The following is a 115,343-nucleotide window of genomic DNA, read 5'->3' as shown; positions in this document are numbered from 1 at the left end:
ACCGCCCTCTTCATTCGGCACGGATAGCACCACATTGCCCTCGGCCATTTCAAGGGCCAGGCGCACACTCTCGGCAATCCGCTGTTCGCTTTTTTCATTGATGACAAAACGGTCAACCACAACTTCAATATTATGTGTTTTATAGCGATCGACTTTCATATCCTCTTGCAGGTCCATCAGTTCTCCATCCACACGCACCTGGACGAATCCCTGTTTCATGGTCTGTTCAAAGAGCTCGCGGTAGTGGCCCTTTCGCCCGCGTACCACCGGAGCCAGGCAGTAGGCTTTGGTTCCGGTGGGCATGTCCATGATCGTAGAAATCACCTGATCGGAGGTCTGCTTGGCCATCCGGTTGCCCGTCTTCCAGGAATAGGGCACCCCGATACGGGCATAGAGCAACCGAAGGAAATCATAGATCTCTGTGACCGTGCCCACCGTGGAGCGCGGGTTTCGGTTTGTTGTCTTCTGGTCAATGGAAATTACCGGGGAGAGCCCGTCTATAAAATCAACCTCCGGGCGCTCCATCATACCCAGGAACTGGCGGGCATAGGCCGAAAGGGACTCCAAAAACCGTCGCTGCCCTTCCGCATAGATCGTATCAAAGGCAAGAGAAGATTTACCCGAGCCGGATATCCCAGTCACAACGACCAGCTTTTCCCGTGGTATATTGACATCAATGTTTTTTAAATTATGTTCGCGTGCACCGCGAATAACTATATTTTCTCGCAAAGGTAGTGCTGCTTTTGGGTTCGATTAAACTTTAAAAGATACAGATAATACGTATCTTTTGTAGCCCTAAATTCCTACAGAATCAGTCGTTGACTTCACTGTCACATAACCGAAATTTTCTTCTATTCATTCAGCTGCATGAAGCAATCTTCAATCGACCTGGTCCAGCTTTTCAAATTCAGCTTCAACCAGTACAAACAATACGCCTCTTTTGTCATCGGCATCACAATTACCTACTACGTACTGGCCATTATACCCCAGGTCTATTTCATGATCTATTCGCCGGAGAACCCTACCCTGAAAACCCAGGTCCTATCGGCTGTGCTGACGGTTCTTCAGCTTTTCCTGAGCCTCGGATTTATTAAAATAATGCTCTTGCTGATCGATGACGAGTTTGTGACGGTCAGTGATATGTTTAACAACTTCCCGCAGTTCCTTTCTTATTTTATAGCCTATTTCCTCTACTTGATCTCAGTGCTTGTGGGGCTGGCCCTCTTCGTACTGCCCGGAATTTTTATCGCAATTCGGTTTCAATTCTATCCCTACTTCATACTGGAGGGGACTTCCTCTTCCATCAGCGCTCTGCAGCAAAGCTACTATAAAACGGAGGGGCTTACCCTTGAGCTCCTGCTGTTTGGCATCACCGTGATTATACTGAATATCCTGGGCGCCCTGTTTTTTGGCATAGGTATTATTTTTACCTATCCACTCACAACCATGGCCACAGCCGTTATTTATAAAAGTCTGATTGCCGGTACAGCGGCCATTCCTTCCGGCTCCTACCGGGAACAAATAGGATAGGATCACAGTATCAGCAGGTGTTTGACTATCATATTCACCCAAGCACCTGTTCAAGTATTCATGAAAGCTACTGTTCGAAGCCTTTTCCTCATCACTGCCATAGGCCTGATATGGACTTCCTGCAAACTGATTGAATCATCCAGTACCGAACATACACGCACGGCGAAACAGCTGTATCCCTTCGTTGAAAACCAGAAAGTCGGGTTCATGGACCAGAATTTAATCCAGCGCATAGCACCACGGTTTCAGCTTCGCACCAGCGACAGGGAAGCCTGGCCCTACTCCTTCTCCGAGGGTCTGGCTGTGGTCTATCGATCGGGAGCGGCCGGCTATATCAACCCGGAAGGGGAACTCGTCATTTCCCCGCGATTTGAGGAGGCCTACGCTTTTGAAAATGGACGGGGCCTTGTAAAAAGCAACGGGCGGTACGGATATATCGACACCTCCGGGGAATTTGTAATCAGGCCTACCTTTCACCGCGCCCGAAGCTTTCAAGACGGGCGGGCTGCCGTTCAGCAGAACCGCGACAGCGGCTGGGGGTTCATCGATACCGACGGCAACTTCGTTATCGAACCCCGATTTATCGCTGCTGAAAACTTTTCAGACGGACTGGCCCTGGTCCAAACAGCGGACCACAGAGAATGGGGCTATATCGATCGTTCAGGTACCTTTGTGATTGACCCCCAGTACCGGGAAGCCAAGTCATTTTCCGAAGGGTTGGCCCCCGTGCAACTGGGCTTCAGACAGTGGGGATATATTGACACCAGCGGTGAGATTGCAATCCCCTCAAAATTTCTGGAAGCCGACCCATTTTCTGAAGAGCTTGCGGTTGTTGCCATGCCGGAAAGCAACAACAACCTGAATCAAAAAAAGTATGGCTATATCAACCGGGACGGACGGTTTATTATTCTGCCTTCGTATGACCAGGCTTATGCTTTTCACAACGGCAGGGGCAGAATCCGCGAACACGGGCACATGGGCTTTGTAAATCGGCGGGGACAGATGGTGGTTGATCCGGTCTATGATCGCACCTGGGATTACACCGACGGCTTCGCACTGGTCATGCTCGACAGCAAATATGGCTATATCAATAAAGAAGGCATTTTCGTACTGGAACCGATCAACTGACATTAACCGCACAACAGCTCCTGATAAAGACAGTTCGGAATTGCTCCCTCAATGAATTTTCTGTATTTTCATAAATTCATAAAATTATATTATTGATATAAACCAAGCATGTTTTCCAAAAAATCCGCAGCTCCTGAAGTGGCAAACCCAAAGAACTGGTCCCCAACCTCGTGGAAAGAATACCCCATCAAACAGCTTCCCACCTATCCGGATGAGGCTGAACTTGAACGGGTATACCAGGAGCTAAAAAATAATCCTCCCCTCATCACCTCCTGGGAGGTCAAAGCACTCAAAGAAAAACTGGCTGATGTATCAGCCGGAAAAGCCTTTTTGCTGCAGGGAGGCGATTGTGCCGAGAGTTTTGCCGGCTGTGAATCGCCCAAGATCGTCAATCTGCTGAAGGTGCTGCTCCAGATGAGTTTCATACTCATTCACGAGATGGAAACACCCATTATTCGTGTCGGACGCATTGCCGGCCAGTATGCCAAGCCGCGCTCGCGTGATTTTGAGATGGTTGACGGCGAGAAGATACACAATTACCGCGGGGACCTGATCAACAGTATCAATCCGACGCGTGAAGACCGCGTACCCGATCCGCAGCGGCTGCTCACAGGATACAACAAGGCGGCCATGACCCTTAATTTCCTGAGGGCCCTCGCCGACGAGGGATTTGCCGATTTACACCACCCCGAGTACTGGGAGTTGGATTTCATGCGTGAAAATGAATATTACAAGGAGTACGAAGAAATGGTCAACTCCATTCAGAAAGCGGTCAGCTTTATGGAGACCATCACCCCCAATTCCTTCAATACCGTTCAGAAGGTCAATGTTTACACCTCCCATGAGAGCCTGAACCTGCACTACGACTCGGCACAGACCCGAAAAGTGCCCCGCCGCGACGGCTGGTACAACCTGAGTGCCCACATGGTCTGGTTGGGTAACCGCACGCGCGATCTCGACGGGGCTCACGTAGAGTACCTGCGGGGAATCCGCAACCCCATCGGGATAAAGCTCGGTCCAAACTATGATCTTGATCACACCCTGAAGCTGATCAACCGGCTGAACCCCATTCACGAACAGGGCAAAATTGTACTTATCAGCCGATTCGGAAAAGACGAAGTTGAAGAGGGCCTGCCCGAACTGATCCGCAATATTAAACATGAGGGTATGCCGGTGGTCTGGAGCTGCGACCCCATGCACGGAAACACCTTTGCAACCGATGATAACATCAAGACCCGCAATTTTGATGATATCGTTTCCGAAATACGCAAGACTTTTGCGATCCACCGCGATCAGGGCAGTTATCTGGGTGGTGTTCATCTGGAGCTTACCGGCGATAACGTCACGGAATGCGTAGGCGGAGCAAAAGGGCTCCATGAAGGCGAACTCCATCACAATTATGAAACCTACTGTGATCCGCGCCTGAATTACCAGCAGAGTCTTGAGATGGCTTTCCTGGTAGCCAAAGAATGGAAAAAAAGCTATGCCTAGTTAATCGTTAATGGTTATTAGTTGTTTCAATTTACTCAAATCACCAATACACTAATAACCATTAACCAGCTTCCTGTCACAAAAACAGGCCTCACTGCCGCTTTGTCTAACCGGGCGTGACAACTTTACCTTCCTTCCCGAACCTTCTGAAAAAAACGCAGGCCGCCGCTGGCTGAATGTCAGTCTTCCCGAGCCTGCAGGCCCTTGGCACAGGTATTGCTCTTCTAATAGTGAGTTTGATGAAACCAACTAATGTAGAAAAAACCTCGTGGAGGTAATCACTATGACACTTATGCGATATAACCGACCGGAAAGCAACTTAATGTCGAAACGGTTCTCGGACATTATGGATGAGTTTTTTAACGATGCGGTAAATGCACGCCGTGACAAATTTATGCCCAGCATTGATATTTCAGAAACAGAAACCAAATTCCATATTTCTGTGGAACTGCCGGGCATGAAAAAAGACGATATCAACATCAACCTTGAAAACAGCCGTCTAACCATCAGTGGTGAACGGCGTTTCCAGGACAAGGAGGATGGCAAAACGTACCACCGTGTGGAAACGCGATACGGTTCTTTCAACCGTTCTTTCCAATTGCCCGACAATGTTGATGAAGAAAGCATAGAAGCATCCTATGAAGACGGCCTGCTGAACATCAGCATCGATAAAAGTGAAGACAAGGTTAAGAAACAGATTAAGATTAGCTAACGTAGTAATTGACTTATACTATCCCTAAGACGGAAGCTCCTGTGAAAGGGGGTTTCCGTTTTCATTTCAAATAAAAGTCGCAAAACTGTACAATAATCATCGACTGCAAACGGTTTTATGAACTATCAGAACTTAATTAAATGCTAGTAATCTTGACTTAAACGGATTTTGATATGAAAAATGTACGTTCTTACCTGTTTTTGGCTTTGGTAGCGGTACTGCTCTTGGGATTTTATACCATCGATTTTGAATCAGAACAGGCATCTGTATTTGCAATGCCTGATTTTAATCCAACTACGGATGTTCAGGATTCTGGACAGCAGACAGCTCCATCGCTGAAGGATTTTAATGATGCCATTGTTAATATTGCCGATCAAACCAATCCGACGGTCGTCACTGTTACCGTTACACAAACGGTTCAGGCCCGCCAAAATCCGCTGGCGCGCTTTTTTGGCGATCCGCAGGCTGAGCCGGAGGAATATCAGCGCCAGGGCCTTGGGTCGGGTGTAATCGTATCCAGGGACGGCTATATTCTTACCAATCATCATGTCGTTGAAGATGCCGATGAGGTGGAGGTAAAGCTATACAATGACAAGCGATATAATGCAAAAGTTGTCGGTACGGACCCGCAAACTGACATCGCCGTTCTTAAAGTGGATGCCCCCGATCTGAATGTCATCAAGCTGGGCAACAGTGAGAAGCTGCGCGTAGGGGAAATGGTCCTTGCGATTGGAAGTCCTCTCCAGCTTGAGCTGGGGCATTCGGTCTCCATGGGTATCGTCTCTGCCAAAGACCGTTCTATCGGAATCCTGCGTCAACAGGCCGGCTATGAAAAATTCATTCAGACGGACGCCGCCATTAACCCGGGAAACTCGGGGGGAGCCCTGGTAAATATGGATGGCGAACTGGTCGGTATCAACTCCGCCATTGCGTCCCGCTCGGGAGGTAATGACGGTATTGGCTTCGCCGTGCCCATTAATATTGCCAAAAGCGTCATGGAGTCCATTATCGAGCACGGACGCGTTGTCCGCGGCTACCTGGGTATTTCCATGGGGGGTGAAGTTGATGCTACCATGGCCCGCGCCCTGGATCTTGACAAGGACTATGGTGTTATTATTGGAAGTGTGGAAAAAGACGGTCCTGCCGGGGAGGCTGGTCTGCGCAAAGGAGATGTGATCCAGACGCTGAACGGCGAACCCGTCAAAAGCTGGGATTCTTTCCGAACGGCTATTGGTACGTCATCGCCGGGCACGGAGATTGACCTGACAATTAACCGTGATGGAGAAATGCAGGAGGTTACTGTCACGCTTGGCGAACAGCCCGAAGAGATGGCGGTAAATCAGGGACGCACGGAAGAATCCGAGTCGATGGATAAAGAGCTGGGCTTTATTGTACGCAACCTTACGCCCGAAATAGCCCGGCAGCTGCGGGTTGAGCCGGGTCTTGAAGGCGTCGTGGTGACAGAGATAACACGCGGAAGCTCTGCACAGCGGCAGGGACTCCGGCGCGGAGATGTAATCACGGGCATTAACCGGCAAGGCGTCGGTAATGTACGGGAATTCCGCGAAGCCATGCGGGCGGCCTCCGAAAGTGAAGAGAAGGTGGCTCTGCTGGATATCAACCGACAAGGCAACAGCCAGTATATCGCCATTGAGCTCTAATTTGCTCCTAAACCATTCTCAACCACTGTTAAAAGAAAAGCCTCTCCGAGCTAATCGGGGAGGCTTTTTTTATGACAAGCTGACGAAATAGATGCCTATATTTGACAAATCGTTAGTTTTGATACTATGGCACTTTATTTGCTGTATACCATATAGCGAATGATATGATTTAGGATGAGCATGTAATTCGAACAATGGAATACAAAAACTATTACGACATACTGGGTGTTTCCAGGAAAGCTTCTCAGGATGAGATCAAGAAAGCTTACCGTAAAAAGGCGGCAAAATATCACCCTGACAAGAACCCCGATGACTCCTCTGCTGAGGAAAAGTTTAAAGAGGTAGGGGAGGCTTATGAAGTCTTGAGTGATCCCGAGAAGCGCGAGCTTTACGACAAAGTGGGCAAAGACTGGAAAAAATATCAGCGGGCCGGCGGGAACGGCGGGGGGTTCGACTGGTCTCAGTATGCCCGGCAACAACAGGGACAGGGCTTCGGTGGTCAACAGTCTTATCGCGTTAACATGGATGATATTTTCGGTGGCCGAGCCTCCTCCGGGCAGGGAAGCGGCAGTCCATTTTCCAGTTTTTTTGAAACACTCTTCGGAGGCGGTGGCAGTCCCTTCGGACAGGCCCAGGGCCAGCAGAGCCGAACGTACCGCTCCCCCAACCGCCAACAACAGAAAACTCGACAGGATATAAAGGCTGAGGTTACCATTTCGCTGCAGGAAGCCTACAAGGGGACCTCCCGGACGCTGCGCGTGGGCAGCGAAAAGATGAGAGTCAAAATTCCCGCCGGCATCAGTGACGGGCAGCGCCTCAAACTCAAAGGCAAGGGAGCCTCGCAGGCACGGGGTGGGGCACGCGGCAATCTTTACCTGACGGTCCGCATATCAATGCCCGAAGGCTATGAGCGCAAAGGTGACAACCTCTACATCGATCACCCGATCGATTTGTTTACAGCGGTCCTGGGCGGCGAAACTGTTGTTCAGACATTGGACGGAAAAGCAAAGATTAAAATCCCCGCCGGTACCTCGGGAGGCAAGCAGTTCCGCCTGGGGGGACTGGGTATGCCTAAATTCAAATCTCCTTCTAAAAAGGGCGACCTGCTGGTGCGCATACAGGTACAAGTGCCCGAAAAGTTAACGGCCGAAGAGAAAAAACTCTTCAAGAAACTGGCTGGCAGAAACAGTTCAGGCTGACGTCCTCCAGTCCCTGAGGTTTACATAGATCGAAATGCACAGGGCCAGCACGAAGCAGCCGGCAGTGACCGCATCCACCAATCCAGCAGCAACCTCATAGCCGGTAAATTCCTGAATCAGGAACTGGATATACGAATGGGACATCCTGGTGTACCCCAGCTTCCGGCGCACCAGCCAGTGCCAGTGGGTGCACGGACAGTATCCGAAACCGTACCAGATGCCCAGTACTGTCCATGAAAAAGCCGTTGCCAGCAATGTGGCAAGATTCCAGCGCCGGGTCCTCTTCCAAATCCATCCCAGAAGATTGAAGACGATAAGGAGGGAGTGAAAGATCAGAAAAAAAATATTCAGCAATTCATAAAAAACCACCGGTCACATCACTTGTTAAATATTGAAAAGGACATATCTTTCTACTCGAAATGTAGAGATATTTCACCAGTCTGAAAATTTTGATAAAATCAATTTAGCACATGATCACTTCACTACTGCTCACCTTTTTGCTAACGCTTACGACTGTTTCACCGGTTTCAGATCAGCAGAAATGGGGGAAAAATGGCCACCGTATCGTTGGAGAAATTGCCGCTGACTATTTGAGCGAGGAAGCCAGGCAGAGAGTACATGAACTGCTGGGCCCCGAATCAATAGCTATCGCCAGCACCTGGATGGATAAAATCCGGTCCGATACCAGCTATGATTATACCAGCGACTGGCACTGGGTAACCATCCCGGATGGCATGACCTATGAAGAAACAGAGAAAAACCCCGACGGGGATCTTATACAGGCACTCCGATCCATCATTGAAGAACTTAAAACAGGAGAGCTGCCGGGCGCTGAAGAAAAAGAAAAGTTGAAAATGCTTATTCATCTTGTCGGAGATCTTCACCAGCCAATGCATGTGGGAACCGGCAACGACCGGGGCGGCAACGATACCCGGGTCGAATGGTTCTATGAACCTTCCAACCTTCACCGTGTATGGGATTCCGGGATGATTGATGAAACGAAGCTAAGCTATACCGAATTCACGGCTGCCATCAATCATCCTACGGCCCAACAGATTGACCGGTGGCAACAAGGAACCATAACAGACTGGGCCCATGAAGTCATGGAGCTCAGGAACAAGGCCTATGCCTTGCCGGACGACCGCCAGATCGGCTACCGGTACATGTATGTACATCGACAACCCCTTGACCGCCAGCTGCTCAAGGGAGGTATCCGGCTGGCTGCTGTGCTCAATGAGATTTACGGATAGACCCTACCGGCAAATCCACCGGTCCTATCAGCCCAGGACCTGTTTCATTGCCTCTTCATGTACTTGTATTGCGTCTTCGCCCCACAGCACAAAACGAATCAGCCGCACTGATTTAAGTCGCGGTATTTCTCTTTTAACGGTCTTAAAGGCCACTTTGGCAGCCTCCCGGGGCGGGTATCCAAAAGCTCCAGTGGATATGGCGGGGAAAGCAACGCGCTCTATCTTGTTTTCCTCGGCCAGCTGCAGCGCATTTTTATAACAAAAAGCCAGGAGCTTGTCTTCCGGCTTGTCTCGCCCGTAGACCGGCCCCAGGCAGTGAATAATGTAATTATTCGGCAGGTTGTGTCCGCCTGAGATAACCGCTTCTCCCGGTTTGATGGGTGCCATTGATCGCGTTTCCTCAGCCAATGACGGACCGGCCGCCCGATGTATGGCTCCAGCTACGCCCCCGCCCGTTCGCAACTGGGCATTGGCTGCATTTACTACCGCCTCAATATCATCCTGTTGAGCAATATCTCCTCTTTTGAGTTCAATGGTCACATCCTCGATCGTTATTTTTCTCATAATTATTTTGTCTAATGCCCGGTTAATTGTTTCAACAAGAAAATGTCCTTCGATCATTCAGCCTTCTCAAAACTGTCAAAGGTACGTCAATGGCAACAGAAATGGCAGATTCGCTACCAATGTTGCAGAAAAAAGGAATTTAGTCCAGCTTTATGACATGCCATCACTGAAAAATAGGCATAAATATAAAAGCGGTATGATATTAGCTTCTTTAATAACAGAAGAAAAAACGTATGAAACTCAATGAATCAACGAAAAGATTATGAATCTGGACAAGTTTACGCTCAAAGCCCAAAAGGCCGTACAGGCTGCCGTTGAGATTGCCTCAGGCAATAACCAGCAGGCAGTAACGCCGGCCCATATTCTGCTGGCACTGCTTTCTGATGCGGACAATATTATCAACACTATTCTCAATAAAGTTGGAGTCCGGCTTCCCCAGTTGAAATCTGAACTGGAGCAGCGCATTGACAAGCTTCCGGTTGTGAAGGGTGCTTCCGTGTCCGGCCAGTATCTCTCCAATGATGCCAAAGCGCTTTTTGACCAGGCCCAGTCCTCTGCCGATGAGCTGGGGGACGAATATATCAGTTCTGAACATCTGCTCATCGGGATGCTGGCTGCGGAGAGCGAGGCCGGCAGCCTTCTGAAGCAGCACGGGGTGCGCCAGGACGATGTCTTAACCGTGATGCAGGAGGTGCGCGGCTCACAAAAGGTGGATGATCCCAACGCAGAAAGCCGCTATAACGCCCTTAAAAAGTACGCCCGCGACTTGAATGAGCTGGCCGAGAAGAACAAGCTTGACCCGGTCATCGGGCGGGATCAAGAAATACGCCGTGTGATGCAGATCCTTTCCCGGCGTACCAAAAACAATCCTGTCCTTATCGGGGAGCCGGGAGTGGGCAAAACGGCTATTGCCGAAGGAATGGCCCTGCGGATCAACCGCGGTGATGTGCCCGAAGGACTTAAGTCGAAGCGCATCGTCGCCCTCGATATGGGGGCGCTGATGGCAGGCACGAAATTCCGGGGCGAGTTCGAAGAGCGCCTCAAAGCGGTCGTCAATGAAGTGCAGGACTCGGAAGGTGAAATTATCCTTTTCATCGATGAGATCCACACCCTGGTGGGGGCCGGTGCCTCAGAAGGCTCCATGGACGCCGCCAATATTCTGAAACCTTCGCTGGCCCGCGGCGAACTGCATGCCATCGGTGCAACTACTCTGGCGGAATACCGCAAATACATTGAGAAGGACAAGGCCCTCGAGCGACGCCTGCAGACAGTCAAGATTCAGGAACCGACCGTGGAGGATACCGTCTCCATTTTGCGGGGGCTCCAGGAGCGATACGAACTGCATCACGGGGTGCGCATTACCGACAGTGCCATCGTCGCAGCGGCTGAACTCTCTCACCGCTATATTTCCGATCGCTTCCTGCCCGACAAGGCTATTGACCTTATTGATGAAGCGGCCTCGCGATTGCGCCTGGAAATAGATTCCATGCCCGAAGAGCTTGACCGCATAGAACGACAGATTCGACAGCTGGAAATTGAACGGGAAGCCCTGAAACGGGACAAGGCTGAGGAAAAAATTGAAAACATAAACAAGGAACTTGCCGACCTCGAGGAACAGCGCAACTCCATGAAGGTGCAGTGGGATAATGAGCGTGAGCTGATCCAGAAGACCCGTGATCTTAAACAGGCGATTGAAACCACCCGCAACGAAGCCGAGAAGGCCGAGCGGCAGGGTGATTACGAGAAGGTGGCCGAACTGCGATACGGTACCATCAACCAGCTGGAGACCGACCTGGAGGAAACCAACAAGCAACTGGCAGAAATTCAGGAAGGACGCGCCATGCTGAAGGAGGAAGTGGAGGGCGAGGATGTGGCGGAAATAGTTTCGCGATGGACCGGCATACCGGTTACCAAGATGCTCCAGAGCGAGCGCCAGAAGCTGGTACACCTGGAAGAAGAGCTCCACAAGCGCGTTGTAGGCCAGGATCCTGCCATTGAAACCGTATCAGATGCCGTGCGCCGCTCTAGGGCGGGCCTTCAGGATGAAAACCGACCCATCGGTTCCTTCTTCTTCCTTGGTTCCACGGGGGTGGGCAAGACCGAACTGGCCCGCTCACTGGCCGACTTTCTCTTCAACGACGAGAATGCGATGGTCCGCATCGATATGAGTGAGTATATGGAGCGCCACAGTGTCAGCCGTCTTGTGGGGGCCCCTCCGGGCTATGTAGGCTATGACGAGGGTGGACAACTGACCGAGGCCGTTCGCCGGCATCCCTACTCGGTCATCCTCCTGGATGAAATTGAGAAAGCCCATCCGGATGTCTTCAACATCCTGCTGCAGGTCCTTGACGAAGGGCGTCTCACGGACAATAAGGGAGTCACCGTCGACTTTACCAATGCCATCATCATAATGACCAGCAATATCGGCTCTCACTTGATCTCTGAAAAGATCGAAGAGACAGGCGGAGAATTCTCGGACGAAGTGTACAATAAATTGCAGGAAAAACTTATCGACCAGCTTAAAAAGACGATCCGCCCGGAATTCTTAAACCGGGTTGATGACATCATTGTCTTCCATCCGCTGAGCCAGGAACACCTGCGAGCCATTGTAGACATTCAGCTCCGGCGCGTCCACCAGATGCTGGCTAAACGCAATGTAACAGTCAACCTCACCGAGAAGGTTAAAGACTGGCTGGCTACCCGCGGTTACGATCCCGTTTACGGAGCCCGACCACTCAAGCGACTTATCCAGAAGGAGATCGTCAATAAGCTGGCCACTGAACTCATCAAACGCGAAGAAGAACGCCCGGTGGAATTTGAGGCCACCCTTGGCAAAAATGGTGAAGAGATCGAATTCGCCGAAGTGTTCAAGGACGCCGAAGCTTGGGCCGATTAATGGATCAGGGGAATTAGACCAGGGAGCAGCAAATTTTGAAGAATGCCATCTTCATCATTTGCATTCCCCGGTCTACAATTCCTATATATTTACAGCAGATTTTCAGGATTGAGCCCTTGCAAGTCATCGGTAATAAATGTGCGGCCTTCCCGAATCTTTTCCCCGTCCAGGTATACATCTGCTCCTATGCAAACGAGATCCCAGTGGATGTTGCTCTCATTCCCGTTGGGAGCTATTTCATAATCATTACCTAGTGTCAGGTGATTTGATCCATAGATTTTTTCATCAAAAAGGATATCGTACATCGGCTTTTCAATCACCGGATTGAGTCCAAAACTGAACTCCCCGAACTGGCGCGCCCCGGCATCTGTATCCAGGATCTCTTCAAGCGCCTCATTATCAGAAGAGTCAAAATCGATCACCACCCCATCACGCACTTCCAATGTCACAAATTCAAAGGGCTTTCCCTGGTAGACCGATGGTGCATAGCTAATACGACCGTTCACCGATGAGAGGATGGGGGATGAAAAAAGCTCTCCGTCGGGTATATTACGTTTGCCAAAACAGGGAATCCAGGTCTGGCCCTTGACCGAAAATTCAATATCGGTCCCCTCACCTTTCAGCTGAATAAGGTCGGTTTCTTCCAGCCGGCTCTGCAGCGGTTTCATGGCTTCCGCCAGATCGCTGTAATCCAACAGACATGCGCGGTAGTAAAAGTCGCGGAAGCGCTGGGTCGGCATCCGGGCATTCATCGCAAAAGCTTCGGAGGGGTAGCGCAGCACAACCCAGTTCGTATTGTTGACCCGTTCTTTAAAATGTACGGGATCGGCAAAATAATCAGCATACGCCTTGTTGGCCTTCTTGCTGACATCGGCCTGTTCGTAAATATTCAGCGAAGCCCGGATACCTACAAAGGCATCCATCTTCTTCATCAGTGGCAGCTGATCCAGCTTCGCCTGTTTTTTCCAGAACGCCTTGTCACCGGTTTCAGCGAGAACACGGCGGATTTCAGTATCTTCTATCTGGACAAAAGGATTTACATTCATGGCCCTTGCCTCTTCCACAAGCGCTCGCAGCAGACCAATGCCATTCAGGCCTACCAGCTGAAGCATTACATTCTGTCTCTCTTCAAGTTCGCAGCTATAGGTTAATATTTTTTTAGCCAGCTGTTTATCTCTTTCGTTATACATAGTCTTTCATTTCTTGATTGATAACTTGTTTTTAGCCGCTCATTGCAAATTTCTTCACTATCCGAACAACCAACTGAGGACGACACTCTAAGTTACGAGATGAACCGGCAAAGAACCACACCGACTTTGAATCTTCATCCAGGTCGGGCACCCCGCCCAAAGCGATCTAAATCAATAATCATACTCCCACTGCATGTCGATTCCCTGCCGGTTGTTATTGCCCTGGCTCAAGATCAGCCTCAGGTTCTCTTTCAGATAATATTCAAGGTAGAAACCCGTGGTGGGGGTAGAGCCTGCTATCACATTGTGTATCGCAAAAAACACTTTGGGGTTGATATACCATCCTGTACTGATGGAAGTACCTGTTTCACCGCCAACATGCGTATTTTCAATGCGTACGACATCGATTCCCAGGTGCTGCGTTGCCAGCGATTCCACCTTGTCCATCAGCACCTCTACAGCAAAGTCGGCCGCTGTGGTATTGCTGCTTGTACTTGCCACACTCTGTTCTGCAGGATCCAGCTTGTAGAACGGCTGCCCGAAGAGGGTATAACTGATGATACCGGCCAGGTCCATCGGGGGGCTGCTTTCATACTTGAACTGTGGATCTTCAACGGTACCCTCAATAATATACCATATTCTTATCTCCTGGTCGGTCTGTGGCGGCTCGTACAGCGTCCGGATATTAATCTGAGGATTATCGATGGGACCCGAAAAGGCCAGTGATCCCTCTTCCAGCTCAAAACGCTTGCCCAGGGGCTCCGCATAGCCCGTAGCCGTATTCAAGGTGCCGAACATCTGCAGTTCCCTGCCGGCCTCTTTCAACAGATCAATCTGCCCGTCCAGCTCCAGTTCCATTTCCAAATATCGCTGGTTTCGAACATAAAAGCGGCGATTAAAGCCGATATCCATGTCCAGCGACAGCGAATCGTACAGACTGATATCCGGTTCCATTGACACAGTCGTATCCAGACTAACTTCCTCAACCGATTTTTCTCCAAAATTATCCAGTTCTACAAAGCCGTTAACAACATCCAGTTTGCCGCTTAGCCGCGGTTGCGATACGCTCCCCTTGACATCGGCCTTGAGATTGATAATCCCGTTATATTCACTGGTATTAGCCACTTTAAAGTTTTGGGCCGTCACCGTAAAATCCAGATTCCCGGGCACCAGCTTTTCAAGTCCCATTGTGCCTCGTGCATTCAAATTCCCGCTTCCGCTCTTCATGCTTAAATTGGCAAGCTCAATTTGATCCGGCCGGAACCGAATAACAGATTCCATATTGTCCAGTCGAATGCCCGCTGGAACTATGCGCAAGGCGCCCCGCTGAAGCCTGATTTCCCCTGTCGTCTTCAAATTATCGCGTGCCCCTGCGATATCAACCTGCCCGTTAACCTGTCCCTGCAGGTTGGCAATCTCATCCCGGTTTAAAAAATCATTCAGCGCTTTCAGGTTAAACTGATTTGTCCAAACCGACATAGAAACGCTGTCCTGCGGACCGGGTAAACGGGCCTGCCAGCTTCGCAGGTCAATATCAAGCGGCATTCGGGCATCCATCTGCAAGGCTTTCTGCTTGAGCGAGGTAAGCATTGCATTCATCACAAGATTGGATTTCGCATGCTGGTAATGAACCGAAGCTATCAATGAGTCAATAGGCACTCCGGAAAGCTGGGCCTCCTGCAGGTTCAGCTCTGCATCCAGTTTCGGTTGTCCGGCCTTGCCTTCCAGCCTCCCGCTGAATCGCAGCGTTCCCTTTGTATTTTCATATCCGGCCTGCTCAAGCAGGGTCCCAAAACGACCCAGTTTGATGGCATGTAATACCAGAGCGCCATTCACAGGTTCTTCAAAAAAACTCTCCTCCAGCAACTCCGGATTCTCCGCCTTAAAGGGAATATCCAGCTCCCCTTCCGCAATAAGCTCCCCATCCTGGTGTAAGGCCATGGCCCCCTGCAGGCGTTCATCATCTATCTGCCCCTCCAGCCTCAGGGTATCCAGCAGCGTTTCCTGGTAAAGCAGGTCGAGCATCAGAAGGTTGCCCGAAGCCACCAGGCTTGTATCAGTTCGGTCCATCTCCAACTCTCCGGAAAGCATGCCGCTGAAATAGGCTTTTTCCAGGATGGCGTCCTGGATAACCCTCAGATTCAATCTTTCTGCATTTACATAAGCCCTTTGATGCATGGAATCGGCTGAAGGCACCGCCAGTTCCATAAAAGCCGATCCGTTCTCGTTACTGATATGCAGCGTATCTGTCTGTAGGCGCCCCCCCGACCAGCTTGCATGAAATGGTTTTTGCAGCGACAGGGTACGCAGCTGACTGGTGAGGTCGAACCGGGACCATTCCATGGACAGGGAATCCCCGCTAATGCGGTATTTACCGGACTGGTCGATACGCTCTTCCTTGGAGCCGGCGAGTTCTGCTTCAAAAGAGCCACTGATACTAGTCTCCGACCGCTGTCCCCGGGTGTATAAGCTAATATTCTGCAGATCTTCGGAGGCAACCGTTGGGCGCAGAATGTCAAAATCGGCCATATAATCGGCATTTTCCGACAGCCCTACCCGTATGCGGCCGGATATTTCCGGGGCCTGCAGCCGGTTATCATAGTTCACCTCCTCCAGGTTGATTTCCCCCTCAAAAACGGCCAGATCTGACGCTTCGGGGGCCAGCTCCCCATGCAGGGTGCCGGTGGCCTGCAATACCTCAACTTCAGCTATGGGAGCCAACGAAGAGAGGTCCTTGATCTCCATATTCAGATTTAATCGGTTGTGCTCATTATATAGGTCCTGCAGATAAAGACGGCCATTCAAAGTACCCGCTGCAATACTACTTTCCAGTCTGCCATTGTTGATACGTGCAATGGTATCGCTCAGCTGTACATCCAGCAGTAATTCCTTGACAGATTCTCCCATAAAGGTTGAGGAATCAGCCTTCAGCGTATTATGCACCTCCATATCCCCTAAGCCCTTCCCACGTCCCGTCCCCTCCAGGGTGATAAAAAGCGAAGATCGATAGTCCTCCATACCCCGTAAATCCGCCAGATTGAGATTGGTTCCACTGGCCGTATACGAAAAAGCAGGCACCGACTGGAGTGCACGCACCTCAGCCTGCAAATCTATTCTGCTCTCATTGACAGACAGCCGGGATTCCATGGTTAACCCCTGCCCGTTAAACCGACCACTAAACCTGGCCCGGTCCAACCGCTGCTCCATCATCCGGCTGTCGTCTATGGCCAGATGATATTGCCAATACTCTTTTTCAGGGTACCACCCGACTCCATCGATCTCACCTCTGAACGTGATATTGCCGGCATAGGTCTCATCCTGCAGCCAGCTGCCCGGGTTAATACGGTTCCCGTGCACAACTGCATGAATGCCGGGGGTCTCCTCCCAGATCCGTTCCAGTTCAGCCTCTGCCAGCAGCTGTTCCCCGTCGACAACAGACTCCAGGTGAATGTCTGCCGTTTCCCTGTTAAGATCAAAGGATCCCTCCAGCAGGTCCACCCGGTATATCCCCTGACGGATATTGCGGGCAGAAAAGGCGCCCTCCATGCGGCCTTCCTCCGGGCGGCCGATCGGCATATTACCGTCAGCCCGGAACTCCAGCTTTTGCAGCTGTGGCATCACCGTGTCGCCTGTGAATTCATCCAGATGAAGCTGCTCAGCCACAACTTCAATGGAGGTCATCGCCAGGGAAGCGTCACCCCGGAAATGACTGTTCAAAGTCAGCTGATTGATGCCGGGCGCATCCGCATCCAACCGGACCTTAAAATCAGCAATCGATCCTTCCAGTGCGAGGGAGGCATCAAGGTCTTGCTTCAGCGGAAGATCCTCCATATAAACCGCCAGGTCCTTCCATCCCAGGGGGGAAAGATCGGTCTGCAGCTGAACCGTTGAATCGGCCAAATCGGCATGTCCTGAGGCACTGATCATGCTATAGCCCGTTGCCAGGGCCAGTTTTTCAAGGGTCACCGATGTTTCACTGGCATTCAGGGAAGACTCAAAAGTAATGAGGCTATCGAGGCGTGTATTCCTGATGACAAAAGATAGATCATGAATTGACGCCTCATAGTTTTCGCCATAGTATCCTGCACTGCCGGCAAGCGTCAGCTGGTCAATAGTAAAAGAGGAATCCTGCCGCAGCCCGGGCATCAAAATCTCTGCCATACCCCTATGGATGGACAATTGAGAAAGAGAGAAGACCAGTCCTCCATCGGTAGTGTCAGCAGGTCCAGCCCCGGTATCCACCCAGTGCTGGAAATTCCAGGTGCTGTCCGGCTGTTGTTGCAAATGAATCACAGGCCGCGTGAGGCTCACCTCCCTAACCCGCAGCGTATCGCCAAAATAACTCAGCGGATCGTAGGTAAGCCGCAAAGTATCCACAGAGGCGATCACGGCTTCCCCCTCGGTGAGAGCAATATTCGTGAACGTCAGCCTCTTCCACAAATCGCCCGAGATAGTTTCAATAGACAGCTCCGGGATGAGCTGATCGTTGGCTGTATTCAGTAGAAGACCCTTGGCCCACTGCTGCACGATACCTGTCTTCAGCGAAAGGCGCGCCAATCCCGCAACTCCTATCAGTCCAAACAGGACAATCCACGGCCATCTTCGCCGGGAGTGATTATTTGTATGATTGGTCTTCTTTTCCATTAAAAGGCTTGTCCTACACTTATATGAATACCTATGCGATCCCAGGGGTCTCCATGATCCTGGCCCCGATACTTGTTCAAGTCGGCTCTGGAAGGGTTGATCTTATACCCCACATCCATGCGCACCGGTCCAATGGGCGAATTATAGCGGAACCCACCGCCCACGCTGAACTGAAGGGGGCGGCGGCTTATGTCGGGATCTTTACGCCACACCTGTCCCCCATCCCAGAAGACCGTAAAACCCAGTCCCTCGATCAGTGCATTAAGATCCTGCCTTATCTCCAGGTTAAATGCCAAAAAGGTGCGCCCCCCTTCCGGAATATATCGGCTGAATACCGTACTGTCGGCGATAATTTCTCCGCCATCAGTCTTCGGGCTTTTAACCACTGCACGCTTGGGGCCCAGCTGATAACGCCCCCAGCCACGAATGGAACTGGTGCCTCCCAGATAATAACGAATGTTACCCGGCAGCGAGTCTTCCTGCGTTGCAAATATCTTGCCCCCCTGCACGCGTGTTGCCAGGGTCGTGCTTTCCGTAAGAGAGGTATAGCGTCGCACATCCAGCGATATCTTCTGGAACTGAAACGTTGAGCTGCCCCAAAAACCGGAAAGCTCAGCATAGGGTTGCAAAACCCACCCCTTTTGATCACGTCTGCTTAGATCCTGATTGTAATAACCGCTTAACTGGATGGAAGACAAGTCATAACTTTTCGTCGTATCCGGCAGGTTTTCATCCAGCTGCTGCGACATCTCGCTGTTTTTGGTAAACTGATATGACAGCGATCCAGTCATGTTCTGACTATAACGATAAATAAAACTGTTGGTAATCCCTATTCTCGAGAGCTCATAGTTTTCCTCCAGCAGGTGCTGGGCAAAAGGGGAAATAACCACACTGCTTTTGGTATTGAAGGCATAAGGTACCAGGTAATCAAGGTTGAAGGTCTGTTCAATAAATGATGCTTTCGCAGTACTTGTAAACTGGTGACCATACCCAAAAGCATTGCGGTGGATCCAGCTCAGCTGTCCCCGCAGATACTCATCGGTACCAAAACCAAATGTGGTCTGTACCGTACGCAGGTCCTGCTCGCGCACCTGCATTTCCAAATTCAGCGTCGAATCCTGCGGCTGCTCCGGAATATTAATAGTCACAAAACGGAACAGGTGATGGTTGAAGATCTCACGCTGGGCTTCCTGCAGTTTCCGGTTGCTGAACCGCTCACCCCGCTTCAGTCCCGATTCCTGAATGACATAGTTATCGTTTACCGTGCTGTTCCCTTCAACCGTGAGCGTATCCAGATAGGCCATGGGCCCCAGCAAACAGCGAATCGTCAGGTCCGCCGACCGCTGAGAGGTATCCACAGCAGCTTCGATGGCTACTTTTGCATAGGCAAATCCCTTGTTTTTCAGCAGCTGTTCATAATTTCCAGTAACTTCGGGTTCTTTGATAATTTCATAGCGCTCCCCTTCCTGGTATTCACTCTTACGTCGGAGGCGGGTGAAATCGGGGCTCTCCAACAATTTTTCCCGGTAATGATCCTTATCGGACAAGTCAAAGGTAATACGATTGATTTGAATAGGGAATCCTTCCCTGATATCAAAGATCACCTTTTTTTTCCATGGCTTACTTCCGTTTTCAATGCGATAGTCAACCTCTACCCTTGGAAAACCGCGGCGGTTGTAGTAATTGCCTATGCGTATCACATCCTTCTGAATCTCCACCTCATCAAGGATATGCCCGCCCCGATCCCAGAATTTCATCTTTTCCCAGAACGAGAAAGCCTCAGTAGCAATCTGTTCCTTGATAATGATATCCGAAAAACTTTCGTTGCCCTCGATCTCAAGTTTCCATACCCGGGCGGGTTTCTCTCCGCGGTAGGATGAAGTATCACTCACATTTTGTGCCCCGACGGAATAGCACCAGCTGCACAGCATAAATACCGAAACCAAAGAAATCTTAAAATACAACACCTGTGCCGTTCCTGTTTAATGATGACGCGCGAAAGGCCCTTTCATTTGGCTCTGCCATACTCCATTGGTTAAGCTATTGGACAAGGAGAAGTAAAGCGACAACCCTGATAACCTGTTCGCAGGGCCTCTGTATAATCTTTTATAATAGTCGATTTAATAATAATGCATATCGGGGAACCATCAAAAGCAGATATGAGAACTCTTTGGTCAGCAGTTCAACTGCAACCGAAAAAATGGATCAATCATGTACGAATAAGTTATTGCCTATAACGGTACTGAAAGCCCCATCATAATGCGGATAACATTGGCAATCGATCGAAAATATCAGTAACCGGAGGTTTTTGCTGCCGGCAGCAAAAACGGCCCATGATTCTTTTCATTCTATTTCCAGTTCGCTTTTATATATTATACGTTTCCGCAACTATTCAATTTATGACTTTTTTGCTTATGTCCCGCTACCAATTATCGTGGATTATTCTACCGCTTTGCATGGTTCTTTACAGTTGCAAAAGCAGTGAAGAATTCACCGGCTATGCCTATGATCCGGAAGGCGTTACCAATACTTCCGACAAGGAAATCCAGCCACAGCACAAGCGTACCATAGGACGCTCGGAAGAAGGCATCTGGATAAGCAATGAATTCAAGGGAGCGCGGATGAATGATTTCTACAAGGTAGACAAATCCCTGTACCGCGTGGTCATAGAGCCGGAAAACCACCCCATCAACAACAGCCCGTGGTACGCTTTCAAAATACACAGCGAATCGCCCCGGACTGTCCAGCTCCAGCTATCCTACAGGCATGGAGAACACCGGTACCATCCCAATATCAGTCGTGACGGTAATCACTGGAGAACCATGGACCCCTCCGCCATCCAGGTTGACACGGCAGGCGTAGCTACCCTTACACTCGACCTGGATGGAGATCCGCTCTGGATCTCGGCCCAGGAGCTGCTGACCTACCGCGATATGACCCAGTGGATGGATTCCATTCGCACGGCATCTCCTACTGTTGTGGATACGGTTGGCTACTCTCATCGCCGTTATCCTATCTTAAAAATGACGACGGCTCCAAAACCACGAGACCAAAAGCAGGGCGTGCTTGTCATTACCGGCCGCCAACATCCACCCGAGGTTACCGGGGGACTGGCCAGCCGCATCTTCATTGAAACCCTGACAGCGGATACCAGGCTGGCCAGAGCCTTTCGGAAAGCGTTTGAAATCTGGTCATACCCGCTCGTCAATCCGGATGGTGTCAATGGCGGGCACTGGCGCCACAACGCTGCCGGTGTTGATCTGAATCGCGACTGGAAAAATTTCAACCAGCCCGAAACCCGGGCCATCCGCGATGACCTGCTCACACTCCGGAACGATCCCAACCGGAAGGTGTACTACGGTATTGATTTCCACTCGACCAATGAGAATATTTTCTATCCCATCAATCGCGATATCACCACTTTCCCGGACGACTTCACCTACAAGTGGATTGAAGAGCTCAAAAATTCCTTTCCCGAGATGCCTCTCAAGGTCGAGCCCTTCCCTCCCAATTCTCCCATCGCCAAGAACTGGATCTACCACACCTTTGGCGCCGATGCCCTCACCTACGAAGTGGATGACCGGGCCGACCGCAGCCAGCTCAGGGAAATTTCCCGGCAGGCCGCGCAGATCCTCATGCAGAATTTGCTGGAGGCAAAGAGCCAACAGTGACGCCCCCCACTGACACCAGCCGGGCTGTATTCTGGATGCCTTTCGGCCATGCGAACTTTTAACGTATTCCGGTGATTGCCCGTTAATAAGTACGGAACATTCTCTTTGCAATAGTATTTAAAGGAACAATGCGACACGTATTTACCGGTGTTGCATTCATCATAAATTAAAGAGGGGGGTTATTATGCTTGGTACCATTCTTATTATCATTGTTATCCTGATGCTCATTGGTTCTCTTCCCAGCTGGCGCTACAGCCGCAGTTGGGGGTATGGTCCCAGCGGACTTCTGGGCACTCTCCTGATCATACTCCTGATTTTCTGGTTGCTGGGTCACATTTAGAAATACCGCAGCTTTGGATATCAGCGCCCTGCTCAGTAACTCATCCAGCGGCAATGCATAATGCTGATTACTGCATGCCTTTACTGTACTACGGCAGACGCCTGTCATATTGCCGCTATAAGGCCGATAATTTACTTTAAAACCAGGCCACAGAGCGGTATATTAGGTCCTTATGAGATCAACCCTTTATATCCTCCTGGCTTTCGGTATGCTGGCTGTCTTTCTAGAGGCATGCAGCGGTCCTGATACAATTGCAGACCTGAGTAACGAGTCCTATCAGCTTCTTGACTCCGACAGCTCCAGTATTATCTTTCCCAGCCATTTCAGGGGCGAGACAACCGTCATCAGCTTTATTTATACCCATTGCCCCGACGTATGTCCCATCATCACGGCCAATATGAAAAATATTCAAAGTGGGCTGGCAGACACCAGTGATGTTCAGTTTGTTGAAATCACTTTTGACCCGGAGCGCGATACTCCTTCCGTACTTGCAGAATACAGAAAGGTTTACCGCCTGAATGACCAGTTCACCCTGCTTACCGGTCAGCCTGCAATCATTGATTCTTTGATGAGCAGGCTCCATATTGTGGCAAAGAAAGCCAAAATTGATTCTCTGCAACAGGACAGCAGTGACTATTTCATGCAGCATTCCAATACCATCTACATCATGGACCAGAATGGACGGGTTCGCACTGAATACCCCGCCAGCGTGGTCCCCCCGGAGAATGTCATTGAAGACCTAAAAAAAATACGCTGATCTATGTCATGGCACCGACTGATGGTTCTTATATGCTCCCTTTTATTTCTATATGCCTGCAGCTCTGGAAAAGAACAGGACACCAACCCAAAAGAGGATGTTATCCCTGGAAAGGTTGAACTTTCAGACGGCTGGGTACGGCCCGGCAGCAAGGGTATGATGAGCGCGGTGTATCTGACAATCAGCAATGGGACTGCTAAACGCGATACACTTGCAGAGGTGTCCAGTGACGTGGCCAAGCGCGCCGAAGTACACGAATCGTACAAGGGTGAAAACGGGATGTCCGGGATGCGCCCGGCCCCCAATCGCATCATAGAGGCCGGGGAGGAGTTGTACCTGCAACCGGGCGGACTTCATATCATGCTGATATCACTGAACAAAGATCTTGTGCCCGGCGACTCAGTGGAAATAGACTTCTCATTCAAACAAACAGGCACCAAGACGGTCCGGATGCCTGTTAAAGCTCAAAACCCATAGCGTGATACCTCATCCCCTTGCTTGCCAGACACCATTCCCGCTGTCTACCCGCTGCAGTGCAGCCAAAACCAATAAACCACGCCTTTTATGCTGCAATCTATACTTGTCGTAGGAATCGGGGGATTTGCCGGAAGCGTGCTCCGCTACCTGATCTCCCATACAATGAAATCAAGCTGGCCAACAATCTACCCCCTGGGTACTTTTATTGTGAATTTGGTGGGCTCGCTTCTCATCGGGGTAATCATCGCTGCGACACTGACGGAAAACCTCTCACAACAGTCGCGACTGCTGCTGGCTACCGGCTTCTGCGGCGGCTTTACCACCTTCTCCTCTTTCTCTTTTGAGTTCTTTTCCCTTCTACAGAACGGACATGCCGGCTATGCTTTCTTATATGCGATCGGGAGCCTTCTGCTGGGACTGCTGTTTGTATGGCTCGGCTTCGGTCTCGGCAAACTCTTTTAGCCTCTGAAGAACCACCAGCCCGGGAAACACGCTGCTGGCTGGGCTCACAAATAGAATATGCTAATCGAAACGAAGCACCTGTGCAGACGATCCGTTGGGAAATTCGATATCAAGCATGCCAGAAATCGTTGGCGCAATCTGCGGGATAAAGGTTTTTTCCGAGGTTTCTCCGTGCGGCACGCCCCACCCAAAAAATATCAGCGGCACATGCGTATCATAGGCGTAAGGCGACCCGTGCGAAGTCCCCTTGCGGCTGTTTGTGTCAAGCCATCCCGGTTTCAGCTGGATATACACATCACCCGAGCGATCATAGAGAAAACCGCGCTGGTACATGGCCTGATAGTCATTCACATAGTCATTGTACTGGAAGTTGGAGGCCGTATTGGTTGATGCAACCGCCTCAAACTGCAGCAGAAAGGCGGCAATGTCGTTTTGCATCTCCCGCAGCGAAAGTTCCCTGCGCCGGATCAAGTCGCGATCGAGATAAATCTGCTGGTTGGCATAGGCTTCAATCCATTCTGCCTTGCCGTACTGCTCGACCAGGTATTGATCCAACAGATCCAACACCGCATCACTGTTAAAATAACCGCCGGGCAGTTTCCGATCCATTAACTCGGCAGGGACATCAACCGCTCCATGATCGGAGGTCAACATCAGCAGGTACTTTCCCTCCCCCACTTTCCGATCAAGGTAATTCAGGAGATCCGCGATGTCACGGTCCAGACGCATATAGGTATCCTGCAACTCGATGGAATTGGGACCAAATTTATGCCCCACATAGTCGGTGGAAGAGAAACTGACACTCAGAAAATCCGTAATGCCGTCTGATCCAAGCTGCCCGGCATCCAGAGCCCGCTTGGCAAACTCCTTTACAAGCGTATTCCCGAAGGGTGTGCTACTTACCACAGAATACGACTCGCCCCTGTTCTCGTCAAGATCATGTGGAAAGACCGGGCGTTCTTCATTCCGAAACCTTCCCTCGTAAGGTGTATTGTCCTTATTGCTCTCCCTGTACTGATCGATGGGGATCAACGTTTCCCAGCTCTTTTTACTCAGTTCTCTTGCCAGCCCCTCCTCGTTAAACTGCTGGACCCAGTCCGGTAATTCATCCCGGTACCAGGAACTGGTGATGAAATTCCCGGAGTGCCCCTCATACCAGTAAGCCCCATCCCCGATGTGCCCCGCCGGCAAGACGGCCCCGCGATCCTTGATGGAGACAGCTACAACTTTGCTCTCTTCATTCATCTTTTTGAGTTCATCTGTCACCGTGCTGCTGATCAGATTGGCGGGCGACATCTTTCCACTTTCCCGATCTGTTCCCACAGGCTTAACCGTTGAGTCTGAAACAACATACATATCCTGGTCAGTGGAACGATCGTACCAGGAGTTGCCAACGATTCCATTGACCGAAGGCGTAGCGCCGGTATAGACGGCGGCATGGCCGGGTCCGGTATAAGTGGGAAAATAATTGTAATGATTATTCCGAAAATTATATCCCTGCCCGATTAATCGTTTGAAACCCTCATCTCCGAATTTGGACCAATACCGCGGCAAATAATCATACCGCATCTGGTCCACCACGATTCCTACAACCAGTTTGGGCTTCTGCCCCGGTTCAACGGCCGGCAATGCAGATGACCGTTCCTGGGCAAGACCCGTCTTGGCCATTCCCGTCATCAATACGCAGATCAGGCTCCATTTTAAAAACTTCATCATATATAGCAACTATTGGGGAGTTAATGTTGAAAAGCCACAAGGTAATATTCTGAATTCTTTTTGACGAATAAAAAACACGGCTATTCATTTTTCCCATTGCGGAATGGTATGGTAAACAACCCCCTCACCTTCCGATCTTCCTCACTGTCAAACTCATCGAGCCCTATGCGCAGGGTTTTAAGGGGATTGTGAAGCCGAAAAGTCCGTCCAATCCGATCCCAGAACGAAAACAATGAGCTGTAGTTGGAATCGGTCTCCGGCTGCCAGCGCGAATGATGCACCTTGTGCATGGCTGGTGTTACAATGACCATGCGCAACGCCCGGTCCACCCTGTCGGGCAGAGCGATATCGGCGTGATGGAACTGCACGACAGCAAACATGATCGTCTCGTAAAGCAACAGCTCCCAGAGATAGAGCCCCAAAAACAAAATAACGCCGATGCGCAGAGCAGAAGAAAAAATAATCTCCCCCGTATGAAATCGGCTGGCTGTAGTCACATCCATATTGGGATCGGCGTGATGCACCCGGTGAAACCGCCAGAAAAAGGGAACTTTATGGTTTAGCACATGCCACAGATACATCCACAAATCCATTAACAAGACGGCCCCGAGAGTATGCCCCCATGCCGGCATGCCCGCCTGGCCAAGCCAGTTGAGAATACCCACTTGATGTTCAAAGGCCCAGTTGGAAGCCCAAAGCCAACTGCCTACAAAGAAGAGCGAAATAATCAGGGCGTTCGTTAGTCCCAGGGTCATATTGGCCAGCAAGTGTTTCCCCTTTTCCCGGATCGAGCCTTTGAAGAAATCAAAGAACGGATGAGCCTGCTCAATCATCAGCAGTATCACAAGCCCAATTACAGCCGCCAGAACCTGTGTCTGCTCTAATAAATTTATAAGTGCCTGCATGTTAACAATCTGTTAGCTTCTATTCTCCCGGTGGAGTCCTCCATGGCAGAACAACATATCCCACATGTTAATTTTCCATCTATCAAACTCCTGGTTTTCATAGAATATTGTAAGAAAGAAAATCAATGTGACCTCCACCTCGACTAAAATAACCCAGGGCGACCTATTTCCCATCAATATGCATAGTCAGTGGGAATACGCCTGATCGTTTATTGAAGTACATCTCCAGCGACCCTGATCCCTGTTGATGGGGAGTGCACCAAGGGCGTTTACCCCGCGCACCGTTGCTCCAAATTAACGGTGCAGACCGCAGGCAAAAAGCTGTGTATCCCCCTGAATTTCTACAGTCCAGTTTGCATCCAATCATTTCTGATAATTGGCGAAAGCCTCCGGACCAATCTCGCTTCCGTCCGTGCTCCCCTAAATTAACATAGCCAGCATCTGATAAACGCAGGTCCGGCACAATGCAGATCCGATATAACAGATGCAGCATCTCCCGGATGAGAATATGCAGAACCCACGGCCGAATCTTTCCCCGGATTACCCATTGGCAATCCCGGCACTGCCGTCAAGCTATCCTAGGCCCGTGCCAAGGCAGTACTTTGTATACCGTCAATTATTCTTCACTTTCCAGGCCGGCCTGTACCAGATCTTCAAAACCGCCGATATTATATACCTTTTTGAATCCGTTCTGGGCCATCAAATCGGCCGCTTTTCCGCTTCGGTTGCCCGACCGGCAATACAAGTAGTAGGTTTTTTCCTTATCCAGTGATTTAAGGTGTGCTTCGAAATCACCGTTCAGCAGATCATGATGCTCATCAACCATTGCAAGGTGGCCCGCGTTATACTCATCCTTCGTGCGGACATCTATAATCACTCCCGGCTCTTCTTCAATCTTTTGCTGGAACTCTTCGGCGCTGATGCGCTTAACCGGCGAATCGCTTGAACATGCTCCCAATACGATCACCAGTCCCATGACTGCAAACACACCAGCCAGAAATCTTCGTCTAACCATAACAAAACTCATTTCTTAATTTACGGGTTAATTGCTCGCTCTATCAATATAGCGATTAATTGTCGAAATTATTGCTTCTCAAATCCCGCATTTACGAGCTGCTGCAATCCCCCTACATTATACACATTCTTAAAGCCATTTTTTTTCATAATACCCGCCGCCTGTCCGCTGCGGTTGCCCGACCGGCAGTACAGGTAATAGGAGCGTTTTTTATCGAGGCTTTTGATTTTCTGTTCAAATTCCCCCGACATCAGGTCGAAGTTGTAATCGGCCTTTTTCAGATGACCATTCCTGTATTCATCTTTTGTTCGAACATCGATGATGGTGCCCGACTGTTCCTTCAGCAGTTCTTTAAATTTCTGTGGTGGTATCATGTTTTTCGAGTTTTTAACCTTGTTAAGATAAAAAAGTACAAATGCTGTACCTAGTAAAATGATTACAATTAAGGATGTATCCATAAGAGCCTGTTATTCAAGTTTAAATTTCATTGACTATAGTACTATTTCTCATTCTCATATGTTCATATAAATGATATAGGTTCCCATAAAAACCAGGAAGGCTGCAAATCCTTTTTTGAGTCGTTGGTTGGAGATCCTGGAGCCTACTCTTTTGCCGACCAGGCTCCCGACTGCGCCGATGAGGCTAAAAACGAGCACCAGATGCCAGTTGACAGCAAGGTCCAGACCAGCAAGTACATCCATATACTTAAAAAATCCGCTGAAACTCTTAAGTGCGATAATAAGCAGGCTCGTACCCACGGCCAGGCTCATAGGCAGTCCGCCCAGCAGCACCAGGGCCGGAACAATCAGGAAGCCTCCCCCTACGCCCACCAGTCCTGTAAGCACGCCCACGGCCATCCCCTCCAGCACGATTTTCCACCATGCATGCGATATCTGCGACACTCCGTCTGTCCCTGTCTGTTTTTTTTCGTCCCGAAACATCATCACGGCCGCAAAAACCATGACCACCGCAAACAGCAACAGTTGAAAGGTACCCGAGACATAGGCAGCAATCATCGCACCTCCGTAGGTTCCGGCCATCCCCGGCAGACCAAAAAGAATGACACTGCGCCAGTGGACCTGTTTTTTCAGCGCATAAGGAATAAAGCCGGCAAAGCTGATAGCCCCCACAATTCCCAGCGACTCGGCTATCGCCACCTTCTCCTGCTCACCGGCCAGGTAGATGAGCACCGGAACAGTGAGAATCGATCCACCGGACCCCAACAGGCCCAGAGAAAGCCCTACAAGCAACGCCCCAATCCATGATAAAATCATAATGACTTACCTACTGTCTTCCCCCGGACCGAATTGTTATTCGGACCGGAGATAATCGATATTATTTTTCTACGGTTTACAACCGGCCTCAACCCTCAGCCGATTTCGCGTTTTCCTGTTCCCATTTCTCAAAATCATCATCAATCCACTGCACTTGGAATCCAGCCCTGGCCAGCAAGGCACTCGCATACGATGCCCGCCTTCCGCTGGCGCAGTGGACCAGCAGCTCCTTGTCTCTGGGAAGGTCATCCAGATGCACCGCCAGGCGGGTATGGGCGATATTGAGTGCTCCCGGGATATGCCCCTCCTCATACTCTGTGGCCTTTCGTACATCCAGCACCTGCTTGTGGTTGTCCATTCTCAGGTTTTCCGCCTCATCGAAATCTATCGCGTTGATATACTCCAGGGTTCCGCTCCAGCTTTCCAGGTCATCAGGGGTTGCAAAGCCCCTGATATTATCAAGGCCAACCCTGATTAAGTCACGTACGGCCTGTTCCACATTTACTTTTTCGACAATAAGGTAGATATCGGAATCCGCCTCTACGTAGGAGCCTGCAATTGTATTGAACTCATCTTCAAAGGTGGAGAGCAGACTGCCGGGAAGATGACCATCCTTCATAAAGGAATGCTTGTCCCTTGAATCAATGATCACCCCCTCCTGAGCCATTAACTCATCAACAGTCATATGCCCGGGCTGTGGCAGCTCGCCAAGGAGAGCCGGACCTTCCTTGTTCACTTGCTTCATGCGTCCAAAATACAGGGGAGGTTCTGGCTGACCGTCGAGAATAAAATCAACGAATTCCTGCTCGCTGCCTGAGGCTTTGAATGCGGGACTAAAACGAAGTTCATACCCAACCGTTGATTCAGGCACCGCCCCCAGCGCTTTACCACAAGCACTGCCGGATCCATGCGCCGGCCATACCTGCAAATATTCCGGCAGGCCTTTGAATTCCTCCACCGACTTGTAGAGCTCTCGGGCGGCCGGTTTCATAGCTCCTACCTGTCCCGCTGCGGTTTCCAACAGATCGGGACGGCCTACATCCCCCACGAAAACAAAATCGCCGGTAAGCATGCCCATCGGCTGGTCCGTGGCGTCGCCATCGGTAACCAAAAAGCTCAGTGATTCAGGCGTATGGCCCGGGGTATAGACCACATCAAATTTAATATTGCCCAGGCTGAATGTATCCCCATCCTTGAGAAGTTCGAAGTCATAATCACTGTCAATAAGCCATTCATACTTCCAGTCTTCCCCTCCTTCGTCGGAAGCATAAACCTTTATGCCACGCGCAGCAAATTCACGAAGTCCCGAAATATAATCGGCATGAATATGGGTATCTACAGCAGCCGTAATCGTAAAGTCCTGCTGCTCGGCCTCCCTGACATACTGATCGATGTCACGCATCGGATCAACAATGATGGCTTCACCGGTCTGCTGACACCCAATTAAGTAAGCGTATTGCGACAGCTTCTGCTCATATAGTTGTTTGAAATACATATCCGTTCATTTAGTGATTATTAAAAAAGGTGATGATCGTTAATGTATCCATAAATATACTTTTTATAACCCATAACTATTCAAGGATATTTCACACCTTCTCGTGACCTTTCTTTCAGGATCCATGGCTATCCATCAACCGATCTTAACCGTGGGGTCCTTTTTGGGGGGCTTCTCATCTACCCCGATCCCCAGTTTGGCAAAGATCTGCTCGGCCAGACACCACCGGGTGAAAGCGGATTGAAATAGATTAAGGCCTACAAACAGGGTCAGCAGAAACCAGTAGGGACTTACGAAATAGCCCAGAGCAACACTGACAGTGACAAATGTTCCGGCCAGGATGCGTATTGCTCGCTCCATGGGCCGCATGGGTGTACAACTTTGATTACTTTTTTTCATGATTCTGTTGTCATTTGTTGTAATTGATATTTTCTAAAAAGATTCGTTCTACCATCTTAGACAGACTCCTCCACATTCAACTGATAGGCATGCAGGGGATTCTGTTCACTGGCACCGGTATCCTCATTATATGCCTTCACCTCTGCGATGACACGTTTCACGCACTCCTCTCCCTGGATCGCAAAAAACAGGGTGGAATACACGCCGTGATCATCACCGGCAAACCAGTTGGATATATCCGGCTGGTATGCTTCTGTTCTGAATCCATGGATATTGGTTTCACTGTAAATCGGTACTTTCTGACGGGCCAATATTTTCCGGACGTCATCGGTATATTCTTCAATGCTGAGTATTATTAATAGCTTCATAATATGATGATTTTATTTAGTAGCATTCGCAGCCGGACAGCCCGTGGCCGACCGGATGCGAACCCATTCTATCTTACCCTTCTTTTTCTTTAAGCTCCTTTACCTTGTTTTCCACCATGAAATAGATCAACGGTATCATAACCAGTGTGAGTGCTGTAGATGCTACCGCACCGCCCATCAGTGAAATAGCCAGTCCTTGGAATATCGGATCAAACAGGATGACCACGGCTCCTATCACTACGGTACCTGCCGTCAGCAGAATGGGCATACTCCGTACCGCACCGGCTTCGATCACCGCCTGCTTGAGCGACTCCCCGTCATCAAGCCGTATGTTGATGAAGTCAATCAGCAGCACGGAGTTTCGGACCATAATGCCAGCCAGGGCGATCATACCAATCATGGAAGTAGCGGTAAAGAAAGCCCCCAGCAGCCAGTGCCCCACAATAATGCCAACCAGCGACAGCGGGATGGCTATCATCATAATAATGGGCACCTTGAAGTCCTGGAACCAGCCAATAATGAGCATGTAGATGATGACCAGCACCACCGCAAAAGCGATACCCAAATCACGGAATACCTCGTAGGTTATCTGCCATTCACCATCCCATTTAAGGGTATAATCATCGGTCATGAAGGGTTGACCCGCAAAAATCTGGGCCAGGTTATACCCTTCCGGCATCTCGATGGCGTCAATCTCCTCCCCGGTATCCAGCAGTGCATAGACGGGGCTTTCAATTTCTCCCGCCACCTCGGCCAGCACGTAAGTTACCCTGCGCTGGTTCTTGCGATGGATACTGGGTTCCAGGCTTTCCTCGGAAATCGTTACAAGATCGGAAACGGGAATCATCGCCCCCGAAGCCGACTTCATATAGAGCTGTTGAAGCTCGTCGATATCCGAGCGATCAGCCTTGGGCAGCTTCACCATGATCGGTACATCATTTAACTCTTTCTCGCTGTAGATGCGCGAGACCGGCTTTCCTCTCAGCGCCATGGTCACGGTCTGCACCACTTGCTGGGAAGAGATACCCGACATCATCGCCTTCTCAGTATTAACATCCAGTTTGTATTTTGTCTGTGGCGCTTCCTTCATCCAGTCCACATCCACAATGCCTTCGGTCTGTTCAAAGATTTCTTTCACTCGGCCTCCCACGCGCTGGCGCTCCCCGGTATCGGGACCATAAACCTCAGCCACGATGGTCGACTGCACCGGTGGGCCGGGCGGAACTTCAACCACTTTTACATTGGCATCATATTTTTCACCCACCCGCTGCACAATGGGACGAATACGCTTGGCAATGGCATGACTTTGATCGCTGCGTTCTCCCTTGTCAATCAGGTTAAGCTGGATATCTGCTATATTCGCACCCCGGCGCAAATCGTAATGACGCACCAGCCCATTGAAATTAATGGGGGCATTATCACCGGCATAAATCTGGTAATCCCTGATTTCAGGAATATCCTTAAGGCTCAGCCCCACCTCTCGGGCCACCGCATTGGTTCGCTCCAGCGTAGTACCCTCCGGCATATCGATGATCAACTGAACCTCATTCTTATTATCAAATGGCAACATCTTCACTTCTACCATCCGGAATACAAAAAGCAGGGTAGATGCCAGCAGCAGCACGGTTACACCACCAATAAACAGCCAGCGTTTGAAGGTGCTCTCCAGCAGCGGGTTCATGGCACGCTCATACCATTTGTAAATGAGTGTCTCTTTCAGGTCATATTCCTTCTGCTGCCCGTTTTTATCCTTCTTCTCGCCGTGCGGCAGCAAAATGTAGGCCAGCCAGGGTGTGATAACAAGAGCTACGATCAGAGAAAAAATCATCGCCAGCGAGGCTCCAATCGGCATGGGACTCATATAAGGTCCCATTAATCCCGATACAAAAGCCATCGGCAGCACGGCTGAAATGACGGTGAATGTAGCGAGGATGGTCGGATTACCCACCTCGCTGATCGAGGCAATAGCCGCCTGCTTGAGCGGGAGCTTCCTCATCTTAAAATGCCTGTGCATGTTTTCAGCTATAATAATGGAGTCATCCACCACAATACCCGTTACAAAGACCAGGGCAAAAAGCGTGATCCGGTTAAGTGTGTAACCGAACATGTAGTACAGAAAGAGCGTCAATGCAAAGGTCACGGGTACCGACAGGAACACCACCAGTCCGCCTCGCCAGCCCAGGGCAAGTGCAACTACAAAGGTCACTGCCAGGATAGCCACCAGCAGGTGCTCGAGCAGTGAAAACACCTTTGCCGAGGCCGTCTCGCCATAATTCCGCGTGGTCGTAACATTGACATCGGATGGGATAAGACTGCCGTCAAGATTATCTACTTTTCGCTGAATTTGTTCAGCGATGGCCATCGCATCGGCTCCCGAGCGTTTAGCCACAGAGATCGTGACGGCCGGGTACGAGGTGCCGGGATTCAATCCGGATTCATTCGCTTTTTGATGGCCGATGCCATAAGAAACATATTCAGAGGGCTCCTCCGGTCCGTCTTGCACCTCGGCGATGCTTTTCAGGTAGATGGGATCGCCATCCTGCACGTCCACCACTACATTACGCACCTCCTCGGCCGACTTGAAAAAGTCTCCGGTATCCACCAGGTACTCGGTATCATTTTTACTGAACGATCCTGAAGAAAGTTCCTGGTTGGCCGCCTGCAGCTGCCCGACTACCTGCATCGGATCGATACCGTAGGATGCCATCTTATTTTTGTCGAGCGCCACCGAAACCTGGCGGGTCCGCCCCCCGTGAATGTCAGTCTGGGCCACATCCCCAATCTGTTTGATATCAAGTGCCAGTTCATCGGCTACGCGCCGCAGATCAAAATCACTGTACCGGTCGCTCCAGAGCGTCAAAGTCATGATCGGCACGTCATCGATGGAGCGCGTTTTTACCATCGGCTGAGTGGCGCCCTCCGGGAAGCGGTCCATGTTTTTCATGAGTTCATTGTACAGACGAACCAAGCTTCGTTCCACATCTTCACCAACGTAAAAGCGGGCAGAAACCATTGCCTGGTCGGGCATGGAGGTAGAATAGACATACTCGACGCCTTCGATGTTCGAGAGTACTTTTTCCAGGGGAATGGCAATCCGTTTTTCCACCTCTTGAGGTGAAGCACCCGGATATCCGACAAAAATATCGGCCATGGGAACATCAATCTGGGGTTCCTCTTCCCGCGGTGTTAAATAGGTTCCGTAAAATCCCAGCGCAAGGAATACAATCATCAATAAGGGGGTCAGCTTCGAGTCGATGAACCCCTGCGCAATTTTACCTGCAATTCCAGTTTTCATAATGCTATCTCTAAATAGTTGCTATTACTGTGTGCTGACTTTCTGACCTTCGCGCAGTCGCTGGTCGACCGAAGCCACAAAAGACTCTCCTTCGGACAAGCCGGACAGTACCTCGACATTATCACCGCTGGCATCGCCCAGGCGGACCCACCGAAGCACTACTTCAGAATCATCATTGAGCGTATACAGGCCGGTCAGCTGCCCCCGCTCCACGATAGCCGATCGCGGCACCACAATAGCGCGATCTTCAGTCGTGATCAGTCCCACTTCAGCAAACATGCCGGATTTCATGCCGGAATCCTTTTCCAGCCCGGGCAGTCTGATCTCCACGGAGAACTGACGGCTGCCGCGATTACCCGACTGGTTGATATTGGATACAATGCCTGTTCCATCCTGATAGCCCGCGGCCTTCACATCTACTTTAACGGTATCATTGAGACTGAAAAGGGAGATCTCACTTTCCGGGACGGTTATTCTGAGCTTCATCATGTTTTCCTGCTCAAGAGTTATGATGGGCTGTCCCGGACCAGCCATATCACCCTCCGATGCCATCTTGGAAACCACATATCCATTAAACGGGGCACTCAGAACGGTATAGTCGAGCATATCCTCAATCTCCCGGAGCTTGCTCTCAAGTGTCTTCACCTTGGCTTTTGCCATTTCGTACTGGGTGGAAATATCATCCAGCTCTTTCTTGGTGGCACTTTCCTGCTCGTAGAGTGCCTGCAGGCGATGGTAATTTGTTTCAACATTCTTTAAAGCCGCCTTTGCCTCCAGCATACTCGACTCAACCTGGTTTTTCTGTGCCTGCAGATTGTCGTCCTTGATGCGGACCAGCACAGATCCCCTCTTGACGTAATCGCCCTCTTCAACATCAAGCTGGGTTATTGCTCCCATCACTTTCGTACTCAGGTTGACCGTACGATCACTGGTAACCGTGCCCGAAAAGCGATGAGATGCTGTTCCCTGTACCAAGTCTGCCGTTTGTATGGCCACGGAGATCGGCTGTTCCTGCTGAACTCCTGATTCCTCAGAAGAACTGCATGCAACCCCGACAAGCGCAAGCACTACAAGAGCAGATAAGAGTCTGCCTGAAATATTCATGATCCTGTTTTTCATTTTTCTGTCTGTTTTATGTTAAAAACGGTTTGGTGATAAATTTCATTAGTAGGCCATATCCTGCTCCAGCAACAACTCCAGCGTTGCCAGGCTCAGGTTGTACTGATAGATTGCATTAAGGCGCTGAAAACGTGCCTGCAGCAACTTGGTCTCAGACTGCAGCAGGTCTGTCGTTTTTTCCAGTCCCTGTTCATAGCGGTTATTGCGGATACGGAAATCCTCGGCCGCCTGCTCGACCGACGACTCAGCAAATCGAAGCTGTTTCTGTGCCTGATCCAGAGATCGCCGGGCCTGCTGGATTTCCAGCCTGTTCCTGAAGACTTTGCTATCGTAAGCCAGTTTTGCTTTCCTGAGCTCTGCTTTTGATTCCATTACCTTTCCAACATTGCTGAACCCGCTAAAGAGATTCCATCGCAGCGTGGCCCCGATCATGTAGCTGTCTCCCTGGCTTCCAAAGGGAACTTCATCATTGAGCTCATAACTGCCGAAGAGATTGATGCTCGGTACAAAATTAAACTTGGAGGCCTTGAGCATCTGCTCGGCAGCCGAGACGCGGTACCCCATTGCCCGTACCTCGGCATTGGCAGCGTCACCGGCTTCAATAGCCTCATCAGAGGGAGCCGGACGCATCCGCAGACTGTCGGCAGCAACAATGGTGACGGCCTCGTCCATATTCAGCAGATACCGCAGATTATCCCGGACCGTCGCCAGCTGATCTTTTATCTTCGACTGCTGACTTTCCAGCTCAAGAACCCGAACATTGGCCGCCAGGTAATCGGCCTTATTTATCATATCCTGCTCAAACAAATTTTTAGCCTGCCGCTCATTTTCCCGGGCGGTCTCAAGCGACCTTGCAATGACCGAGAGCCTGTTATCCATAAGCTGCAGCTGGTAGTATGTATCCTTAACCTGGTAACGGGTGTATTCAAGCGTCCCCTTCAGCTTCTCCTTAGTGGCTTCCAGCTGGTTTTTTACTGCGCTTCGTCTGAAGAGCGCATTGGTATTAAGCAACGGCTGGCGTACTTCAAATTTCGTCGTGAAATTGTCGTAGGCGTCTGGTGCGTTCAGGCGAGACGGGGCAAAATCAGCCTGTGTTACCGCTTCCTGCTTCAGCTTAAAGCCGAATACATTCAGCGGGTCATTCGTTGAAATGCCGGTCTCCTCAATCGAAAGCTGGGGGAGGAAGGCCGCATTGGTCTGTCGATACTGGGATCGTACCTTATCTATGTCAGCCTCTGCCATTCTAATCTCGAAGCTGGATTCCTCGGTGATCGCCAACGCTTCCTGCAGGCTCATTTTTCGAAGCTGCGAGCTTTCCCCGGAGTCGGACTGTGCCTGGACCGGTTGAGCAAGAAACAGCAACAGCCCTGCCATAACCAACCATACACTCTTTGCATTAATCATTGTCATAGCGCCTTGTCGTTATTTTAAACATTCTTATGAATAGTGCTTTACACTAAACTTCACTCATTCAATCAAATTCGGAAAGAGGGTATACCCCTACAGACGTTTGATTACTTTTTCCAACCGCGAACCCACTTCATCTGCAACTGGTTGCAGCCTTTCATTTTGAACAGCCAGCATGGAGGCTACCGGGTTTACAGCAGACACTTCCACAGTACCATCCTCATGCTCTTCAACTATAACATTGCAGGGAAGCATCACCCCGATCTTGTCTTCTGCCCTCAAAGCCTTATGGGCAAACTCTGGATTACAGGCACCCAGAATTCGATATTTTTTGAAATCAACATCCAGTTTTTTCTTCAGCGTCCCCTGAACATCAATTTCGGTAAGAACCCCGAACCCCTCTTCCTTCAAAAGGTCCGTGACTGTTTCGATAGCATCATCAAAATTCTTATCCGTCGTTTTCGAGTAATAATATTTCATAGTTCCTGAGTTGGTTGTCATTGATCTGACATGAATATAGGGAGTGTTTTCATAGTTGTCAATACAAGTAGATACATATATTTGATGCTGTCAATATATTTCCTCTATAACATCCCTAAACAGTACTTAATAGGGTTTTTACAAAACTATATGAGTACCTTACAAGAAATAAACTTGTAATTACAGGTATTTTTTTTGTCTTTTTTTTTATGTAGCTTATTAGACAACCGATAAAAGATGAGGAAGCAAATGGAGTTAAAAGAAGGCATACCCCTGCATAAACAGATCAGCGACTGGCTCAAGGACAGGATTGAGAGCGGCACCCTCAAACAGGACGAAAAGCTCCCATCCGAAAATGAACTCAGTCAGAAGTTTGATGTCAGCCGTGTTACGATTCGTCGGGCACTTCAGACCCTGGAAAATGAAGATCTCATCTATCGCTGCCAGGGACTGGGGTCGTTTGTAACTGATCAGCGCTCTCATCACTCCTTCTCTATTTTAAACGATTTTTCAGAGGAGCTCTCGGACACCAGTATGACAGCCAGCTCTAAATTGCTGTCGTTTACGCAGAAGGAGCTTACAGACCGAAATGATATCCTGTCGTACCTGGATATGCAGAACAAAACCCACGCAGTTGAAATCGAGCGTATCCGCCTCGGCGACAATCAGCCCATAGCTTATGATATTACCTGGATGCCTATCTTCTATGGACAGCTTATTGAGGGTTTCGACCTTGAGCAATACACCATTTTCCATATCCTCGAGAAAGAATTCGAAATTCCTATTGAGAGAGGATGTTACAGAGTTGAGGCGACATTAGCGGATGAAGTTATTGCCGGTCACCTGGAAGTTGAGCCCGATACTCCGCTCCTGTTAATCAATCGTATTTCATACACCATCGGGGATAAACCAGTTTATTTCCAGCAGCGATATTATCGAAATGACAAAATAGTATTTGAACTGATGGCAGATCGCAGGGCAAACCCGACCTCCGGGGAAGGAAATATTCCGCTGAAAGAATTTGCTCCTGTTTTTAAGAAAGAAATGGAATAACTTACTAATGTTAAAACCCCAACTTATCCTTCAAGAGGTTACTGCTATGAAAAAAAACATGGGAACTGCTGATCGACTGATTCGAACAATATTGGCCATTGTTGTAGGACTACTTTACTTCCTGGACGTCATCTCCGGTACAACCGCTCTGATTTTAGGAATCCTGGCCGTGGTATTCCTGCTGACAAGCCTGGTTAGCACCTGTCCGCTGTATATGCCATTTGGACTATCAACCCGGAAAAGATGAAACGCCCCCTGCCCTTTGCAGCATAAGGGGCAGGGTTCATAATTTCCAATCCCGATTGGGTACAGGCCTGTACAGGGCGATGGAAGTATGTCCTGCTCCCTTCCTCTGAACGGCCGGGATGGCATTTTTTCGTCCGGTTGCAACCATGGACTTCATTTTTATTTCCATCTCCAAACTGCCGGACTATATCCTTAATTGACTTCACGGCCACATCCCCTCTGGAAGTTGGTGCCCTTTATACTAACCGAACACCATGGTTTCGCATTCATCTTTTCATAGAACCTAATAGGCAATGGTGCGTTTCCTATTGTCGTAGGTAACAACAGTCAGACTGGTGACGTCTTCGGCTATCCTTATAAAACGTCCTGAAGCCGACTGAAACGAAGAACCGTAATAAAACTCCCGTTTTTCTCGGCTGCCATCCTTAAATTCGAGAATAGCATAGGCGTCATCAGGGCCAGCCCGAAATAATTTTCGCTCCGTTTTATGCTTGAACAGCAGAAGAGGCCCCTGATTTTGAGAAGCGGCCACCAGGTATTCATCGGCAGCGGTACGGAGTTTTACCAGTGATTTGCCGTCTGCCGGTATGAAGACACCGCTTTTTGACACAGGAACCGGTTCAAACCGCCCGTTGCCGCCGCCCTGCAGCAGCAACCCATTAAATGCATCGTAGCTCCCCACCTGGGCCTCCCCTCCGAAGTGATTTCCACTCATCAACAGATCCAGCTTGCCGTCACCCGTCAGATCCTCCGCAAGCATTCCGAACACCGGGGCAAACTGTGCCTCCACCGGCAGGGGCCTCCATTCAAATGTCCCCCCTCCTTTATTCTCAATATAGCCGGTTCGCAGTTCTGTAGCCTCATACCTCAGGGCCTCCTCCAGCTCCGATGGAGAAAAAAGGTCCTTGATGGTGGAGGTAGCGTAGTGCTCTATGGACGAAATCTGCTGCGTGCGGCGGGGCAGCTGCCAATGAAAATCCTCAAATTTATGAGCCGGATATTCTTTTCTGTTGCCCAGCGTATCTGCATTATACAGGGTCAGGATGGCATCATAGGCACCGTTGCCGTCGAAATCATTTCCGTAAATACGCACCGGCTCCTCAACGGAAGCTTTGTAGATGGTATTAAGCCCCATATTACCGGCAACATAGTCGGTATCGCCGTCCTGGTCGAAGTCGCCGCCAACCAGGCTGTTCCACCAGCCGACCTCGCCTGCTATACCTGTCCGTTCCGTTATGTTCTCAAAGGTTCCCTCGTTATTTACAAGAAAAGTCACTGGCATCCATTCCCCTGCAATCACCAGATCCTGCCAGCCATCCCCGTTGAAATCGCTCCAGAGGGCATCCGTCACCCGCCCCAGTTCATTCAGGGAGGGAGCCACCGCGCTGCTCACGTCGGTAAAAACGATCTTCCCATCCCTTGAGTCATTGCGTAAGATAACACTGGATACCGGCATTGGGTAAAAACGGGGGAGCGACCGGCCGCCTATAAACAGGTCAAGGTCGCCGTCCCGGTCGTAGTCGGCCGCCTTCACAGCAGAGCCACTCAAATTAAAGGAGGGAAGCGCTTCCTTGCGTAATAGAAACTGTCCATTGCCCCTATTCTCGTAGAACCGGTCCTGGTAGGCAGAGCTCTCCGGACGATTTTCCACACTGCCGCTTACCACATACAGATCCTTATCGCCGTCTCCGTCCGCATCAAAAAGAAGTACACCCGCATCCTCCTGAATGGCTCCGTTCTTTTCCATATTTTCCGGGTGAAATGCCTGTTCCTCAAAACGCCCATCCTCCTGCTGCATCAGAATCGCCCCCCGGTGGGTCAGTGCACCACCGATAAACAGATCATCCAGCCCATCCCCGTTGATGTCGCCGACCGCCAGAGCAGGCCCATATTGTGACAATTTATACGGCAGCATGCGCTGAACCTTGAAGTCCATATAGTTTTGCTCTTCATGCCGGTAGGTTATCCCGGTTTTGGCGGTAACCTCCTCGAACAAAGGTGAAGAAGGTCGCTTATTTCTTGGGGAGTGCATCTCCCGGGCGTCGGCATAGTCGGCACGCAGGGTCTGATTGGCCCGTACCTCTTTCCATGTCTGTTTTTTGTCTTCGACCGGCCAATAGACAACCACTGAATCGACTTTTGGAGCTGGTCCCAAGCCAATATGCACTCCATTTTCCACGGTAGACAAGTAGCTCCGAAATGGCTGGTTGACCTTGGTACGGAGGCCGGATTCATCAAAGACGGAAACGACGGCCCCGATACCGGTTCGATTCTGTTCCGGGCCACTGAATTCAACTTTTAGCCAGTGATGATTCTCATCGCGGCTGTCGAGTGTATTTTCATAGATAAATGGCCGGTCATTGATGTTGCTCATTACGATGTCGAGATCCCCGTCGTTGTCAAGATCAGCCCACACAAGGCCGGTGGAATAGCCCCGCTCCCCCAGTCCCCATGCCTCGCTGGTGTTCGCAAACGTCAGATCCCCATTATTCTGAAAACTAACATTACGGGATTTGTCATGCGGTATGGAATCCAGGAGCATGGATTTGGGCGCAATACTTGACATCTGATTTCGAAACCGCACAAAATCCTTGTCAATTTTATTTCGTGGAATACCGTTGGTAATCACAAGATCCTCAAAACGGTCATTGTTGAGATCGGCCATCACCACTCCCCAGCTCCAGTCGGTCTCCGCCATACCCGACAAAAGTGCAATCTCGCTGAATACTGGTCGCTGCTCTCCCCGTGCTTCCCCTTGATTGAGCTGCAGGGTGTTTCGGGTATACTGCGGGTCAAAATCCTTAAAGATGTTATTAAAATAATTTTGATAATTGTTGGGGGAAAACATAGTCTGTTTCTGCCTGTTGTTGCTGCCGGCCATATCCAGTGCAACCACATCCATCAACCCATCGTTGTTAATATCGCCTATGTCCGTCCCCATGGCGGAAAAGCTGGTATGTTTAAAATAGCTCCCCGCCCGGTCCGTAAAGGTTCCGTCCCCGTTGTTTATCCAAAGCAGGTCGTTGGATACAAAATCATTACCAACATAGATATCCTGCCAGCCGTCGCGGTTAATATCCACAATGTTAAGCCCCAGTCCATACCCCGACTTTCTAATCCCGGCTCCCTCGCTGACATCGGTGAAATAGGGATGCCCTCTTGCAGCCCCCCCATCATTTCGAAATAGCCTGTCCGTATTGGCCCGGCGGCGTTTGGAATCACTCATTTCCATATTTTGCCGACCTTTCCGACGTTTATCCGCTACCATCTCATACATATCCAGGTCTCCGTCGTTGTCATAGTCAAAAAAGGCGCTTTTAGTAGAAAAAGAGGTGCTGGCCAGTCCATAGGCCTCCGCCCTGTTTATAAAAGCCGGGATGCCCTGTTCGTTGAGGCCCTGGTGAATCAATAATATATTTTTTCGCTTTTCAGGATTTTCATTTTTAGCCACCGACAGGTACAAGTCCGTCCACCCGTCATTGTTGATATCCACGGCTGACACCCCGGTATGCCAGGCATTTGAGCTGCCAGCATTGGCCGGTTCAGTCACATCACGAAATTTCATATTCCCTTCATTCAAGTACAACCGGTTGGATACGGCATTACCAACAAAATAGAGATCCTGTAAACCGTCGTTATTGAAATCAGCAACAGCAATACCTCCCCCACTATAGGCATATTCATAGTCCAGCATATTCAAGCTGTCGCTCTCGATGATGGTATTCTCAAAGGCAATATCGGATTCGTCGGCGGGGACGGATCTAAACAGTGTATCGGGCTGCTGTGTGCAAGCTGAGACGAGCAACAGCATAAAAAGGCCACCTATTTTTTCAGCAAAGGACATGGATACAATGAAGTTCAAAGATTCTGAAATCTGTTAGCGGTACTAATGGTATCATTATTAAAAAAGGCAGCCCCCTGTACCAGGGACTGCCCTTCTAAGCTAAGTATTAATAATGAGAACCTTAATAACCTGAATAATGAGAACCTTAATAACCTGGATTCTGCTCCAGTGTAGGTTCGCCATTCACAGAGGTGATATCAATCTGTGTCTGTGGAATGGGGTAGTATTCGTTTTTACCTTCAGTAAACGAAGCCCCGGAAAAGTCATTAAACCCGAGTTCTCCGCCCTCATACTGGTAAAAATCTTCCAGCGTCTGCTTGGCTTCGCCCCATCGAACGAGGTCGAAAAACCGGTGACCTTCGAGAGAGAGTTCCAGCTTGCGCTCGAAGTGAACTGCTTCGCGGGCTCTCGCCTGGTCTAAAAAGTAGGGGTGTCCGGGAGGATAGATACTTACGGTGTAATTCGGGTTCTCATATTCCTGCCAGTTGTCTGCGTTACCGGGATCGCCCTTGAGAAGTATAAAAGTCGATTCGGTATCGGTGCGGATGACCCACTCCCCGGGGTTTGCATCCAGAGCTGTCATTTCCGATTCGCTGTCCACGGTTGCCAGGGCGAAAGGCTGATTGTCCGTATAGTCAACCCAGCCGTCACCATAGGTATCATCGGCCACACGACCGCGTACTCGGTTGACGAGCTCACGAGCCCTATTCAAGTCGTTGCCTAATTCAACTTTTGCTTCGGCCGCCCACAGCAGCACGTCGGCAAAACGAATCACATCATAATTCACCGCACTGCCGGGCGCCCATTCATTCCGGTTGCCGAATTCAGAGGCGTTTTCCTGGCGGTAGACATGCTTTTGGGCATGATAGGGGCCGCCGTAGCTCTGCTCACGGATCCACTCCTTGCCGCGGAAGGGACCCCAGTCCAGGTACGGCACGCCGCGTCGTCCGACGGCGTGGTCCAGACGCGGGTCAAGGGGACCTTCATGAATGGTAAAGGGCTCGCTTGATTCGATACCCATGTCGTTCTTGACCATCTCATCGTTGTACCCATCCAGAATGGGCAGCCCCGTAATAGCGTTGGTTCGGTAGGAATTCACCAGTTCCTGGGTGGGCTGGTAGAAACCGCAGCAGTTAAACGGGTTTCCGAACGGATAATTCAGCATATCTTCCTGACGAGAATTGTCAATGGTCCCCGTTCCGTCGGGACCTGTATACTGAATGGAGAAGACCGTTTCACTGCTGTTTTCACGGTCAGCACGGAAGTTGTCCGCGTAGTTGTCCTGCAGGGCGTAAGGTTCGCCCGAGGAATTGACACCCTGGTTAATGATTGTTTGAAGCAGTGCGTCCGCCTCACTCCATTTACCCTGAAAAACATAGGCTTTGGCGAGATAGGAAGCGGCAGCCCACTTGTTGGCCCGTCCAACCTGGGACTGTACCTCGGGAAGATTATCGTAGGCATACTGAAAGTCCGCCTCGATATCCGCCCAGCTCGCAGCGGTTTCACCGGTGTTGGGCACCTTGAACTCGGTAGTCTCTTCGTCAATCCACGGGACATTGTTAAACATCTTCTTCAGCTCGAAGTAGTAATGTCCGCGGAGGAAACGACCTTCCCCCTCGATGCGGGCTTTTGTTGCATCATCCACTCCCTCAAGCTGGGGAGCAAGGGCAATGACCGAATTCGCACGGGAAACCCCTTCGTACCGGGTTGTCCAGAAGTCATTGAAGAACCCATTAGCTGCATTGTGGGACATATCCATGATGCTATTGATCGGGGTCTGATCAGTAAAGATCGACCCTTTATGGGCGTCGCCGCCGGCGACGCTGCCATAGACCCAGTTGGTCCCGCCGGAGGACCATGTTCCGCTGATATTCTGGCCATCCAAGGCAGCATAGGCCCCGACGAGCAGGGCGTTCGCCCCCTGCTCGTTAGCCAGTACATCTTCGCTCAGTGATCCTTTCGCGGGTGTGCTCAGAAACTCTCCCGTATCGCAAGAGTACAGGAACAGCGCGAAAACCATCACTGCAAATGCTGTAATATGTAAGTTAAATTTCTTCATGTTCTTGATCCTTTTTCTTTTTAAAAATTGTGTCATCAATATGAGAGACTGATTCCAACTCTGAACTGACGTGCAGTTGGGTAGGCTCCCTCGTCAATACCAAATGCAGTAGGAGCACCACCTGCGTCTGCACCACCACCGGCATTGTATCCTACCTCGGGGTCAGGCCCGCTGTAGTTGGTGACGGTAATCAGGTTGGCGGCCTGTACGTATACTCTCAACGACGAGATGCCGGATGGCGCCAGTATATCCTTGGGAATGGTGTATCCCAGCTGAACATTTTTCAGCCGCAGGTACGATCCGTCTTCCACATAATAGGAATTCTGTACCTCGTTCGTGCTGAAAGTACTCGCTGCCTCCAGGATAGGAGCAGAAGCATTGGGATTGTCGGGCGTCCATGAATCATAGAGCATGGTTTTACTTTTGGCCCCGGCAAAGTTGGGATAGAAATCCGTCCACCACTTCACCTGGTTCCAGAGATCGTTGCCCTGAGATCCATACCAGAACATGCTGAAGTCAAACGCTTTGAAATTCAGGCCGAAGTTCACGCCGTAGGTGAAATCGGGATTCGGGTTGCCCAGGAATGTTCGATCTTCCGGAGTGATTTCGCCGTCTCCATCGGTATCCTGATAGCGGAAACGTCCAACAGCTGCGTCATCCTGAGTGGGACCATTGGCAATTTCCTCCTCGTCGTCCCAGAAGCCCACAACTTTGTAGCCGTAATAGGATGAAACCGGATGGCCAACCGCGTTGCGCACAATCCCTGAGGCACCGAAACGGTTGAATGCCTGCTCGAAATAAGTTACATCACGGGAAATCTTCTTGATCTCGTTATTGTAGGTTGTGAAAGTCACCGTGGTATTGTACTCCAGGTCGTCCGTAATATTTCCGAACAGGGACATGGAAGCATCCAGCCCGGTATTGGTCATGTTACCAACGTTGACATAAGGCTGTGCCGCACTGCCTGCGGTCGCCGGCAGCGGGGGATTATACAACAGATCCTCCACATCCTTTTTGTAGTAGTCGGCGTTAAGCTCGAGTCTTCCATCAAAAAGGGTCGCATCAAGACCAATATTCATATTGATGTTTTTCTCCCACTTGGCATCCGGATTACCAATACGCGACTGTGAAAATCCAAGCTGTGTACTGCTGTTGCTTCCTGTAATGTCATAGTAGGTTCCAACATTGCTTGGAGCAAACAGGGTATACGGGTTATTGGGATCCACGTTCAGCTGGTTACCCATGATCCCGTAACCTGCACGCAGTTTCAGATCGGTAAATATATCCGACTCGGGGAAGAACTCTTCTTCGGTCAGTCGCCACCCGATACTTCCGGCCGGGAAAAGTCCCCACTGGTTGTTCAGGAAACGAGAGGACCCATCGCGACGAAGAGTACCGCTCAGCATGTAGCGGTCATCGAAATTGTAATCGACTCTTCCGATCAAAGAGAAGAGAGCATCTTCATAGCGTGAGCTATAGTTGGTTTTCGTACCGGATCCCGTGCTGAGGTTGGTAAAATCGGGATCAAAAGAGAAAAAATCCTGGGTACTTCCTCCCAGACTCTGTCCCTTGTTCTTGTACGCTTCGGTTGCCAGCACCACCTTCACATTGTGCAGGTCGTTGAAATCCTGCTGGTAGGTCAGGGTGTTGGTCCATGTGTAATTAAAGCCATAATACGAACTGGCGTTATACTGGTTGGTCGTCGTATTCTCGGAATTCTCGTAGGTCGGGTAGTTGAAGCTGTGACCGGAGCCTGAAAAATATTCTCCGCCGAAACTGGTTCGCAGTGTCAGCTGGTCTTCCCAGAGATCCACTTCAGCATACATGTTACCGAACAGTCGATTGTTGGTATACTCGTTATTACGCGTACGATAGGCAATAGCCACAGGGTTGAACGGGTTACCCAGTCCCTCTGCGTGCGTACCGGCAAAATTCCCTCTCACATCATACACCGGGATAATGGGCTGCTGGCGATAGGACATTCCAATAGGGCCACCTTCGTCGAGTGTGCCAAACTGCGGGTTGTCCGTTACCGAGTAGGAGAGGTTTTCCCCGATGCGAATATTATCGCTTACGTTGAACTCGGTGTTTGCGCGCACCGTGTAGCGCTTGAGGTACTGCTCCATCAGCGTTCCCTGCTGGTCGAGATAGTTGAAAGAGAACAGATAGTTCCCCAGATCGCTGCCACCACTCACTGACAGGTCATGATTCATCTGTCCGGCGGGATCAAAGAGCTCATCAAACCAGTCTGTTCCCTCCTTGTTGGCCCGTGTATAGTACACAAAGTTTCCTAAGGCCGAAGGATCAGTGTAATGGGGATTGATAAAGTAATTGGAAATATCCACATCTTCTTCCATTGCGCCGGGTGGATCAATAAAATCAGGCAGTACCGGATCTTCACCGCTGCCATACTGCGGGTGCGATGGGTCCTGACCGGCATTACGCTGAGCAGTCCAAACCGACTGGGCCATTTCGCGAGGATTCAGGGTATTCCATACGTTGCCACTCTGGGGCACCTGGTAACCGTAATAGGCGTTATAGTTAATCTGTACATCTCCACTACCCTTTTTGGTCGTAATCACGATTACCCCGTTGGAGGCACGTGAACCATAGATGGATGCTGCAGCAGCATCTTTCAGCACCTGCATGGACTCAATGTCATTGGAGTTCAAATCATTGATATTCTGAGTAGGAACGCCATCAACTACATAAAGCGGTTCGTTATTGCCAAAGGTACTAAAACCGCGAATACGAACACTCGGCTCCTCACCCGGCTGTCCCGAGGAAAGCACGGTAACTCCGGAGGCCTGCCCCTGCAGCTGTTCTGCCACCTGTGTTTCCGGTACCTGGGTCATTTGACCTACATCAACAACTGAAACCGAACCTGTTAAATCTTTCGCTCGCTGCGTACCATATCCCACCACAACCAGTTCTTCACCGCTGATCGTAGTTGGCTGCATCTGAACATCAATCGTTGTGCGACCCTGAATAGGCACTGTTGTCACTTCGTAACCGATAAATGTGAATCGAAGCGTATCCTGCAGACTCGGAACCCTCAATTCATATGTTCCTTCTGCATCTGTTGTGGTACCAGTCGTTGTACCCTGGACTGAGATATTCACCCCGGGCAGTGGCTGGCCAGTCGCTTGGTCAGTAACTGTACCTGACACCGTTGATGCATCTTGTGCGGCTGCTGTTCCCGAAAGAAGCAGCGCTGCCACAAAGACCCCCAAAGATATCAGCCACTTCATATTTGGCTTAATTTGTAGTTTTGTCTTCATGTATGTCCCTTTTTGGTTAGAGTTAAAATCCTGCCCCAGACTTTGCAATCCAAAACAAGAAAATAGTGCAATAGTGCAAATGATTTGCTTATTAACTAAAAAATTTTTCTCATAATAGGCAAGCCTTTTTTACGTTACATAAGTTAAGGCTTTGCAGGAATTGTTATTTAGGCAAATAAGAGAAAGGCCGCATACCGTCGTGTCAATTTTAAGCTTTCAAAGCTCTTAATCCATCCTCTCAATGCATTATTTTATCTCTTATAATAAGTAATTTTGCCATCCTTGTCATCTACCAACGAATAGTTTTATGCATGTTTTTTATATTTCCGGAAATTTATTTCAATTCTAAACTAACCAATTTCAGTGATAGCATGTTAAAAAGGCCACTTAAAAGGTCCTAATCCTTAAACAATCGGATTCCAGCGGGTAAAAGGCATCCCCCCGCAGACCCATTATTTATTCTTCCAGGACGGATTTCCCATAGCCTGCCTCACCGAACAGCAAACATCCTATGCTTAATTTTCCGAAAGCCAAATCACCGGCATGCTCTAAAAATGTGTTATCGAGAGATCACACATGGGACATGCAGCAAGAACTGCCCGTTAGAAAATGAACAGTATTTCCTGTTATATCCTTCAGATCATGGGTGTGGCTCCAATATTTACATCAACTATGAAAAATATTTGCAAAAGTAATATTTTTTTTCGAGAGCGGTCGTACTTCTCTCTTTTTAGTCACGTCCATTCCTCAAAATCCGAACCATTCACGGCCACTGCCACTGTACTCATGGACATCAACACGGCTCCCACCGCGGGACTTTAATTAATTCCAGACCCAGCCAACCAGCGGAATTGCTATGATATTGTAGCCACTGGCCCACCAGAAATTCTTAATCATCTTACGATAGGTTGCACGTGCCCAAAAAACAGTTGTTTTACCTTCTGCGGCTGAATCATCCATCATCCGCGGTCAGGAATACCAATATTGCGTTCTTCCAAATATCCGGACTTTTTACGGCCAGCTGTCTACCCTTCACCGTGCCGGTAACCTTTTTTACCGAATTAAAGTCCGAAACCTCGAAGATTTCATCCATTACCTCCACGAATACCCCGGACAATGAAGTGCTCAGAAGGTGTTTCCTTCAATGCCCCTCTCCTCGGTAGGATTTTCTCGCCGGGCTTGATGATTAGCTGATCTCCGTTTCTGAGCTCTTTGAGCGGAACATCCCCAATACTGTCGTCGTCCCGCAGATGGGGGGCGTAAGCCTGGCCAACCCCTCGATCGCGTGCGAAGTGGTCATAATCGACCGTATTTAAATTCAGCATCCAAAAGCGTGATGAGGACCAGCGTGGCTAACTTCCAGAAAAACAACTTCCCTTCATTGCCAAAGCCCCCCGCAGCGCTATAGCCATAAGCCACCGCATCTCCCGTAACATCCAGCTGCCCCTCAATCCCCAGAAACTACTCAATCATGAGAGACCGTAATAAAATAAGGACTGTGAGAAGCTGCGGAGAATAGATGGAAGCTAACTTTTGTCCTTTTCCACCCACTTGCCTGTAATATCAACATAGAGCTGTTTCATACGTCCTGGGAAATGTAGCTGTAACACTCGGCACGCACCTCACTTTTTCATCATGCTGTTCAGACAAGACCTGAATACAAACCTCCTGGCAGGCACAGGATTCTTGAGCGGAAGACATCTGATCCGCATTTCCGGCAGCATGCCTATCCCTGCTGCCCGCATTCATTTTCATATCATACAGCAGTGTGATCGCAGACAGTGCCGTCGAAAGCATCACACTGCTTAAAAGCAGGACCAGCACAAGAGGTGAACGGTGGGCTAATATATCTTTTGGGGTAATTTCACCATAGAGACGCAAGCAAAACTAAAATAACGGATTTTCCAAAATAAGATTATTCTGTTTGGTAATCGGGTTGAATATTCTTTTTACTCAGGCGCCGTGAGTTGGCAATCACGTTTACAGAACTGAAGGCCATGGCAGCCTCGGCCAGCAAGGGGTGCAGCATACCCAATACGGCCAGTGGAACCATCACTATGTTGTAGAAAAAGGCCCAAAACAAGTTCTGCTTGATTTTTGTAAATGTGGCGCGGCTTAATTTTACCGATTTTACGACGGCACTCAGATCGCCCCTGACCAGTACAATATCCCCCGATTCTATGGCAACATCGGTTCCCGTGCCTATGGCAATGCCCACGTCCGCCTGGGTCAGTGCAGGGGCATCATTAATCCCGTCGCCGACCATGGCAATAATCTTTCCCTGCTGCTGCAGCTGTTTCACCTCGGCCGATTTCTGGTCGGGCAATACGCCGGCAATCACTTCCTCAATGCCGACTTCGGAGGCCACCGCCCGGGCCGTTCGCTCGTTATCTCCCGTAATCATAACCGGTGTCAGGCCAAACTGCCTGAACTTTGCGATTGCTTGCTTGCTGTCTTCTTTAATGGGATCGGCCACAGCAATGATACCGGCTACCTGCCCATCAACGGTTACCAACATGGCTGTTTTTGCCTGTTTTTCCAGCTCCTCAACCTGTTTTTCTATTTCTGCGCCAAGTTCAACTCCCGATTCACGGAGTAATGTTCTCGTTCCAACCAGTACCTCTGTTTCATCCACCGTAGCCTGAATCCCTTTGCCCGTTATGGCCTGAAACCGGTTAACCGGCTTCAGCTCAATGCCTTTTCCTTCGACATACTCCACGATGGCACGTCCCAGCGGGTGTTCGGATCCTTTCTCGGCGGAAGCCGAAAGGCAGAGCATCTTTTCCTCGGGCACGGATCCCAGGGTGAGGACATCCGTCACCCCCGGCTGTCCTTCCGTGATAGTACCGGTTTTATCCAAAATGATGGTATCCACATCTTTCATTACCTGTATTGCCTCTCCCCTTCGGATGAGTACCCCATTTTCAGCGCCCATGCCGGAACCCACCATGAGTGCCGTAGGCGTGGCCAATCCCAATGCGCAGGGACAGGCAATAACCAGTACCGCAATAGCCGCATAAAATGCAAGGGCCACCTCTCCCATACCGGGGTTAATCCAGGGTATAAAACCGGATGCCCAGCTCGCAATATCGCCAAAGAACCCCGGAAACAGCAGCCACAGGGCCAGCGTCGCAACCGATATACCCAGCACAACCGGGACAAAAATGCCGGTAATGCGATCGGCAAACTCCTGGATGGGCACCTTGGACCCCTGAGCCTCTTCCACCATCCTGATCACCTGGCTCAGGAAGGTATCCTTTCCTACTTTAGTGGCTTCGACCTTCAAGAGGCCATGCTTGTTCAGGGTGGCACCTATGACCTCGTCGCCCTTTTCCTTGGCCACCGGCATGGATTCACCTGTGGCAATAGACTCGTCCACACTACTGCTCCCGTCGATAACTTGTCCATCAGTTGGAATCTTTTCCCCTGGTCGTACCACCATAATGTCACCGGGCTGAAAATCCTGAACGGGAATTTTCAATTCTTCTCCATCGCGTTCCACGGTCGCCTCTCTTGCCTCGAGTGTCATCAGTTTCTGAATAGCATCCGATGCCCGGCCCTTCGCCTTGGTTTCGATATATCGACCGGTGAGATGGAAAGCCATAATCATACCTGCAATACCGGCAAAACTGTGGAAAGCCGGTGCCAGCCCGAATTGATGGAGCAGGGCTACCACCCCCGTGGATAAAGCAGCAAGGGCCCCCATGGCTATAAGCACATCCATATTGGGCATCATATTGATCGCTGATTTCCACGCACTTTTGATGGTCTCCCAGCCGGGGACAAAAATAACGACAGCCGAAAGGCCAATCATGCCCAGCTCGAAGCCGATCTCGCCAAGCAAGGGATACCCCCATATCATTTCAGGAATCATCCACAGCATAATAGGGATGGTCAAAGCCCATGCCCACCACATTTTAGACCAGGCCTTATCCAGCTTTTCCTGCTCGCGCTGCTGTTTTGCTTCTGCTTTTGACGTGCCGGACTCCGATTCCTCCCGCACCAGGTTATATCCGGCCGCCTCCACGGCTTTTTCAAAATCCTCCAGCGTCAGTTTTCCCCGGTAGGTCACCCTTGCCGTCTCGGTTGCCAGGTTCACCCGGACTTCCCGCACACCGTCCATCTTCCCGAGCATCTGCTGTACCGAATTTACGCAACTGGCACAGTGCATCCCTTCTATCTTAAGGGTGCGAGATAGCTGCTGTTCATCGCTCACGGAATAGCCGGCAGCTTCTATCCTTTCCCTGAGTTCCTCTTCGGATACCTTCCGGGCGTCATAGGATATGGACGCCGATTCCGTTGCCAGGTTGACCGAAGCCTCCTCCACGCCCTCCTGTCGCTGTAGTGATTTCTCAACCGCAGATACGCAGCTGGCACAGTGCATGCCCTCAACCCTCAGCGTTAATTTCCTTAATTCGGCTGTTGTCATATCATCAGTTCTGTCGTTTTGTTATGGGACATTTATGGAGATCAAACCCCTTCCATCGAATCGATGCTCCGCTATGGTGCTAAACGAAATCCCCGGAATTCATAGCCGGCCTCGCTGATGACTCTTTCGAAATCATTCTTCGAAACGGTACCAGCATTAAAAGAAATCGCAGCCGACTCTTTTTCAAGATCGACGGTTGCCTTTTCCACCCCATTCAGGCTATTCAGGGCATCCTGAATGGTATTGGCGCAGCCACTGCACCCCATTTCACCTATTTGTATATATGCTGTATCCAAAGACGTTTTACCTGTGTTCATATTGGTCATACTCTCAATTCCTGGGTTAACTGATTTTCGAATAGAAACTTACGTGATGACCATGGGTCCTGCGTTATAGAATTATATCTCTTTGTTGTAGAATTTTTACGAGGGAGGTAATTCGATGCCCCTATTCGGTTTCATCGACATCATCCAGCGATTTACGGAAGGAGTCACTGGCTTTTTTATAGTCCGTAACCGACATGCCGGTCGTCTGCTTAAACTGATTGGAGAGATAGGCTACACTGCTGTAATTGAGCTGATAGGCTATTTCGCTCAGCGTCATTTCACCGTAGGAGAGCAGCTCTTTGACCCGCTCTATTTTTAGGAAGATGAGGTACTTTTCAATAGTGGTTTCCTCCCTTTCGGAAAAGGCGGAACTCAGTGACGAATAGTTCTGATGCAGGTTGGCTGACAGGTAGTCGGAAAGTTTCGGTGTTTCCTCCGAATGCTCCAAATCCTTAACGTAGCGTATCAACAGCGTTTTAATCTGTTCCACCAGCTGCTGGTGCCTGCCCCGGATCAGCTCGAAGCCGTATTCCTTAAGTTTTTCATCCACTTGTTCCATGGATACGGAATCGTCTGCTCTTACAACCGCTTTACCCAGGCTGATCTCTTCAATCATGAATCCCATTTCACTCAGCGTATCACGCACTACCATGATGCAGCGCGGACATACCATATTCTTAATATTCAGGATTACTTTTTCGGAACGGGACATCTCACGGTAATTCTGATTGAGTATAATAATACAAGCCCTGGATAAAATATCATTCTGCCGTAACTTGCCAAAGAATTTAATCCAGAGCCTCCGGGATAGTTCCCCTCCGCCATCCATGATGACCGGTTTTTAGAAGGAACGCAAAAAGGGAAACATCTAATTGCTATGATTGATAAATTGTTATTTATTGTATCCGAAATCGAGCACAAAACCTAATTTGCTGAAAACAGAAATGCATCACTCTAACCTGTTCCAACGACTGCTCTCCCGAATTAACACCGGCCTTTTGCCGGCCCTGTTTCTGCTTATCCTGGCAGGCTGCAGCGGCAAAGAGCCACCAAAAAAAGAAATCAACACCCTTAAGCCTCAGAAAGCTGCAGAAATAGCAGCGAATATTGAAAAAGAAGTGCCTGTTGAGCTGGCCGAGGGTGTGGAGCTTAATCTCTGGGCCTCCGAGGAACTGATTATTGATCCCGTGGGCTTGGACATTGACAACAAGGGGCGGCTGTTTGTAACCAATACCACCCGAAGCTGGAGCTCCGAATTTGATATCCGTGATCACCGAAACTGGATGGATGAGGCCATGACCTGGAGCACGGTAGAGGACCGCAGGGACTTTTTGCATCGTGAGCTGTCGCCGGAACGGAGTGAAAACAACAAGGACTGGCTCCCGGACCGTAATGAAGACGGCTCCCACGACTGGAAGGACCTGACCGTACAAAAAGAAAAGGTATACCGGGTTGAAGACCTGAATGACGATGGCGTCGCTGATCAGTCCCAATTGTTCATTGAGGATTTTCATTCCGAGGTTACCGATGTCGCCGGCGCTATCCTCTCGTTTCAGGATAATGTCTATGTTGGGGTAGCTCCAGACATGTGGCGCCTCAGGGATACCAATGATGACGGGATGGCCGATGAGAAGGAAACCATCAGTCATGGTTACGGCGTACATATCGGTTTCAGTGGCCACGGCATGTCGGGAGCCACCTATGGTCCCGATGGACGTATTTACTGGGGCATTGGCGATATCGGGTTCAATGGCAAGGGACCAAACGGCAAACACTGGAAATACCCTAACCGGGGAATCATCGCCCGCAGCGATCCGGATGGAAGCAACTTTGAAATTTTTGCCATGGGCGTGCGCAACACCTTTGAATTTTCGTTTGACAAGTATGGCAACCTGGTGAGTGTTGACAATGACGGTGATCATCCCGGCGAATCAGAGCGGCTCGTCTATCTCGTGAAAGGATCGGACACGGGCTGGCGGCACAACTGGCAGTTTGGCAAATATGATGACCCGAACAACAACGATTACAAGGTGTGGATGGACGAAAAGATGTACAAACCACGCCATGAAGGACAGGCTGCCTATTTCATCCCTCCCATTGCAAACTACCACAACGGACCGGCCGGCATGGCCTACAATCCCGGCACAGCTCTGAGTGAACAATGGAAGGACCATTTCTTTGTAGCCGAGTATACAGGCTCCACCGCCAGCTCCCGCATTCATGCCTTTACTCTTGAACAAAATGGAGCGGGCTTTGACCTTAAGACGGACGAGGTGGTTGAACAGGGCATCCTGGCTACCGGCCTCGATTTCGGGCCGGATGGCGCTCTGTATTTTGCCGACTGGATTGAGGGCTGGAAAACAAAAAACAAGGGCCGAATCTGGAAACTGGACACCCCGGAGACAGCCGATGCCCAGATTCGACAAGAAACCAAGCAGATTTTAGCAGAGGATTTTTCTTCCCATTCCGGGAAGGAACTTGCCGGGCTGCTGGGACACCAGGACATGCGTGTCCGCATGAAAGCCCAGTTTGAACTGGCAGAACGGGGCAACGCGGGTGCGTCTGTTCTGAAAGAAGCTATTGAGACCGGTGAACAGCTGGCGCGTCTGCACGGCATCTGGGGCATTGGCCAGCTGGCGCGAACAAATGCCGATCATGCCGAAGCACTAATCGGACTGCTCGGGGATGATGATCCCGAAGTCCGGGCACAAGCGGCCAAAGTACTGGGGGATGTCCAGTACGCACCGGCAGCCCGGCAGCTGGTAACACTGCTGGAGGATGAAGAAGCCCGTCCCCGTTTTTTTGCTGCCCAGGCACTTGGAGAAATAGGATATCAGCAGGCTACAGAACCGATTATTGCCATGCTGGAAGCCAACAACGACGAGGATGTATACCTCCGCCATGCCGGTACGCTTGCTCTGGCCCAGATAGGCAATGCGGATGCCATTACGGCCCTTGAAAACAGCCCTTCCCGGGCGCTGCGCATTGCAGCGGTCGTAGCCCTTCGAAGAATGGAACACCCCGGCGTTGCCCGCTTCCTGGATGATGAGGATGAATATATAGTTACTGAAGCAGCCCGGGCCATCAATGATGACTGGTCTATTAATGAAGCTCTGCCGGATCTGGCACTGCTGCTGGACGAAACCTCCTTTTCCAACGATGCGCTGATCCGGCGGGCCATCAATGCCAATCTTCGAACGGGTGGAGCAGAAGCAACCGAACGACTGGCCAATTATGCGGTTCGGCAGGAAGCTCCCGACTCCATGAGAATAGAAGCGGTGGCTACCCTCGGCGTCTGGTCAAACCCGCCACAGCTCGATCGCGTGACCGGACGTTATCGCGGTAAACCCGAATTGAACCCGGAACATGCGCGAGATGCCCTTGCGATGATTGTGGACCCATTGCTGAATGCGCAGAGCGCCCCGATCAGGGTTGCTGCTATCCAGGCAATCAGTAATTTGAACTACCGCGACGCTATTGACCGCCTTTTTGCCCACCTTCAGGATGATACTTCACCCCGGGTGCGCGTTGCCGCCCTCAAAGGATTGGAAACGATGGACTTCAGTCAAATTGAGGAAGCCATTCAGACGGCCTTGAGCGACCAGGATGAACAAGTACGCATGACCGCACTGGCCATGGCGCCGACGCTGGATCTGACTGACCAGCAGATCACAGACCTTCTTTCCTCTGTGCTGGGCGAGGGAGCACCCAGTGAACAGCAGGTAGTGCTGGAAACCCTGGGGGAGATGCACTCTGCCCCGGCCAACGACCTCATTGCACAGGAACTCACCAAACTCAGCGAAGGGAATTATCCACCGGAACTGCAGCTTGATCTCATTATGGCAGCAAAAAGCAATAATTCAGAAGAACTCGCCCGTCAGCTCAAAAAATACGAGGCATCAACGTCATCGGACGACGTGGTTGCATCCAACCGGGAACTGCTGTACGGCGGTAATGCCGAAAACGGACGTCAGCTGCTCTTCCGGCATGAGGCTGCCCAGTGTATGCGCTGCCATGCGGTTGGCGGAAACGGTGGAACAGTTGGCCCTGACTTGGCCGACATAGGCTCAACCCTGAATCGTGAACAGATGTTGGAGGCACTGCTGGATCCCGGGGCCCGCATCGCGCCGGGTTTCGGAACCGTAACCGTCACACTGAAAGACGGAGAACAATTAAGCGGTATTGTTCAGGAAGAGACCGAAGATATGCTGACCCTGCAATCGGCGGACGGCACCACCCGTAAAATTGAAAAAAACACTATCAAAGAACAGAGGACGGCCCCATCCAGTATGCCCCCCATGGGAACCATCCTGGAAAAAGATCAAATTCGCGACATGATCGAATTCCTCTCCACATTAAAAAAGAGGAATGAATAAATACCATTGATCCTGCATGTTTTATGCCTGCCCGGGCCTCCGGGCAGGTTTATTTATGCGTGCTCGTCATGAAGATTGTGCGGAGTTGCCCTCGGCAGTATGTGACATGCCTCGTCCTGCTCGTTGCCTGATCATCATGTTCATTCTCCTGATGTGTCCTAGTTCCCGGCTGGTAGAAGCAGGCGGACTTGACTAAAAGAGGGGATGACTGCGTATAATTTTTAATATCAGGTGGTACAGTTCATTCTTGGGATTATTATAGCGAAACTCCGATTCCTTCATGTGCAAATAACAGGTATGGGAATGAATTCCTTTAAACTTCTCAAGCCTTGATTTCAGAAATCCGCGAAAGCCGTCAATACAGTTGACTTTTAAACTATCCTCTTCCTGAATAGTGGCTCGATCCGTCATCCAATACTGCTGACCGTTATCCAAATATACTATCATATCCAGGCAGTCCCGTACTTCGGCTTTTTGCAATTGCTTCTCATCGCTGTAAAAGGAAGTATAAACCACCCCTTCCTTTTCGCAGATGCCCAGAATAGTAATTTCTTTGCACTCCTGAATATCCGGCATGACCTCCGATGAAAACGACACCGGCGCCACCACCCTGCAATACTCTGCGATACGTCTTCGGATGGCTTTTATATAGCGGTTTACCGTATTACGGTTTAAGCCTGAAAGCCCGGCTATCTGTGTAGCTGTCAAATCGAGGGCAAAAAGCCTGACCAATTCCCGAAATTTTGCCTCTGATATTTTTGAACGATTAACGTATTTATTATTCATTGCATACCATGATGTCACTAAAAAATAAAATAACTGTTCCAGTCAAGACCCCATCCCTTTCGGTACGGGGAACCACGACCTTCATGAATATTTGAGTCAAAACTTGCCATTTAGACTCAATATAAATTATATTTACAGCCCTTTATTTAAAAACAGTCTAAATAAAAGTCAAATAAACCGTTTGCCTTACCCAGCATACATCCCAACAGTGCCAACTTCATAATACCAGTGAACAGCAGTCAGCAAACAGTCACCCAATCGCTATCTACGCTCACTTTTGTACTTCTGTTGGGAGGAGAGGACCTGGCACAGACGGGTACCATACAGGGCCGGGTGATAAAGACCGACTGGAAACCGATACCGGATATCAACCTCCACTCCGAAGACACCCGGTGCGGAAGCCTCAGCGATGCCCTGGGCTACTATACCCTGAAAAACATACCAGCCGGTGTTTACTCCGGGTGGTCTCCGGCATCGACTGCCCCAACCAGCGAACATCCATGCCCGTGGAGACGGCTGCTGTTCCATTCGGGAATTCCCTGTACAGCAGACATGTTCAACGACCCGTCATCCTTGACCAGTGGTACTCATGGTCCCGCCAGCCTAACAGATGTCGAACTGTTCAAAAGCCCGTAATATCACCGCTGTTTTACTTATAAATTCAAATTACCCATGACTTCATTCAAAGACGTTGTTTTATTGCTGCATCGCTGGGTCGGTCTCATCACCGGCCTGGTAGTACTTACACTGAGTATCACGGGCTGCCTGTTTGTTTTCCAGGAGGAAATTTCGACCTGGCTTCATGAAGACATCTATTTCGCGGATGAGATTCCCGCAGGCCGGCAAACACTGCCAATCGACCAGCTCCAGGAAAACGCAGCGGATGCGTTAAATGTCGATCATCTGCCCTTCGGCATAACCACCCACAAGGATCCGGGGCGTAACTGGTCGGCCATGCTCTACAAGGGCGGCCTGGATTCCTGGACTTACTTCGGGTCGATGGAAGTGTACAAGACTGCCTATATCAATCCTTATAATGGCGAAGTTGAAGGCATCATCAATGAGAAAAATGATTTCTTCCAGGTTGTCAAAGGCATCCACTGGAGCTTGCTGCTGGCCACCCCGGTCGGTCAACCCATCATCGTCTGGAGTACGGTGCTATTTATCATACTGCTCATCAGCGGTATAATACTGTGGTGGCCCAAGAGGTGGAACAGGATCGGTAAGAAGAAGAGCTTTAAAATAAAATGGGGGTCAACCTGGCGGCGCATCAACTATGACCTGCACAATGTACTGGGGTTCTATTTCCTGGCAATCAGCCTCATCATCGCCTTCACCGGACTTTACTGGTATTTCCCTTTTGTTCAAAAGAGTCTCCATTTCCTTGGCAGTGGAACATATAACCTCCCCCCTGTCTCCTCCCAAAAAGTTGTTTCATCCGTTCCTGAAGACGGAAAAGCTTTATCCGCCTTGAATAAGGCCTATTCCAGAACATGGCGTGAATATCCCGAAGCCTATTCTATTACTTTTACAGCACCGACTGATTCGCAGGGAACTATTCAGGCCACCGTACGTCCCGACGGTCAGACCTATTACAACCGGAGCACTCTTCAGTTTGACCAATATTCCGGCAGCCTGCTGGCTGCCAACAGCTATCAAGAAAAAGACAGCGGCGAAAAACTTGTGGCCATGAATTATGATATCCATGTAGGTGCCATAGGCGGACTCCCGGGAAAGATCATCGCTTTTTTTGCCAGCCTTGTATGCGGCAGTTTGCCTGTTACCGGATTCATTATCTGGTGGGATCGCCGGAAACGGTCCAGGAGCCGTGAAAGACGGGTTGGAGAACGAAGAAAACAGCCCGCCACACCAGAAGAAGGGGTACCGGCATAATTATAAACAGACTGTCGACAGCCTCATCAATGCAGCCGCTGCTCATCCTCCCTGAATGAGGCGGCCTTTTGCCCGTTCATGCCCTGTCCCGGGCCTTAGTATCTATTTTAGCCTTGACTAAATAATAAAGTAGCCATACCTTTATATTTAGATTAAGCTAAATATATAATTAGTCTTATGGCAATTTTACCTGTTATTCTCTTCATCTCCCTGACATTCTTCCCCCAGTCCTTATCAGCCCAGGAGCAAAACGGTGAGATCCGGGGAGTTGTAATCGACGATGGAACTCCCATAAACGGGGTGAATGTAGCACTGCAAAATATCCAGCGAGGAACTACCACTGACAGCAGCGGCATCTTCCTCATCGATAATATTAAACCGGGCTCCTATACCCTGGTCGTTTCGACTGTAGGGTATCACACACATCGTCAGCTGGTGACCATCCGGGCCGGCGAAGAACGGAGGTTACAGATCCCTCTTAAGCCCAAAATAGAAAAGCTTGGTGAGGTTGTTGTCACCGGTACCATGAGAGAAACCTTTGTCAAGGATTCCCCGGTCAAAGTATCGGTCATATCTCCTCGTCGGCTGGAACAGGGTCGTATGAGTTCAAACATCATGGATCTTATTGATCAGGTCAATGGTCTTTCCACCCAGCTGAATTGTGGTGTCTGCGGCACCAATGCCATACGGATCAATGGCGTTGAAGGTCCCAATACAGCGGTACTGATCGACGGCATGCCCGTCATGGGAGCACTGGCCTCCGTCTATGGGCTGAATGGAATAAGTCCATCCATCATCGACCAGGTGGAGGTTATCAAGGGACCGCAGTCCACTCTCTATGGTACGCAGGCCCTCGGAGGCGTGGTGAATATCATTACAAAAGATCCTGCAAACACTCCCTCACTGGTTTCCGACGTATATGCCAAAAGTACCTCCGAAACCAATATAAATCTTGCCGCTTCGCCCAAGACTGATCGATTTAAAAGTTTTATCAGCGGCAATATACTGCGAATGGAGCGCTTCAGGGATAAAAATGCTGATCTCTTCAATGATACCGCCAAACGATCACGGTTCTCTTTTTTTGGAAAGGGGACCCTGCTGGGATCCAATGGCAGCGAGCGGATGAATGTGGCGGCAAAAATTTACGATGAAAATCGAACAGGGGGTGTTCGGGCCTATTCCGACGATCTCCGCGGTTCAAATGAGATCTACGGCGAATCCATCGATACGCGTCGTTTTGAACTGCTGGGGAATTATTTCCCGGCTGGCCTGGACCAGAATCTTCGTATCAGCAGTGCAATAACCCATCACCACCAGGACAGCTATTACGGGCCCACCCCGTATGTTGCAACCCAGCGTATTGCCTTTGGCCAGGCAACCTGGACCCAGCCGCTTTCTGAACTTATGGTGCTTCTGGCCGGCGCTACCGCCCGCTACGAGTATTATAATGACAACACCCCGGCTACGGCGCGAGGCCCGGACCGCCGTCTCATTCCGGGTATATTCAGCCAGGCCGAAGTCACATTGAAGACTCTCACACTGCTGGGCGGGATTCGGCTGGATCATCACAGCGAACATGGATTCGTCACCGCCCCGCGACTGTCACTAAAATATCGTCCCGGTGCCTACACTACGCTCCGGATGGCCACAGGCACCGGTTTCAGGGTGGTAAATGTTTTTACGGAAGACCACGCGGCCCTCACCGGCTCGCGAGAAGTAGTCTTTTCTGAGAACTTGGAACCTGAACGTTCCCATAGTATTACGGTGAGCCTGGAACATATTTTTAGGCTGGACTCCAATCCACTGACACTAACGCTAGACGGTTTCTATACCCGCTTTTCAAACAAAATTATCCCGGATTATGATCAGGATCCCAACCTCATTGTGTACGAAAACCTGGATGGCTTTTCCGTCAGTCGTGGTTTCTCAGTTGACCTGGATCAAAATTTTACCCTTTTCCCACTGAGTTATAACGCCAGCTTTACGCTCATGAATGTTTTTACCAAGGAAGACAGCCGGCGGCAGGCCCTGGCCTATGCGCCCAAATATATCGGAGCCTTTGGGGCATCGTACAATATCAAGGCTGTTAAGCTGTCTATAGGATATAGCGGCAGCCTGGTCGGATCGAAACGCATGCCTGACAGCTATGTTAAAGGTTTCGGCCGTGATCGCTGGTCGCCAGCATATACCACCCACGATATCAAGCTTACCAGAGAGTTCGCGAACGTTAACAATGCCCGGGGCCTTGGGTTTGAAGCATACCTTTCGGTCGAGAACCTATTCAATTATACCCAGGGCAGTCCGTTGGTTGGTGCCGATGCTCCATTCGGTCCACAATTTGACACCATCTACAGCTGGGGTCCAATGGTGGGCCGCACATTTGCCGCTGGTATGCGCCTGAATCTGCGATAACGTCCGGGTCACCAAATTATGCTTCCCTTCATGAACAATGCTAAAACAATGCTCCCCGGCAGCCTGGTTGTACTGCTCCTGCTTTCGATACAGCCATCCGCCGGTCATGCTCAATCACTGACATGGCTCCCTTTTGAGGAAGCGCTTGCCAGAGCCGACAGCAGCAACCGCCCCGTACTTGTGGATGTCTGGGCTCCCTGGTGCGGCTGGTGCCATAAATTGAAAAATGAAGTATATCCGGCGCTGACTGTTGAATTGTCTGGTCAGTTCGTTCTAACACGCATCAATCGTGACAACCGGGAAGCCGAACACCACTACCGGGGACAAAAGATCACCTCTCTTAGGCTGGCTCAAAAATTCGGAGCACAACAAGTGCCCACCCTGGTGTTTCTTAACGCTCGAGGGGATTATCTGCTCCATATAACAGGATTCGTGGATAAAAAAACACTCAAGCCCCTGTTAACGTATATCGCAACCGAGGCTTATCACCACCAGTCGTTTGAAGCCTTTCAAAAAAAGAACGGCTTTTAGCTCCCCTTCCTACAGCTCTGCAACAAATATACTGCAGGCTACCTCGTTTCCGACGACCTGCTGATCACTTTCGACCAACAGCGTTATCGGTCCCTTGAAAGGCCCCTTCTCCTTGATTGTTATCTTAACCCCCGGCAGCAGCCCGATCTCCTCGAGATACCGCAGTACTTCCGGATCCTGATCTTTTACGCGGCTGACAATGTATTGCTGATTGACCTCGGCATTAATAAGGGGCTGCGAATCCATCTCAGGCATCAGTCCCTCTTTGGTCGGAATCGGATCGCCGTGTGGATCGTGGGTCGGGTCATCCAGGAGCTTTGCAATCTTATCTTCAAAACGCTCTGAAATATGATGCTCCAGCTTTTCGGCCTCATCATGCACTTCATCCCACGAATAGCCCATGACTTCCAGCAGGTACAGCTCCAACAGGCGATGATGGCGTATAATCTCAAGGGCAATCTTGCGACCCGATGTGGTGAGGCGGGATCCTTTGTACGACTTATAATCGACCAGCCCCATTTTGGCCAGACGCTTGATCATATTGGTCGCCGAGGCAGAGGAAACCTCCAGAGATTTGGCAATTTGGGTCGTAGAAGCTCGGTCTCCCTCAGACTGAAGAGTATAAATCGTTTTCAGGTAATCTTCTATTGCTTGGCTTAGTACCATAACTGGGGTTAATAATCGCTAATTCAATATCTCTGCCAATATATTAATATCAAAAGCCGATTACAGTAAAAATATCTTAATCAATTGTAATGCCCTGGTTACCCAGATATTCCTCAAAGCTGAGCCGCCGGTGGTAATCACGACCTACATATGCCAGTAGTTTATCAAATATTTCAGCGGGCAGGAAACCGGGCTGAGTTCCTATGAGCGAACCATCCGAATTAATGAATATTGTAGTAGGCGTCCGTATCGCCCGAAAAGCCCGGGCAAGTGACTGTTCAGTGAAGCGCTCATCATTAAACAGTACTGCATCCTTTGATTCAATATCGATGCGCACCGGGTAGAAGTATTTATGGAGGCTGTCCACTACCGATTGCTCTGGAAAAACCTCCTTGTTCATCTTTTTGCAATACCCGCACCACTGTGCTTCGGAATACAGCAGTACTTTTTTGCCGGATTCAGCAGCCAATGACTGTGCCTTTTCGAGGCTCATCCAGTCGATCGTCTGAGCCGTCGCCAACTGACTGTGGAACAAAAAAACAACAAGGAACAGATAAACGCTGCGGACCGTCATTGGAATTATATTAGTTCGTCTTCATTATTCACTTCACCAGTTTCATCACCACCATGGTCATATCATCATGCTGTTTGGCATTGCCAATATAAGCATTTACATCTTCGGATATGGCTGTTAATATATTTGCTGCGGACGCATTGCCCTGCCTGCCCAGCAGGTTATTAAACCGGTGGGTTCCATAGAAGGTATGATTTTCATTCAGGGCTTCTACAATGCCATCGGTATAAAGAATCAGCAGGTCATCCCTGTCGAGCTGGAGCTTCATCTCCTCTATGTTATCATCGAACGGCTTGCCGGTGGTCAGCCCTATCCCCAGTCCCCGCGGCTGCAGCTCCCTGATGCTTCCTGCAGCGGCATTGACATGCAGGATGGGATTGTGCCCGGCTCGTGCAAAATAGAATTCCTGTTTCTCCAGGTCGATAATGCCATATACCAATGAGATAAATACACCGCGGGCCGCATTATCACAGAAAAGACGATTGGTTTTCTTGAGAAGCTCCGCCGGCGATTCAATCTCCCTGCATAAACTATGTAGTATCCCTTTAATGAATGTCATATAGAAGGCAGCCTGGATTCCTTTTCCGCTTACATCACCTATTGTCACAGCTACCCGGTGATCATCCAGCTGTATAAAATCATAATAGTCGCCCCCCGTTTCGTAGGCGGGCTTACATATGGCTGCCAGCTCTAGGTATTCAAATTCGGGCGTTTTAACCGGCAGGAAAGACTGCTGTACCTCCCGGGCAATCTGGAGCTCCTGTTTTATTCGCTCTTCCTGAGCCAGTTCCTCTACGTACTCAGGCACAAACCGGGAGAGGGACTGCTCCTCCCTGCCCTGCAGTGCAGCAACTATTCCAAATAAAAACAGCCCCCCAATGACCATCATATAGAAAAGAAATACGTAGCCATCCAATGTGCCGTCTACCGTCCAGCCCGCGCTGGTACGAACAAGTCCCAGGAAAAGAAAATAGCTCAGCAGCACGGTGACGGCGTCCCACTCAAGGTAGATAAAGACCAGCGCCAGTCCCATGGCTGAGGCCATGATAAGCTCTTGCGTAACCGGACCGTACGAACCCACGACCGGAGCTACCACAATACAGGCAAAAATCATCAGCAGGGAAGCAGTTATTTTGCTCTTGGTCTGTGCATAAGCCTGTCCGCCCAGCACCAAAAAGATCCCCAGTACCACACTCAACGCACCCCATCCGTTGTACAACAGCAGATACAGCGGAGCCCATACAGCTTTTTCATGCAGGAAGACTTGAGATATGTCGATATATAGATGGGGAAGCAGCCACAGCATTACGGTCCAGAGTCCCACCATAATAAAGGCCAGGATCACCGACCGCATAATGGCATAACCGACGGGTTTATTAAAAATCATCCCCTGCCTCAAATAATCGTAGATATTCAATTTCTCCGGCCAATGCTGCCTGGTAATAGAATCCCCGATGGCAGAGAATACGAAGAAGGCCAGGGAAGCAGCTGCTCCCGTGATTCCGACCCCTATCAGGATCACAATAGCGGTGGTCCAGTTATTGGGATCCGTAAAGAAATCAACCTGGGGAATTACCGACAACAGCATGGCTACAGCAGCCGCAGTCCCCCCCAGAATTGCAATCATCAGTGCAGGTTTGGTATCGATGGCACGGGCACGAATTCGAAAAAAGAAAATAATGATGCCCCCCAGGCAAAACAGGAAAATGAGGGCATTGCGTAATACGGGCCAGATTTCCTGTAAATTAACTCCTTCTTCCGAACCGAGTTGATAAGAGGTATTCATGTCAATCAGTGCTCCGGTAGCGGTCACCCGCAAACTGATGGACTGCTGCTGGCGCAGCTGAGGGTTGGTCCAATCGTAGCGAATAGTAGCCGTACTGATATTGCCAATCCGGCCCAGCCTGACGGTATCCCCCTGCAAAACAGAAGGTTCCCATCCTGTGCGGGACAAATAATAGGAGGCCATATTCTCGATATCCCCGGTATAGAGCCGAAACGGCCGCTCCTGTTCAAGACTCCTTGCCAGCCGTGAAAGCATGGTTTCCTGCCGGTTGTACGCTTCAGATCGGCGGGGTCGCATCTCAACCAGAAACTGGCGGCTTATCACCGAATCACTCAGCATCGCAAGCTGCTCCTTCGCCTGTTCCCGCTCATCACCAAAAAGAGAGGACAACACAGGCCGATGAACCATGGCCAGGGGCATGATAGCCTGTGAATTACGCATTTCCAGGAGATCCCCGTTCATATCAAAACGCATTTGGATGCCCTCTTCGAAGCGGCCGGGGCCCTCCTCCGGCTCATCGCTGCCAGCATTGTGCGTCCCGTCCTGCTGGCTATCCGTAATGGGATCAAAAGTGACCTCCCAGTAAAAGGCCGATATATTTTGAACCGTACCTTCCCGCAACTGATTGATCAACTGCGGCCGCCCTATGCGTTCTTGAAGGGTATCCAGGAGCTCACTGCGCACTCCGAATGATACATCGCTGTCAAACTGCTGAACCGCATAACCGAATGAGTCCAGCTTTTGTTCAGCTTTTTGCCGGATTTCACTTTTATCCATGGTAAGCTCAATCGTACTGCGTGGATCCTGCGAAGGATAGATAACAAAAAAACACACTGCTGCAAGCAGCCCCACCACCAACAGAATATATTCCCGGCCTGTAATATTCACCTAAAGAGTACTAAAAAGGTTACGTATTCATTTTTACTCTTTCACGTAGAATATGTGAAAATGTTTTGAGAATTAATATTTACCAATCATTGTTAATATGAAAGCTTAGTGGCCCCGTTAAATTTGAATGATTATTTTTATCTGTATGTGTCTCATTGCATTTGCATATAACCATCATCCCGAATACCCGCTGGTCCTTGCGGCCAACCGCGATGAACACCACCAGCGGCCAACCCGTGCTGCCCGATTCTGGGACAACCACCATGATATCCTGGCCGGAAAAGATCTGGAGGCCGGCGGTACGTGGATGGGCATCAGCCGCACCGGGCGGTTTTCCGCGGTCACAAATTTCAGGGATCCGGGTATTTCAAAAGCACACCCGCCCAGCCGTGGTCACCTGGTCCTGGATTATCTGAAAAAGACTCGTCCACCCGGTGATTATCTCAGTGATGTCCACCAGAAAGCCGACCGGTACATGGGCTTCAACCTCCTGGCAGGAACGCCCGAAAAATTGTATTACTACTCCAACCAGCAGCAGGAAATTCGTCAGCTGTCATCCGGCATTTACGGTCTCAGCAATCACCTGCTGGATAAGCCATGGCCAAAGGTCAACCGATCCAAGGAACGCCTGGAACAGCTTCTCAAGCAGCCGTACTTTTCTGAAGAAGCTCTGTTTGAGCTTCTATACGATGATGCCCAGGCCCCTGACAGCCAGCTGCCGGATACAGGCATCCCGCAAGAAATAGAAAAAAAGGTTTCTCCCGTTTTCATCAAAGGAGAGGATTACGGCACCCGCTGCTCAACGCTGTTGCTCATTGATAAAAACCACCAAGTGACGTTCAGGGAACGCCGGTTTAAAGCAGGAACCCAGGAAATTACCGAAGAAAACCATTATGAATTTCCCCTTCTGCCGACCCCTTAGGAAAGCGGTTGGATCAGCCGGCTGCCCGCATTAATTTCTTTCTTTTAATCCAGCGATGTCATTGCCGCCTCCTTCCCCTCCGGTGTGTACTCCTCCGGGTCCGGGACTTCGCCAAACCTGTAGATAATGCCTGCAATGACTGCAATTCCCAGCGGATAGATTATCCACCAGGGGATACCAAAAACAAGTATGCCCGCCATGCCTGAGATACTGATACCGCCCACAATCATCGCATAGGGCAGCTGCGTATTTACATGCTCCACATGATCGCACTGGGTGGCAATAGAACTCAGAATGGTCGTATCGGAGATGGGAGAACAGTGATCACCCCATACCGAGCCCCCCAGAACGGCACTTACACTTGCATAGATGATTTCATGAGTCATCTCAAACGGCAAACCGCTGTTGTTACCTATTTCCCAGGCCAGTGGGACCACCAGGGGCATCAGGATCCCCATTGTACCCCAGCTGGATCCTGTAGCGAAAGATGTCAGTGCGGACAGTACCAGGACCAGGGCGGGCAGCCAGAACGGGTTAAGTGTATCTCCAAAGACAGACATCAGATAGTCTGCGGTGCCCAATTCAACCGTGATGGCGCTGAGGGCCCACGCCATCACCAGGATAAGCAGGCCGTCGAACATCGTGTGCATCCCCTCCATCATCCCCTCGAGCAGCTCATCAACGGATAATAGTCGCCTGGCGAGCGTCATCACTATGGCTACAACAATGGAAAGGAGCGAGCCCCAAAGCAAGGCTTTGTAGGAGTCTGCAGTTTCGATAATAGACTGGACCGTACCTCCCTCTCCTGTAACAAGCAAACCGGCGACAGTACCCAGAATAAGCGTGCCAATGGGAACAGCCGCATTGCTCCAGTGCGATACGGTCTTCTTCTTTTCATCATCCTCAATTTTGTCCTTCCAGAGGTTGTAGGTGTCCAGCGTAGGATCGTGTTTGGCTTTATAGAGCTTGATGCGCGCCTTGAGCATCGTTGCGAAATCGCGCCCCGACCAGGCAATCAGCAGCACAAAGAAAATGGTGAAAAAAGCATAAAAGTTATACGGCAGCGAGTTGATAAAAACGGCGTAGGCTGATTCATTAAATTTGGGCATTTTCTCCTCAGCATCAGCTATGAAGCCCACCATGGCCCCAATCCAGGTACTGACAAGGGCTATAGTGGCAACAGGAGCAGCAGTGGCATCCACCAGGTAGGCCAGCTTGGCACGAGAAATTCGAAGCTTATCCGTCAACGGCCGCATTGTATTGCCGACCACCATGGTATTGGCATAATCATCAAAAAAAACAATAAAACCCATCAGGGACGTCACCAGCTGACCATGCACTTTGGTCCTGACATACCGGGTAATGTTTTGAATTACGCCCCGGGTGCCTCCGTTGTCGGTAATAATTCCCACCATCCCGCCAATCAGCAAGGTGAAAACAATAATACTCATATGGCTTACATCGGCTGTTGCCGGAACAATATAGCCGCTGAGCGTGGTGAAGAAGCTGGTAAAGACCCCGGAAAATGAGAGATCCCCGATCAAAAAGGCACCACACCATATCCCCAGGAACAAGGCAAAGAGAACCTGCCGAAATAACAAGGCTATGCCTATGGCCACCAGTGGAGGCAGTATGCTGAGCCAGGATCCGGTGACTCCCGCCCCCCCGGCTGATTCCCCGGGAAATGCATACCCTACGCCAACAAATAGAAAAACAATGCTACAAACAGCTGCCATTGCGAGGAGCTTTCGCTTCATTTAATCGCCTCCGTCATTAGTTTAGAGCTAGTCATTTTGATATGCAGGAAGATACAATCTGTATGCGTATTTGCCATATTTTGGCATCCGCCCGATCACAGAGAAAAACCCAACAGATTGAAGCAACCTGTTGGGTTCTGTGAAACCAAGACTCCACAATCAACCCAGCTTCTCGATGGCCCTGTGGATGCGGCGAATGGTTGTCTCCTTGCCCAGTAATTCGATTGTGGGCGTCAGGTCGGGGCCATATCCCATACCCGAAACAGCCACCCGAAGTGGCATCATCAGTGGACCAAAGCCAACATCATGGGCCTTGATAACTTCCTTGATCTTATTCTTCAGGGTCTTGGCCTCAAAGTCCTCCTCGTCGAGCTCATCAATTTTATCGACATAGGCCTGCAGCAGTTCCCCGCTGTTGTCTTTCCACTTCTTAACCGCTTTTTCCTCATATTCCTCCGGATCATCGAAGAAAAAGCGCCCCATGGTCACAAAATCCTCGATCTTGCTGACCCGGTCTTTCATCAGCTCGATAATCTGCTTCATATATTCTTCATCGGGCTCGAGACCGTGCTCGCCGGCGATCTCCCTGACCCGCGGCCACAGCTTCTCAGCCGGTTTGTCCCGCAGGTAATGTTCATTGTACCAAATCAGCTTCTTGTAGTCGAACACCGCCCCGCCCTTGCTCACGCGGTCCAGCGAAAACAGGTCGACAAGCTCATCCATTGTGTGGACCTCACTGTCGTCGCCCGGGCTCCATCCGAGGTAGGCCAGGAAATTGACCAGCGCTTCGGGTTCAAACTTCTGGTCGATATAATCCCGCGTATTGATGGGAATACCCTCACTTTCAGCCTTGCGCTTGGAAAGTTTACCGCCGCTGGGCGACATGATGAGCGGCAGGTGGGCCATGCGGGGCGGTTCCCAGTTAAAATATTCATACATCAGGATGTGTTTGGGAGCGCTGCTGAGCCATTCCTCGCCCCGTATCACATGGGTGATTCCCATCAGGTGGTCATCCACCACATTAGCCAGGTGATAGGTCGGCATGCCGTCCGACTTCAGCAGCACCTGGTCGTCAAGCCCTTTGCTTTCAAAAGAGACAAAGCCCCGAATTTCATCCTCAAATCGGATGGTCTCGCGCCGCGGCACTTTCAGCCGAATCACATAATCATCGCCGTCCTTCAGCATGCGATCCACCTCTTCCTGGGGAAGGGTGAGACTGTTCTTCATCGACATACGGGTAATGGCATCGTACTTGGGAGAAGGATTGCCGGATTTTTTCAGACGCTCGCGCATATCATTCAGCTCCTCCGGGGTGTCAAAGGCATAATAGGCCTGCCCCTGCTCTACAAGCTGCTCCGCATATTCTTCATAGATATCCTTACGTTCGCTCTGTCGATAGGGACCCACCCCGCCCGGCTTTCCGGGCCCCTCGTCAAAGTCCATGCCCGTCCAAACCAGGGAGTTGATGATATCTTCCTCGGCCCCCTCTACGTAACGGGTCTGATCGGTATCTTCAATCCGGAGTACAAAGACCCCATCCTCATGTCCTTTGGCAAACAGATAGTTATATAATGCCGTGCGCAGTCCACCAATGTGCAACAGACCGGTGGGTGACGGTGCGAATCGTACACGTACAGAACCTTCCATATATACTATATAAATTATTTTTGAATTCCTTTTTGGCGTGGTTAAAAATAATGCTTCTTCAGCATTAATGTTAATGATTGTCTCACTAATATTTTACGACCGTTGCTCCGGGTCTTTAAAAAACCTATCATTGGTCTACCGCAGAGCCTGAAAGCTTCTTTCAAATAAACGAACCCGATGACACTGGCACTTCTATCACCACAGCTGGCGCCCAACCTCTATGATCTTGCCATCATGCAGCAGGCCGACCGTATCGTTCTGCAGGACACCGAACAGTGGTCGCGCAAAAGCCGGGTGCATCGCGCCCGAATCCGCGTGCCCAGTGGTACCCAGTGGATCAACATTCCCGTTCGGACGGAAGACCGGAAAAAACCCATTCGAGAAGTTCGAATCAACCACTCCGCGGACTGGATTTCACCGCTGCTGCGTACCCTCAAATACAACTACAGCAACAGCATTTATTACGATTTCTATCAACCTGAAATAAAAGCCGACCTGGAATCAGCCCGCCAGTATACCCGCCTGATGCCTTTTGTCATGCACATGCAGCGGAGGCTGCTCCGCTTTATGGATATAAGGCTGCAGTACGAAATGGCCAGCACCCTCCCCGGGTACACCTCCGACCCCGACCGCTTTGCCAAACGTGTAGGGGCCGACCTGCTGTACCAGGAATATGACAGCCGCCATTACCTGCGCCAGGCCGAAAACAAGGCAGAACCGACCTTTTGCCATCCACGCTATCACCAGCATTTCGAACAGTTTGAGCCCTGGTGCTCCCTCTTTGATGTTCTTTTTCAACTGGGACCGGAAAGTTTCCGCATAACCGACCAGTTGACGCTTGAAGATTAAAGGGGGAACCCTTAATGTTACCAGGAGAAATCCCTGCATGATAATGTAAGGCTTACTTTTTCGAGATATCAGATGGAGTGCCAAAAACAACGTTTTTCTCTGCCCGACGATCACCATTACGTCAACTGCGCCTATATGGCCCCGCTCCTGAAAACGGTGGAAACCGCCGGCATAGCGGGAATTCAAAGGAAGCGCCGCCCCTGGGAAATAAGCCCCGATCATTTTTTTGAGGAGAGCCATCAGCTCAGAGATCTTTTTGCGCATTTAATCCATACCCCAAAGGCCGAAAATATTGCCATACTTCCTTCCACCTCCTATGGTTTATCCACTGTTGCAGGGAATCTGGACCACCGTAAAGGAACTTCTATTGTCATCGCTGGCGAACAGTTTCCCAGCAACGTTTATCCATGGCGACAGTTTTGTGCCCGCCATGACTGCCAGCTGAACATTATTGAAGCTCCGACCGCCCCGGAAGGCAGAGGAGAAAAGTGGAATGAACGGATTCTCGATGCCATTGATGCCAGTTCCCTGCTGGTTGCCCTTGGAAATGTGCACTGGGCTGACGGGACACTCTTTCATCTGGAAAAGATTGGAGCACGGGCGCATGAAGCTGATGCTTATTTTGTGATCGATGGCACACAGTCCGTTGGCGCCCTTCCCCTTGACGTGCAAAGCATCAGGCCCGATGCCGTTATCTGCTCCGGCTATAAATGGCTGCTGGGGCCCTACTCCATCGCATTGGGATATTTTGGCGAAAAGTTCATCAACGGGATCCCTATTGAAGAAGGATGGATCGAGCGTGAAAACAGTGAAGACTTTTCAGGTTTGGTAAACTACAGCGACCGGTATCAGCCCGGAGCCATCCGATTTGATGTGGGAGAGCGCAGTAATTTTATCCTTGTTCCCATGATGATTGAAGCATTGCGCCAACTCAGGCAGTGGGGAATCTCAAATATCCAGGCCTACTGTAAGAAATTGACCGGGGAACTCGTCCGGGAATTACGACCGTACGGTTATCAAATTGAGGAACCGGCATGGCGGGCGCATCATCTGTTTGGCATCCGGTTCCCGGCACATATTGACCCGGCGGAACTTAATCAACGGCTTGTCCAGGAAAACATTCACCTGTCACTGCGCGGATCGGCCCTTCGAATATCTCCCAACGTGTATAACGACCACGAAGATCTTCAGGCATTGCTGGACGTTCTCACGGACCTGTAGCGGCCTTCTTCACTCAGCCCGGTGCAGTACCATAAGCGTGTCGTTATCCTGCAAGAGCAACAGTTCTCCCCTGCTGACCTTGTAACTGTCAGTCCGGGACAGCGCATCCAAAAATGCCGTTTCCAATTTCATGGAATCCGAACAGGCCATCTTAGTACTGACAAGCCGGCCGAGGGAGAGCTGTTCTCCGTCTGCGATGATTTCTCCGATCAGCTGATTGCAACCGCTGTTGCCCTGCACCCGGCTGTCGACCAGATTGAAACTGAGGACCGGCTGTTGCTGATGTGCAATTTCCTCCCCGTCAAACGAATGCAATATCCAGAAATCATGCAGGCGATAGCGATCATTGATAAACTCCCCGCATCCCCGGAACGTATCGGCACCGGATGTTACAACTACGCGGTGCGAAAAGTACTTGCCCGACATGCTATCGAGACATCCCACCGGATAGAGGGCGACTTTCCAGATGCCTTGTCCGGTCTCAGCCATCAGCAGCCGAGCCCGGCTGGCGGTATCCTTCTTCATCTCCGGCGCCGAGGTTTCTACCGCATCACCATCCAGAGCCTTAAAGCGCATCAGCTTGTCAAAATCTATTTCCAGATTCCAAAATGGTTCATTTCCGGCCGCCCGGAAGTCGATGCCCTGTTCACGAAGTTCATCCCACTGCCCAGTTTCACCAGCCATCGGCCTGTCTCCGCGATTCAGAATATAACGAGCGGCCAGCGATCCGGTTATCTTTTCCTTGTTGCGATCGCGCATCACCAGTGTACTGTCATCAATCATAAAATACCTCTCGCCGCCTGACCTCTCTTCCAACACCAGAATCGAGTCGTCACGAATCGCATAGGAACCGGTTTCTGTAAACGGCCGGCTGCTTTTGCCTAGATAAATGGAACTGGATTCATAGTGCTGATCTTCATGCAGAGCAAGCTCATAGAGAATCCCTTCACAATCAGCACAGGGAATAATTCCACTGTAGGTAGTCCCCGCAATCTCCGTTGGCGGAGCAGAAGATCTGCGCTCATCGCTGCAGGCCCCGATAAAGACACCAACCAGTAATACAGCTATAATTTTTTCCATTATATACCTCTGGTCCACTTGCCATCAACTTAATTGATATAACCTTTTACATACAACCTGTTCCCGTCAACCCCTTTTTGCCGTATGGCCACTCCAAAAGCCCTGTAGAAGCCGGGGCCTTAGACCAGTCCCACAAGTACGGGGTCATTACTCCCCGGGATCCAGAATATTATCGATACGGACCCGGGCATCCGACAGGTGAACTTCCGTTGCCCGATCGCCCGAACGCCCCTCCGACCGGCGTATATCATCCAGCAGGATCTCAAGCTGGTCGCGGACAATGGGACGAATATCCGACTGACTGACGTCAACATCCGTCCACCCGTAATATTCTTTCATGGGAGAAGATATGTTCGGCAATTCTTCATTCATCAGGTACTCCATACGTTCGATGTAGGCGCGCTGCAGGTTCCGGCGGTAGACCCCGATGGACTGACCATCTCTGAGCTCGCTCCAGATTCCCTCCCGAACATCGTCCATCATCTCAAGGGCATCATAGGTATCGGCTGTGCTCCGGGCCTCAAATTCAATGAGGCGGGCAATACGCTGGGGATTCGTCAAATCATTGAGCACCCGCACCTGGGCATTTCGCATATTATTTACTACTGTCGACTGGTTGATCCGGCTCAAAACGTCCCTGTTCAGCATCCAGTCTGCCACCACGAAGGCACGTTCTGACAGAAAATCAACCGCTCGCTCCTGGATCTCCCGGGGCACCGGTTCGTAGACGGGTCCTTCCTGGCTATAGGTTTTATAATTTTCATAGACACCGCCCACGTTCTTGGTCACATGTCCCATATAGCGGCTCCATTGCCCGATAATGTTGTTATAAAGTTCTTCCAGCTCCTCGAAATCAGCCCCTTCACGCTCGGTCCATGCTATCAGCCGGTCGGTAATTCGTTCCAGGTTGGCTAAACCCAGCCTGCTCGCCTCCATGGCATCGTTCCCGAGATCTTCGTTCTGCGAGCGGGGATCAATTTTACTTCCTGTCTGCCGGCCATAAAAGTATACCGGATCATCAGCCCGCTGGCGGGTCCACTCATGGAGTGTGGCCTCCCGCTCTTCACGGCTCATGGTCTCTGGAAACCAGGTATAACCCCACTTGATCGACCATTCGTCATACGCCCCGATGGCGGGGTGAAAATTTTCCACCCCGTCTCCGGGCTGGGCGATATAGTTAAAACGGGCGTAGTCCATGATGGAGGGGGCCGTCCCGTGCCGGGCCGTGAACGAGGGCGAACGCAGCGAGTCGACGGGATAGGCATAGCTGGATCCCCAGTTATGCGGCAGCCCGAGGGTATGTCCCACCTCGTGGGAGGAAACAAACCGGACGAGCTCACCCATCACTTCATCCTCAAACTGTATGGACCGGGCCTTGGGATTGGCTGCTGCCGTCTGAACAAAGTACCAGTTGCGCAGCAGGTTCATCACGTTGTGGTACCAGAGAATATCGCTTTCCAGGATCTGCCCCGTTCGGGGATCGTGTACATGCGGTCCCATCGCGTTTGGAATATCATTGGCGATGTACCGGATGACCGAATAGCGTACGTCTTCCGGCGAAAATTCAGGGTTTTCTTCTTCAGAAGGTGGATCTTTTGCAATAATCGCATTCTTGAACCCGGCCGCCTCAAAGGCTTTCTGCCAGTCTTCAACCCCCTGTTTGATATACGGCCGCCATTTTCTGGGTGTCGCCGGATCAATATAGTATACAATAGGCTCGACGGGTTCCACCAGCTGGCCGTCCAGATAGGCTTCCCTGTCTTTGGGTACCAGTTTGTAGCGCGTAACAAACTGTTGCTGGTCGGCCCTGTGCCGTTCACCTCCATATTCCACCTGGTCAATCGAGAAATAGCCCACGCGATTATCAACCGTCCGCTTTTCCATTTTTTCGTCCGGCAGGAGGATCATCGACTGGTTCATTTCAAGCGATATGGTTCCCGTTGCAGCATCAGCCGGGGGGTTATTGGAATCATACGTCAGGATATGACGCGTTTCAATATTTTCCGGGTAAGACCGAATGCTGTCGATGAAGCTGCGGCTGCCATCCAGGCGTCGTACCTGGAACTGCTTGCGCTGTGCCTTGCTCAACCCGCTTATAAGCTGTACATCAGAGGTATAGAAATCCGTCACATCGATAACACGGGTCCGGGAAACCGTATCTTTCCCGATCGTTTCAATCTCAAAGCTGTGAACCACTGGTTCAAAATTATTATTCTGCACCGACCGGTAGATGGGATGGTCCTCATCGGCAATGCTTTCGTGTGAAACGTGTCGAAGCAGGATGTTGCCATTTTTCCTTTGCCACCGCACTACCTGCTGCGAACGAGCCTTCATGCCCGCCCCGCCAAAACTCAGATCATTCTGCGTTCCCGCGATGCGGCTTACCAGCAGCATCTCCTGTCCCAGCAGACTGTCGGGTATTTCGTAGTAATATTTGCCGTCAACCTTGTGGACCTTGAAGAGGCCTTCATCACTCTCGGCCTCATCAGTTATCACTTTGTCGTAGGCCTCGTATTCACTTTTGTCGGCCTGCTTGGATGAAGCCGGCTGCTGGGCGGTTTTCCGTGTGGACGTACACCCTGCCAACAGCAATACCATCAACAGCACTGAAACCGCTCTTTTATTATCTGTCAAATTCGAAAAAATCATATCAGCGTATCGCATTATCTGGGGTTGTTTTTAGCTTACCAAAGGTTGCGCTTGTAACGGAATGATTCAAGCATAACAATGAACATAGATGTAAAAAAATATAATTTGTATTTTTTCTAATCGTTGGCCAATATATGTTATCTGGCGGCAAAGGCAGACCGTCCCTTTGCGGTTCGTGATGCTCTGGAGTAAGAATTAGTCAAATTGTATCAGCTTTATTACCTTTAACTCACTATGGCGAAATCTACTGTTAAACCTCTGAAACACTTACTCTACTTCTTCAAGGATTTAAAACAGACGGGGGCTATAGCACCCAGCTCTAAATTCCTTGCGGAAGACTTGGTTGCTCAACTTAGGAAAGAGGTAAGTACAGAAGCCTGCCCTCCCCTGCGAATCCTGGAAGTCGGACCCGGTACCGGTCCACTGACCAAACAGATCCTCAAGTATCTGCGGCCGGAAGACAAGCTGGATGTTGTTGAAATCCATAAAAAGTTCTACCAGATCGTCAAGAGCCAGTACCGCCGGCCCAACCTCCAGGTGCATCATGCTGACATTCTACAATTCCAGCCTGACTATAAATACGACTTCATTTTCTCAAGTCTTCCCTACGAAAATATGCCTGAAGAGATCAGCCAGGAAATCTGGAAGAAAAAGCTTAGTCTATGTTCCTCCGATGCCTGCATCAGCTACTTCAAATATGTGAAGTTTCGAAACTTCAAAAGTGATTTTGAGGAGGAAATTGTTAAAAAATACGGGCAGGATAAGAAAATTGTCCTGCGTAATCTTCCCCCGGCCAAAGTATACACCCTGGAAATCAACAGTGGTGAACAGCGAAGCATCTCCCTGGGAAATACGCACGTGGCGTAATCAAAGAAAGATTACATTTACGAAAGAAAGCAGTATTCCAAAGACCACCGCCCACCAGAAATTCTTAATCTCCAGTCCATCCAGCAAGGCTTCAACCAGCATCAGCATAAGGGCATTGATTACCACCAGAAACAGGCCCAGGGTGATAATGGTAATCGGGAGTGTCAAAAACACCACTATCGGTTTTACAAACGCATTGACCAGCGCAAGCAGAATCGCGGCCCCGAGAGCAGTCCAGTAGTTTTTAACCCTGATCCCTTTCAGCAGGTAACCGATAGCTAGTACGGCAAGACTATTGACAAGTATTTTTGTAATCATAAGTATTCATTTTATTCCCGGTTAGGCAAGTATACGGGCATCATACAAAAAAGTTATGATCCCTGCAGGCCAAAGGTCGCCCCCCGCTCTTCTCTTCTGCCATATACGATGCATTCGCAATTCAATGACTGCTGGAGATTACTACTCGACCGTGACGCTCTTGGCAAGGTTTCTGGGCTGGTCAACATCACAGCCCCGGTTAACCGCAATATAGTACGACAGCAGCTGCAGGGGAATAGAAGTCAGCAAAGGAGACAGGCAATCTTCGGTTTCCGGAATAGGACAGCTGAACTCGGCCAGGTCTATCACTTCCTTGTTCTCGGCGCCGGTGATGGCAATGATGCGTCCCTTCCGTGCCTTCACCTCCTCGATATTGCTGATCATCTTGTCATTGGTATGGTCGGTGGCCGCTATCACAACGACCGGCATCATGGCATCAATAAGTGCGATGGGGCCATGTTTCATTTCCGCCGCAGGATACCCTTCTGCGTGAATATATGAGATCTCCTTAAGCTTTAAAGCACCCTCGAGTGCAACAGGAAAATTATAGGTGCGGCCCAGGTAGAGAAAGTTCGGGGCATAGGTAAACAGCTCTGCCATTCGCTTCACGGAGTCACTTTGATCCAGGATTTTCTCAATTTTTCCCGGAATATCATTGAGCTCACGGATGAGCCGGGCGGCGTACTCCTTGTCAATAGTGCCGCGTTTTTGTCCCAGCAGAATAGCCATCATGACCAGTACCGAAACCTGGGTTGTAAACGCCTTGGTCGAGGCCACCCCAATTTCAGGTCCTGCATGGGTGTAGACCCCCGCATCCGTATCGCGGGCAATGGTCGACCCCACGACATTGCACACCCCCAGCGCAAGGGCGCCGTGCTCTTTGGCCGTCCGAAGTGCGGCCAGCGTATCAGCCGTTTCGCCGCTTTGTGAAATAACAAGCATCACATCGTCTTCACTGATAAGCGGCTCGCGGTAACGAAATTCCGAAGCATATTCCACTTCCACCGGGAGCCTGGCCAGATGCTCAAAAAGGTACTCTCCGACCAGGCCGGCGTGCCAGCTGGTGCCGCAGCCCGCAATAATAAGTCGATCGGCCGCAGCCAGCCGGTCGATGACGTCTGTCAGGCCCCCGAGCTGCACCGAATGATTCTCCACGTTAAGGCGTCCCCTCAAACAGTCGGCCACCGCCCGCGGCTGCTCAAAAATCTCCTTCAGCATGAAATGGGGATATCCTCCCTTTTCAATTTCATCGAGGCTCAGGGCCAGCTCATGCACTTTTTTGGTCAGCGGAATATCCTCAATGGTTTTCACCTCGTAACCGTCTTTCCTGACAATCGCCATCTCCCCGTCATCCAGGTAAATAACCTTGTTGGTATGCCCTACAATGGGCGATGCATCCGAGGCGATGAACATCTCGCCATCGCCGATCCCCAGCAGCAGTGGGGACCCTTTGCGTGCCACGATGATTCGGTCGGGTTCATCGGTATGCAGAATAGCCAGTCCATAGGTTCCGACCACCTGCTTGAGTGCCAGCCGGACCGCCTGCTCGAAGCTTACATTCTCCCCGTTTTCGTAAATCTCCTCGATCAGCTGCGCTACCACCTCAGTATCCGTATCGGTCTGGAAAGATCGTCCTTTATTTTTCAGCTCTTTTTTCAACGATCCATAGTTCTCAATGATACCATTGTGAACAAGAGCGATATTCCCGGACTGGCTCACATGCGGGTGGGAATTAATGTCATTGGGTGCGCCGTGGGTGGCCCACCGCGTATGACCGATGCCGATCATTCCACGGCAGGGACTGGCCGCAAGCTTGCTTTTTAACCGCTGCACCTTTCCCTTTCCCTTCTTGATATCCAGCGTTCCGTTCAGCAGGGCAACGCCCGCCGAATCATAACCGCGGTATTCCAGCCGTTTGAGCCCTTCAATGATGATATCACTGGCCTGTTGTTTTCCTATATACCCAACTATTCCACACATAAAATACTATCCAATATTAGTAATGATTTTTATTATACTGTTCGTATCTCTGCTTGACTGATTACTGCAATTTATCATTCTGACAGAGATTTTAAAATACTTGCTTCAACATCAACAAGGGGAAATTGCATATGAAACTGTGTTTTTTTGAGGATGACCAATTGACGAATTTTCATCCTCTTACACTCAGCCGTCCAGTGGATGACCTCCGAATCGGCATTTATACCATCCGGCAAAAATGGCAGCGTGCCCTGCGAAAAGAATCCTCTGCCCGGATTGTTCGACCTAACCTGCGGAATGTTTTTGACACAGGGGAAATTACTCCTGATGATTCCTGCCTTTGGATCAATGCGCGATATCTTCCCACCAGAGAGCTTTTGCAAGAAGTACAGAATCTCAACAACGGCACCTGCCTCCAGGTTGACTCAACCGTTGTAGCCGCATGCGTGGACGGCCGGAATTCACAGGCTTGGATTGAAGAAGGCAGCCCCTCTTTCAGTAACCTGCTGGTCATACAGTCACAACCCTTTGACTGTATCCGCCACCTGTGGGAACTCTTCCAGTTCAACGGGCGTGAGATTATACGAGACTTTCAGCTTTCAGGTTCCAGCGATTCGGAAAACATTACCATTTCGAGCCGGGCTGCCCTTGAAGACGAAGACAACATTATCATCAAAAAGGGAGCGGAAGTTGAAGCCGGCTGTGTACTGGATGCACGGAAAGGCCCCATTTATATCGGCCGGGATGCGACGGTTATGGCTGGCTCCATCCTCCGAGGTCCTGTAGCCGTCTGCGAAGGGGCCATTGTTAAAGCTGGAGCTAAAATCTATGGCAATACCACCATTGGCCCAGTCAGCAAAGTGGGAGGCGAAGTCAGCCATACCATTTTTCACTCCTATTCTAACAAGGCCCATCACGGATATATCGGACACTCCGTTATTGGCCAGTGGTGTAACTTTGGGGCCGGAGCCACCATCTCCAATTTAAAAACCAACTACAGCAACGTACGGGTGCCCCACTGGGATGACGGCGAAGACCGGGACAGCGGTCAGCAGTTTGTGGGGGTCATCCTGGGAGATCATTCGAAAACGGCCATCAACGCTGTTCTCAATTCCGGGACCGTAACAGGGGTCTGCTGCAATATTCTTTCCCGCGACTTCCCCCCTAAATTCATCCGCTCGTTCAGCTGGGTCGGATCCAATGTCATCCAGCCTTACAAGATTGAGAAGGCACTGGAAGCCGTGGAACTCATGATGGCCCGTCGTGAGGTTGAGCTGACGGAAGGCTACAAGGAGATGATGCGTATCATCTTCAACGAACGCCATCAAAACTAGCTCCTTCAAAGGCTCTGAGAAAATTTTCAAATTGGGTTGAACTTTCTCCCTAAAGCTCCCTATATTTGAGTGCTGTTTTCAAAGCGCTGTATGGAAGCGGTATTGATGCCCAAGTGGCGGAATTGGTAGACGCGCATGCTTCAGGAGCATGTGGCCTTTTGGCCGTGGAGGTTCGAGTCCTCTCTTGGGTACTACAAGGCCTTGCAAGTGAATTTTTTGCAAGGCCTTTTCTGTTTACCCGAACTGGTTAAACCGCTCGAAAGCCTCTCGCTCCAGCGCTTCGCGATGATCGGGATGGGCAATATCAATCAGTGCCCTCGCCCGCTGGTGAAGGTTTTTTCCGTATAAATTGGCAACGCCATACTCCGTGACCACATAATGGACATGGGCCCGGGTCGTCACTACGCCCGCTCCCGGTTTCAGGCTGGCTACGATTTTACTCTCGCCCCGGCGGGTTGTCGAGGGCAGCGCAATGATGGGCTTTCCCCCTTCACTCAGAGAGGCTCCACGGATAAAATCCATCTGCCCCCCCACCCCGGAATAGTGATAGGTGCCTATGGAATCGGCGCACACCTGTCCGGTGAAGTCGACCTCCATTGCACTGTTGATAGCCGTAACCCTGGGATTTTTCCTAATGACAGCAGTATCATTCACATAAGCTACGTCCAGCATGGCCAGCATGGGATTGTCATCTACAAAATCATACAAGCGACGGCTGCCCATCACAAAACTAGCCACAATCTTTTCCGGGTGCTTGGCCTTCTTCTTTCCGTTGATCACGCCCTTTTCCACCAGGTCAATGACCCCGTCACTGAACATCTCTGTATGGATTCCCAAATCCTTGTGATTTCCAAGGGCATCGAGCACCGCATTCGGTATGGCTCCAATCCCCATTTGAAGCGTTGCGCCATCCTCGACCAACTCTGCACAGTTCTTGCCAATCTGCTGCTCCACCTCGTCAGGGGCGGGTATGGCAAGCTCGTGAAGCGGGGCCTCGGATTTTACCAATGCATTGAACCGGCTGGCATGAAAAATACCATCCCCGTGGGTCCGAGGCATATTCGGATTTACCAGCGCAATCGCTTTGGTTGCAGACTGCAAAGCTGCCCGTGACGCATCCACCGAGACGCCCAGCGAACAATAACCGTGCTTGTCCGGTGGAGAAACCTGGACCAGGGCCATATCGACGGGCAGGATGTCCTTTCGGAAAAGTCCCGGTACTTCACTTAGAAAAATGGGCAGGTAATCCGCACTGCCCTCATTAACCGCTTTCCGGACATTTGCTCCCACAAAGAGGGCATTGGTACTGAAGGTATCGCTGTACTCGGGCTTCACATAGGGAGCCTCGCCCTCGGTATGCAGGTGAATAACCTCAATATTTTCCAGCTCGGGAGCACGATCCGTCATTGCGTTAATCAATTCCTGCGGAGCAGCGGCGACACTGTGCACAAACACGCGATCCCCCGAATTAATGAGCTTAACGGCTTCATCTGCGCTTGTGTAGTTAAATGTTTGATGCATAGACAAATGGTTAGTTAATCTTTAAATTTCGTTCAGCCAGCCGGGTATACAACTCCCTGATACTTTCCTCGACCGGCTGTCCGCTGTCAACCCGGACGCTGTGGTTATCCTGCAGTTCGACAGGGGGTTCATACCCCCTGCTCAGGCTTTTAAAATCCTCCAGTCGCGCATCAGAAATTATCCCCGGCTGCTCCTCACGTGCTTTCAGCCGCTCTTTGATTATGGCATCCGCAGCCCGGACTTCGATGAAAATATAATCGATACCTTCAGACTCCAGCTCCCGGGTCAGCCGTCTTCGTTCCTCTATTTTACTAAACGTGGCGTCCAATATCATACTGTTCCCGGCATTAGCCGCCTTTGCTCTCAGCGTGGCATAGGTCTTTGCAGACTGCTCCCTGGAATACAGTTTATTCCGCCGGGAAGCGGGGGTACGCTCGGTAAGGGGCTGATCCATGGACCGTTTCCGTATGTAATCAGACGAAAACCGTGGCATGCCCAGTTTCTCCGACAAATGCTTGGACAGGGTACTTTTTCCGGTTCCCACACGCCCCATGACAATCAACACCAGAACATCCGAGCCGGCCAGCGCATAACGCAGTGAAAGGTTAAAATAGCGTGTGGCAAGCCGGCGAGCCCTCTCCCGCTCAGCGACCGGTACTTCGTGCTCGGTGCTCTGCAAACTTTTAACTTTCCCCTTCACATACGCCCGGTAGCATTTGTAAAAATTGATAATACGAATCAAATCATCATCCCCCAGCATTCGGGCCATCCGGTCTACAAAATGCCGTTCTTGCTCCCAGCAGTCGTTAAAATCCAAATCCATCGCCAGGAAGGCCAGGTCAGCAGCCAGATCGCCATACCTGAACCGGTCATTGAATTCTATGCAATCGTAGACCATGACTTTTTCCGGACTAATGTAAATATGATCGAGATGGAGATCGCCGTGGCCATCGATAATACGTCCCTGCTCCTGCCGCTTTAGAAACAGGCTTTCATGCTCTTGAAAGTAGGTATTGGTGTAATAGGTAATCACGTCATAGGCAGGGCGGTCTATCGTATCGCTGATAAACTGCCTTGTCTGCTGAAAGTTCTCATCGGTATTCACCTTTATTTGTTCAATCGATCCCCACCGGGCAAGTGCTTCATCCTGCTGCTCCTGATAAAATCGGGCGAGTTTATCTGCCACGCGATTGAGCTTGTCGACAGTAAGCGTCCCGTTTTCGATGTGAAATTGCAGGAAATACTGGTCCGAAAGCTTTCGCATCTTGACGGCATACTCTGCAACGGTCTCGGCCTCCCCTTCTTCCTCCAGCGGGATGATGCGATAATCACCGTGTTTCCCGGCTATCCCTACCACACCCAGATATACATCGTCAGTGAGACGCCGGTTGAGCTCCACCTCCCGGTAACAGTACTTCTTCCGTTTTGCAAGGCTGCTGTAATCCAAAAATCCAAAATCTACCGGCTTCTTTAGCTTATAGACGTAGGGAGGAGCTATGAAAACATGCGAGATATGAGTCTGGATATGATGCACTTCTTCCGGCGCATGGGGATAGGAAGCGGGCTGCTCCAGAAAGTGCAGCAAACCGGGATCCGGGCCGGAAGAAGATGCTTCTCTATTATCCATAACATCCACCGATTATTGAGCAACTATGATCAGGTATTCTTCAACACGCTATTTCCATAAATAGTTCTTGTGCAGGAAAATATAGAAGGGGATCCCTATCACTGCAGCATGCCCCCATCCCGGTTTCGGCATAAAAAGCTGCCTTTCAGTTTTTATCTCTTGCCCTCACTCCCGGGTTGAAAAGGTATAAATCGTTGTAGACTGGTAGCCATCATCCGGCGTAATCACCGTGGAGGGAAAATTGGGATGGTGGGGCGAATCCGGAAAGTGCTGGGTTTCCAGGCAAACCGACGACTGCGGGCCATAGGCATGCCCGCCCTTACCCACCTGGTTCCCTTCACCGGTCAGTGAGTTTGCTGTATAAACCTGCAAGCCGGGCTCGGTCGTATGAACCTCCATCACACGCCCCGATTCCGGATCGAACAAGCGGGCGGCCAGGGCCAGGGCTCCCTCTTCTTTATTAAGCACATAATTGTGATCGTATCCTCCTACATATTCAAGCTGTTGGTTGTCTGCATCTATGCGCGCACCAATTGCAGTAGCCTCGGTGAAGTCAAAGGGCGTTCCCTCCACTGCCCGCAGCTCGCCCGTTGGAATGGCCGTTGAGTCAACCGGAGTATACTGGACGGCATCCACAAAGAGCACATGATCCAAAATCTTCCCCGATCCCTCTCCGGACAAATTGAAGAAGGCGTGGTTTGTCATATTCAGGACGGTTGGCTTATCCGTGCTGGCTTCATACTCCAGCTTAAGCTCGTTATCCTCCGTCACGCTATAGGTGACGGTCACTTCCAGATTACCTGGATAGCCGCCTTCCCCGTCTTCAGAGAAATAGCTGAGCTCCAGGGTTTGGCCGTCGATCTGATTGGCATCCCACACCTGGTGGCGGAATCCTTCCATTCCCCCGTGGATAGAATGTTCTCCATTATTTTTGTCGAGCTGATAGGTGCTGTCATTGAGGGTGAACTGTGCCTGGGCGATGCGGTTGGCGTATCTTCCCATGGTTGCCCCCAGGGAGGCAATCCCGTCGAAGTACTCCCGGGCCGTCTCATAACCGAGCACAACATCACCGAGCTTCCCGTTTCGGTCGGGCACCAACACAGAAACAATTTTGCCTCCGTAATTCGTGATTTGAACTTTCATTCCCTGTTCATTCTCCAGGGTAAAAAGATCCACCTGCTTACCGTCGTGCTCTACCTGGAAATCAGACTGTTCAACCGGGATGTAATCCGGTGATTCCGCCGGGTCTGATGAGCATGAGATAAAGCTGAACATGATGAACAGGATCCCGAAAGCACGAAAATATGAGTACATAAGCTGTAGATTATCTGGAGTATAGTTTAATTGTTCGGCCTTAATATAACAGAAATTGGATCATTGGAAAGGATGTCCGGTCTTTTTATCGCTTTTCTGCTTTACAACACCCTTCGGGCAGCCAGATAACGACTGGCCCAGTACTTTTGAGATATCTGGCTGATAGTAACCCCTTTGGAGGTGGAAGCATGCAAAAACTCCTCTTTATTCAGCATAACCCCTACATGCAGCATTTTTCGACCGGTACGGAAGAAAATGAGGTCCCCGGTTTTTATGGCCGCCCTGCGCACCCCGGCCCCGACATTAAGCTGTGTCCGTGTATTGGTAGGCAAATCAATATTAAAATACTCGGCAAATACGATATTAATAAACATCGAACAATCCACCCCGCTTTGCGACCCTCCCCCCAGACGATAGGGGGTGCCCTTCCAGTCGCGGTAGGCCTGCATGAGCGAAGCCCGGGCTTCGTTAATCGATGCAATACTCACAGCCGCCATGGGCGACGGGGTCACTGTCTCAGTATCCGATGCAGCCTCACGATTTGTGGTATCACTGGCAGCCGTCGCCACCGGGGAACGGGCCGATTGTTTGACGACCCCGCATCCTATCGTGAGCGAAAGAATACACAGCAGCATAAGTATTTTGTTCAAAGATACCATAAAACCGATGATTTAAAGCTTAAACTACTCCATTAAATGATCTATATTTAAAGGTTCAATAACAACGATAAAATTAAGGCAGATATTAAAATATGCAACTTTTGGTAAATGTCGACCATATTGCCACCCTCAGAAACGCCCGGGGCGAAGGGTATCCCGATCCCGTTGAAGCCGCTGGCGCCTGTGAACAAGCCGGGGCCGCCGGTATTGTCTTTCACCTGCGGGGCGACCGGCGGCATATCCGTGATGAAGATGTTTATGCACTTAAAAAAAGCGTGACCGGGACCCTTGATTTTGAGATGGCCGCTACCGAAGAAATGCTGACCATCTGTACGGAAGTGAATCCGGACCTTATTACGCTGGTACCGGAAAGTCGTGAAGAGCTGACAACCGAAGGAGGGCTGAATATGGAAACTGTATTTGATGATTTTCAACAGCGCGTATTCCCCAGGATCCGTGAAACCGACATAAAAATAAGCCTTTTCCTGGATCCCAATGAAGAAGATATTGCATTGGCCGGTGAACTGGGCAGCGACATAATAGAGCTGCATACCGGAACCTATGCCAATGCCACCACCGAACAAGACCGGGAGCAGGAACTCCAGCGCCTGAGGACGGGAGCGCTCCAGGCTTATGAGCTGGGCATGGAAGTGAATGCTGGTCACGGGCTGAATCTTGACAATCTGGAAGCCCTGGTTGAGGAAGTCCCTCATTTAAATGATATCAGCATTGGTCATGCACTGGTCTCTTCAGCCCTGTTTTACGGGCTTGATGAAACCGTCAAAAAGTTCCTTTCCATCATGAACGATTCAAACAGAGCCTGACACCGGGCCATTTATCACAAAGACATCACCATGCAACATTCTGAACAACATAAATCGGGCTATGTGGCCATCATTGGCAAGCCAAACGCCGGCAAATCCACATTAATGAATCGGCTGCTGGGCAGCAAAGTATCCATTACCACCCATAAACCACAGACCACCCGCCACCAGATTCTGGGCATTCATTCGGAAGATGACCTGCAAATTATTTTTCTGGATACCCCCGGAATTATCAACCCGCGCTACGAACTGCAGAAGGCCATGATGAAGACCGTGGACCGCGCACGTACCGATGCAGACATCATCCTGCTCATTGTGGATGTCACCGACTATGAGGTGCCCGGCCGAATTTTTAAGATGTTTGCCTCAATGAAAGGAAAAAAGATTTTCCTGGTTATCAATAAAATCGATAAAACCTCGGAGCAGCAGGTGAAGGTCGTGACCCAAAACATCCAGGAGCGGTTCGACTTTGACCAGACGCTGCTGGTCTCAGCCCTCAATGGCGAGGGCTTGCAGGGACTGATGACAGCCATCAAGGAGAACCTGAAACCGGGCCCGCCCTTTTATCCCAAGGATATGCTCAGCGAGCAGCCCGTTCGGTTTTTTGTGGCAGAGATGATCCGCGAGCAGCTTTTCCTGCTCTATCACCAGGAAATCCCCTATTCCTCCACCATAGATATCGTGCAATACGATGAGCGGGATGACCTTGACTACATCAGCGCAGACATCATCGTCAACCGAAACTCCCAGAAAGGAATCCTGATTGGCAAAGGCGGTAAAGCCATCAAGAAGCTGGGAAAAAATGCGCGGGAGGTCATTGAAGACTTTGTAGACAAGAAGGTATACCTGGACCTGCATGTCAAGGTGCGCGACAAATGGAGAGAAGATCCCAATCGGGTCAGGCATTATGGCTACTAAGGAAAACCAGCGTCCGATACTTTTACGTACTCTTGACAACAGCCACTATAGTCATTTCCGGCATACCCTGCCGGGTGATCCTGAAAGGCAATCCGGCCAACTACGCACATTATACCCCGTATTATTATAATCGGCACCCATGAAACATCCCTTTCATCTGCATCGCATACTGTTTTTACCCGTCCTCCTGACAGTATTCGCTTTTTCGGCGGCTGCCCAGGATTCCGGCGTCCTGGCCACCCGTTCTGACAGCCTCCGCGGCTCCATCACCCCCCAGCGCGCCTGGTGGGAGGTTACTTACTACGATCTTCATGTCACGGTACAGCCGGAAGATTCCAGTATTACAGGCTATAACAAGATGACCTACCGGGTCACCGGGAGGCCTCAAAAACTGCAGATTGACCTTCAGCGCCCCCTGGTTATTGATCAGGTTACCCAAAACGGACAGCAGCTGTCTTACGCGCGAGTTGAAAACAGCAACGCCTACTTTGTGGACGTCCCAGGCCAACTTCAGCATGATTCCCTCTATACGCTTGTGATCTATTACCACGGCCGGCCCAGGGTTGCCGAAAGGGCGCCCTGGGATGGCGGTTTTGTATGGGGCAAAGATTCGGGGGGTACTCCCTGGATAGCAACCGCCAACCAGGGACTGGGAGCCAGTGCCTGGTGGCCGAACAGGGATCATCAAACAGCCGAACCCGACAGTATGGGGATCCACATAACCGTTCCCGACCCCCTGGTTAACGTATCCAACGGGCGGCTTCGGGCCAAAACTCCGCATGACAATGGCATGACCACCTGGAGCTGGTTCGTGTCGAACCCCATTAATAACTACAATATTGCAGTAAATGCCGGCAACTACGTCAATTTCTCCGATACCTACCAGGGAAAGAGGGGACCACTGGATCTTAGCTACTGGGTGCTGGAGCAGCACCTGGACAAGGCCAGGGAACAGTTTCAGCAAGTCAAACCTATGATGCGCTGCTTCGAAGAGTGGTTTGGCCCCTACCCTTTCTACGAGGACAGCTATAAACTGGTGGAAACCCCGCATCTGGGCATGGAACATCAAAGTGCAGTGGCCTATGGCAACCAGTACCAGAATGGTTACATGGGCGAGGACCTGTCGGGCTCGGGCTGGGGACTCAAATGGGATTTCATCATCATCCACGAATCGGCCCACGAGTGGTGGGGCAACAACATTACCTCCAAAGATATTGCTGACATGTGGGTCCATGAGGGATTTACCAGCTACGCCGAATCCATCTACACCGAATGCCGGTTTGGAAAGCAGGCAGCAGCCGAGTACACCAGGGGGCTACGCGACAGAATTCAGAATCGCACCCCTGTTACCGGCAAGTACGGGCTGAACAATGAAGGCTCCGGCGACATGTACTACAAAGGGCACAATATGCTGCACATGATCCGCCATATCATTGACAACGACGCCGCCTGGAAACAGATCCTGCAGGGTCTCAACAAAGAGTTCTACCATCAAACGGTTACGGCCGACCAGGTCGAGCGGTATATCATCCGGCATTCCGGCAAAGACCTTGACGACCTCTTTGATCAATACCTGCATTATGCCCAGCTTCCCACCTTCCGCTATTATATCGACAAGCAACACCGCCTGCATTACCGCTGGCAGGCGGATGTCGACCAGTTTGACATGCCCCTGAAGGTAACCCTTTCCGGCAGTGACTATTCGTTCATCTATCCCGTTTCCGAACGTTGGAAAACGGTTAAAATTGCTGAGGGTACAGACTTCAAAGTGGATCCCAATTTTTATATCATAACCGAAGAGGTTTCCGCCTCAGCAGTAGATTTGATATCAAAATAACCTATTTTTATACTTGTATCGTTTGCAAAAAACAATTATGTTAGCCTTGAATTTATAAAAGGATACCCATGAAACGAGTTGCTTGCAATATGATCTGTTGGATGTGCATTATACGGCTTTGTATGCCCTGTACACATCCGGAGGCTTAATTCGTTTCATCTGAATGAACCAAATTAAAAGCCCTTCGGAAAATCCCGGAGGGCTTTTTTTTTGCACTGTTCTTTGTTATTTGCTGAGCATTGTTATCAAGAAAGGCTGAGGGAACAGGCCCGAAGACGCCTTAGCAACCGCTTTACTCATCTCACTGTATATTTGTGGTGGGGAGAAAGGTGCTACTTCCTGCTCCAGTAGTCCGGAGGAAGATAAATAAAGAGACTTGACGATTCGAAATGACTGAAAAGCCTCTTCCAAAATCTTCTCCAGAAACAGGAGCAGGATTGGGGAAGAGGCTTTTTTATTGGAAATAAAATGAACCGGAAACAAGTCACCAACTGAATGCGAACAACTTTTAACAACTGGTACGACAAGAAAATGCGTGCTACAGAGGCACTGGATGCGGAAACCAACCGCGCCGAGAATACGCTGAAAACGTCTTCATCCATCGCCGTTGTCGGGCTCTCACGGAGCTTTCATAAAGACAGCCAGTTTGTAGCGCGCTACCTGAAAAATGCCGGTTATTCCATTGTGCCTGTGAATCCGAATGCAGATACCATTTTGGGGGAACAATCCTATCCTGACCTTGTCAGCATCCCGTTTCCCATTGATATCGTGGATGTTTTTCTGCCACCGGAGATCTTGCCCAAGGCGGTTGATCAGGCCATTGAAATGGAACCCCGACCCAAAGCAATCTGGCTGCAGCTGGGGACAGGTAAAAACCCCGAAGAAGCTGAAAAAGCTAAGGAGTTTGGTATTGAACTTTATCAAAATCGCTGCATCAAAGTGGACCACCAGTTCCTTATTCGACCAAACGAAGAATCAATATCTAATCCATAACCCATATACTCATGAGTACCAACGAAAAAGAGCGAAGCTATAATTTTGAGACACTGCAACTGCATGCGGGCCAGGAGCCCGATCCAACAACAGGCTCACGCGCTGTCCCCATCTATCAGACAACATCCTACGAGTTTGATGATACCGAGCATGCCGCTACCTTGTTTGCCCTGAAAGAATTCGGCAATATCTATACCCGCATCATGAATCCGACCAGTGATGTGTTTGAAAAACGTATTGCGGCCCTGGAGGGCGGCGCTGCAGCAGTAGCTACCGCATCGGGACAGTCGGCACAGTTCATGAGCATAGCGACCCTTGCACAGGCGGGCGATAATATTGTCTCGACCAGCTTCTTGTACGGTGGTACTTATAACCAGTTTAAAGTAACGCTTCCACGCCTGGGAATAGATGTGAACTTCGTGGACGATGACACGCTTGAAAGCTACGAAGCTGCTATTGATGAGAATACCAAAGCCATCTATGTGGAATCCATAGGCAACCCCCGTGGAAATGTACCCGATTTTGAAGGGCTCTCTGAGATTGCCCAAAATCATGGCATCCCGCTGATCGTGGACAATACCTTTGGCGCTGCGGGTGCTATCTGCCAGCCGATCAAGCACGGAGCCAACATCGTAACCGAATCGGCCACCAAGTGGATCGGCGGGCATGGAACCAGCATTGGCGGTGTAATTGTGGATGCCGGGAATTTTGACTGGGGCAACGGCAATTTCCCACTCTTTACCGATCCTTCGCCGGCCTATCATGGACTTAATTTCTGGGATACCTTCGGCCCCGATGGACCTTTTGGCAATATTGCCTTTGCGATCAGGGCTCGCGTTGAAGCACTGCGTGATTTCGGTTCAGCGCCCTCCCCTTTTAACAGCTTCCTGCTTCTGCAGGGACTCGAGACCCTATCACTGCGTACTGAACGACACTGCGAAAATGCTCTTAAGCTGGCCCAGTGGCTGCAAAAGCAGGATAAGGTTGACTGGGTAAGCTATACGGGGCTGCCTGACCATCCCTATCACGAACGCGCTAAAAAGTATCTGCAGCCCGGGAAGTTCGGGGCCGTCTTGACTTTTGGCGTCAAGGGAGGATTTGAAGCCGCCCGTTCCTTCATCGAGAATGTGGAACTTGCCAGCCACCTGGCGAACGTTGGAGATGCGAAAACACTGGTGATCCACCCATCTTCAACAACCCACCAGCAGCTGAGTGATGAAGAACAGGCCTCCAGCGGGGTTAAGCCGGACCTTATCCGTGTTTCCGTTGGCATTGAACATATTGACGACATCATCGAAGATTTCGACCGGTCGTTCAAACAGCTTTAAGCGGCGGTAAAGCCCGACATCGCGCCCTGCAGAATTACCTGCAGGGCACATTAAAAAAATGTAAATTAATCAATCACTTATGAGTAACACAGTTCAAGAAAAAGAACATTTGGATCAAAAGATTGTGCAGGCGGTACAGACCCTGGCAGAGGAAATAAGCAGTAACCCGGAAAAGGCGGATGTCGTCTTCAAGGCTGAATCAAAGCTCGAAGAAGGCTTGCAGTCTGAGGTAAACATACGTGAATTTCAATTTATCTCCGACGAGCCGGAAAGCCTGGGCGGTACCAATCGGGGAGCCACACCCGTGGAATACATACTTGGTGCGTTGGCCGCCTGCCAGGAAATTGTGATAAAGGCGCATGCCCTTGCTCTCGACATCGATGTAAAATCGGTCAAAATAAAAACAACAGGCGATTTGGACCTGCGGGGGTTCCTGAACCTGTCGGATGAGGCACGCTCCGGATTTAACAATGTTAATATCGTTACTGAGATTGAAACAGATGAAACTGATAAAAAGAAACTCGAACGTCTCAAAGAGATCTCCTTCAAGAATTGTCCGGTTTTGGACATCATTGAAAACCCCGTACCGGTTGAAGGAACCGTCAGTTTCGTCAACTAATCAGACATATTGTGTGTTAGAATCCGCCGGGCTCCCTCTTACCGTCTGACAGATAACAGCTATTATGAATAAAGGCGTACAACAACACAAGCTAACAGAACCTTTTATTACGGAATCGGGTTTTACGATTCCGGAACCGGAAGTAGCTTATCAGACATGGGGAAAACTGAACAAAGCCCGGAACAATGTCGTGCTTGTCTGCCATGCCCTGACCGGCAATACAGCTGTCGACGAGTGGTTTGACGGTCTTTTTGGGCCGGGCAACACGCTTGACCCGGAACGGCAGTTTATCATCTGCACTAATTCACTGGGCAGCTGCTACGGTACGAGCGGGCCCGCCAGCATAAATCCCGAGACGGGAAAACCCTACCGCATTGATTTTCCCAGGATTACCATCCGGGATATGGTTCGCATGCAGCAGCGGCTGCTCGACGATCTTGAAATTCCAAGTATTGAACTCGTTATTGGCGGTTCCATGGGCGGCATGCAGGCCCTCGAATGGTCTATCATGGATGATCGCCCGCAGGCAGCCGTGTTTATTGGCATGGGCAAGGCCCATCGTCCGTGGGCTATTGGCATCAGCCATACCCAGCGCCAGGCGATCTATAACGATCCCAACTGGCAGGGAGGCTACTACAACCCGGAAAACCCGCCCCGCCGGGGACTGGCACTGGCCCGTATGATAGCCATGATCAGCTACCGGTCGGACACGGATTATGAAAACAAATTCGGGCGATTGTCGCAGCAGGGAGACGACCAGGATCAGTTCCAGGTAGAATCCTACCTGGATTACCAGGGGCAGAAACTGGTGGACCGCTTTGATGCTGTTTCCTATGTCCGGCTTAGCCAGGCCATGGACAGTCACGATATTGCACGTAATCGCCAATCAGCGGAACAGGTATTGGGGCAGGTCGACGTCCCGTCCCTGGTCATCGGAATTGATTCGGACCTGCTCTATCCTGTCCAGGAGCAACACGAATTATCACAGCTCCTGCCCAACGCCCGGTACCGGGAACTTCAATCCATTCACGGGCATGATGCATTCCTTATGGAATTTAAACAGATGAATGATATTATTACCCCCTTTTTAATGGAAACACCAACAGCAACGCTTTCTTCCTGACGATGAAGCAATCTCCGATTCATATTCTAAAATTTGGCGGTACATCCCTGCAGAATGCAGCCTTTATAGAACAGGCGGCCCGGGTGGTCATTGACCGCTCTCAGGCGGCTCGCCCTTTTGTGGTTGTATCAGCGCTGAAAGGAGTAACGGATGCCCTTATAGCACTGGCTGAGGCCCCTTCAGATGCCGAACAGCAGATCCATCGCCTGGAACAAAAGCATGTAGCTCTTTTGGAGCAACTGGTGGGCCCGGACAGCCCGTCACGGCGGGAGCTGACCGAACTTTTTGAAGAACTAAGACAGACGGCCAGCGATCAGGTACTGAAAGATGAAGACCGCAGGGCGTGGAAAGACCGCATCCTGTCGGTGGGAGAGCGTGCTTCGGCCCTCATTTTTGCCGCAACCCTCTCCCACAAAGGACTGCAGGCGGAAGCTTTTGAAGCGCACCGGTTCATCAAGACAGACTCCACCTTTGGACAGGCGAAAGTAAAAGAGGGCCCTACCCGGAAACTGGCCCGCAAATTCTTGCAGCAGTCTGAGACGACCCCGGTAATTACCGGTTTCATCGGATCGGATGCCAAAGAACGTATTACAACCCTGGGCCGGTCGGGCTCTGATTATACCGCCGGCCTTATTGCCGATGCCCTAGAAGCGGATCATCTTGAAATCTGGACGGATGTAAATGGCGTCTTAACAGCAGACCCGCGCTGGGTCCCCACGGCACAGCCTATCGAGGAACTCAGCTTCGCGGATATCGGCGAACTTTCGGCGCATGGAGCAAAGGTCATTCATCCCAAGACCATACGACCAATCAACGACAAGGATACGACAGTCCTCGTAAAAAACAGCTACAATCCATCGCATCCCGGCACACGTATTAATGCCGCACACCAGTCAAATGGCGCGTTCAAAACCATTACCATTACAGGGCCTTTCACGCGGCTGCAGGTTGAAGACCAGCATGCATCTGATCTGCTGGACACACTGACCCGCCACCTTGATGGCGAAGCGGAGCCCGAAGCGATCTCATTTCACCGGAGCTCTTCTTTTGAACCGGCGCGCTTTCTCGTGCTTCAGTCGCTCTTTGAGAATATGCGCGACTCGATTCACAGCTGGACCGAAGAACATAACATTGCGCTGAATATCAAAGAGGATATTTACAAGGTGAAAAAGTTCAGCAATTATTTTAAAGACGGCGAGCAGCTCACCAAACGAATATGGAACCTGCTGGCCTCTAAAAATCTCCGCCCCCTGCATATCAGCAGAAACAGTGACGAACGCTTTATTTCTTTCCTGTTCGAAGAAGATGAAGCACGGCGGGCAGCCCGACTGCTCAATGATTATCTGCAGCACCAGAAAACGACGGTCGATCTATTTGTGGCCGGGACCGGGGCCGTTGGACAGACGCTGCTCCAACAGCTTGAAAGAGCAGATACCAAGGAACTGCATTTCCGGCTGCTGGGGACCTGTAACAGCCAGCATACCCTTTGGGATGACCAAGGTCTGCAGGTGCAGGCCAGCGGCGATCACCTGGATTGGTCCCGGGCTGAAGAGACAGACTGGGAAATTCTCATTGACAAGCTTACCCAGTCGTTCAGGCATAATATCATCTTTGTTGATGCCACCGGCAGTGCGGAGGTGGCACGTCTTTATCCACAGCTTTTTGCCAACGGCATTCATGTAGTAACGCCCAGCAAGCTGGCCAATACCTTTGAGCAGTCTTTCTTTGACAAGCTTCAGTCGGAAGCCCGGCGAAATGATGCCACCTTTCGCTACGAAACAACCGTGGGAGCCGGACTGCCGGTCATTTCCACGCTCGAAAATTTGCGGGACAGCAACGACGAAATCAAAAAAATATCTGGCGTTGTTTCAGGCACGATGACGTACCTCTTTAATCAGCTCGAACAGGATGTCCCCTTCAGCGAGGCGATCACCAAGGCCCGGGAACTCGGTTATGCCGAGCCTGATCCCCGTGATGACCTTTCCGGGGAGGATGTGGCACGCAAATTTCTGACCCTGGCTCGCACCCTGGGGCTCAAAATTGAACGCGACGAGTTGCAGGTGGAGTCGTTGATCCCGGAAGAACTTGCAGAAGTCAACCAATCAGCCTTTCTTACACGCTTGAAAAAATACGACGCCTATTGGCATCAGCGAATGCAGAAAGCTAAAAGTAAAAATGAAACGCTTCGATATACGGGACAACTGTCTGATGGTAAGATCTCCATTGGTATAGAATCCCTTCCCATCGATTCACCCATTGGCCAATTGCGGGGCACGGATAATCTTTTTCAGATTTTTTCTAAATTCTATAGCCAGACTCCGCTGATCATTCAGGGGCCGGGTGCCGGCAAGGAAGTAACGGCTGCAGGTGTACTGAGTGATATTATGAAAACGGCCAAACAACTTAAGTAAATACTTTTTTACAACTTCAATAAAGATAACCTAACATAAATAATGATGTCTTCTGATCAGGGTTTATACCAATCCCACCATGAACATGATGCTTGCGGAATTGGTTTTGTAGTGAATATTAAGGGAAAAGAATCCCACAAAATTGTTGAACAGGCACTCACTGTTCTACATAACCTCGACCACCGGGGAGCCACCGGAAGTGAAAAGAATACTGGTGACGGGGCGGGTATTTTACTGCAGATTCCCCACAATTTCCTAAGCGACTCCTGCAGGGGACTGGGTATCGACCTTCCCGGGCGCGGACAATATGGAGTTGGAATGATTTTCCTTCCGCCCGATCGGGAAGAACGGCTGGCTTGTGAAAAGATTATCAGGGAAGTCGTTGAAGAGGAAGGACAGGAAGTGCTGGGATGGCGAAAAGTACCTACCGACAACTTTTACCTGGGACAGTCTGCAAAGGATGCTGAACCTTCGGTGCGGCAGCTGTTCATCGGCCGCAGCCGGGATATCCATACCGAGCTTGATTTTGAGCGTAAACTCTATATTATCCGCCGCAAGATTACCAAGCGAATTGAAAACAGCGAGATCCAGGATAAAGACTATCTCTATATAAACAGCCTCTCCTCACGCACCATTATCTACAAGGGGATGTTGACCTCCACACAGCTCAAGGATTTTTACCCGGACCTGACCGATCCCAAAATGGAATCGGCCCTGGCCCTGGTCCACTCGCGATTCAGCACCAACACCTTCCCCAACTGGAAGCTGGCCCACCCGTTCCGGTATCTTATTCACAACGGTGAAATCAATACGCTGCGGGGCAACCAAAACTGGATGCGTGCCCGCGAGGCTCAGCTCTCGACCGATCTTTTCGATGTCGACCTGGATACGCTCAGGCCTATTATCCAGGAAGACGGAAGTGACTCCGCAAAATTTGACAACTGCCTGGAATTTCTCCTTCTCAGTGGCCGTTCACTGCCTCATGCCATGATGATGATGATTCCCGAACCCTGGGAGAAACATGAGAGCATGGACGACGAAATGAAAGCGTTCTATGAATATCACAGCTGCCTGATGGAACCCTGGGACGGTCCGGCCTCCATCGCATTCACGGATGGAAAAACGGTGGGTGCTACGCTCGATCGCAACGGGCTGCGTCCCTCCCGATACTATGTGACCAGCGACGACATGATCGTACTTTCTTCCGAAGTCGGGGTGCTTGATATCCCCGCGGAAAACATTGTATACAAGGATCGCCTGCAGCCGGGCCGCATGCTCCTGATCGATACCGAAGAAGGACGCATCAAGAGCGATGAAGAGATTAAACATCAGATAGCCCAGGAACATCCCTACCGGGAGTGGCTCGATGACAACCTTGTTGATTTCCATGACCTGCCATACAATGAGCAGGATGAACCCGGTATCTCCCACGATGAGATTGTACACCGGCAGAAAGTATTCGGCTATACCTACGAAGATCTGAATGTTAACGTGGGGCCCATGGCCGAGAACATGCTGCAGCCGGTAGGCGCCATGGGAAATGATGCGCCTATTGCGGTGCTCTCCAACGAACCACAGCTGCTTTACAATTATTTCAAACAGCTATTTGCCCAGGTAACCAATCCTCCCATTGATCCTATCCGTGAGGAACTGATTACCTCCACGGAGACAATCCTGGGATCTGAAGGCAACATCCTGGACACTACCCCGGAGAACTGCCGCCAAATACGGTTGAAAACACCTGTTCTCAAAAATGAGGAACTGGCGAAACTTAAGAACATTAATCTCTCCGGCTTCAAAAGCAAAACGCTCCCGATCCTCTTTGATGTCAAGAAAGGCGGCGAGGGACTCGAACAGGCCCTGGACAATCTTTTTGATGCCGCGGACCAGGCGATTGAGGATGGCGTTAACATCCTGATTCTCTCTGATCGCGACTTTAACCGTCAAAAAGCACCTATCCCGGCCCTGCTGGCTGTGGCCGGCCTCCATCACCACCTGATCCGTTCGGGCAACCGGACAAAAGTGGGACTGGTACTGGAATCGGGGGAACCGCGTGAGACACATCACTTCTGTACGCTCCTGGGATATGGTGTTGAAGCTGTCAATCCCTACATGGCCTACGAAAGTCTGCACGACCTGATCCGGGAAGGTCACCTTGACCTCTCCTTCGAGCGAGCCCAGAAAGGATACAACAAGGCTGTTGTCAAGGGGATTGTCAAAGTGATGTCGAAGATGGGTATATCCACCATCAAATCGTACCGGGGTGCTCAAATCTTTGAAGCCCTCGGACTCGACAAGGAACTTGTGGATAAATATTTCACCTGGACGGATTCCCGCATCGGGGGCATCGGCCTTGATACCATTGCCCGGGAAGCTCAGATGCGTCATCATGAGGCCTTCCCGAACTACCGCACCAACGGACAGGTTCTGGATGAAGGGGGACAGTATAAATGGCGGAAAGAAAGCGAATACCACGCTTACAATCCCAAGACGGTCCACACCCTGCAGCTTGCCACCAAGAACGGCGACTATGAACTCTATAAAGAATACTCGAACCTGATTGACGAACAATCGGATCCGCCCGCAAGCCTGCGAAACCTGATGGATTTTAATATCGACGAATCCCAGTCCATACCGATTGAAGAAGTCGAATCGGTCGAAGAAATATGCAAACGATTTAAGACCGGAGCCATGTCGTATGGATCCATCAGCCAGGAGACACACGAAGCACTGGCAATAGCGATGAACCGCATCGGCGGTAAAAGCAATACCGGCGAGGGCGGCGAAGACCCGGCCCGTTATACCCCTGAACCGAATGGCGATTCCAAGAACAGCGCCATCAAGCAGGTAGCCTCGGGACGATTCGGGGTCACCAGCGAATACCTGACCCAGGGTGATGAAATCCAGATCAAGATGGCCCAGGGAGCCAAGCCCGGCGAGGGCGGTGAGCTGCCCGGACGAAAGGTATATCCCTGGATTGCGGATGTACGGCTATCAACGCCGGGCGTGGGACTTATATCCCCCCCGCCCCACCACGATATTTATTCGATTGAAGATTTGGCACAGCTGATTCACGATCTGAAAAATGCCAACAAGGATGCCCGCATCAATGTAAAGCTGGTCTCTGCTGTTGGCGTAGGAACCATTGCCACGGGCGTTGCCAAGGGGCATGCTGATGTCATCCTGGTGAGCGGTCACGACGGCGGCACCGGAGCCTCACCGCAGACCAGTATCAAACATGCTGGACTTCCGTGGGAGCTGGGGATATCCGAGACCCATCAAACGCTGGTGTTGAATGATCTTCGAAGCCGTGTAACGCTCGAAACGGACGGACAAATTAAAACAGGCCGGGATATTGCTGTCGCAGCCCTGCTGGGCGGCGAAGAATTCGGATTCGGCACCAGTGCCCTGATCACGCTGGGCTGTATCATGATGCGCGTATGCCACCTCGATACGTGTCCGGTGGGCATCGCTACCCAGAATCCCGAATTGCGCCATAAGTTTACCGGTGATCCGGCCTACGTGGTTAATTTTATGAAGTTTGTAGCCCAGGAGCTCCGCGAATACATGGCTAAACTGGGTTTCCGCACCGTAGATGAGATGATCGGGCGAACTGACAAGCTCGTCCAGGCGAAAACCGACCACTGGAAAGCCCGGTACCTGGACCTATCCCCCATCCTGCACCGCCCGGACCGGGCCGATGAGGTGGGCACACGATGCATGATCAAGCAAAATCACGGCTTGGAAAATGCTCTTGATATCCAGACACTCATGGATATCTGTGAACCGGCACTGGCCAACGAAAAGAGTGTCCGTGCTACCCTGCCCATCAAAAATACGAACCGGGTGGTGGGCACCATCGTCGGCAGCGAGCTCACCCGCCGTTATGGATCCAAAGGATTGCCCGAAGATACGATCCACCTCAAGTTCGAAGGATCGGCCGGGCAAAGTTTTGGCGCCTTCATCCCCAACGGCATGACCCTTGAACTGGAAGGGGACGCCAATGACTACTTTGGCAAAGGCCTTTCGGGCGGCAAGCTGATATTGTATCCTCCAAAGAATGCCCGCTTCGATCCGGCGGAAAACATTATCGTCGGAAACGTATCCTTCTATGGAGCCACCAGTGGGCAGGCCTACATCCGCGGAAAAGCAGGTGAACGGTTCTGTGTGCGAAACAGCGGCCTTCATGCCGTCGTTGAATCCGTGGGCGATCATGCCTGTGAATATATGACCGGCGGACGTGTAGTCGTTCTCGGGGAGACGGGCAGGAATTTCGGGGCCGGCATGTCGGGCGGTATTGCCTACATCCTGGACAGCAACCAGCAGTTTCACAAGCGATGCAACACCGACCGGGTCTTGCTGGAGCAGCTCAATGATAAAGAGGAAATTGAGCAAGTCTACGAGATGATCCGCCGCCACGCCGAATACACCGACAGTCACCGGGGCTGGAAAGTACTCGCAAAGTGGGATGAGATGATCCACAAATTTGTTAAAGTACTCCCCAAGGACTTTAAAAAGATGCAACAATCGATCGAAAAGGCTGAACAAGAAGGTCTTGAAAAAGACGAGGCGGAAATGGAGGCCTTCCTTCAGAATCGATAACTGCGGAAGGCACAACAGACCAGACGATCTGCCGCATCAACAAATATATTAAATCAACTAAATTGTATATCAACTACTATGGGTAAACCAACTGGTTTTATGGAGTTTGAGCGTAAAATAGCTCCGAACAGAGATCCCAACCAACGAGTTAAAGACTGGGATCAGCTTCATGATCATCTGTCAGAAGAGGAACTTCAGGAACAGGGAGCCCGCTGCATGGACTGTGGGATCCCTTTTTGCCAAACGGGCGAAGATAAAAAGGGCCGTACCATGGGGTGTCCCGTTCACAACCTTATTCCCGAGTGGAACGACCTTGTGTACAAGGGCAAATGGAAAGAAGCCCTTGACCGCCTGCATAAAACAAATAATTTCCCTGAGTTTACCGGGCGGGCCTGCCCGGCTCCCTGCGAAGGCTCCTGTGTGCTCGGACTTATAGATACGCCGGTAGCTATCAAAAGCCTTGAGCAGGCCATCATTGACAAAGGATTTGAGGAAGGCTGGGTTGAACCGCATCCACCGGAAAACCGCACCGATAAGAAGGTGGCGGTGGTCGGCTCGGGCCCCGCGGGCCTTGCAGCTGCGGCCCAGATCAACAAGGCCGGTCATCATGTTACCGTGTATGAACGGGACAAGCGCATTGGGGGGCTTCTCATGTATGGCATCCCCAATATGAAGCTGGAAAAAACGGTCGTCGAGCGCCGGGTAGACCTGTTGAAGGAAGAAGGAATTACTTTTATAACCGAGACGGAAGTTGGCACAGACCTTCCGGCCCCGGAGCTTACCGACGAATATGATGCCGTTATCCTGGCCGGCGGGGCCACGAAAGCCCGCGACCTGAACATCGAAGGCCGTGATCTTGATGGCATCCACTTTGCCATGGATTTTTTGCATGCCAATGTCGAAAAGCTGCTGAAGGATGATCACAAAAAAGAATTTATCTCCGCCAAGGATAAAGATGTGATTGTTATCGGCGGCGGCGACACCGGTACGGACTGTGTAAGTACATCCATGCGCCACGGCTGCAACAGCATTACCCAGTTTGAGATCCTTCCCAAGCCCCCCGATCACCGGGATGAGGATAATCCCTGGCCCGAATGGCCCAACATCTACAAGCTGGACTACGGACAGGAGGAGGCCAAGGCCAAGTTCGGTGACGACCCGCGCGAATACCTTATCATGACCAAGAAGTTTGTGGGTGACGGCAAAGGCGGGGTCAAAGAATTGCATACGGTCCAAATTGAATGGACAACCAACGAAGAAGGCCGAAAAGTGCCCCGCGAGATTCCCGGCACCGACAAAGTATGGAAAGCGGATCTTGTGCTGCTCGCCATGGGCTTTCTGGGACCTGAGAATCCCGTACTGGAGCAGCTTGATATTGAACGCGATGAGCGCTCCAATGCCAAGGCTGAACACGGCGATTATCACACCAACGTCGAGGGCGTGTTTGCCGCCGGCGATATGCGCCGGGGACAAAGCCTGATTGTCTGGGCCATCAATGAGGGACGCGGAGCCGCCCGCGAATGCGACCGCTATCTCACCGGCACTACCGAATTGCCCTGAAATTACCCACAGTCGCACTTAAGAATGCAAAAGGTCGATCGAAAGGTCGGCCTTTTGCCATACCTGCACCTGCCCGGGACTTCAACGGCAGAGAATCCCAATACTCTCTGAAGTGATTCCTTATCGTGGCCCCAAATTTTCTCCCACACTCTACCACCTCGTCCCCACCATTCTCTTCTCCCTAATATCATCACTTTTATGTGGAGCGACCTACCTCTAAACGCCCCATTGGGCTTTTTGCATGGTGATCCCCTGAACGACCGAAAAACCAATTTCATTTTCTGGAATAAGTTCTTGACATATTATATCCTTTCGGGGTACATTGTGGGGTGAAGTGGTAGAATGTGGGAGTTCATGACCACTCGTCGAATTCGATAACATATGCTGTAATTCTGGGGACCGTTATATGCCTAGTTTTAAAGGCCAATATAAACATAGTGTTGATAGTAAAGGACGCGTTAGCTTCCCGGCTAAACTGCGTAAGGCTCTCAATCCCCAAGCACAAGAGCGCTTTACTATATTAAGAGGGCTCGAACCCTGTCTTTATCTCTACCCAGAGGATGAATGGCAGAAAGTAGAGGCGCAACTCTCCCAGATCAACAGCTTTACGAAAGAAGGTCGCACGGTGAAACGCAATTTCCTGCGTTTTGCCGAGGACCTTTCGCTGGACAACCAAAACCGAATCCCACTCCCTTCACAACTTACTGACTGGGCCGGCATCGATGGAAAAGCCATTTTTATCGGCAGTGGTGAACGCATAGAGATATGGTCCCCTGCCAAACTGGATGAAATCGATTCCGGCCTGGACTTTGAATCGTATCAAGAACTTTTTGAGCGCGTGATGACTGATAATGACAGCAATGAGCAAGAATGAAACATACTATGAGCATCAGCCGGTATTGCTGGAAGAGTCCGTAGAATACCTGATCACGGATCCCGGCGGTATCTATATTGATGCCACGCTCGGCGGTGGCGGACACAGCCTGGCATTGTTGTCTCAATTAAATAACGACGCACAGCTCATCGGTCTCGACCAGGACGACGAGGCACTGGCAGCCGCGAACTCCCGCATTGGCAATGATCCCCGTTTCTCAACCATCAAGGGGAATTTTGGCTATCTGAGCCGGCTGCTCCCTCCGGAACTGCACGGCCGCCTGTCAGGCGTCCTGCTTGATCTGGGGGTCTCGACCCACCAGATCAGTGAAGCTGAACGCGGCTTCACCTTTCAAAAGGAAGGTCCCCTGGATATGCGTATGGGCAACCTGCGCGGCATCACCGCCTACCAGGTGGTCAATGAGTATTCCTATGAAGATCTCCGTGACGTCATTTACCACTACGGCGAGGAGCGGCTAAGCCGTGAAATCGCCCGTGAAATTATCAGCCGCCGTCCCATTGAAACAACAATCGGCCTGCGCGATGCTGTTGAGGCTGTCGTGTACGGCAAACATCAAATCAAGAGTGTGGCCCGGGTCTTTCAGGGTATCCGGATCGAGGTTAACCGTGAGCTGGATATGCTACGCGAGGTTCTCGATCAGTCCCTTGCCCTCCTTCAGACGGGGGGACGCATTGTAGCCATCAGTTACCATTCTCTGGAGGACCGCATCGTCAAGAAGTTCTTTAAATCAGGGAACCACGAAGGTAAAATAGAAAAAGACTTCTATGGAAATCCCCTGACTCCCATTGAGGAGATCTCCGGCGGTATTATTCGCCCGACGGAAGATGAAATAAAACAGAATCCGGCTGCCCGAAGCGCAAAGATGCGGGTTGCCGAAAAAATCGAACTCCCGGAGGCGTAGATATGCTGGTAAAATCTCCCATGAAGAAGGACAACGTCCGGCCCAATAAACGAAAGAAGAAAAAAAACAGAAAAAAATCTTCCAGTCAATCAAACGGGAAGGTCTACGGCCGGAAAATCAACAGAGGAAAAAGCCAAAAGAAGAAGATTCCTTTTCCCAGAATTAAACCCTGGAAAGTTATCACCGGGGCTATTGTATTGGGTTTGCTGGGAATGCTGTACCTGAAACATGTATTTGCAACCCAGGAATTACTGCGCGAAGTACAACAGGCGGAACGCGAATACAACCAGGCAAAACGCCTGCACAGCAATTATCGGCTTACCTACGATCGAATGATCGGGCCGGCCGAAATATATGACAAGGCCAAAGGGCTGGGCTTCGTCAACGGGGGACCGGCCGAGAAGGTGATAGAGGTGGAAAAGTAGATGCAGGAAGAGCAATCAGGCATATTGAATCGCATGTTTGTGATCTTTGGGCTGGTACTTTTAGTACCCTGTGCCATTGGTATGCAGCTGGTTCGTCTCAACTTCCTGGAGGGCTCGGCTCTGCGAGAACTTTGGAGCGAGCAGGCTATCGATTATATTTCCATTCCCGCCCAGCGTGGCAACATCTATGACGAAGACGGCAGTTTACTGGCAACCAACTCCGTTGCTTATAAAATTGCCATCGATCCCAAAGTCAGCGGACTGACCCAAACCCAGATTCAACAGGTATGTGACACACTGGGCAAATACAGTTACAAGTCGCCCGGGCAGTACCTTCAAAAAATAAAGGGGGCTCCCTCCCGCTCGCGGTACGTGGTCTTGGGAACAAATGTGAAAGCCCAGGCCTATGAAGCCCTCCGCCAGCTTGATATCCGCGGAGTGATACTGGAAGAAGAATACGAACGGCGCTACAGCTTCGGTTCTCTCGCGGCCCATGTCCTCGGATTCGTGAATCATGAAATAACCGGGATGACAGGGCTCGAGCACCAGTACAATGAAGAACTTAACGGCGAAGACGGGGTACAGCAGGTTCGCCGCGGGCGCAACGGGCGCATCTATGCCTATGTGGGAGCACCGAAGAAACAGCCCCGGCGCGGTTACTCCCTCTATACCACCATCGATTCCCATATTCAGGCTATTGTAGAGGAGGAGCTAAAAGCCGGCATTCAGCGCACCGATGCCAATTACGGTACGGCCATTGTAATGGACCCCAAGACGGGCGCGATCAAAGCGTTGGCAAACCACCCGACCTACGATCCCAATAATTCGGCTTCTCTGAACGCCAGCAACCGACGGAATTTTGCCATATCAGACATGATTGAGCCCGGATCAACCTTTAAGCTGGTTACGGCCATTGCTGCTGTGGAACAGGAAAAAGTGGATTTCAGGGAACAATTTGAAACCCCGGACGACGGGAAAGTCAAGATCCACGGCCAGTGGATGCGCGATCACGATCCACTGGGAACGCTGACCTTCTCTGAGGTCATCGAACAATCCTCAAATGTTGCCACTTCCGAAATAGCTATGCGGCTGTCCAGGGATACTTTCTACCAGTATGCCCGGAATCTCGGCTTCGGCACCCCCACGAATGTGGACCTGCCCAATGAGGAGACCGGGCGTTTGCCCAAACCGTACGAGTGGAGCAAGGTCACCCTACCCTGGATGTCGATCGGTTATGAAGTGCAGGTTACTCCCATACAGCTGGCACAGGCCTATGCTGCTTTCGCCAACGGCGGCCGGATGATGCGGCCCTACCTGGTTGAAAAGGTGGTGGACAGCGAGGACAACACCATCTGGGAACAGGAAAATATTATTGTTCGTCAAATAGCTGAGAAAGGAACGCTGGAAAAGCTGTATCCCTCCTTTCAGAAGGTGGTCTCTGATTCAGGAACGGCTCACAAGGCCCAGGTGGAGGGACTGGCTGTCGCCGGAAAGACAGGTACGGCCCAGAAACTGATTAACGGACGCTATACCAATGAGTACCGGTCTTCCTTTGTCGGTTTTTTTCCGGCGGATGATCCCAAATACGTTGCGCTGATTGTGCTCGACGAACCCGATACCTATCCTCCCTACGGCGGGTGGACCGCGGGTCCCATTTTTCGCCAGACGGCCAAGCGTATTGCCGGGCTGGATAATGAAATTGAAAAACAGATTATTGAACAAGGTGCAAAAAAGGACGTCTGGGCGTATGCCCCCGATCTTCGGGGACTCAGCCGGCAGGAAGCCGCGTCACTGCTCCGGAAGCAATCCATTTCCCACTCCTTTCAAGGAGATGGCGACTGGATTACCGGCCAGCAGCCGACACCGGGCGATACGCTGGAGGCATCCGATAACATTATGCTTGAGTTATCAGGCCAGCAGGTTACAGCAGACACTACGGGCCTGCCGGAAGATTATTCCATCATTCCCGATGTAGGGGGGCTGAGCATGCGCAAGGCTGCACAGCTCATTGCAGGACGTGGTTTTGACATCAAGATGATTGGATCCGGCACCGTCTATTCCCAGTTTCCTCGCCCCGGGGACCAGATGAAGAAAGGACGAACGATAACAATCCGGGGCAAATCAAAAGCGTTGAAAACCTTAGTCAGCAAGTAATTTAAACACTCACAACACACAGCTTTACGTTGACCTTTAAAGAACTCATAACACTCTGCAAGCCCGTTGAGGTATCCGGACCGGAGCCTGACGAGCTTGGTATGCTTTGCCAGGATTCGCGCAAAGTGAAAGAGGGAGATGTGTTTATAGCGATCCGGGGTTTCCAGGCAGACGGGCACCTTTTTGTTGAAGACGCCATCGATAACGGAGCCTCGGTTGTAATCAGCGAAGAAAAAATGGATACCGGCCAGAGTGCCTGCAGCATCAGGGTTTCTGATACACGCAGGCTCCTGGGCCCCCTTGCCCAGGCTTTTGAAGGCTATCCGGCTGATCAGCTGAGGGTAATCGGCGTAACCGGTACCAATGGGAAAACAACGGTATCGACACTGACCTACCAGGTACTGCGAAAGCTGGGCGTCCAGGCTGCATTGCTGGGAACTGTTGCAAAACACCTGGGCCAGAAAACTATTGACAGCAAGCTGACGACTTCGGATCCCATTGTACTTGCTTCCGATATGAAGCAGATGGTCACTTCCGGCGTCTCTCACCTGGTGATGGAAGTATCATCCCATGCCCTGGACCAGCAGCGTGTGGAAGGCATCTCTTTTGACGTGGCAGCTTTTACGAACCTCAGTCACGACCATCTGGATTACCACGACAGCCTGAATGACTACGCCCGTGCCAAAAAGTCGCTTTTTGATTCACTGGATAATTCTACAACTGCCATCATCAACGGCGATGACGACCAGGCCCTGTTCATGATTTCCGACTGCCCGGCCCGAATCATCACCTTCAGTTTCAAAAAAGCCCTTGATATAGAGTGCCAGATACTGGCAAACAGTACGAGTGGACTAACCATCCGCATCGGCAAAACGCTCATCGAGAGTCCCCTGCTTGGCGTTTTCAATGCCTATAATCTCACGGAGGCTTTTTTAATCTGCCGAGTACTCGGTGTCGACGAGCAAGCTATTGCCGATGCCCTGCAAGAGGCAGATGGCGCACCCGGCCGGCTTGAACGCATCACCGGCGACACCGCGTCGCAGCCTACCATACTGGTAGATTACGCCCATACCCCGGATGCCCTTGCGAATGTACTGCAGACACTGAAAGCGATAAAAACGGAAGCTCAGGAACTGCATGTCCTATTCGGCTGCGGGGGGAACCGGGACCAGACGAAACGCCCCAAAATGGCCACTGTGGCCGAACAGTATGCCGATGAAATCACCGTAACCTCCGATAATCCGCGGGATGAAGATCCCGAAGCCATTATTGACGATATCATGGCCGGATTTGAGGACGCCTCGGCCGTGCACCGACTTGCTGATCGGCGGGAAGCCATCAGAAAGGCCATCCAGTCTGCCGACAAGAATTCCATTGTCCTGGTAGCCGGCAAAGGACACGAGACCTACCAGGAGATCAAGGGGCAGCGCCTTGATTTTGACGACCGGCAAATAGCCCGCGAAGCATTAGACACCGGAAATGACAACGCTAAATCGCCGGGGGCCTGATGTTATACGAACTTATGAGCTGGCTTGAAGTTAATTACCAACCGCCGGGTTTCGGCGCCTTCGAATTTATTACCACAAGAGCCGCCGTGGCTGCTGCCATGGCGCTCTTCATCAGCATCATGATCGGCCGACAGATCATTAAATGGCTCGAGCAGATGCAGCTTCGCGAGGTGATTCGGGATGACATTGGTCTCGATACCCATCTCGGGAAAGCCCACACCCCAACCATGGGCGGTATCATCATACTTCTTGCAATACTCATTCCCGCCCTGCTCTGGATGCGCATGGACAGCATCTATACCTGGATGATCATCCTGGTTACACTCATTTTGGGGGTCGTCGGTTTCGTTGATGACTACATTAAAGTAGTAAAGAAAGACAAGTCGGGGCTCAGTGGACGCCTCAAGATTGCCGGACAAGTGACCGTGGGCCTTCTTTTGGGATGCGTACTCTATTTTTGGCCGGACTTCCACGAATTTCGTACCCTTACCACAGTCCCCTTCCTGAAAAATGTCAACATCGATTACGCTTTTCTGGGAGAGGCGCTGGGATGGGTCATCTATATCCCGGTCGTCATTTTTGTGATCACGGCCGTGAGCAATGCTACAAATTTAACGGACGGACTGGACGGGCTGGCTGCCGGCACTTCCGCTATTTCCGGGCTGATCCTGGGTATCTTTGCCTATGTGTCCGGGCGAACCGATTTTTCCAATTTTCTCAACATAATGTACCTCCCCGGCTCCGGCGAGCTTACCATCTTTACGGCTTCACTGGTGGGGGCATGCATGGGTTTTCTGTGGTACAACACCCATCCTGCTTCGGTTTTTATGGGAGACACGGGATCACTGGCCCTTGGCGGGGCCTTCGGTGCCCTGGGTCTGATGCTGCATAAGGAGCTGCTGCTACCTATTGTCTGTGGCATCTTTTTCATGGAAACGATCTCTGTCATAATTCAGACTACCTATTTCAAATATACCCGGCGGAAGTACGGCGAGGGAAAACGAATCTTTTTAATGGCTCCCATCCATCATCATTTTGAAAAAAAAGGATGGCCCGAATCTAAAATCGTCGTCCGATTCTGGATTATCGCTGTATTACTTGGAATTCTCGGACTGTTAACCCTCAAGCTTCGATGATAGACGTACAGGATAAACATATCGTTGTGATTGGTGCCGCCCGCAGTGGCCTGGCTGCTGCATTGCTGCTTAAGCGGCAGGGGGCCGATCTTTTTGTATCGGATAACGGCCCGATCACTCCGTCTGTCAAATCGGCCCTCGCCGATCAGGCCATCCCTTTCGAGGAAAAGGGACATAGCCGGGAGGCCGAACAGGCCGATTTTGTGGTTTTGAGTCCCGGCGTACCCACCGAGGCACCGGTCGTACAGCATTATGTCCAGTCGGGCAAGCCGGTATTCTCGGAACTTGAAGTAGCCAGTTGGTTCAACCAGCGTTCGATTGTGGCCGTTACCGGGAGCAACGGTAAAACGACGGTTACCAACTGGCTGGATCATACCTGGACACTGGCAGGCCTTGCACACCGGACGGCCGGAAATATCGGTCACGCTTTTTCAGAAACGATCAATGTCGATGCCGAGCAGCATAAAGGCGATGTCTTGCTGGAGGTCAGCAGCTTCCAGCTGGATCATATCAGCAGCTTCCATCCTCATATCAGCCTGCTGCTGAACATCACCCCGGATCATCTGGACCGGTATGAAAACGATTTTGCAAAATATGCAGCGGCGAAGTTTAGAATTACAGAAAACCAATCCGCCGGCGACTGGTTCATATACAACTATGATGATCCAACCATAAGGGAACATGTTGAGACCCTGAAAAAAAATGAAGATGCTCCCCGTCTGCTGGCTTTTTCCAATCAGCAGGAAATTGAAGCATCCGGCGGGGCGTTTGTTCGTGACGAAAAGATAATACTCAAAGTTAACCAAGAAGAAGAGGTTTTAATGCCTATCAGCGATGTAAAACTTTCAGGAAAGCACAATCTGAACAACGGCCTGGCCACCGCTTTGGCCGCCCGTGCTTCCGAAATCAAAAATGATGTCATCCGCGAAAGTCTCAGCACCTTTGAAGGGGTTGAACATCGGCTGGAATATGTTCGGACTGTCAACGGCGTTCGATACGTGAACGACAGCAAAGCGACCAACATCAACGCTGTCTGGTATGCCCTGGACAGTTTTAATGTACCGGTCACCCTGATTTTGGGCGGCCGCGACAAAGGCAATGACTATAGTGAGCTGGCCGGGCAAATACGCGAAAAGGTTCACACCATTATTGCAATCGGCGAAGCCAGACCCATGATTGAAGAACAGCTTAAAACAGTGGTTCCTCATTTTAAGACCGCCGATACCATGAATGAAGCCGTCCGGATGGGTAAACGCAGCGCCAAACGGGGAGAAGTAGTACTGCTTAGCCCGGCATGCTCGTCCTTCGACATGTACGACAACTATAAAGACCGGGGCAATGAATTCAAAAAAGCCGTAAGCAGGCTTTAACCATTGAATCCATTGTCCGGAAAAACCCCTTGAGACAGGAGCTTTCAGCCGGATAATAATCAACAACTTATATGCTCTATACGACGCCAAATAAAAATATCTCCTCCATCATGGGCACCGGCCCGGATGAGATCGACACGCCCAAACAAGGCAGTGATCGCATCCTCCTGATTGCGGTGGTCCTGCTGATGATTTTCGGGAGTCTTGCGGTTTATTCGGCCATTGCCTTTTTTGCCGAAAGCAAGCATACTTCGGCCGGCAGTATGGTTTTGGGGCATCTTATGAAGCTGGGCATCGCCTTCCTGGGTATGCTCCTCGCCTCAAAAATCAATTATCACACCCTGGCCAAATTCAGCCGCTTCGGGATGGTCATAAGCTGGCTGCTGCTTATCAGCGTGATGATCTTTGGAACCGAAGTGTTTGGAGCCAAACGATCGCTCGACATTGTTGGCTTTTCATTCCAGCCCTCATCTTTTGCCACCGTGGCACTGCTTATCCACGTAGCGGTGCTTCTGGATGAAAAGCAGGACTATATCAAAGATTTTAAGCGGTCCTTTCTCCCCATCATGTTCTGGGTCGTCATCACCTGCGGACTTATAGGCATCGAGGATTTCAGCAGTGCTGCAATCCTTATGGGTCTTTCCATGCTGGTAATGTTTGTTGGACGTATCAGCATGCTGCAGATGGGCACTTTAATCATTGTTGGGGCCCTGGGCGCCTCAGTGCTGATTTGGCAATCGCCGGAACGGCAAAGCCGCCTTGATCACTATATTGATCAGATCATACAGATCAACAGCGATGAATTTAACATTGAAGAAGGCTACCAGGCACAGCAGGCACATATTGCCATTGCACAAGGCGAGATCTTTGGCGTCGGTATCGGGAAAAGTACCCAGCGCGACTTTCTGCCGGCTCCCTACAACGACTTTATTTTCGCGATCATAGCCGAGGAGTACGGAATGGCAGGCTCGATTATGGTGCTGCTGCTGTTTACGCTGATCTTATTCCGGGGCGTCGCCAAAATTGCAAAAAACGCACCGGATACCCTCGGCATGCTTATGGCGGTTGGGTGCACACTGACCATCGTCCTCTATGGATTCGTCAATGCCGGGGTTGCCAGCGGACTGCTGCCGGTGACGGGCTTGCCGATGCCCTTTGTAAGCTATGGCGGTACGAGCACGCTTTTTTCGGGTCTCATGATTGGAATCCTGATGAACATTTCGAAATACAGCAACGGTAAAAACACGGTATTCTATGCATAAAAACGCTAATCACATATCATCCCGTTCGGGTTCTGCGGCCGGAAACAGCAGCAGAATACTCATTGCCGCAGGCGGCACCGGGGGACACGTATATCCGGCTATTGCCATTGCGGATGCCCTGGACAGGGAATGTGAAGACGCGCAGATTCTCTTTGTGGGAACCAAAAATCACATGGAATGGGAAGCCGTTCCCCGCGCCGGCCATGATATTACGAGTATCTGGATCAGCGGCTTCCACCGGCGGCTGACCGTTAAAAACCTTCTTTTTCCCGTAAAACTGGCTACCAGCCTCGTACAGAGCCTGCGCATTATCAGCAGTTTTAAACCCGATGTGGTTATCTCCTGTGGAGGCTATGCAGCAGGACCAGTAGGCTGGGTGGCAGCCCGCAAGGGAATTCCTCTGGTTATCCAGGAACAAAATAGCTTTCCCGGCGTCACCAACAGGCTGCTGGGAAAACACGCGAGTCTCATTTTTACCGCTTTCAGAGATGCCGGAGGATTCTTTCCGCAGGATAAGATCATCCTGGCGGGCAATCCCACCCGGAAATCACTGACCAGCGTTGACACCGACCAGGCTTACGAAGCGTTTGGCCTGACCCCGGATATCCCCACTCTTCTTATCCTGGGGGGCAGCGGAGGCGCCCGAAGCATCAATGAAGCCATGGCCAAACATCTGCCAACCCTGCACGATGAGATGCAGCTCCAGATTATCTGGCAGTGCGGCGAACGGTACTATGACCGCCTGCGGGAAGACATTCATCCTGAAAATTATGATCATCTCCTGCTTACGGACTTCTTGCATGATATGCCGGAAGCATATGCAGTGGCTGACCTGGTGATAAGCCGGGCCGGGGCCCTCTCCTGTTCAGAACTGGCGCTGACCGGCAAACCGAGCATCCTGGTGCCTTCCCCCAATGTAGCCGGGGATCATCAGACCAAGAATGCCAAGTCCATGGTCAGTGAAGGAGCAGCCGAACTTATTGCCGATGACCAGTTGGAGGAAACACTCGCCGGTTTGGTCGGCCGGTTAATCACAGACCGGCAGCAGCTGAAAAAGATGCAAAAGGCGGCCCTTAAACTGGCCCGCCCCGAAGCCTCGGAGACCATTGCAACCGGAATCCTGGAACTGATACAGAAAAAAAAGCACCCATGACCATCATGCAGAACCGCATTCAGCATCCTGGGAGCCCGATGAACGCATAAACCACGTATTAAATGAGTAACAAGATTCAAACACAGCCCATTTTCGGACGAACCCGCCATATTCATATGGTTGGGATCGGCGGGATTGGTATGAGCGGGATGGCCGAAATTCTTCTGCAAAAAGGCTATGCTGTTTCCGGCTCTGATGCCAAAATGAGTGAAACCGTTGAACGGCTGCAGGAACTGGGCGCCGATGTTGCTATTGGTCATGATGCAAAGAATATTGAGGGCGCCGATGTAATTGTATACACAAGCGCAGTGAAGGCACAGGATAATATTGAAACCAAAGCTGCCCTTGAAAAGGGTATTCCTGTTATCAAACGGGCTGAAATGCTCGCCGAGCTGATGCGCATGAAATACGGTATCGGGGTTGCCGGTACCCATGGCAAAACCACCACTACAACCATGACCGGGCACGTAGTGCAGGACGGCAGTTTTGATCCCACCATCATTGTCGGGGGCAAGGTACACAGCTTCTCGGAGACCAACGCTGTTGTCGGCAAGGGCGACATCATTATTGTTGAAGCGGATGAATTTGACCGGACGTTTTTACGACTGCGCCCTTCACTGGCCGTCATCACCAATATCGAGGCTGAACACCTGGATATATACAGCAACCTCGACGACGTAAAAGAGGCGTTCATAGCTTTTGCAAACAAAGTACCCTTCTACGGGGCCGTGGTCCTGTGTCTTGACGATCCCAATGTACGGAGCATTATTCCGTCCATCGAGCGCCGGACCATTAGTTACGGCTTGACCCCCCAGGCCAGGGTGCGCGCTGCAAATATCGAGACCGATCACTTTAACAGCATATTCACGGTCATTGATGACGGCCGGGAACTGGGAACGATTACGCTCAGGGCGCCCGGTGAACACAATGTGCGAAATGCCCTGGCAGCTGTGGCCGTCGGACTTGAACTCGATATCGGTTTTGAAAAGATCAAATCGGGATTGGAGCGATTCGAAGGGGTCTTCCGTCGCTTTCAGCTCAAAGCTGACCATGACGGGGTTATAGTAATTGATGATTACGCGCACCACCCGACGGAAGTACAGGCCACGCTTGCCGCAGCACGCAAGGGATGGAAAGACCGCCGTCTGGTTGCTGTCTTTCAACCGCACTTGTATTCCCGCACACAGGAATTGTACAAGGAATTTGGTCTTTCCTTCTTTGATGCCGAGGTCTGTGTGATCACCGATGTTTATCCATCGCGCGAAGAACCCATAGCAGGGGTTGACGGCAAGCTTATCGCCGATGCGGCCAGGGAATACGGTCACCGGCAGGTTCACTATGTCAATGACAAGAAGGAACTGCCGGCACGGCTCAAGGAAATTGTGGAAGCCGGGGATGTCATTATCACAATGGGCGCCGGCGACATCTATACCTATGGCGAGGCCTTTGTCAAAGAACTGGAAACAGGAATCTCAAAATTGCACTAACAGCATTTAAACAGCAGACTGCGAACCGGATGACTAACGAAAAGAAACATAGCCCAACGGAAGCCCCCACAGGCAGGAGCAATCCTCTTCCCTGGGTGGCAGCCGCCCTTTTTATACTTGGACTGGCTGTTGTTGCCGGCTTCTACTGGAGCTCCAACATGAAGGTGCAGAAGGTCTATTATGAAGGGCATAGCTTTGTCTCCGAGGCACAGCTCCGGGAAATTGAGATACCAACCGGGATCCATCCCGACAGCCTGAACACCATGCAGATTATCGATCAGTTTGAACAGATTCCGTATGTCAAACGGGCCGCTGTAGATGTAACGCCCGGCGGAAATTTGACGATCCGGATCTCAGAACGGAAGCCTGTGGCCATGCTGGCCGACGGCGATACCAAACGATATGTGGACGAAGAGGGAGTTCGCCTTCCCGTGGTCTTAAACCGGGCTGTGAATGTCCCCCTGCTCTATGGGTTTGATGCCGGGGCGGCCGGCGAC

The 115,343-nt window shown here is 50.6% G+C and carries 84 protein-coding genes, 1 tRNA gene, 1 pseudogene and 1 riboswitch (2 of these 87 cut by a window edge); of the genes and pseudogenes, 47 read left to right on the top strand and 39 right to left on the bottom strand.

The window, feature by feature from the left end; all coding sequences use genetic code 11:
* Nucleotides 1-729: the start of an excinuclease ABC subunit UvrA gene (gene uvrA / locus FN808_RS07215; RefSeq protein WP_142713889.1), read on the bottom strand. 2,115 nt of this gene lie to the left of the window's left edge; 729 of the gene's 2,844 nt are visible here — the first part of the coding sequence; the start codon lies at nt 727-729; its stop codon lies off the left edge, out of view.
* 138 nt (nt 730-867) lie between these two features.
* Between uvrA and FN808_RS07210 the strand changes: the two genes are divergently transcribed.
* From FN808_RS07210 to FN808_RS07185, 6 genes are all read left to right on the top strand, one after another.
* Nucleotides 868-1,530, top strand: coding sequence for a hypothetical protein (locus FN808_RS07210; protein WP_142713888.1), 663 nt, complete (start codon nt 868-870; stop codon nt 1,528-1,530).
* A gap of 60 nt (nt 1,531-1,590) precedes the next feature.
* The gene (locus FN808_RS07205; protein ID WP_142713887.1) at nt 1,591-2,658 is read left to right on the top strand and encodes a WG repeat-containing protein; all 1,068 of its coding nucleotides are present in this window, start codon (nt 1,591-1,593) and stop codon (nt 2,656-2,658) included.
* Between the two features lie 108 nt (nt 2,659-2,766).
* Complete coding sequence (locus FN808_RS07200) at nt 2,767-4,149, top strand: class II 3-deoxy-7-phosphoheptulonate synthase (protein ID WP_142713886.1); 1,383 nt, start codon at nt 2,767-2,769, stop codon at nt 4,147-4,149.
* A gap of 292 nt (nt 4,150-4,441) precedes the next feature.
* Nucleotides 4,442-4,861: an Hsp20/alpha crystallin family protein gene (locus FN808_RS07195; protein ID WP_246068296.1), complete on the top strand. Its 420-nt coding sequence runs from the start codon at nt 4,442-4,444 to the stop codon at nt 4,859-4,861.
* Nucleotides 4,862-5,034: 173 nt separating this feature from the next.
* A complete protein-coding gene (locus FN808_RS07190; protein ID WP_142713884.1) occupies nt 5,035-6,522 on the top strand; it encodes a Do family serine endopeptidase in 1,488 nt (495 codons plus the stop codon).
* Nucleotides 6,523-6,716: 194 nt separating this feature from the next.
* Entirely contained in the window at nt 6,717-7,721 is a 1,005-nt protein-coding gene (locus FN808_RS07185) for a DnaJ C-terminal domain-containing protein (protein WP_142713883.1), read from the top strand.
* Here the strand turns inward: FN808_RS07185 and FN808_RS07180 are convergent.
* Nucleotides 7,713-8,090 carry a DUF2784 domain-containing protein gene (locus tag FN808_RS07180; RefSeq protein WP_142713882.1) on the bottom strand — a complete coding sequence of 126 codons (378 nt, stop codon included), beginning with the start codon at nt 8,088-8,090 and terminating at the stop codon, nt 7,713-7,715. The genes FN808_RS07185 and FN808_RS07180 overlap by 9 nt on opposite strands.
* 101 nt (nt 8,091-8,191) lie before the next feature.
* Here FN808_RS07180 and FN808_RS07175 point away from each other — a divergent pair, with 101 nt between their 5' ends.
* Nucleotides 8,192-8,971, top strand: coding sequence for a S1/P1 nuclease (locus FN808_RS07175; RefSeq protein WP_142713881.1), 780 nt, complete (start codon nt 8,192-8,194; stop codon nt 8,969-8,971).
* 27 nt (nt 8,972-8,998) lie between these two features.
* Here FN808_RS07175 and FN808_RS07170 read toward each other — a convergent pair whose 3' ends face one another.
* Entirely contained in the window at nt 8,999-9,535 is a 537-nt protein-coding gene (locus FN808_RS07170) for a macro domain-containing protein (protein WP_142713880.1), read from the bottom strand.
* A 262-nt stretch (nt 9,536-9,797) separates the two neighbouring features.
* Between FN808_RS07170 and clpB the strand changes: the two genes are divergently transcribed.
* On the top strand, nt 9,798-12,431 hold the full coding sequence (gene clpB / locus FN808_RS07165) for an ATP-dependent chaperone ClpB (RefSeq protein ID WP_142713879.1): 2,634 nt from the start codon (nt 9,798-9,800) through the stop codon (nt 12,429-12,431).
* An 89-nt stretch (nt 12,432-12,520) separates the two neighbouring features.
* Here clpB and FN808_RS07160 read toward each other — a convergent pair whose 3' ends face one another.
* From FN808_RS07160 to FN808_RS07150, 3 genes are all read right to left on the bottom strand, one after another.
* Nucleotides 12,521-13,621: an aminopeptidase gene (locus FN808_RS07160; protein WP_142713878.1), complete on the bottom strand. Its 1,101-nt coding sequence runs from the start codon at nt 13,619-13,621 to the stop codon at nt 12,521-12,523.
* Nucleotides 13,622-13,792: 171 nt separating this feature from the next.
* A complete protein-coding gene (locus tag FN808_RS07155; protein WP_142713877.1) occupies nt 13,793-18,265 on the bottom strand; it encodes a translocation/assembly module TamB domain-containing protein in 4,473 nt (1,490 codons plus the stop codon).
* Nucleotides 18,265-20,232 carry a BamA/OMP85 family outer membrane protein gene (locus tag FN808_RS07150; RefSeq protein WP_185958294.1) on the bottom strand — a complete coding sequence of 656 codons (1,968 nt, stop codon included), beginning with the start codon at nt 20,230-20,232 and terminating at the stop codon, nt 18,265-18,267. The genes FN808_RS07155 and FN808_RS07150 overlap by 1 nt, the downstream gene beginning before the upstream one ends.
* Nucleotides 20,233-20,721: 489 nt before the next feature.
* On the opposite strand from FN808_RS07150, the gene FN808_RS07145 reads away from it, so the two are divergent.
* The 5 genes from FN808_RS07145 (at nt 20,722) to crcB (ending at nt 23,972) form a co-directional block, all read left to right on the top strand.
* Complete coding sequence (locus tag FN808_RS07145; RefSeq protein ID WP_142713875.1) at nt 20,722-21,936, top strand: M14 family metallopeptidase; 1,215 nt, start codon at nt 20,722-20,724, stop codon at nt 21,934-21,936.
* A 184-nt stretch (nt 21,937-22,120) separates the two neighbouring features.
* Entirely contained in the window at nt 22,121-22,276 is a 156-nt protein-coding gene (locus FN808_RS07140) for a DUF3309 family protein (RefSeq protein WP_142713874.1), read from the top strand.
* Nucleotides 22,277-22,448: 172 nt separating this feature from the next.
* On the top strand, nt 22,449-23,033 hold the full coding sequence (locus FN808_RS07135) for an SCO family protein (protein WP_142713873.1): 585 nt from the start codon (nt 22,449-22,451) through the stop codon (nt 23,031-23,033).
* Between the two features lie 3 nt (nt 23,034-23,036).
* Entirely contained in the window at nt 23,037-23,510 is a 474-nt protein-coding gene (locus FN808_RS07130) for a copper chaperone PCu(A)C (protein WP_142713872.1), read from the top strand.
* A gap of 87 nt (nt 23,511-23,597) precedes the next feature.
* On the top strand, nt 23,598-23,972 hold the full coding sequence (gene crcB / locus FN808_RS07125) for a fluoride efflux transporter CrcB (protein ID WP_185958293.1): 375 nt from the start codon (nt 23,598-23,600) through the stop codon (nt 23,970-23,972).
* A gap of 60 nt (nt 23,973-24,032) precedes the next feature.
* Here crcB and pafA read toward each other — a convergent pair whose 3' ends face one another.
* The 12 genes from pafA to FN808_RS07065 all read right to left on the bottom strand — a co-directional run bounded on the left by pafA (nt 24,033) and on the right by FN808_RS07065 (nt 37,445).
* A complete protein-coding gene (pafA, locus tag FN808_RS07120) occupies nt 24,033-25,688 on the bottom strand; it encodes an alkaline phosphatase PafA (RefSeq protein WP_142713871.1) in 1,656 nt (551 codons plus the stop codon).
* A gap of 80 nt (nt 25,689-25,768) precedes the next feature.
* Nucleotides 25,769-26,593: a sterol desaturase family protein gene (locus FN808_RS07115; protein ID WP_142713870.1), complete on the bottom strand. Its 825-nt coding sequence runs from the start codon at nt 26,591-26,593 to the stop codon at nt 25,769-25,771.
* A 616-nt stretch (nt 26,594-27,209) separates the two neighbouring features.
* Nucleotides 27,210-27,608, bottom strand: coding sequence for a rhodanese-like domain-containing protein (locus FN808_RS07110; protein WP_221929957.1), 399 nt, complete (start codon nt 27,606-27,608; stop codon nt 27,210-27,212).
* Between the two features lie 68 nt (nt 27,609-27,676).
* The gene (locus tag FN808_RS07105) at nt 27,677-27,982 is read right to left on the bottom strand and encodes a rhodanese-like domain-containing protein (protein WP_142713869.1); all 306 of its coding nucleotides are present in this window, start codon (nt 27,980-27,982) and stop codon (nt 27,677-27,679) included.
* Between the two features lie 138 nt (nt 27,983-28,120).
* The gene (locus FN808_RS07100) at nt 28,121-28,882 is read right to left on the bottom strand and encodes a sulfite exporter TauE/SafE family protein (RefSeq protein ID WP_142713868.1); all 762 of its coding nucleotides are present in this window, start codon (nt 28,880-28,882) and stop codon (nt 28,121-28,123) included.
* Between the two features lie 88 nt (nt 28,883-28,970).
* The gene (locus FN808_RS07095) at nt 28,971-30,377 is read right to left on the bottom strand and encodes an MBL fold metallo-hydrolase (RefSeq protein ID WP_142713867.1); all 1,407 of its coding nucleotides are present in this window, start codon (nt 30,375-30,377) and stop codon (nt 28,971-28,973) included.
* Between the two features lie 135 nt (nt 30,378-30,512).
* Nucleotides 30,513-30,776, bottom strand: a complete 264-nt coding sequence (locus FN808_RS07090; RefSeq protein WP_221929956.1) for a YgaP family membrane protein — start codon at nt 30,774-30,776, stop codon at nt 30,513-30,515.
* A 56-nt stretch (nt 30,777-30,832) separates the two neighbouring features.
* Nucleotides 30,833-31,144, bottom strand: coding sequence for a hypothetical protein (locus FN808_RS07085; protein WP_142713866.1), 312 nt, complete (start codon nt 31,142-31,144; stop codon nt 30,833-30,835).
* 73 nt (nt 31,145-31,217) lie between these two features.
* Nucleotides 31,218-34,439 carry an efflux RND transporter permease subunit gene (locus tag FN808_RS07080; RefSeq protein WP_142713865.1) on the bottom strand — a complete coding sequence of 1,074 codons (3,222 nt, stop codon included), beginning with the start codon at nt 34,437-34,439 and terminating at the stop codon, nt 31,218-31,220.
* A 24-nt stretch (nt 34,440-34,463) separates the two neighbouring features.
* Entirely contained in the window at nt 34,464-35,558 is a 1,095-nt protein-coding gene (locus FN808_RS07075; RefSeq protein WP_142713864.1) for an efflux RND transporter periplasmic adaptor subunit, read from the bottom strand.
* Between the two features lie 45 nt (nt 35,559-35,603).
* Nucleotides 35,604-36,962, bottom strand: a complete 1,359-nt coding sequence (locus tag FN808_RS07070; RefSeq protein ID WP_185958292.1) for a TolC family protein — start codon at nt 36,960-36,962, stop codon at nt 35,604-35,606.
* Nucleotides 36,963-37,058: 96 nt separating this feature from the next.
* Nucleotides 37,059-37,445: a DUF302 domain-containing protein gene (locus FN808_RS07065; protein ID WP_142713862.1), complete on the bottom strand. Its 387-nt coding sequence runs from the start codon at nt 37,443-37,445 to the stop codon at nt 37,059-37,061.
* A gap of 249 nt (nt 37,446-37,694) precedes the next feature.
* Here FN808_RS07065 and FN808_RS07060 point away from each other — a divergent pair, with 249 nt between their 5' ends.
* Both FN808_RS07060 and FN808_RS07055 read left to right on the top strand, forming a co-directional pair.
* Nucleotides 37,695-38,498 carry a GntR family transcriptional regulator gene (locus FN808_RS07060; RefSeq protein ID WP_185958291.1) on the top strand — a complete coding sequence of 268 codons (804 nt, stop codon included), beginning with the start codon at nt 37,695-37,697 and terminating at the stop codon, nt 38,496-38,498.
* 46 nt (nt 38,499-38,544) lie between these two features.
* A complete protein-coding gene (locus FN808_RS07055; RefSeq protein WP_142713860.1) occupies nt 38,545-38,745 on the top strand; it encodes a YgaP family membrane protein in 201 nt (66 codons plus the stop codon).
* 282 nt (nt 38,746-39,027) lie between these two features.
* On the opposite strand, the gene FN808_RS07050 is transcribed toward FN808_RS07055, so the two are convergent.
* From FN808_RS07050 to FN808_RS07020, 7 genes are all read right to left on the bottom strand, one after another.
* Nucleotides 39,028-42,606, bottom strand: coding sequence for a VCBS repeat-containing protein (locus FN808_RS07050; RefSeq protein WP_142713859.1), 3,579 nt, complete (start codon nt 42,604-42,606; stop codon nt 39,028-39,030).
* A gap of 127 nt (nt 42,607-42,733) precedes the next feature.
* Nucleotides 42,734-44,647 (bottom strand): RagB/SusD family nutrient uptake outer membrane protein, encoded by a 1,914-nt coding sequence (locus FN808_RS07045; protein ID WP_185958290.1) that lies wholly within the window; start codon nt 44,645-44,647, stop codon nt 42,734-42,736.
* A gap of 35 nt (nt 44,648-44,682) precedes the next feature.
* Complete coding sequence (locus tag FN808_RS07040) at nt 44,683-47,928, bottom strand: SusC/RagA family TonB-linked outer membrane protein (RefSeq protein ID WP_221929955.1); 3,246 nt, start codon at nt 47,926-47,928, stop codon at nt 44,683-44,685.
* A 1,085-nt stretch (nt 47,929-49,013) separates the two neighbouring features.
* Nucleotides 49,014-49,253 (bottom strand): hypothetical protein, encoded by a 240-nt coding sequence (locus FN808_RS07035; RefSeq protein ID WP_142713856.1) that lies wholly within the window; start codon nt 49,251-49,253, stop codon nt 49,014-49,016.
* A gap of 590 nt (nt 49,254-49,843) precedes the next feature.
* The gene (locus tag FN808_RS07030) at nt 49,844-52,357 is read right to left on the bottom strand and encodes a heavy metal translocating P-type ATPase (RefSeq protein WP_142713855.1); all 2,514 of its coding nucleotides are present in this window, start codon (nt 52,355-52,357) and stop codon (nt 49,844-49,846) included.
* A 71-nt stretch (nt 52,358-52,428) separates the two neighbouring features.
* A complete protein-coding gene (locus FN808_RS07025; protein ID WP_185958289.1) occupies nt 52,429-52,653 on the bottom strand; it encodes a heavy-metal-associated domain-containing protein in 225 nt (74 codons plus the stop codon).
* 151 nt (nt 52,654-52,804) lie between these two features.
* Complete coding sequence (locus FN808_RS07020; RefSeq protein WP_142713853.1) at nt 52,805-53,395, bottom strand: helix-turn-helix domain-containing protein; 591 nt, start codon at nt 53,393-53,395, stop codon at nt 52,805-52,807.
* 232 nt (nt 53,396-53,627) lie between these two features.
* On the opposite strand from FN808_RS07020, the gene FN808_RS07015 reads away from it, so the two are divergent.
* Nucleotides 53,628-57,059, top strand: coding sequence for a PVC-type heme-binding CxxCH protein (locus FN808_RS07015; protein ID WP_142713852.1), 3,432 nt, complete (start codon nt 53,628-53,630; stop codon nt 57,057-57,059).
* A 611-nt stretch (nt 57,060-57,670) separates the two neighbouring features.
* Here FN808_RS07015 and FN808_RS19510 read toward each other — a convergent pair.
* Nucleotides 57,671-57,845 (bottom strand): annotated as a pseudogene (locus tag FN808_RS19510) (IS1595 family transposase); the annotation flags it as partial.
* Nucleotides 57,846-58,073: 228 nt separating this feature from the next.
* Between FN808_RS19510 and FN808_RS07005 the strand changes: the two are divergent.
* The 4 genes from FN808_RS07005 to FN808_RS06990 all read left to right on the top strand — a co-directional run bounded on the left by FN808_RS07005 (nt 58,074) and on the right by FN808_RS06990 (nt 62,681).
* Nucleotides 58,074-58,481, top strand: coding sequence for a carboxypeptidase-like regulatory domain-containing protein (locus tag FN808_RS07005; protein ID WP_142713850.1), 408 nt, complete (start codon nt 58,074-58,076; stop codon nt 58,479-58,481).
* Nucleotides 58,482-58,517: 36 nt separating this feature from the next.
* The gene (locus FN808_RS07000; protein WP_142713849.1) at nt 58,518-59,738 is read left to right on the top strand and encodes a PepSY-associated TM helix domain-containing protein; all 1,221 of its coding nucleotides are present in this window, start codon (nt 58,518-58,520) and stop codon (nt 59,736-59,738) included.
* A 177-nt stretch (nt 59,739-59,915) separates the two neighbouring features.
* Nucleotides 59,916-62,150, top strand: a complete 2,235-nt coding sequence (locus FN808_RS06995; protein WP_142713848.1) for a TonB-dependent receptor — start codon at nt 59,916-59,918, stop codon at nt 62,148-62,150.
* A 30-nt stretch (nt 62,151-62,180) separates the two neighbouring features.
* Nucleotides 62,181-62,681 (top strand): thioredoxin family protein, encoded by a 501-nt coding sequence (locus FN808_RS06990; RefSeq protein ID WP_185958288.1) that lies wholly within the window; start codon nt 62,181-62,183, stop codon nt 62,679-62,681.
* Between the two features lie 9 nt (nt 62,682-62,690).
* Here FN808_RS06990 and FN808_RS06985 read toward each other — a convergent pair whose 3' ends face one another.
* From FN808_RS06985 to FN808_RS06975, 3 genes are all read right to left on the bottom strand, one after another.
* On the bottom strand, nt 62,691-63,347 hold the full coding sequence (locus FN808_RS06985; protein ID WP_142713846.1) for a metal-dependent transcriptional regulator: 657 nt from the start codon (nt 63,345-63,347) through the stop codon (nt 62,691-62,693).
* Nucleotides 63,348-63,423: 76 nt separating this feature from the next.
* Nucleotides 63,424-63,921 carry a thioredoxin family protein gene (locus tag FN808_RS06980; protein WP_142713845.1) on the bottom strand — a complete coding sequence of 166 codons (498 nt, stop codon included), beginning with the start codon at nt 63,919-63,921 and terminating at the stop codon, nt 63,424-63,426.
* 28 nt (nt 63,922-63,949) lie between these two features.
* Nucleotides 63,950-66,595, bottom strand: a complete 2,646-nt coding sequence (locus tag FN808_RS06975) for a PP2C family protein-serine/threonine phosphatase (protein ID WP_142713844.1) — start codon at nt 66,593-66,595, stop codon at nt 63,950-63,952.
* Between the two features lie 145 nt (nt 66,596-66,740).
* On the opposite strand from FN808_RS06975, the gene FN808_RS06970 reads away from it, so the two are divergent.
* Entirely contained in the window at nt 66,741-67,517 is a 777-nt protein-coding gene (locus FN808_RS06970) for an NRDE family protein (RefSeq protein WP_142713843.1), read from the top strand.
* 44 nt (nt 67,518-67,561) lie between these two features.
* Here FN808_RS06970 and FN808_RS06965 read toward each other — a convergent pair whose 3' ends face one another.
* Both FN808_RS06965 and gltX read right to left on the bottom strand, forming a co-directional pair.
* Nucleotides 67,562-69,253, bottom strand: a complete 1,692-nt coding sequence (locus FN808_RS06965; RefSeq protein WP_185958287.1) for a Na+/H+ antiporter NhaC family protein — start codon at nt 69,251-69,253, stop codon at nt 67,562-67,564.
* Nucleotides 69,254-69,433: 180 nt separating this feature from the next.
* Nucleotides 69,434-70,921, bottom strand: a complete 1,488-nt coding sequence (gene gltX / locus FN808_RS06960; RefSeq protein WP_142713841.1) for a glutamate--tRNA ligase — start codon at nt 70,919-70,921, stop codon at nt 69,434-69,436.
* Nucleotides 70,922-71,098: 177 nt separating this feature from the next.
* Here gltX and FN808_RS06955 point away from each other — a divergent pair, with 177 nt between their 5' ends.
* Nucleotides 71,099-71,770 carry a WbqC family protein gene (locus FN808_RS06955; RefSeq protein WP_142713840.1) on the top strand — a complete coding sequence of 224 codons (672 nt, stop codon included), beginning with the start codon at nt 71,099-71,101 and terminating at the stop codon, nt 71,768-71,770.
* A 72-nt stretch (nt 71,771-71,842) separates the two neighbouring features.
* On the top strand, nt 71,843-72,991 hold the full coding sequence (locus FN808_RS06950; RefSeq protein WP_142713839.1) for an aminotransferase class V-fold PLP-dependent enzyme: 1,149 nt from the start codon (nt 71,843-71,845) through the stop codon (nt 72,989-72,991).
* A 9-nt stretch (nt 72,992-73,000) separates the two neighbouring features.
* Here FN808_RS06950 and FN808_RS06945 read toward each other — a convergent pair whose 3' ends face one another.
* Together FN808_RS06945 and FN808_RS06940 are read right to left on the bottom strand one after the other, a co-directional pair.
* Complete coding sequence (locus FN808_RS06945; RefSeq protein ID WP_142713838.1) at nt 73,001-74,071, bottom strand: copper resistance protein NlpE N-terminal domain-containing protein; 1,071 nt, start codon at nt 74,069-74,071, stop codon at nt 73,001-73,003.
* A 147-nt stretch (nt 74,072-74,218) separates the two neighbouring features.
* Complete coding sequence (locus FN808_RS06940) at nt 74,219-76,735, bottom strand: zinc-dependent metalloprotease (protein ID WP_246068295.1); 2,517 nt, start codon at nt 76,733-76,735, stop codon at nt 74,219-74,221.
* 219 nt (nt 76,736-76,954) lie between these two features.
* Here FN808_RS06940 and FN808_RS06935 point away from each other — a divergent pair, with 219 nt between their 5' ends.
* Nucleotides 76,955-77,587: a class I SAM-dependent methyltransferase gene (locus tag FN808_RS06935; protein WP_142713837.1), complete on the top strand. Its 633-nt coding sequence runs from the start codon at nt 76,955-76,957 to the stop codon at nt 77,585-77,587.
* On the opposite strand, the gene FN808_RS06930 is transcribed toward FN808_RS06935, so the two are convergent.
* Nucleotides 77,588-77,905: a phage holin family protein gene (locus tag FN808_RS06930; RefSeq protein WP_185958286.1), complete on the bottom strand. Its 318-nt coding sequence runs from the start codon at nt 77,903-77,905 to the stop codon at nt 77,588-77,590.
* A 141-nt stretch (nt 77,906-78,046) separates the two neighbouring features.
* Entirely contained in the window at nt 78,047-79,885 is a 1,839-nt protein-coding gene (gene glmS / locus FN808_RS06925; RefSeq protein WP_142713835.1) for a glutamine--fructose-6-phosphate transaminase (isomerizing), read from the bottom strand.
* A 131-nt stretch (nt 79,886-80,016) separates the two neighbouring features.
* On the opposite strand from glmS, the gene FN808_RS06920 reads away from it, so the two are divergent.
* The gene (locus FN808_RS06920) at nt 80,017-81,219 is read left to right on the top strand and encodes a putative sugar nucleotidyl transferase (RefSeq protein WP_142713834.1); all 1,203 of its coding nucleotides are present in this window, start codon (nt 80,017-80,019) and stop codon (nt 81,217-81,219) included.
* A gap of 107 nt (nt 81,220-81,326) precedes the next feature.
* Nucleotides 81,327-81,410, top strand: a tRNA-Leu gene (locus FN808_RS06915).
* Between the two features lie 43 nt (nt 81,411-81,453).
* On the opposite strand, the gene FN808_RS06910 is transcribed toward FN808_RS06915, so the two are convergent.
* From FN808_RS06910 to FN808_RS06895, 4 genes are all read right to left on the bottom strand, one after another.
* Nucleotides 81,454-82,740 carry an acetyl-CoA hydrolase/transferase family protein gene (locus tag FN808_RS06910; protein WP_142713833.1) on the bottom strand — a complete coding sequence of 429 codons (1,287 nt, stop codon included), beginning with the start codon at nt 82,738-82,740 and terminating at the stop codon, nt 81,454-81,456.
* Nucleotides 82,741-82,750: 10 nt separating this feature from the next.
* On the bottom strand, nt 82,751-84,367 hold the full coding sequence (locus FN808_RS06905; protein ID WP_142713832.1) for a bifunctional aminoglycoside phosphotransferase/ATP-binding protein: 1,617 nt from the start codon (nt 84,365-84,367) through the stop codon (nt 82,751-82,753).
* Nucleotides 84,368-84,532: 165 nt separating this feature from the next.
* On the bottom strand, nt 84,533-85,681 hold the full coding sequence (locus FN808_RS06900; RefSeq protein ID WP_221929954.1) for an aldose epimerase family protein: 1,149 nt from the start codon (nt 85,679-85,681) through the stop codon (nt 84,533-84,535).
* Between the two features lie 101 nt (nt 85,682-85,782).
* Entirely contained in the window at nt 85,783-86,316 is a 534-nt protein-coding gene (locus FN808_RS06895) for an NlpC/P60 family protein (protein WP_185958285.1), read from the bottom strand.
* A gap of 116 nt (nt 86,317-86,432) precedes the next feature.
* Here FN808_RS06895 and FN808_RS06890 point away from each other — a divergent pair, with 116 nt between their 5' ends.
* From FN808_RS06890 to FN808_RS06790, 21 genes are all read left to right on the top strand, one after another.
* Complete coding sequence (locus FN808_RS06890) at nt 86,433-87,164, top strand: pyridoxine 5'-phosphate synthase (protein WP_142713830.1); 732 nt, start codon at nt 86,433-86,435, stop codon at nt 87,162-87,164.
* Between the two features lie 30 nt (nt 87,165-87,194).
* A complete protein-coding gene (gene era, locus FN808_RS06885) occupies nt 87,195-88,082 on the top strand; it encodes a GTPase Era (RefSeq protein ID WP_142713829.1) in 888 nt (295 codons plus the stop codon).
* A gap of 139 nt (nt 88,083-88,221) precedes the next feature.
* On the top strand, nt 88,222-89,919 hold the full coding sequence (locus tag FN808_RS06880; RefSeq protein WP_142713828.1) for a M1 family metallopeptidase: 1,698 nt from the start codon (nt 88,222-88,224) through the stop codon (nt 89,917-89,919).
* A gap of 239 nt (nt 89,920-90,158) precedes the next feature.
* Nucleotides 90,159-90,288: riboswitch (SAM riboswitch) on the top strand.
* A 126-nt stretch (nt 90,289-90,414) separates the two neighbouring features.
* Nucleotides 90,415-90,912, top strand: coding sequence for a CoA-binding protein (locus tag FN808_RS06875; RefSeq protein WP_221929953.1), 498 nt, complete (start codon nt 90,415-90,417; stop codon nt 90,910-90,912).
* Nucleotides 90,913-90,923: 11 nt separating this feature from the next.
* A complete protein-coding gene (locus FN808_RS06870; protein WP_142713827.1) occupies nt 90,924-92,240 on the top strand; it encodes an O-acetylhomoserine aminocarboxypropyltransferase/cysteine synthase family protein in 1,317 nt (438 codons plus the stop codon).
* A 79-nt stretch (nt 92,241-92,319) separates the two neighbouring features.
* Nucleotides 92,320-92,859 (top strand): OsmC family protein, encoded by a 540-nt coding sequence (locus FN808_RS06865; RefSeq protein WP_142713826.1) that lies wholly within the window; start codon nt 92,320-92,322, stop codon nt 92,857-92,859.
* A 64-nt stretch (nt 92,860-92,923) separates the two neighbouring features.
* Nucleotides 92,924-93,982 (top strand): homoserine O-acetyltransferase MetX, encoded by a 1,059-nt coding sequence (metX, locus tag FN808_RS06860; RefSeq protein ID WP_142713825.1) that lies wholly within the window; start codon nt 92,924-92,926, stop codon nt 93,980-93,982.
* Nucleotides 93,983-93,984: 2 nt separating this feature from the next.
* Nucleotides 93,985-96,393, top strand: a complete 2,409-nt coding sequence (locus FN808_RS06855) for an aspartate kinase (protein ID WP_142713824.1) — start codon at nt 93,985-93,987, stop codon at nt 96,391-96,393.
* A gap of 42 nt (nt 96,394-96,435) precedes the next feature.
* Nucleotides 96,436-100,995 carry a glutamate synthase large subunit gene (gltB, locus tag FN808_RS06850; RefSeq protein ID WP_142713823.1) on the top strand — a complete coding sequence of 1,520 codons (4,560 nt, stop codon included), beginning with the start codon at nt 96,436-96,438 and terminating at the stop codon, nt 100,993-100,995.
* Between the two features lie 78 nt (nt 100,996-101,073).
* A complete protein-coding gene (locus FN808_RS06845; protein WP_142713822.1) occupies nt 101,074-102,555 on the top strand; it encodes a glutamate synthase subunit beta in 1,482 nt (493 codons plus the stop codon).
* 406 nt (nt 102,556-102,961) lie between these two features.
* Complete coding sequence (mraZ, locus tag FN808_RS06840; protein WP_142713821.1) at nt 102,962-103,429, top strand: division/cell wall cluster transcriptional repressor MraZ; 468 nt, start codon at nt 102,962-102,964, stop codon at nt 103,427-103,429.
* Nucleotides 103,416-104,351 carry a 16S rRNA (cytosine(1402)-N(4))-methyltransferase RsmH gene (rsmH, locus tag FN808_RS06835; RefSeq protein ID WP_246068293.1) on the top strand — a complete coding sequence of 312 codons (936 nt, stop codon included), beginning with the start codon at nt 103,416-103,418 and terminating at the stop codon, nt 104,349-104,351. Before mraZ ends, rsmH begins: the two co-directional genes overlap by 14 nt.
* A gap of 20 nt (nt 104,352-104,371) precedes the next feature.
* The gene (locus tag FN808_RS06830; protein ID WP_246068292.1) at nt 104,372-104,776 is read left to right on the top strand and encodes a hypothetical protein; all 405 of its coding nucleotides are present in this window, start codon (nt 104,372-104,374) and stop codon (nt 104,774-104,776) included.
* Nucleotides 104,777-106,930, top strand: coding sequence for a penicillin-binding protein (locus FN808_RS06825; RefSeq protein WP_142713818.1), 2,154 nt, complete (start codon nt 104,777-104,779; stop codon nt 106,928-106,930).
* A gap of 29 nt (nt 106,931-106,959) precedes the next feature.
* Nucleotides 106,960-108,438 carry a UDP-N-acetylmuramoyl-L-alanyl-D-glutamate--2,6-diaminopimelate ligase gene (locus FN808_RS06820; protein ID WP_142713817.1) on the top strand — a complete coding sequence of 493 codons (1,479 nt, stop codon included), beginning with the start codon at nt 106,960-106,962 and terminating at the stop codon, nt 108,436-108,438.
* Nucleotides 108,438-109,574 (top strand): phospho-N-acetylmuramoyl-pentapeptide-transferase, encoded by a 1,137-nt coding sequence (gene mraY, locus FN808_RS06815; protein WP_142713816.1) that lies wholly within the window; start codon nt 108,438-108,440, stop codon nt 109,572-109,574. The genes FN808_RS06820 and mraY overlap by 1 nt, the downstream gene beginning before the upstream one ends.
* Nucleotides 109,571-110,944 (top strand): UDP-N-acetylmuramoyl-L-alanine--D-glutamate ligase, encoded by a 1,374-nt coding sequence (murD, locus tag FN808_RS06810; RefSeq protein ID WP_142713815.1) that lies wholly within the window; start codon nt 109,571-109,573, stop codon nt 110,942-110,944. The genes mraY and murD overlap by 4 nt, the downstream gene beginning before the upstream one ends.
* Before the next feature lie 71 nt (nt 110,945-111,015).
* Nucleotides 111,016-112,206, top strand: coding sequence for an FtsW/RodA/SpoVE family cell cycle protein (locus tag FN808_RS06805; RefSeq protein ID WP_142713814.1), 1,191 nt, complete (start codon nt 111,016-111,018; stop codon nt 112,204-112,206).
* Entirely contained in the window at nt 112,199-113,359 is a 1,161-nt protein-coding gene (murG, locus tag FN808_RS06800) for an undecaprenyldiphospho-muramoylpentapeptide beta-N-acetylglucosaminyltransferase (protein ID WP_142713813.1), read from the top strand. The genes FN808_RS06805 and murG overlap by 8 nt, the downstream gene beginning before the upstream one ends.
* 89 nt (nt 113,360-113,448) lie before the next feature.
* Nucleotides 113,449-114,846: a UDP-N-acetylmuramate--L-alanine ligase gene (gene murC / locus FN808_RS06795; protein ID WP_185958299.1), complete on the top strand. Its 1,398-nt coding sequence runs from the start codon at nt 113,449-113,451 to the stop codon at nt 114,844-114,846.
* Between the two features lie 29 nt (nt 114,847-114,875).
* On the top strand, nt 114,876-115,343 hold the 5' portion of the coding sequence (locus tag FN808_RS06790) for a cell division protein FtsQ/DivIB (protein WP_142713811.1). Its footprint extends 285 nt past the window's final position; 468 of the gene's 753 nt are visible here — the first part of the coding sequence; its start codon is at nt 114,876-114,878; its stop codon lies beyond the right edge, outside the window.

Origin of the sequence: Fodinibius sediminis (genome assembly GCF_900182555.1) — a bacterium.
Classification (GTDB): Bacteria; Bacteroidota; Rhodothermia; order Balneolales; family Balneolaceae; genus Fodinibius; species Fodinibius sediminis.
The sequence above is the reverse complement of the archived record's forward strand: the minus strand, read 5'-3'. Positions and strand labels throughout refer to the sequence as shown.

Coding starts and splice junctions, on each gene's coding strand:
- FN808_RS07210 (WP_142713888.1), top strand. CDS start 868: ATGAAGCAATCTTCAATCGACCTGGTCCAGCTTTTCAAATTCAGCTTC.
- FN808_RS07205 (WP_142713887.1), top strand. CDS start 1,591: ATGAAAGCTACTGTTCGAAGCCTTTTCCTCATCACTGCCATAGGCCTG.
- FN808_RS07200 (WP_142713886.1), top strand. CDS start 2,767: ATGTTTTCCAAAAAATCCGCAGCTCCTGAAGTGGCAAACCCAAAGAAC.
- FN808_RS07195 (WP_246068296.1), top strand. CDS start 4,442: ATGCGATATAACCGACCGGAAAGCAACTTAATGTCGAAACGGTTCTCG.
- FN808_RS07190 (WP_142713884.1), top strand. CDS start 5,035: ATGAAAAATGTACGTTCTTACCTGTTTTTGGCTTTGGTAGCGGTACTG.
- FN808_RS07185 (WP_142713883.1), top strand. CDS start 6,717: ATGGAATACAAAAACTATTACGACATACTGGGTGTTTCCAGGAAAGCT.
- FN808_RS07175 (WP_142713881.1), top strand. CDS start 8,192: ATGATCACTTCACTACTGCTCACCTTTTTGCTAACGCTTACGACTGTT.
- FN808_RS07170 (WP_142713880.1), bottom strand. CDS start 9,535: ATGAGAAAAATAACGATCGAGGATGTGACCATTGAACTCAAAAGAGGA.
- clpB (WP_142713879.1), top strand. CDS start 9,798: ATGAATCTGGACAAGTTTACGCTCAAAGCCCAAAAGGCCGTACAGGCT.
- FN808_RS07160 (WP_142713878.1), bottom strand. CDS start 13,621: ATGTATAACGAAAGAGATAAACAGCTGGCTAAAAAAATATTAACCTAT.
- FN808_RS07155 (WP_142713877.1), bottom strand. CDS start 18,265: ATGGAAAAGAAGACCAATCATACAAATAATCACTCCCGGCGAAGATGG.
- FN808_RS07145 (WP_142713875.1), top strand. CDS start 20,722: ATGGTTCTTTACAGTTGCAAAAGCAGTGAAGAATTCACCGGCTATGCC.
- FN808_RS07140 (WP_142713874.1), top strand. CDS start 22,121: ATGCTTGGTACCATTCTTATTATCATTGTTATCCTGATGCTCATTGGT.
- FN808_RS07135 (WP_142713873.1), top strand. CDS start 22,449: ATGAGATCAACCCTTTATATCCTCCTGGCTTTCGGTATGCTGGCTGTC.
- FN808_RS07130 (WP_142713872.1), top strand. CDS start 23,037: ATGTCATGGCACCGACTGATGGTTCTTATATGCTCCCTTTTATTTCTA.
- crcB (WP_185958293.1), top strand. CDS start 23,598: ATGCTGCAATCTATACTTGTCGTAGGAATCGGGGGATTTGCCGGAAGC.
- pafA (WP_142713871.1), bottom strand. CDS start 25,688: ATGATGAAGTTTTTAAAATGGAGCCTGATCTGCGTATTGATGACGGGA.
- FN808_RS07115 (WP_142713870.1), bottom strand. CDS start 26,593: ATGCAGGCACTTATAAATTTATTAGAGCAGACACAGGTTCTGGCGGCT.
- FN808_RS07110 (WP_221929957.1), bottom strand. CDS start 27,608: ATGGTTAGACGAAGATTTCTGGCTGGTGTGTTTGCAGTCATGGGACTG.
- FN808_RS07105 (WP_142713869.1), bottom strand. CDS start 27,982: ATGATACCACCACAGAAATTTAAAGAACTGCTGAAGGAACAGTCGGGC.
- FN808_RS07100 (WP_142713868.1), bottom strand. CDS start 28,882: ATGATTTTATCATGGATTGGGGCGTTGCTTGTAGGGCTTTCTCTGGGC.
- FN808_RS07095 (WP_142713867.1), bottom strand. CDS start 30,377: ATGTATTTCAAACAACTATATGAGCAGAAGCTGTCGCAATACGCTTAC.
- FN808_RS07090 (WP_221929956.1), bottom strand. CDS start 30,776: ATGAAAAAAAGTAATCAAAGTTGTACACCCATGCGGCCCATGGAGCGA.
- FN808_RS07085 (WP_142713866.1), bottom strand. CDS start 31,144: ATGAAGCTATTAATAATACTCAGCATTGAAGAATATACCGATGACGTC.
- FN808_RS07080 (WP_142713865.1), bottom strand. CDS start 34,439: ATGAAAACTGGAATTGCAGGTAAAATTGCGCAGGGGTTCATCGACTCG.
- FN808_RS07075 (WP_142713864.1), bottom strand. CDS start 35,558: ATGAAAAACAGGATCATGAATATTTCAGGCAGACTCTTATCTGCTCTT.
- FN808_RS07070 (WP_185958292.1), bottom strand. CDS start 36,962: ATGATTAATGCAAAGAGTGTATGGTTGGTTATGGCAGGGCTGTTGCTG.
- FN808_RS07065 (WP_142713862.1), bottom strand. CDS start 37,445: ATGAAATATTATTACTCGAAAACGACGGATAAGAATTTTGATGATGCT.
- FN808_RS07060 (WP_185958291.1), top strand. CDS start 37,695: ATGGAGTTAAAAGAAGGCATACCCCTGCATAAACAGATCAGCGACTGG.
- FN808_RS07055 (WP_142713860.1), top strand. CDS start 38,545: ATGAAAAAAAACATGGGAACTGCTGATCGACTGATTCGAACAATATTG.
- FN808_RS07045 (WP_185958290.1), bottom strand. CDS start 44,647: ATGAAGAAATTTAACTTACATATTACAGCATTTGCAGTGATGGTTTTC.
- FN808_RS07040 (WP_221929955.1), bottom strand. CDS start 47,928: ATGAAGACAAAACTACAAATTAAGCCAAATATGAAGTGGCTGATATCT.
- FN808_RS07035 (WP_142713856.1), bottom strand. CDS start 49,253: ATGCTGAATTTAAATACGGTCGATTATGACCACTTCGCACGCGATCGA.
- FN808_RS07030 (WP_142713855.1), bottom strand. CDS start 52,357: ATGACAACAGCCGAATTAAGGAAATTAACGCTGAGGGTTGAGGGCATG.
- FN808_RS07020 (WP_142713853.1), bottom strand. CDS start 53,395: ATGTCCCGTTCCGAAAAAGTAATCCTGAATATTAAGAATATGGTATGT.
- FN808_RS07015 (WP_142713852.1), top strand. CDS start 53,628: ATGCATCACTCTAACCTGTTCCAACGACTGCTCTCCCGAATTAACACC.
- FN808_RS07000 (WP_142713849.1), top strand. CDS start 58,518: ATGACTTCATTCAAAGACGTTGTTTTATTGCTGCATCGCTGGGTCGGT.
- FN808_RS06995 (WP_142713848.1), top strand. CDS start 59,916: ATGGCAATTTTACCTGTTATTCTCTTCATCTCCCTGACATTCTTCCCC.
- FN808_RS06990 (WP_185958288.1), top strand. CDS start 62,181: ATGAACAATGCTAAAACAATGCTCCCCGGCAGCCTGGTTGTACTGCTC.
- FN808_RS06985 (WP_142713846.1), bottom strand. CDS start 63,347: ATGGTACTAAGCCAAGCAATAGAAGATTACCTGAAAACGATTTATACT.
- FN808_RS06980 (WP_142713845.1), bottom strand. CDS start 63,921: ATGACGGTCCGCAGCGTTTATCTGTTCCTTGTTGTTTTTTTGTTCCAC.
- FN808_RS06970 (WP_142713843.1), top strand. CDS start 66,741: ATGTGTCTCATTGCATTTGCATATAACCATCATCCCGAATACCCGCTG.
- FN808_RS06965 (WP_185958287.1), bottom strand. CDS start 69,253: ATGGCAGCTGTTTGTAGCATTGTTTTTCTATTTGTTGGCGTAGGGTAT.
- gltX (WP_142713841.1), bottom strand. CDS start 70,921: ATGGAAGGTTCTGTACGTGTACGATTCGCACCGTCACCCACCGGTCTG.
- FN808_RS06955 (WP_142713840.1), top strand. CDS start 71,099: ATGACACTGGCACTTCTATCACCACAGCTGGCGCCCAACCTCTATGAT.
- FN808_RS06950 (WP_142713839.1), top strand. CDS start 71,843: ATGGAGTGCCAAAAACAACGTTTTTCTCTGCCCGACGATCACCATTAC.
- FN808_RS06945 (WP_142713838.1), bottom strand. CDS start 74,071: ATGGAAAAAATTATAGCTGTATTACTGGTTGGTGTCTTTATCGGGGCC.
- FN808_RS06940 (WP_246068295.1), bottom strand. CDS start 76,735: ATGCGATACGCTGATATGATTTTTTCGAATTTGACAGATAATAAAAGA.
- FN808_RS06935 (WP_142713837.1), top strand. CDS start 76,955: ATGGCGAAATCTACTGTTAAACCTCTGAAACACTTACTCTACTTCTTC.
- FN808_RS06930 (WP_185958286.1), bottom strand. CDS start 77,905: ATGATTACAAAAATACTTGTCAATAGTCTTGCCGTACTAGCTATCGGT.
- glmS (WP_142713835.1), bottom strand. CDS start 79,885: ATGTGTGGAATAGTTGGGTATATAGGAAAACAACAGGCCAGTGATATC.
- FN808_RS06920 (WP_142713834.1), top strand. CDS start 80,017: ATGAAACTGTGTTTTTTTGAGGATGACCAATTGACGAATTTTCATCCT.
- FN808_RS06910 (WP_142713833.1), bottom strand. CDS start 82,740: ATGCATCAAACATTTAACTACACAAGCGCAGATGAAGCCGTTAAGCTC.
- FN808_RS06905 (WP_142713832.1), bottom strand. CDS start 84,367: ATGGATAATAGAGAAGCATCTTCTTCCGGCCCGGATCCCGGTTTGCTG.
- FN808_RS06900 (WP_221929954.1), bottom strand. CDS start 85,681: ATGTACTCATATTTTCGTGCTTTCGGGATCCTGTTCATCATGTTCAGC.
- FN808_RS06895 (WP_185958285.1), bottom strand. CDS start 86,316: ATGCTGCTGTGTATTCTTTCGCTCACGATAGGATGCGGGGTCGTCAAA.
- FN808_RS06890 (WP_142713830.1), top strand. CDS start 86,433: ATGCAACTTTTGGTAAATGTCGACCATATTGCCACCCTCAGAAACGCC.
- era (WP_142713829.1), top strand. CDS start 87,195: ATGCAACATTCTGAACAACATAAATCGGGCTATGTGGCCATCATTGGC.
- FN808_RS06880 (WP_142713828.1), top strand. CDS start 88,222: ATGAAACATCCCTTTCATCTGCATCGCATACTGTTTTTACCCGTCCTC.
- FN808_RS06875 (WP_221929953.1), top strand. CDS start 90,415: ATGCGAACAACTTTTAACAACTGGTACGACAAGAAAATGCGTGCTACA.
- FN808_RS06870 (WP_142713827.1), top strand. CDS start 90,924: ATGAGTACCAACGAAAAAGAGCGAAGCTATAATTTTGAGACACTGCAA.
- FN808_RS06865 (WP_142713826.1), top strand. CDS start 92,320: ATGAGTAACACAGTTCAAGAAAAAGAACATTTGGATCAAAAGATTGTG.
- metX (WP_142713825.1), top strand. CDS start 92,924: ATGAATAAAGGCGTACAACAACACAAGCTAACAGAACCTTTTATTACG.
- FN808_RS06855 (WP_142713824.1), top strand. CDS start 93,985: ATGAAGCAATCTCCGATTCATATTCTAAAATTTGGCGGTACATCCCTG.
- gltB (WP_142713823.1), top strand. CDS start 96,436: ATGATGTCTTCTGATCAGGGTTTATACCAATCCCACCATGAACATGAT.
- FN808_RS06845 (WP_142713822.1), top strand. CDS start 101,074: ATGGGTAAACCAACTGGTTTTATGGAGTTTGAGCGTAAAATAGCTCCG.
- mraZ (WP_142713821.1), top strand. CDS start 102,962: ATGCCTAGTTTTAAAGGCCAATATAAACATAGTGTTGATAGTAAAGGA.
- rsmH (WP_246068293.1), top strand. CDS start 103,416: ATGAGCAAGAATGAAACATACTATGAGCATCAGCCGGTATTGCTGGAA.
- FN808_RS06830 (WP_246068292.1), top strand. CDS start 104,372: ATGAAGAAGGACAACGTCCGGCCCAATAAACGAAAGAAGAAAAAAAAC.
- FN808_RS06825 (WP_142713818.1), top strand. CDS start 104,777: ATGCAGGAAGAGCAATCAGGCATATTGAATCGCATGTTTGTGATCTTT.
- mraY (WP_142713816.1), top strand. CDS start 108,438: ATGTTATACGAACTTATGAGCTGGCTTGAAGTTAATTACCAACCGCCG.
- murD (WP_142713815.1), top strand. CDS start 109,571: ATGATAGACGTACAGGATAAACATATCGTTGTGATTGGTGCCGCCCGC.
- FN808_RS06805 (WP_142713814.1), top strand. CDS start 111,016: ATGCTCTATACGACGCCAAATAAAAATATCTCCTCCATCATGGGCACC.
- murG (WP_142713813.1), top strand. CDS start 112,199: ATGCATAAAAACGCTAATCACATATCATCCCGTTCGGGTTCTGCGGCC.